Source organism: Winogradskyella sp. ABM4_392, from assembly GCF_056160445.1.
In genome coordinates this window covers 288358-403700 of sequence record NZ_JBSWXE010000003.1, presented here as the reverse complement: position 1 = coordinate 403700, position 115343 = coordinate 288358, and the positions used below count along the sequence as shown (strand labels likewise).

114 protein-coding genes, 1 tRNA gene and 1 riboswitch (2 of these 116 only partly in view) are annotated in these 115343 nt (G+C 33.4%); of the genes, 47 read left to right on the top strand and 68 right to left on the bottom strand.

Translation table 11 applies throughout. The features are described from left to right. Positions 1–1328, bottom strand: the 5' portion of a protein-coding gene (locus tag ACXAFS_RS10540; RefSeq protein ID WP_475306843.1) for a WD40/YVTN/BNR-like repeat-containing protein. The gene continues 1882 nt to the left of window position 1, outside the view; 1328 of the gene's 3210 nt are visible here — the first part of the coding sequence; the start codon lies at positions 1326–1328; its stop codon lies beyond the left edge, outside the window. An 85-nt stretch (positions 1329–1413) separates the two neighbouring features. Next, positions 1414–2016, bottom strand: coding sequence for a hypothetical protein (locus tag ACXAFS_RS10535; RefSeq protein WP_475306841.1), 603 nt, complete (start codon positions 2014–2016; stop codon positions 1414–1416). Between the two features lie 91 nt (positions 2017–2107). Here ACXAFS_RS10535 and ACXAFS_RS10530 point away from each other — a divergent pair, with 91 nt between their 5' ends. The 3 genes from ACXAFS_RS10530 (at position 2108) to ACXAFS_RS10520 (ending at position 5221) form a co-directional block, all read left to right on the top strand. Further along, positions 2108–3238 (top strand): vWA domain-containing protein, encoded by a 1131-nt coding sequence (locus tag ACXAFS_RS10530; RefSeq protein ID WP_475306840.1) that lies wholly within the window; start codon positions 2108–2110, stop codon positions 3236–3238. A gap of 88 nt (positions 3239–3326) precedes the next feature. Continuing rightward, entirely contained in the window at positions 3327–4784 is a 1458-nt protein-coding gene (locus ACXAFS_RS10525) for a MoxR family ATPase (RefSeq protein WP_475306839.1), read from the top strand. Then, positions 4781–5221 (top strand): hypothetical protein, encoded by a 441-nt coding sequence (locus tag ACXAFS_RS10520; RefSeq protein ID WP_475306837.1) that lies wholly within the window; start codon positions 4781–4783, stop codon positions 5219–5221. Before ACXAFS_RS10525 ends, ACXAFS_RS10520 begins: the two co-directional genes overlap by 4 nt. 2 nt (positions 5222–5223) lie before the next feature. Here the strand turns inward: ACXAFS_RS10520 and ACXAFS_RS10515 are convergent, their stop codons facing one another. The 6 genes from ACXAFS_RS10515 to ACXAFS_RS10490 are packed head-to-tail and all read right to left on the bottom strand — an operon-like array spanning position 5224 to position 11208. Continuing rightward, positions 5224–5790, bottom strand: a complete 567-nt coding sequence (locus ACXAFS_RS10515; RefSeq protein WP_475306835.1) for a YdeI/OmpD-associated family protein — start codon at positions 5788–5790, stop codon at positions 5224–5226. A gap of 2 nt (positions 5791–5792) precedes the next feature. Then, on the bottom strand, positions 5793–7430 hold the full coding sequence (locus ACXAFS_RS10510; RefSeq protein WP_475306834.1) for a M1 family metallopeptidase: 1638 nt from the start codon (positions 7428–7430) through the stop codon (positions 5793–5795). A 2-nt stretch (positions 7431–7432) separates the two neighbouring features. Beyond that, entirely contained in the window at positions 7433–7783 is a 351-nt protein-coding gene (locus ACXAFS_RS10505; RefSeq protein ID WP_475306833.1) for a hypothetical protein, read from the bottom strand. Between the two features lie 2 nt (positions 7784–7785). Next, entirely contained in the window at positions 7786–9132 is a 1347-nt protein-coding gene (locus ACXAFS_RS10500) for a M28 family peptidase (protein WP_475306831.1), read from the bottom strand. Then, on the bottom strand, positions 9129–9602 hold the full coding sequence (locus ACXAFS_RS10495; protein WP_475306830.1) for a DUF6265 family protein: 474 nt from the start codon (positions 9600–9602) through the stop codon (positions 9129–9131). Before ACXAFS_RS10495 ends, ACXAFS_RS10500 begins: the two co-directional genes overlap by 4 nt. Positions 9603–9609: 7 nt before the next feature. Further along, the gene (locus tag ACXAFS_RS10490; protein WP_475306829.1) at positions 9610–11208 is read right to left on the bottom strand and encodes a nuclear transport factor 2 family protein; all 1599 of its coding nucleotides are present in this window, start codon (positions 11206–11208) and stop codon (positions 9610–9612) included. 221 nt (positions 11209–11429) lie between these two features. Between ACXAFS_RS10490 and ACXAFS_RS10485 the strand changes: the two genes are divergently transcribed. After that, positions 11430–12269, top strand: coding sequence for a T9SS type A sorting domain-containing protein (locus tag ACXAFS_RS10485; protein WP_475306827.1), 840 nt, complete (start codon positions 11430–11432; stop codon positions 12267–12269). Positions 12270–12341: 72 nt separating this feature from the next. Here ACXAFS_RS10485 and ACXAFS_RS10480 read toward each other — a convergent pair whose 3' ends face one another. From ACXAFS_RS10480 to ACXAFS_RS10445, 8 genes are all read right to left on the bottom strand, one after another. After that, a complete protein-coding gene (locus ACXAFS_RS10480) occupies positions 12342–14150 on the bottom strand; it encodes an acyl-CoA dehydrogenase family protein (protein ID WP_475306825.1) in 1809 nt (602 codons plus the stop codon). A gap of 24 nt (positions 14151–14174) precedes the next feature. Beyond that, on the bottom strand, positions 14175–15365 hold the full coding sequence (locus ACXAFS_RS10475) for an acetyl-CoA C-acyltransferase (protein ID WP_475306824.1): 1191 nt from the start codon (positions 15363–15365) through the stop codon (positions 14175–14177). Between the two features lie 3 nt (positions 15366–15368). Continuing rightward, positions 15369–17777: a 3-hydroxyacyl-CoA dehydrogenase/enoyl-CoA hydratase family protein gene (locus ACXAFS_RS10470; RefSeq protein ID WP_475306823.1), complete on the bottom strand. Its 2409-nt coding sequence runs from the start codon at positions 17775–17777 to the stop codon at positions 15369–15371. Continuing rightward, on the bottom strand, positions 17774–18232 hold the full coding sequence (locus tag ACXAFS_RS10465; RefSeq protein WP_475306821.1) for a MarR family winged helix-turn-helix transcriptional regulator: 459 nt from the start codon (positions 18230–18232) through the stop codon (positions 17774–17776). Before ACXAFS_RS10465 ends, ACXAFS_RS10470 begins: the two co-directional genes overlap by 4 nt. A 110-nt stretch (positions 18233–18342) precedes the next feature. Next, positions 18343–20115, bottom strand: coding sequence for an AMP-dependent synthetase/ligase (locus ACXAFS_RS10460; RefSeq protein WP_475306820.1), 1773 nt, complete (start codon positions 20113–20115; stop codon positions 18343–18345). Between the two features lie 299 nt (positions 20116–20414). Next, on the bottom strand, positions 20415–24077 hold the full coding sequence (gene purL / locus ACXAFS_RS10455) for a phosphoribosylformylglycinamidine synthase (protein WP_475306819.1): 3663 nt from the start codon (positions 24075–24077) through the stop codon (positions 20415–20417). 144 nt (positions 24078–24221) lie between these two features. Continuing rightward, a complete protein-coding gene (locus tag ACXAFS_RS10450; RefSeq protein ID WP_475306817.1) occupies positions 24222–26069 on the bottom strand; it encodes an endonuclease in 1848 nt (615 codons plus the stop codon). Positions 26070–26072: 3 nt separating this feature from the next. Next, positions 26073–27284 carry an RsmB/NOP family class I SAM-dependent RNA methyltransferase gene (locus tag ACXAFS_RS10445; RefSeq protein WP_475306816.1) on the bottom strand — a complete coding sequence of 404 codons (1212 nt, stop codon included), beginning with the start codon at positions 27282–27284 and terminating at the stop codon, positions 26073–26075. Between the two features lie 147 nt (positions 27285–27431). Between ACXAFS_RS10445 and ACXAFS_RS10440 the strand changes: the two genes are divergently transcribed. From ACXAFS_RS10440 to ACXAFS_RS10425, 4 genes are all read left to right on the top strand, one after another. After that, positions 27432–28010: an RNA polymerase sigma factor gene (locus ACXAFS_RS10440; protein ID WP_475306815.1), complete on the top strand. Its 579-nt coding sequence runs from the start codon at positions 27432–27434 to the stop codon at positions 28008–28010. A gap of 43 nt (positions 28011–28053) precedes the next feature. Next, on the top strand, positions 28054–28365 hold the full coding sequence (locus ACXAFS_RS10435; RefSeq protein ID WP_475306814.1) for a hypothetical protein: 312 nt from the start codon (positions 28054–28056) through the stop codon (positions 28363–28365). A gap of 6 nt (positions 28366–28371) precedes the next feature. Continuing rightward, entirely contained in the window at positions 28372–28827 is a 456-nt protein-coding gene (locus tag ACXAFS_RS10430; RefSeq protein ID WP_475306812.1) for a Spy/CpxP family protein refolding chaperone, read from the top strand. Positions 28828–28961: 134 nt separating this feature from the next. After that, positions 28962–30044, top strand: coding sequence for a WD40/YVTN/BNR-like repeat-containing protein (locus ACXAFS_RS10425; protein ID WP_475306811.1), 1083 nt, complete (start codon positions 28962–28964; stop codon positions 30042–30044). A gap of 99 nt (positions 30045–30143) precedes the next feature. Here ACXAFS_RS10425 and ACXAFS_RS10420 read toward each other — a convergent pair whose 3' ends face one another. From ACXAFS_RS10420 to ACXAFS_RS10410, 3 genes are read right to left on the bottom strand one after another with little or no spacing between them, the layout of a single operon-like run. Further along, positions 30144–30599: a sensor of ECF-type sigma factor gene (locus tag ACXAFS_RS10420; protein WP_475306810.1), complete on the bottom strand. Its 456-nt coding sequence runs from the start codon at positions 30597–30599 to the stop codon at positions 30144–30146. A gap of 53 nt (positions 30600–30652) precedes the next feature. Next, positions 30653–31153, bottom strand: coding sequence for a hypothetical protein (locus tag ACXAFS_RS10415; protein ID WP_475306808.1), 501 nt, complete (start codon positions 31151–31153; stop codon positions 30653–30655). Positions 31154–31209: 56 nt separating this feature from the next. Then, the gene (locus ACXAFS_RS10410; RefSeq protein ID WP_475306807.1) at positions 31210–31752 is read right to left on the bottom strand and encodes an RNA polymerase sigma factor; all 543 of its coding nucleotides are present in this window, start codon (positions 31750–31752) and stop codon (positions 31210–31212) included. 388 nt (positions 31753–32140) lie between these two features. On the opposite strand from ACXAFS_RS10410, the gene ACXAFS_RS10405 reads away from it, so the two are divergent. Further along, on the top strand, positions 32141–33205 hold the full coding sequence (locus ACXAFS_RS10405) for a hypothetical protein (RefSeq protein WP_475306806.1): 1065 nt from the start codon (positions 32141–32143) through the stop codon (positions 33203–33205). Here ACXAFS_RS10405 and ACXAFS_RS10400 read toward each other — a convergent pair. The 4 genes from ACXAFS_RS10400 to ACXAFS_RS10385 all read right to left on the bottom strand — a co-directional run bounded on the left by ACXAFS_RS10400 (position 33202) and on the right by ACXAFS_RS10385 (position 38367). Then, positions 33202–35028 (bottom strand): ABC transporter ATP-binding protein, encoded by a 1827-nt coding sequence (locus tag ACXAFS_RS10400; protein WP_475306804.1) that lies wholly within the window; start codon positions 35026–35028, stop codon positions 33202–33204. The genes ACXAFS_RS10405 and ACXAFS_RS10400 overlap by 4 nt on opposite strands. Positions 35029–35031: 3 nt before the next feature. Next, entirely contained in the window at positions 35032–36759 is a 1728-nt protein-coding gene (locus ACXAFS_RS10395) for a phospho-sugar mutase (protein WP_475306803.1), read from the bottom strand. A 74-nt stretch (positions 36760–36833) separates the two neighbouring features. Next, positions 36834–37787, bottom strand: a complete 954-nt coding sequence (locus tag ACXAFS_RS10390; protein WP_475306802.1) for a glycosyltransferase family 2 protein — start codon at positions 37785–37787, stop codon at positions 36834–36836. Between the two features lie 46 nt (positions 37788–37833). Further along, a complete protein-coding gene (locus ACXAFS_RS10385; protein WP_475306800.1) occupies positions 37834–38367 on the bottom strand; it encodes a DUF4199 domain-containing protein in 534 nt (177 codons plus the stop codon). 160 nt (positions 38368–38527) lie between these two features. Here ACXAFS_RS10385 and ACXAFS_RS10380 point away from each other — a divergent pair, with 160 nt between their 5' ends. The 4 genes from ACXAFS_RS10380 to ACXAFS_RS10365 all read left to right on the top strand — a co-directional run bounded on the left by ACXAFS_RS10380 (position 38528) and on the right by ACXAFS_RS10365 (position 41753). Continuing rightward, positions 38528–38779, top strand: coding sequence for a type B 50S ribosomal protein L31 (locus tag ACXAFS_RS10380; protein ID WP_138434286.1), 252 nt, complete (start codon positions 38528–38530; stop codon positions 38777–38779). A gap of 78 nt (positions 38780–38857) precedes the next feature. Then, positions 38858–40033 carry a GlmU family protein gene (locus ACXAFS_RS10375; protein WP_475306799.1) on the top strand — a complete coding sequence of 392 codons (1176 nt, stop codon included), beginning with the start codon at positions 38858–38860 and terminating at the stop codon, positions 40031–40033. A gap of 17 nt (positions 40034–40050) precedes the next feature. After that, positions 40051–40956: a TolB family protein gene (locus ACXAFS_RS10370; protein ID WP_475306797.1), complete on the top strand. Its 906-nt coding sequence runs from the start codon at positions 40051–40053 to the stop codon at positions 40954–40956. 98 nt (positions 40957–41054) lie between these two features. Next, the gene (locus tag ACXAFS_RS10365; protein ID WP_475306796.1) at positions 41055–41753 is read left to right on the top strand and encodes a lysoplasmalogenase; all 699 of its coding nucleotides are present in this window, start codon (positions 41055–41057) and stop codon (positions 41751–41753) included. Here the strand turns inward: ACXAFS_RS10365 and ACXAFS_RS10360 are convergent, their stop codons facing one another. Continuing rightward, entirely contained in the window at positions 41754–43364 is a 1611-nt protein-coding gene (locus tag ACXAFS_RS10360) for an ABC transporter substrate-binding protein (RefSeq protein ID WP_475306795.1), read from the bottom strand. A gap of 45 nt (positions 43365–43409) precedes the next feature. On the opposite strand from ACXAFS_RS10360, the gene mtaB reads away from it, so the two are divergent. After that, positions 43410–44741, top strand: a complete 1332-nt coding sequence (gene mtaB / locus ACXAFS_RS10355; protein WP_475306793.1) for a tRNA (N(6)-L-threonylcarbamoyladenosine(37)-C(2))-methylthiotransferase MtaB — start codon at positions 43410–43412, stop codon at positions 44739–44741. Positions 44742–44795: 54 nt separating this feature from the next. Here the strand turns inward: mtaB and ACXAFS_RS10350 are convergent, their stop codons facing one another. Continuing rightward, complete coding sequence (locus ACXAFS_RS10350; protein ID WP_475306792.1) at positions 44796–45092, bottom strand: N-acetyltransferase; 297 nt, start codon at positions 45090–45092, stop codon at positions 44796–44798. 180 nt (positions 45093–45272) lie between these two features. Between ACXAFS_RS10350 and ACXAFS_RS10345 the strand changes: the two genes are divergently transcribed. Genes ACXAFS_RS10345 through cls form a run of 3 tightly spaced genes read left to right on the top strand, consistent with a single transcriptional unit; the run spans position 45273 to position 48373 of the window. After that, entirely contained in the window at positions 45273–45941 is a 669-nt protein-coding gene (locus ACXAFS_RS10345) for an alpha/beta hydrolase family protein (protein ID WP_475306790.1), read from the top strand. Positions 45942–45985: 44 nt separating this feature from the next. Beyond that, on the top strand, positions 45986–46921 hold the full coding sequence (locus ACXAFS_RS10340; RefSeq protein ID WP_475306789.1) for a lytic transglycosylase domain-containing protein: 936 nt from the start codon (positions 45986–45988) through the stop codon (positions 46919–46921). 3 nt (positions 46922–46924) lie between these two features. After that, on the top strand, positions 46925–48373 hold the full coding sequence (gene cls / locus ACXAFS_RS10335; protein ID WP_475306788.1) for a cardiolipin synthase: 1449 nt from the start codon (positions 46925–46927) through the stop codon (positions 48371–48373). 2 nt (positions 48374–48375) lie between these two features. Here cls and ACXAFS_RS10330 read toward each other — a convergent pair whose 3' ends face one another. Then, positions 48376–48954, bottom strand: a complete 579-nt coding sequence (locus ACXAFS_RS10330; RefSeq protein WP_475306786.1) for a DUF2892 domain-containing protein — start codon at positions 48952–48954, stop codon at positions 48376–48378. Between the two features lie 167 nt (positions 48955–49121). Here ACXAFS_RS10330 and rpmH point away from each other — a divergent pair, with 167 nt between their 5' ends. Further along, complete coding sequence (rpmH, locus tag ACXAFS_RS10325) at positions 49122–49283, top strand: 50S ribosomal protein L34 (RefSeq protein WP_138434274.1); 162 nt, start codon at positions 49122–49124, stop codon at positions 49281–49283. Positions 49284–49381: 98 nt separating this feature from the next. Next, entirely contained in the window at positions 49382–52234 is a 2853-nt protein-coding gene (gene carB, locus ACXAFS_RS10320; RefSeq protein ID WP_475306785.1) for a carbamoyl-phosphate synthase large subunit, read from the top strand. A 65-nt stretch (positions 52235–52299) separates the two neighbouring features. On the opposite strand, the gene ACXAFS_RS10315 is transcribed toward carB, so the two are convergent. The 6 genes from ACXAFS_RS10315 to ACXAFS_RS10290 all read right to left on the bottom strand — a co-directional run bounded on the left by ACXAFS_RS10315 (position 52300) and on the right by ACXAFS_RS10290 (position 58281). After that, positions 52300–53247, bottom strand: a complete 948-nt coding sequence (locus ACXAFS_RS10315) for a T9SS type A sorting domain-containing protein (RefSeq protein ID WP_475306784.1) — start codon at positions 53245–53247, stop codon at positions 52300–52302. Between the two features lie 83 nt (positions 53248–53330). Further along, positions 53331–53870 (bottom strand): acyl-CoA thioesterase, encoded by a 540-nt coding sequence (locus ACXAFS_RS10310; protein ID WP_475306782.1) that lies wholly within the window; start codon positions 53868–53870, stop codon positions 53331–53333. A gap of 12 nt (positions 53871–53882) precedes the next feature. Beyond that, a complete protein-coding gene (locus ACXAFS_RS10305) occupies positions 53883–55202 on the bottom strand; it encodes a DNA recombination protein RmuC (protein WP_475306781.1) in 1320 nt (439 codons plus the stop codon). 74 nt (positions 55203–55276) lie between these two features. Then, on the bottom strand, positions 55277–56071 hold the full coding sequence (locus ACXAFS_RS10300; protein WP_475306780.1) for an ABC transporter ATP-binding protein: 795 nt from the start codon (positions 56069–56071) through the stop codon (positions 55277–55279). Next, positions 56071–57099, bottom strand: a complete 1029-nt coding sequence (locus ACXAFS_RS10295; protein ID WP_475306779.1) for a FecCD family ABC transporter permease — start codon at positions 57097–57099, stop codon at positions 56071–56073. Before ACXAFS_RS10295 ends, ACXAFS_RS10300 begins: the two co-directional genes overlap by 1 nt. Beyond that, on the bottom strand, positions 57100–58281 hold the full coding sequence (locus ACXAFS_RS10290; RefSeq protein WP_475306778.1) for an ABC transporter substrate-binding protein: 1182 nt from the start codon (positions 58279–58281) through the stop codon (positions 57100–57102). A 159-nt stretch (positions 58282–58440) separates the two neighbouring features. Further along, positions 58441–58701: riboswitch (cobalamin riboswitch) on the top strand. A gap of 102 nt (positions 58702–58803) precedes the next feature. Between ACXAFS_RS10290 and ACXAFS_RS10285 the strand changes: the two genes are divergently transcribed. Continuing rightward, positions 58804–60735, top strand: coding sequence for a TonB-dependent receptor plug domain-containing protein (locus tag ACXAFS_RS10285; RefSeq protein ID WP_475306777.1), 1932 nt, complete (start codon positions 58804–58806; stop codon positions 60733–60735). Positions 60736–60766: 31 nt separating this feature from the next. Here ACXAFS_RS10285 and ACXAFS_RS10280 read toward each other — a convergent pair whose 3' ends face one another. After that, positions 60767–62221 carry a S41 family peptidase gene (locus ACXAFS_RS10280; RefSeq protein WP_475306776.1) on the bottom strand — a complete coding sequence of 485 codons (1455 nt, stop codon included), beginning with the start codon at positions 62219–62221 and terminating at the stop codon, positions 60767–60769. A 161-nt stretch (positions 62222–62382) separates the two neighbouring features. On the opposite strand from ACXAFS_RS10280, the gene ACXAFS_RS10275 reads away from it, so the two are divergent. The 4 genes from ACXAFS_RS10275 to ACXAFS_RS10260 are packed head-to-tail and all read left to right on the top strand — an operon-like array spanning position 62383 to position 64523. Further along, positions 62383–62892 carry an RNA polymerase sigma factor gene (locus ACXAFS_RS10275; RefSeq protein WP_475306775.1) on the top strand — a complete coding sequence of 170 codons (510 nt, stop codon included), beginning with the start codon at positions 62383–62385 and terminating at the stop codon, positions 62890–62892. After that, on the top strand, positions 62879–63373 hold the full coding sequence (locus tag ACXAFS_RS10270) for a hypothetical protein (RefSeq protein WP_475306773.1): 495 nt from the start codon (positions 62879–62881) through the stop codon (positions 63371–63373). The genes ACXAFS_RS10275 and ACXAFS_RS10270 overlap by 14 nt, the downstream gene beginning before the upstream one ends. A 23-nt stretch (positions 63374–63396) precedes the next feature. Then, positions 63397–63972 carry a DUF4252 domain-containing protein gene (locus ACXAFS_RS10265; RefSeq protein WP_475306772.1) on the top strand — a complete coding sequence of 192 codons (576 nt, stop codon included), beginning with the start codon at positions 63397–63399 and terminating at the stop codon, positions 63970–63972. Positions 63973–63977: 5 nt separating this feature from the next. Continuing rightward, positions 63978–64523, top strand: a complete 546-nt coding sequence (locus ACXAFS_RS10260; protein WP_475306771.1) for a DUF4252 domain-containing protein — start codon at positions 63978–63980, stop codon at positions 64521–64523. Positions 64524–64543: 20 nt separating this feature from the next. Here ACXAFS_RS10260 and ACXAFS_RS10255 read toward each other — a convergent pair whose 3' ends face one another. The 3 genes from ACXAFS_RS10255 to ACXAFS_RS10245 all read right to left on the bottom strand — a co-directional run bounded on the left by ACXAFS_RS10255 (position 64544) and on the right by ACXAFS_RS10245 (position 66770). Next, positions 64544–64771: a hypothetical protein gene (locus tag ACXAFS_RS10255; RefSeq protein WP_475306769.1), complete on the bottom strand. Its 228-nt coding sequence runs from the start codon at positions 64769–64771 to the stop codon at positions 64544–64546. After that, positions 64768–66111 carry an adenylosuccinate lyase gene (purB, locus tag ACXAFS_RS10250; protein ID WP_475306768.1) on the bottom strand — a complete coding sequence of 448 codons (1344 nt, stop codon included), beginning with the start codon at positions 66109–66111 and terminating at the stop codon, positions 64768–64770. Before purB ends, ACXAFS_RS10255 begins: the two co-directional genes overlap by 4 nt. 89 nt (positions 66112–66200) lie before the next feature. Beyond that, the gene (locus ACXAFS_RS10245; protein WP_475306767.1) at positions 66201–66770 is read right to left on the bottom strand and encodes an adenylosuccinate lyase; all 570 of its coding nucleotides are present in this window, start codon (positions 66768–66770) and stop codon (positions 66201–66203) included. A gap of 39 nt (positions 66771–66809) precedes the next feature. Here ACXAFS_RS10245 and ACXAFS_RS10240 point away from each other — a divergent pair, with 39 nt between their 5' ends. Both ACXAFS_RS10240 and ACXAFS_RS10235 read left to right on the top strand, forming a co-directional pair. Beyond that, positions 66810–67283, top strand: coding sequence for a heme-binding domain-containing protein (locus ACXAFS_RS10240; RefSeq protein ID WP_475306766.1), 474 nt, complete (start codon positions 66810–66812; stop codon positions 67281–67283). 41 nt (positions 67284–67324) lie between these two features. Then, positions 67325–68593: a glycosyltransferase gene (locus ACXAFS_RS10235; RefSeq protein ID WP_475306764.1), complete on the top strand. Its 1269-nt coding sequence runs from the start codon at positions 67325–67327 to the stop codon at positions 68591–68593. A gap of 151 nt (positions 68594–68744) precedes the next feature. Here ACXAFS_RS10235 and ACXAFS_RS10230 read toward each other — a convergent pair whose 3' ends face one another. Both ACXAFS_RS10230 and ACXAFS_RS10225 read right to left on the bottom strand, forming a co-directional pair. Beyond that, complete coding sequence (locus ACXAFS_RS10230; RefSeq protein ID WP_475306763.1) at positions 68745–69131, bottom strand: hypothetical protein; 387 nt, start codon at positions 69129–69131, stop codon at positions 68745–68747. Positions 69132–69404: 273 nt separating this feature from the next. Then, complete coding sequence (locus ACXAFS_RS10225; protein WP_475306762.1) at positions 69405–70040, bottom strand: porin family protein; 636 nt, start codon at positions 70038–70040, stop codon at positions 69405–69407. Between the two features lie 196 nt (positions 70041–70236). On the opposite strand from ACXAFS_RS10225, the gene ACXAFS_RS10220 reads away from it, so the two are divergent. From ACXAFS_RS10220 to ACXAFS_RS10210, 3 genes are all read left to right on the top strand, one after another. Further along, positions 70237–70683 (top strand): hypothetical protein, encoded by a 447-nt coding sequence (locus ACXAFS_RS10220; RefSeq protein ID WP_475306761.1) that lies wholly within the window; start codon positions 70237–70239, stop codon positions 70681–70683. Further along, positions 70683–70883, top strand: coding sequence for a helix-turn-helix transcriptional regulator (locus ACXAFS_RS10215; protein WP_475306759.1), 201 nt, complete (start codon positions 70683–70685; stop codon positions 70881–70883). Before ACXAFS_RS10220 ends, ACXAFS_RS10215 begins: the two co-directional genes overlap by 1 nt. 71 nt (positions 70884–70954) lie before the next feature. After that, positions 70955–71476: a hypothetical protein gene (locus ACXAFS_RS10210; RefSeq protein ID WP_475306758.1), complete on the top strand. Its 522-nt coding sequence runs from the start codon at positions 70955–70957 to the stop codon at positions 71474–71476. A 12-nt stretch (positions 71477–71488) separates the two neighbouring features. Here the strand turns inward: ACXAFS_RS10210 and ACXAFS_RS10205 are convergent, their stop codons facing one another. The 3 genes from ACXAFS_RS10205 to ACXAFS_RS10195 are packed head-to-tail and all read right to left on the bottom strand — an operon-like array spanning position 71489 to position 74410. Beyond that, on the bottom strand, positions 71489–72991 hold the full coding sequence (locus ACXAFS_RS10205) for an ArnT family glycosyltransferase (RefSeq protein ID WP_475306757.1): 1503 nt from the start codon (positions 72989–72991) through the stop codon (positions 71489–71491). 3 nt (positions 72992–72994) lie between these two features. Next, the gene (locus ACXAFS_RS10200) at positions 72995–73711 is read right to left on the bottom strand and encodes a glycosyltransferase family 2 protein (RefSeq protein ID WP_475306755.1); all 717 of its coding nucleotides are present in this window, start codon (positions 73709–73711) and stop codon (positions 72995–72997) included. Positions 73712–73732: 21 nt separating this feature from the next. Then, positions 73733–74410, bottom strand: a complete 678-nt coding sequence (locus tag ACXAFS_RS10195; RefSeq protein WP_475306754.1) for an SIR2 family NAD-dependent protein deacylase — start codon at positions 74408–74410, stop codon at positions 73733–73735. 150 nt (positions 74411–74560) lie between these two features. On the opposite strand from ACXAFS_RS10195, the gene ACXAFS_RS10190 reads away from it, so the two are divergent. The 3 genes from ACXAFS_RS10190 to ACXAFS_RS10180 are packed head-to-tail and all read left to right on the top strand — an operon-like array spanning position 74561 to position 76158. After that, positions 74561–75217, top strand: coding sequence for a TrmH family RNA methyltransferase (locus tag ACXAFS_RS10190; protein WP_475306753.1), 657 nt, complete (start codon positions 74561–74563; stop codon positions 75215–75217). Between the two features lie 43 nt (positions 75218–75260). Then, complete coding sequence (locus ACXAFS_RS10185; protein ID WP_475306895.1) at positions 75261–75788, top strand: SRPBCC family protein; 528 nt, start codon at positions 75261–75263, stop codon at positions 75786–75788. Between the two features lie 7 nt (positions 75789–75795). Beyond that, positions 75796–76158 carry a VOC family protein gene (locus ACXAFS_RS10180; protein WP_475306751.1) on the top strand — a complete coding sequence of 121 codons (363 nt, stop codon included), beginning with the start codon at positions 75796–75798 and terminating at the stop codon, positions 76156–76158. Positions 76159–76161: 3 nt separating this feature from the next. On the opposite strand, the gene ACXAFS_RS10175 is transcribed toward ACXAFS_RS10180, so the two are convergent. The 9 genes from ACXAFS_RS10175 to ACXAFS_RS10135 form a co-directional block, all read right to left on the bottom strand. Further along, a complete protein-coding gene (locus ACXAFS_RS10175) occupies positions 76162–76974 on the bottom strand; it encodes a carboxypeptidase-like regulatory domain-containing protein (protein ID WP_475306750.1) in 813 nt (270 codons plus the stop codon). A 120-nt stretch (positions 76975–77094) separates the two neighbouring features. Then, entirely contained in the window at positions 77095–78891 is a 1797-nt protein-coding gene (locus ACXAFS_RS10170) for a DEAD/DEAH box helicase (protein WP_475306749.1), read from the bottom strand. Positions 78892–79201: 310 nt separating this feature from the next. Further along, positions 79202–79819, bottom strand: a complete 618-nt coding sequence (locus ACXAFS_RS10165; RefSeq protein WP_475306748.1) for a hypothetical protein — start codon at positions 79817–79819, stop codon at positions 79202–79204. 2 nt (positions 79820–79821) lie between these two features. Then, positions 79822–80385, bottom strand: a complete 564-nt coding sequence (locus ACXAFS_RS10160) for a TIR domain-containing protein (RefSeq protein ID WP_475306746.1) — start codon at positions 80383–80385, stop codon at positions 79822–79824. An 11-nt stretch (positions 80386–80396) separates the two neighbouring features. Then, positions 80397–80933: a TIR domain-containing protein gene (locus tag ACXAFS_RS10155; RefSeq protein WP_475306745.1), complete on the bottom strand. Its 537-nt coding sequence runs from the start codon at positions 80931–80933 to the stop codon at positions 80397–80399. A gap of 126 nt (positions 80934–81059) precedes the next feature. Beyond that, complete coding sequence (locus tag ACXAFS_RS10150; RefSeq protein WP_475306744.1) at positions 81060–81494, bottom strand: hypothetical protein; 435 nt, start codon at positions 81492–81494, stop codon at positions 81060–81062. An 85-nt stretch (positions 81495–81579) separates the two neighbouring features. Next, positions 81580–82191 carry a MarC family protein gene (locus ACXAFS_RS10145; protein ID WP_475306742.1) on the bottom strand — a complete coding sequence of 204 codons (612 nt, stop codon included), beginning with the start codon at positions 82189–82191 and terminating at the stop codon, positions 81580–81582. Between the two features lies 1 nt (position 82192). Next, positions 82193–82699 (bottom strand): DUF3124 domain-containing protein, encoded by a 507-nt coding sequence (locus ACXAFS_RS10140; RefSeq protein WP_475306740.1) that lies wholly within the window; start codon positions 82697–82699, stop codon positions 82193–82195. A 90-nt stretch (positions 82700–82789) separates the two neighbouring features. Next, on the bottom strand, positions 82790–83365 hold the full coding sequence (locus ACXAFS_RS10135) for a non-canonical purine NTP diphosphatase (RefSeq protein ID WP_475306739.1): 576 nt from the start codon (positions 83363–83365) through the stop codon (positions 82790–82792). A gap of 156 nt (positions 83366–83521) precedes the next feature. Between ACXAFS_RS10135 and ACXAFS_RS10130 the strand changes: the two genes are divergently transcribed. Continuing rightward, on the top strand, positions 83522–83821 hold the full coding sequence (locus ACXAFS_RS10130; protein WP_475306738.1) for an HPF/RaiA family ribosome-associated protein: 300 nt from the start codon (positions 83522–83524) through the stop codon (positions 83819–83821). A 54-nt stretch (positions 83822–83875) separates the two neighbouring features. Here the strand turns inward: ACXAFS_RS10130 and rlmH are convergent, their stop codons facing one another. After that, the gene (rlmH, locus tag ACXAFS_RS10125; RefSeq protein WP_475306736.1) at positions 83876–84349 is read right to left on the bottom strand and encodes a 23S rRNA (pseudouridine(1915)-N(3))-methyltransferase RlmH; all 474 of its coding nucleotides are present in this window, start codon (positions 84347–84349) and stop codon (positions 83876–83878) included. Positions 84350–84536: 187 nt separating this feature from the next. Here rlmH and nadC point away from each other — a divergent pair, with 187 nt between their 5' ends. Genes nadC through priA form a run of 3 tightly spaced genes read left to right on the top strand, consistent with a single transcriptional unit; the run spans position 84537 to position 88876 of the window. Beyond that, positions 84537–85394: a carboxylating nicotinate-nucleotide diphosphorylase gene (gene nadC, locus ACXAFS_RS10120; RefSeq protein ID WP_475306735.1), complete on the top strand. Its 858-nt coding sequence runs from the start codon at positions 84537–84539 to the stop codon at positions 85392–85394. A 56-nt stretch (positions 85395–85450) separates the two neighbouring features. Continuing rightward, on the top strand, positions 85451–86401 hold the full coding sequence (locus ACXAFS_RS10115) for a YihY/virulence factor BrkB family protein (protein ID WP_475306734.1): 951 nt from the start codon (positions 85451–85453) through the stop codon (positions 86399–86401). Between the two features lie 21 nt (positions 86402–86422). After that, positions 86423–88876: a replication restart helicase PriA gene (priA, locus tag ACXAFS_RS10110; protein ID WP_475306732.1), complete on the top strand. Its 2454-nt coding sequence runs from the start codon at positions 86423–86425 to the stop codon at positions 88874–88876. A gap of 80 nt (positions 88877–88956) precedes the next feature. Here priA and ACXAFS_RS10105 read toward each other — a convergent pair whose 3' ends face one another. Then, a complete protein-coding gene (locus ACXAFS_RS10105; protein ID WP_076620930.1) occupies positions 88957–89652 on the bottom strand; it encodes a LytR/AlgR family response regulator transcription factor in 696 nt (231 codons plus the stop codon). 202 nt (positions 89653–89854) lie between these two features. Here ACXAFS_RS10105 and rpsF point away from each other — a divergent pair, with 202 nt between their 5' ends. The 5 genes from rpsF (at position 89855) to ACXAFS_RS10080 (ending at position 92488) form a co-directional block, all read left to right on the top strand. After that, positions 89855–90193 carry a 30S ribosomal protein S6 gene (gene rpsF, locus ACXAFS_RS10100; protein ID WP_331810172.1) on the top strand — a complete coding sequence of 113 codons (339 nt, stop codon included), beginning with the start codon at positions 89855–89857 and terminating at the stop codon, positions 90191–90193. Continuing rightward, on the top strand, positions 90193–90492 hold the full coding sequence (gene rpsR / locus ACXAFS_RS10095; RefSeq protein WP_171032511.1) for a 30S ribosomal protein S18: 300 nt from the start codon (positions 90193–90195) through the stop codon (positions 90490–90492). Before rpsF ends, rpsR begins: the two co-directional genes overlap by 1 nt. Before the next feature lie 12 nt (positions 90493–90504). Then, entirely contained in the window at positions 90505–90954 is a 450-nt protein-coding gene (gene rplI / locus ACXAFS_RS10090; protein WP_475306731.1) for a 50S ribosomal protein L9, read from the top strand. 65 nt (positions 90955–91019) lie between these two features. Then, positions 91020–91895, top strand: a complete 876-nt coding sequence (locus tag ACXAFS_RS10085) for a glycerophosphodiester phosphodiesterase family protein (RefSeq protein ID WP_475306729.1) — start codon at positions 91020–91022, stop codon at positions 91893–91895. 119 nt (positions 91896–92014) lie between these two features. Beyond that, a complete protein-coding gene (locus ACXAFS_RS10080; protein WP_475306728.1) occupies positions 92015–92488 on the top strand; it encodes a DUF6495 family protein in 474 nt (157 codons plus the stop codon). Positions 92489–92620: 132 nt separating this feature from the next. On the opposite strand, the gene ACXAFS_RS10075 is transcribed toward ACXAFS_RS10080, so the two are convergent. Further along, on the bottom strand, positions 92621–93862 hold the full coding sequence (locus ACXAFS_RS10075) for an ABC transporter permease (RefSeq protein WP_475306727.1): 1242 nt from the start codon (positions 93860–93862) through the stop codon (positions 92621–92623). A 168-nt stretch (positions 93863–94030) separates the two neighbouring features. On the opposite strand from ACXAFS_RS10075, the gene hisS reads away from it, so the two are divergent. Further along, on the top strand, positions 94031–95716 hold the full coding sequence (hisS, locus tag ACXAFS_RS10070) for a histidine--tRNA ligase (protein ID WP_475306726.1): 1686 nt from the start codon (positions 94031–94033) through the stop codon (positions 95714–95716). 82 nt (positions 95717–95798) lie between these two features. On the opposite strand, the gene ACXAFS_RS10065 is transcribed toward hisS, so the two are convergent. After that, positions 95799–102152, bottom strand: coding sequence for a DUF8202 domain-containing protein (locus ACXAFS_RS10065; RefSeq protein WP_475306724.1), 6354 nt, complete (start codon positions 102150–102152; stop codon positions 95799–95801). Positions 102153–102544: 392 nt separating this feature from the next. Further along, positions 102545–102618, bottom strand: a tRNA-Met gene (locus tag ACXAFS_RS10060). Positions 102619–102748: 130 nt separating this feature from the next. Between ACXAFS_RS10060 and ACXAFS_RS10055 the strand changes: the two genes are divergently transcribed. Then, a complete protein-coding gene (locus ACXAFS_RS10055; RefSeq protein ID WP_076620980.1) occupies positions 102749–103141 on the top strand; it encodes an START-like domain-containing protein in 393 nt (130 codons plus the stop codon). A gap of 67 nt (positions 103142–103208) precedes the next feature. Continuing rightward, positions 103209–104063 (top strand): aminotransferase class IV, encoded by an 855-nt coding sequence (locus ACXAFS_RS10050; RefSeq protein WP_475306723.1) that lies wholly within the window; start codon positions 103209–103211, stop codon positions 104061–104063. Here ACXAFS_RS10050 and ACXAFS_RS10045 read toward each other — a convergent pair. The 5 genes from ACXAFS_RS10045 to ACXAFS_RS10025 all read right to left on the bottom strand — a co-directional run bounded on the left by ACXAFS_RS10045 (position 104060) and on the right by ACXAFS_RS10025 (position 108604). After that, positions 104060–104614, bottom strand: a complete 555-nt coding sequence (locus tag ACXAFS_RS10045; RefSeq protein ID WP_475306722.1) for a YqgE/AlgH family protein — start codon at positions 104612–104614, stop codon at positions 104060–104062. The genes ACXAFS_RS10050 and ACXAFS_RS10045 overlap by 4 nt on opposite strands. A gap of 130 nt (positions 104615–104744) precedes the next feature. Next, positions 104745–105017: an HU family DNA-binding protein gene (locus tag ACXAFS_RS10040; protein WP_076620986.1), complete on the bottom strand. Its 273-nt coding sequence runs from the start codon at positions 105015–105017 to the stop codon at positions 104745–104747. Between the two features lie 196 nt (positions 105018–105213). Then, on the bottom strand, positions 105214–106173 hold the full coding sequence (fmt, locus tag ACXAFS_RS10035; protein WP_475306720.1) for a methionyl-tRNA formyltransferase: 960 nt from the start codon (positions 106171–106173) through the stop codon (positions 105214–105216). Next, a complete protein-coding gene (locus tag ACXAFS_RS10030; RefSeq protein ID WP_475306719.1) occupies positions 106170–108062 on the bottom strand; it encodes a RecQ family ATP-dependent DNA helicase in 1893 nt (630 codons plus the stop codon). Before ACXAFS_RS10030 ends, fmt begins: the two co-directional genes overlap by 4 nt. Positions 108063–108064: 2 nt before the next feature. Next, the gene (locus ACXAFS_RS10025; RefSeq protein ID WP_475306717.1) at positions 108065–108604 is read right to left on the bottom strand and encodes an AAA family ATPase; all 540 of its coding nucleotides are present in this window, start codon (positions 108602–108604) and stop codon (positions 108065–108067) included. A 91-nt stretch (positions 108605–108695) separates the two neighbouring features. On the opposite strand from ACXAFS_RS10025, the gene ACXAFS_RS10020 reads away from it, so the two are divergent. From ACXAFS_RS10020 to murA, 3 genes are all read left to right on the top strand, one after another. Further along, on the top strand, positions 108696–108989 hold the full coding sequence (locus ACXAFS_RS10020; RefSeq protein WP_138434207.1) for a DUF493 family protein: 294 nt from the start codon (positions 108696–108698) through the stop codon (positions 108987–108989). A gap of 88 nt (positions 108990–109077) precedes the next feature. Next, positions 109078–109719 carry a DUF4290 domain-containing protein gene (locus ACXAFS_RS10015; protein ID WP_331810200.1) on the top strand — a complete coding sequence of 214 codons (642 nt, stop codon included), beginning with the start codon at positions 109078–109080 and terminating at the stop codon, positions 109717–109719. Between the two features lie 6 nt (positions 109720–109725). Then, a complete protein-coding gene (gene murA, locus ACXAFS_RS10010) occupies positions 109726–111042 on the top strand; it encodes a UDP-N-acetylglucosamine 1-carboxyvinyltransferase (RefSeq protein ID WP_475306715.1) in 1317 nt (438 codons plus the stop codon). A gap of 179 nt (positions 111043–111221) precedes the next feature. Here murA and ACXAFS_RS10005 read toward each other — a convergent pair whose 3' ends face one another. The 8 genes in view from ACXAFS_RS10005 to folE are tightly spaced (at most 11 nt apart) and all read right to left on the bottom strand, a layout consistent with a single transcriptional unit that may run on beyond the window. After that, a complete protein-coding gene (locus tag ACXAFS_RS10005; RefSeq protein ID WP_475306714.1) occupies positions 111222–112526 on the bottom strand; it encodes a cryptochrome/photolyase family protein in 1305 nt (434 codons plus the stop codon). 1 nt (position 112527) lies between these two features. After that, positions 112528–112989: an SRPBCC family protein gene (locus tag ACXAFS_RS10000; RefSeq protein ID WP_475306712.1), complete on the bottom strand. Its 462-nt coding sequence runs from the start codon at positions 112987–112989 to the stop codon at positions 112528–112530. A gap of 11 nt (positions 112990–113000) precedes the next feature. Continuing rightward, entirely contained in the window at positions 113001–113465 is a 465-nt protein-coding gene (locus tag ACXAFS_RS09995; protein ID WP_475306710.1) for a TspO/MBR family protein, read from the bottom strand. A gap of 8 nt (positions 113466–113473) precedes the next feature. Beyond that, positions 113474–113638 (bottom strand): Lacal_2735 family protein, encoded by a 165-nt coding sequence (locus tag ACXAFS_RS09990; RefSeq protein WP_475306708.1) that lies wholly within the window; start codon positions 113636–113638, stop codon positions 113474–113476. A gap of 2 nt (positions 113639–113640) precedes the next feature. Continuing rightward, on the bottom strand, positions 113641–114180 hold the full coding sequence (locus tag ACXAFS_RS09985) for a glutathione peroxidase (protein ID WP_475306706.1): 540 nt from the start codon (positions 114178–114180) through the stop codon (positions 113641–113643). A gap of 3 nt (positions 114181–114183) precedes the next feature. Then, the gene (locus tag ACXAFS_RS09980; protein ID WP_475306705.1) at positions 114184–114867 is read right to left on the bottom strand and encodes an SDR family NAD(P)-dependent oxidoreductase; all 684 of its coding nucleotides are present in this window, start codon (positions 114865–114867) and stop codon (positions 114184–114186) included. Positions 114868–114871: 4 nt separating this feature from the next. Further along, positions 114872–115099: a hypothetical protein gene (locus ACXAFS_RS09975; RefSeq protein WP_076621008.1), complete on the bottom strand. Its 228-nt coding sequence runs from the start codon at positions 115097–115099 to the stop codon at positions 114872–114874. 3 nt (positions 115100–115102) lie between these two features. Further along, positions 115103–115343 carry the final stretch of a GTP cyclohydrolase I FolE gene (folE, locus tag ACXAFS_RS09970; protein WP_475306704.1) on the bottom strand. 452 nt of this gene lie beyond the right edge of the window, so 241 of the gene's 693 nt are visible here — the last part of the coding sequence; its start codon lies off the right edge, out of view; the stop codon is at positions 115103–115105.

Sequence of the window (115343 nt, the reverse complement as noted above, 5' to 3'; positions counted from 1 at the left end):
TCAAAGCCATCACCAAAACTAATCTCTTGCCAGTAACTATTGCGTATGCCTTGTGCACGCCAAACGTAAGCAGGTCCGCGCCAAGAACCATTGTCTTGCATACCTCCGTACACATTATACGGAAACTCATTATCTACATTAATATGGTAAAATTGTGCCACAGGAAGATTACCAATAAATCGCCATGTTTTTCCACCGTCTTTAGTAATATTCATACCACCATCGTTACCATCAATCATAAAACTACCATCCTCAGGATGAATCCACCACGCGTGATGATCTGGATGCACACCATTACTCACACCATAAGCAGGCATAAGTTGTTCAAAATTTTTACCACCATCTTCAGATACATTCACGTATGTAAAAACGGAATACACACGGTTTTCATTTTGTGGGTCTACATAGATTTCAGAATAGTAAAACGGACGATTTCCAATATCGTTTTTATCATTTACTTTGTGCCATTTAAAACCACCATCTTCACTCTTGTAAAGCGCATTTTTTTCAGCTTCTACAAGTGCATAAACTATATTTGGTTTACCAGGTGCAATCGCTATACCAATACGACCTAAATCGCCTTTTGGAAATCCATCGTCTTCAGTAATTTTTGTCCATGTTTTTCCACCGTCATGTGTCATGTGCAATGCAGAACCTTTTCCTCCAGAATTAAAAAACCAAGGATCGCGTTTGTGTTCCCACATAGCAGCAAATAATTTGTTTGGGTTAGAAGGATCCATCACCAAATCTGCAATACCAGTTTTGTTATTGGTAAACAGAATTTTTGTCCAGGTTTCACCACCATCAGTAGTTTTAAAAACTCCACGTTCAGGATGTTCTCCCCAAGGAGAACCAATTGCTCCAACATAGACTACATCTGGATTGGTAGGGTCTACAATGATTCTGTGGATGTGTCTTGTTTTTTCTAAGCCCATAGCTTTCCAAGATTTTCCACCATCAATAGATTTATAAACTCCATAACCACCATTTAGAGAATTACGAGGATTACCTTCACCTGTACCAACCCAAATAACACTCGGATTGGATTGCTGAATTTCAACAGCACCAATTGAAGCTGTCACTTCATTATCAAAAATAGGTTCCCATTTTATACCTCCAGATGTTGATTTCCAAAGACCACCAGAGGCTGTGCCAACGTACATAATATCAGGATTGTTATTTACAACATCAATGGCAGTCACACGACCAGACATCCCACCAGGACCAATGTTTCTTGGTGTCATGTTTTTTACTAAATCCATTGAAAATTCTTGTGCAGAAATAAGGCTTATACAAAAGAGTAAAACCAAGGAAAAGATACGTTTCATTATTATTAGGTTAGTTAAATTCAGCCTAAAATTAACGAAAAGAAATTTGAAAATTATAAAAGAGATGTTAAGGTGTTAGTTATAATTATTTCTCAGAAACAATAGGTGTATTCGTACTTGTACCGTTAGTATTGTCATTGGTTAAAACCCATTTTGATCCATAGACATCTTTGTAGACAATTTTATAAGTGATGTTTTCATTATTAAGCACATCTCTAATAGGTTGAATATGTTTAGCATTTTTTATTTCTAGAATGTCGATTTGCTCATTTGCTGGTAAAACAAAGCCTTTTACAAGTGTGCTGTATGTATACGGAATAGTGTCTAGTACTTTATTGTTCTTAAAGATATAATCAAATAAATCTTTAGTGTTGTTAAATTTATGTTCGGAATCTAGAGTAATTTCTACTTCATCAATAAATGCCGGACCAACACCTTTGTTACCAACTACAAACTTAAAAGTATTGTTATAGTTACTATACCACTGATTAAGATGTGGCAATACTGATGCACTTTGCTGCATTTGTATAAGTTTGTTTTCTTCTCTGGCTAAATATGATTGATATAGTAGTGCAATAAGAGATATTACGCTAATAAATAGCGCAGAGGTACTCATAATTTTATCAGTAGTCCAGTTGATTTTTTTTCTGGATTTTTTTGGCTTTTCTGGTTCGGTTTCCTCAGACATTTTAACAGTAAGTTTCTAGTAAAGTTAACAAAATGTTAGAATCTGAAAATATATAAATGTTACATATAAAAAGTAGTATTTTTATATTGCTATGAGTGAAAAACAAAACAGATCAGGATTCGTATTTAAAACATACGAAGCACCATATCAGTCTCCGTTTGATAAATTGTTTGAAATTTTCAAGGAATTAATCACGCATACCTCAGGAGATTTTGATGAGGCCATAGATTGGTTACGACAGTTAGATGTAGAGTACAAGCTTACTACACCAGAGTATACCATAGACGATTTTATTGAAGACCTTAAAAAGAAAGGATATATTAGAGAGGAAATCGATCCTAATGGTACTGGAGCTGCTAAAACAACCATTACAGCCAAAACCGAACGAGCCATAAGACAACAAGCGTTGGATCATATCTTCGGAAAAATAAAGCGAAGCGGTTCTGGTAATCACAAAAGTAAAGGTGTTGGAATAGGAGATGAGCATACAGGTGAATTCAGGGCTTATCAGTTTGGAGATGCTTTAGAAAAGGTATCGATGACAGAGAGTTTACGCAATGCGCAGATTAATCATGGCGTTGGTAATTTTAATTTAACCGAAGATGATTTAGTTGTTGAAGAAACGCTTCACAAAAGCCAAATGAGTACCGTGTTAATGATTGATATTAGCCACAGTATGATTTTATATGGCGAAGATCGTATTACTCCAGCTAAAAAAGTAGCTATGGCTTTGGCTGAGTTAATTACAACACGCTATCCAAAAGATACACTTGAAATTTTAGTATTTGGTAACGATGCTTGGCCTATAAAGATTAAGGATTTACCATATCTTAATGTAGGTCCATATCACACCAATACAGTTGCAGGTTTACAATTGGCAATGGATATGCTGCGCAGAAAACGAAATACCAATAAGCAGATTTTTATGATTACAGATGGTAAGCCAAGTTGTTTGCGTATGCCAGACGGACAGTATTATAAAAATAGTGTTGGGTTAGACCCTTACATTGTTAATAAATGCTATGCTATGGCACAACAAGCCAGACGTTTGCACATACCAATTACAACCTTTATGATTGCTGAAGATCCATACCTTATGCGTTTTGTAAGAGAATTTACGCAAGCCAATAGAGGTAAGGCTTTCTACACAGGATTAAAAGGCCTTGGTGAAATGATTTTTGAAGATTACGAAAACAATAGGAAAAAGAGAATTAAAGGATAAAAATAGCTGTTAGCTAATAGTTATTAGCAATTAGTTTTATAAAAACAGAATAGCAAATAGCCAAAAGCAAATAGCCAAAAGCTAGAAAATGAAAGACATTAAAACACTAGGAAAGTTAAAAACATCAGGATATCAATCTAAATCGATTAAAGACGAATTAAGAGATAACCTTATTGAAAATATAAAGAACAAAGTCACCACGTTTGAAGGTATTCACGGTTATGAAAACACTGTAATTCCAGAATTAGAACGTGCAATCTTATCAAGACATAATATTAACCTTTTGGGGTTACGAGGTCAGGCAAAAACACGTTTGGCACGTATGATGGTGAAGCTTTTAGATGAATATATACCAGTAGTTGAAGGTTCAGAAATTAATGACGATCCTTTGCAGCCAATGTCGCGTTACGCTAAAGAATTGATTGCCGAGAAAGGTGATAATACACCAATTACGTGGTTACACAGAGACGAACGTTTTGCTGAAAAATTAGCTACTCCAGATGTTACGGTTGCAGATATTATTGGAGATGTAGACCCTATAAAAGCGGCAAATTTAAAGTTAAGTTATGCTGATGATCGTGTGATTCATTTCGGTATGATTCCTCGTGCTAACCGTTGCATTTTTGTGATTAATGAATTGCCAGATTTACAAGCCAGAATTCAAGTAGCTCTGTTTAATATTTTGCAAGAAGGAGATATTCAAATTAGAGGATTTAAGCTAAGATTGCCTTTGGATATGCAATTTGTGTTTACCGCAAACCCTGAAGATTATACCAATAGAGGAAGTATAGTAACTCCTTTAAAGGATAGAATCGGTTCTCAAATTTTAACCCATTATCCAGATTCTGTTGAAACCGCTAGAACCATTACCTCACAAGAGGCAAATTTAGATGAGCGACAGTCGGCATCAGTTTATGTGCCAGATTTAGCAAAAGATCTTTTAGAACAAATAAGTTTTGAAGCTAGAGATAGTGAATATGTGGATGTAAAAAGTGGTGTGAGTGCGCGATTGAGTATTACTGCTTTTGAGAATTTATTAAGCACAGCAGAGCGAAGGGCTTTAATTTCTGGTGATGAAGAGACTTCAGTTAGACTATCAGATTTTACAGGAGTTATTCCTGCCATTACAGGAAAAGTTGAGTTGGTGTATGAAGGAGAACAAGAAGGTGCTGATTTTGTAGCCAACATTTTAATCGAAAGTGCGGTAAAAACATTATTTCCTAAGTATTTTCCAAAAATTGAAAAGTTAGAAAAGCAAGGAGAAGAAACACCTTATGATGATTTAGTATCATGGTTTTTTAATAATGATGGTTTTGAGCTTTTAGACGATTATGATGATACTACATACAAATCAAAATTAGATGAAGTAAAGCCTCTAGATGTTTTAATAGCAGACTATCAGCCAGATATAGATTCTAAGGATGTGTATTTTGAAAAAGAATTTATTCTTTGGGGATTGGTACAGTTTAAAAAACTGAGTAAATACCGCTATTCAGAAGGTTTACAATTCAAAGATCCTTATGGAAGTTATATTAGTGGGTTGTGAAAAAAAGTGAATTAAAAATTCCAAATGCAATTTTAACATTAGCTGAAAAAGGAATTTGGCCTAATGAACAACTATCTTCATACCAAGAAGGTTGTAATTTTATTGAGGATGAGGTTTTAGTTCAAAAAATAGCTCCAGATGAAAAATATATTTTCTTTCATACCTTGAGTGGTTTTCGTACAATGGCAGATGAGATAATGTTTGATGAAGAATTATGGCATGAAATAGGAGCTTTAAATCAAATAGATGTAAATAAATGCTTAGTAATTGGTGATTTTGGTTTAGGTTCAGATTCACCAATTATTTTAGATTATTCGGAAAATTATGAACATCCTACAGTAAAAAGATTAGTTTGGAAATCTGATGTTACCAAAAATTATTGGGAAGTTATAGCGAAGGATATGGAAGAGTTTGTAAAAATTTTAGAATTATGTTGAAACTATTGACGACTTTTAATATTAGCATCGCAGAGTTTTATGATTTCTGCGATTCTTTTTTGTCGAGTTTCGTCTCGTTTGGCACTATTTAGCCACGATAAATAACTTTTTTGATAGCCTTTAGCAAAGTTTTGATAATTCTCAAAAGCTCTTGGATTGGCATCAAAAGCTTTTTCTAGCTCAGGAGGAACAACACCATTTTCAACATCGTCCATTGCTGTCCATGTACCTGTTTTTTTAGCTAGTTTAATCATTTTATAACCAGGCTCTTGGATTAATCCCTGATTTTCTAATTCCACTACATAAGACTTATTCAGAGCACTCCACGTACTTTTTGGATTCCTTTTTGTAAAATATTGTTGCCGTTTGCCATTGCCAAGGCTCTTTACAGTGGAATCAATCCAGCCAAAGCATATAGCTACTTTTACGGCTTCCTCCCAACGCATAGATGGCATATGGTGATCTATTTTGTAAAAAATTAAATAAACTGCATCATGTCTATGATGATTGTTCAATAACCAATCGTACCAATCTGTGTCGCGTTCAAAATAAAGTTCTGGAAAGTCCATGATTATTCGATTTTTTTAGAATGAATATAGAAGTCTTTATCTACTACAAAATCATCACCCTTAATAGGCTTAGTTTTCCATTCTGAATTTGGGAAAATCCATTCGTGCTTACCATCAATTTCAACTTCAATTGGCATATCAAAATCGTCTACAATGTTGGTATAACGGAATTTTAATTGACCGTTATCAATTTTATATTCTAAAGTTGGAATACGCGTGTCTCTTAAATATTGATTAAAAAATGCCGATAAATCTTTATTTGTCTGTTGACTGATATAGTCTTCAATTTGTTTGGTGGTTACCGTTTGGTGATAGAATTCAGAATTTAAACCTCTTAAGATATTTCGCCATAAAACGTCATCTTCAATAAGTTGGCGTAAGGTATGCAACATATTTGCACCTTTATAATACATATCACTAGAGCCTTCATGGTTTACGTTGTATTCTCCGATAAGTGGTCTGTCGTTTTGAATATTCTTTCTTGTACCTATAACATATTCTGCCGAAGCTTCTTTCCCATAATAATAATCTAAAAATAGATTTTCGGAATAAGCTGTGAAACCTTCATGAATCCACATGTCTGCAATATCTTTATTGGTGATATTGTTGGCAAACCACTCATGACCAGCTTCGTGAATGATAATAAAATCGAATTTTAAACCCCAGCCAGTGCCAGATAAATCTCGCCCTAAATAACCATTTTTAAACTTATTACCATAGGTGACTGAACTCTGGTGTTCCATACCTAAATAAGGTACTTCAACCAGTTTAAAGCTGTCTTCGTAAAACGGATAAGGCCCAAACCAATGTTCAAAAGCCTTCATCATTTTTGGCGCATCTTTAAATTGTTCTTTTGCTTTTTCAAGATTGTAAGAAAGCACCCAATAATCCATATCTAGCTTGCCTTTTTTACCTTGATAGACTTCAGAAAAGTTGACGTAATCACCAATATTAACATTTACACCATAGTTGTTAATAGGATTTGAGACAAACCACTCATACATTTTGTAGCCACCATGCTCATATTCGTAAGTATCTCTATGTCTACCATTAGCAACAGCGACTAAGTCTTTCGGTACATCAATCGCAATACGCATACTATCTACCTCGTCGTACATATGGTCTTTATTTGGCCACCAAACACTGGCGCCTAAACCTTGACAAGACGTCGCAACAAAATGTTTTCCATTTTTATCCTTTTTCCATGAAAAGCCACCATCCCAAGGTGCTCGTACAGCTTCTTTGGGTTTTCCAGAGTATTGAACGTATAACTCATTGTATTCGCCTGGAATTTGTTCTTTTTTTAAAAAAACAAAATATGCTGGACCAATTTTCTTATAGTCCAATTTTTCATTATCCTGTGAAAAGACTACTACTTCTAATGGATCTTGAAGATCAATCTGTATAACATTATGAGGTTTTAATACCTTATATCGTATAATGTTATAACCAGAAATATGTTTTTTATCTGGTTGAACTTTTATATTTAGGTTATAATAGTTTAAATCCCACCATTCACGTTCTGGTGTGATACTACCTCTTAAGGTATCTTGTTTGGTAAATTGAATTTTATCTTGAAGTAACTGAGCATTAACTGAAGTTATTATAAGTAAACCAAGTATAAGTAATCTATATTTCACTATTAAACCATTTTTTGTTTTAAATATTTAACAAGCATTGTGCCACCTAAAACTAAATTTGTTCCTAAGTATAGGATCCCAAAAATAAGAAGGTTGGTGTAGTTTTGGTTAGCAACTTCGAATTCTGATAATTCAGAAAACAATGCCAAAACTAAAAATAAAGTGAGTGCTATAACTGTAATAGAAATGATTAAACCTAAAGTTGCTTTTTTATTCACTATCTGATAGGAAAGGACAGCTAATAAGCCAATAGCGAAAGGATTAAAAAGATTTGCAGTTAAGATCCAATAATAAACTACTGATACAATTAAAAATAATTCTGGAATTAGAAGTTTTAATTTTGAAATATTCATGATTATCTAATTATTTTATTTGGAAAGACTACCACACTTTCGTGACCATCTTCATTAACAGAAACCACCCCAAATAGTGAATTATCTATAACGATACCTGTAAGTGTAAACTCATTAACGTCGCCAACATATCTACTATTGTCCCAAGTAGGTGAAGTTGTGTTTCTCCAATAGATTTTATAGCCCTTAACGCCTTCTACTTTATTCCATTTTAATTTTGCTGAAGCTTCTACAATACCTCCAATACTCACTTCGTCTGGAGCAGGTGGAGCAGAAGCAAGGCTAGCCATGGTAATAGCATTCACAGCTGTTAGCTTTTTACAATATGGAAAGTTAACATGCTCAAACGTGTCTCCATAATCGATACCATTTTCTGTTCTGATATCCTGATGTTGCTGTGTGTAATTTTCGTGCGCTTCCATTATTCGGATACCTGCGAAACCTAAATCATTAAAAGGTCTGTGATGGCCACCACGACCAAAACGATCGAGACGATAGACCATCATCGGATTCATTTCTGGCATGTAGGTTTTGGTTGTGGTGTACACATATCTTGCCAACTGACGTGAAATTCCATCAACTTCACCACCATAAAAACGTCTCGCTCTGGCTTGTCTAGCTAATTTTTCAGCATCGGTTTCGTCTGTAGTAATCGGTTCGGAAAAGATTCGGAAAGTGCGATTGTCTATTACTCCATCAACACCTTTAATGTTTCCGATCATGTCATTATTAAGGACACCAATAATTTGCCAATTATTGTCCTTAGCGTATTTGGCAAAACCTTGTCCACCAAAAAGGCCTTGTTCTTCACCAGAAAGTCCTAGATAGACAATACTACTTTCAAATTTGTATTTTGAAAGCACTCTAGCAGTTTCCATGGCACCAGCCATGCCAGTCGCATTATCGTTTGCACCAGGTGAATCTGAGGTGTAATCGTTAGGGTCTGACACTCTAGAGTCTATATCTCCGCTCATGATGATGAAGCGATTAGGGTATTTTGTACCACGTTGAATTGCAACCACGTTTACCACGTTAACATCTTTTACAATACGTTGGTTGGTTCCTTTTTCTACCAAATTACTCTGATAAAAAACTTCCAAACAATCATTGCAATCTTTTGAAATATTATCGAATTGCGATTTTATCCATCGTCTTGCTGCACCTATACCTCTTGTGTCAGAAACAGTATCGCTTAATGTGTGACGTGTGCCAAAATCTGCTAAGGTTTTTACATCATTTTTTAAGCGTTCTTCTGAAATGGCATCTACGATATCATATATTTTGGTATCGGTTTGGCTATTAGAAATACATGTAAAGAAAAGTATTACAGCTATAGATAGTGATTTCATATTTTTTTCTTGTAGTTAAATTTAACAGTTTGAACGGTCTCGCCTTCATTGATGTCTACATAAACATTCATTTCATTAGAAGACACTTTTTCAAAGGTCATGCCTTCAAAAACAACTTTATTTTCAGTAATTTCTTTTAAAGGGAAATCTACGGTTTCATCTTTAGTTTCCCAACCTTTTAAATCTGCACCAAAATGTTTTAGTTGCAGTATTAAAGAATCTTCAACTTCACGGATAACTTCTATTTCATAAAACTTTACTTTTCCATCGACAATTAGCTTAAAAGTAGCCATCATAGAACCACCCAAAGGTTCGCTCCAAATTTCTTCGGTAATACCACCAAAGGCTTCGCCATGCCATGTGCCAGCTATCCAAGCGATGTTTTCTAATTTAGGCTCTAAGGTTTTCTTTTCCTGAGAATATATATTTAAGCCAATTGTTAATAGTATAAATGCTAATATATTTTTCATAAAAATTTTATTGAATAAATGTAACTTTTGAAATTAAACCGTCATCTACTTCGTAAATAGCTATGGCATAATAGATTTTTCCGTTTATGGTTGCTTTTTCTTTGTCAATAACTTTGTTCCCTAAAACAATTCTGTTCATAATCTCAGCGTTAAGATCTGGGACTTTTTGAAAGATAACTTGATATCTTTTTTCTAATTCTTCGATACCATTAGAAGTTATGTTTTCTGGAAATTCGTAAAGCTTAACGTCTTTAGCGTAAGTTTTACTGAATTCATCAATATCACGTTTGTTATAAGCTTCAAGCTGATCATTAACAATAGTTTCAGGATTAGAGGTTGTATTCTTATTTCTAATAAACGTCATAGATTTTATACCATCTTTATCTACATTATAGATGGTAGCTTGTCTTATGGTTAGATTATTTAATGTTACCAATTCTTCGTCAATAACATAATTGTTAAGTACCATACGGTTTAAAACCTTAACATTAGACTTTTTGTTATTTTTAAAGAACTGTCTGTAATTTTCTTTAAGTGTATTTCTACCAGAATACATATAATCTTTTGGAAATTTATTGACTACAACATTAGCATCAAAAGCATTTGCAAATTCATTGAGCTGCCTGTTATTAAAAGGATCTATATGTTTTTGAACAACTGCAGCAGCTTCAGTTTCTGATAAAATTGGGTCAGCAACTGTTTGTTCTGTTGGGTTATCGTTAACTTCTAAACCTCGCTCATTTGATTGTAAATCTGCAGCAATCAATAATTTTGTGCCATCATCGTTAACTGCCAAACGCGTAATGCTAGAAATACCATAAGAAGATAGATCTGCTACCTTTTTCCAATTATTATCACGTTTTAAGGTTAGTTTATATAAGACACCATTTTTACCAGATAGAAGTGTTTTACCATCTAACCAGCAAATATCTTCAATACCTTCCATAGTATTTGCAATAAGTCTTGTAACACCATTTTTAGTGTTTAAAGATCTTATTTGCCATGGTTTGTTAGCTTCTTTATAGATAAAGCTTACTAAATCAGACTTAGGGATTTTATGAAACGAACGACCTACACTTGTAGCATATTTTCTGCTTGTACCATCTGTAATATTTGTGAAATATAAATTTAGTTGCTCGTTTTCAATGACAGCAGAAACTATTGAGTGCTGATCGTACCATGTATAGTACGCTACGACCAAATCCTTGATGAGCTCTGTAGATTCACCATTACTTAGATTATAACTATATAAACGTTGCTTACCATCTGTATCTAATCTAACAGCAGAAACCGCATTTTTATTTGGAATTTTTAATGGTGTATACTCTCCACCTTTAGTATAATTTATAAATGTTTTTGACTTATAATTGATGTGATATTGAGCAATATCGGTTTGTCCACTTCGTGTAGAAGCAAATAGTACATTGTCATCACCAAAAAATGAAGGCTGATTATCGTAGCCTTCATTGTTAGATATATTGATGCCGTTAGAGACGTCAATTTTAGAATTGCTTTGTTCTAAGTCAAATAGAAATACTTCTGTATTGGTTTGTGAAAATGAGAGGATTGAAAAAAAGGGAAATAGGATTAAAAAATAATATTTCATAAGATAGCAAGATTGATTCCTTAAATATAAGGATTATCTAGATTGTTATTTCTTGTAGAGATTACAATTTGTCGATGAAATTTGCAATTGAGTTCATTTTAGCGAATTAATGGGCTTTTAAAATACAATACACTGCCAATCCATGATAATTTTTAAATATTAGACATACCAAACCAAACAAAAAACATTAGTCCCTTGAGTAACTTAATCCCTCTAAAGTTATGAATACTACCATACCATCCATTAAAACCATAGGCTTTTTTATAGGTCTATTTCTTTTTCAGAATAGTTTTGGACAGAATACTTCTAATGTAAATGAAGAAAATAGTTTACCAACAACAGGTGAATTAAATATATCCACTGAGAACTCTACTGATACTAGGCCGAAAATAAGACTGCGATTTACATCAGTAGGTATTATCAATAGAGAAATTCTCTTAACCGTTGATGATAGATGTACAGATGGTTATGATTGGGGATTTGACGGTTATTTAAACGACGTACAAGTAGATGATATGTCTTGGTTAATTGATGATGATCTTTTTGTAATACAAGGAATAGGTGACATAGATACTGAAGAAACATCTTTGCCTCTTAGTGTTCAAAAGAGTGATGTTGGCGATGTTGTTATCGCAATTCAGGCTTTAGAGAATTTTCCTGATGAAATAGATATTATTCTTTATGATACTGAATTAGACACTCATTATGATTTAAGAAGCACTAATTATGAGGCTACATTATCTGCAGGTATTTATGAAGATAGATTTGTGTTAGGTTTTCAAAACCCAAGTGTTTTAAGTGTTGAGGATAATGAAGAAAATCAATTAGATATTTATTATGAAATGAATAGTGATGAGTTAATAGTTCTTAACCCTACAAACTCAATTTTAACAAATATTGAAGTTTATAATATAACAGGTCAATTAGTTCATAATATTAAAGATGTAATTGATAATTCTCGTTTAGAGTTTAGCGTAGATAGCCTAAGTTCTGGCACTTATATCGTTAGGATTAATACAAATGATAATAAAGTCGTTACAAAGAAGATTATTGTTAACTAGTCAAACTGACTAAACGAAATAAAAAAGCCAATTCTAATGAATTGGCTTTTTACATTTCTAACTTAAACTTAATTAAAAACAGTACTCATTTTCTTCAGATAATTTATCTGCAATCTGAGTACGTAAGGCAACAACATTTGGCATGTTGGTGTATTTAGTAAATCGCTTAAGACCCATAAGCATCATGCGTTGCTCATCTCCTTCAGCAAAACTTACAATACCTTCTTTAGCATTTTTAGTAATAATATCAATTGCGTTGTATAAATACAACTTAGCCATTGCTATTTGATGCGATTGAGATTCTTCACCAAAACGCTTAGCATTTTTTTCAGTTCTTAAAATTGTAGACTCAGCCATGTATATCTCAATTAAGATATTAGAAGCGGCTAATAACAACTGTTGGTGCTTTTCTAAGTCTGGTCCATATTTCTGAACTCCAGCACCAGCAACCATTAAGAATACCTTTTTAAGTTTATTAATCATCTCTTTTTCTTCTGAAAATAGTTCTGAGTAATCTGGTGTGTCAAAAGAAGGAATTCCCATTAATTCATCTGCTACTTTCATAGCGGGACCTAAAAGATCTACGTGACCTTTCATAGCCTTTTTAACAAGCATACCAACAGCTAACATTCTATTTATTTCGTTAGTACCTTCATAAATTCTAGAGATACGAGCATCTCTCCATGCAGATTCCATAGGTGTGTCTGCAGAGAATCCCATACCACCAAATACTTGGATACCTTCATCTGTACAGTTTTGAATATCTTCTGAAACTGCAACTTTTAAAATTGAACATTCTATAGCATATTCTTCAACACCTTTAAGCTCCGCTTCTTGATGCGTGTTACCACTAGCAACACGTATAGCAATACGATCTTCTATATTTTTAGCCGCTCTGTAGCTAGCTGATTCACCAGCATATGCGTTAGTTGCCATTTCAGCTAATTTAGATTTAATGGCTCCAAATTTTACTATTGGAGTTTTAAACTGTACACGTTCATTGGCATATTTTACAGCTTCTGTGATAACTCGACGTTGTGCATCTAAACAAGCAGCAGCTAATTTAATACGACCTACATTTAAAGCATTCATCGCAATTTTAAACCCACCACCACGCTCAGACAACATATTTTCTACAGGCACCTTAGTGTCATTAAAAAATACTTGACGGGTAGAAGAGGAGTGAATACCTAATTTGTGTTCTTCTTCACCAAGAGTAATACCATTTGGATTTTCTTTGTCATATTCAACTATAAAACCAGTAATGTTCTTATCATCTTCTATGCGAGCAAAAACGATAAATGTTTCGGCAAAACCTGCATTAGAAATCCACATTTTTTGACCAGAAATTAGGTAATGCTTACCATCATCAGATAAAACGGCTTTTGTTTTACCAGAGTTAGCATCAGATCCTGCACCAGGCTCAGTTAAACAGTAAGCTCCAAATTTTTCACCAGTAGCTAAAGCAGGAACATATTTCTTCTTTTGTTCTTCAGTACCATATAAAGTGATTGGCATCGTACCAATACCAGTGTGTGCACCAAATGCAGTAGCGATAGAACCCGTAGCACCAGAAATATAATCACAAACTAACATGGTAGAAACAAATCCCATTTCTAAACCATCATATTCTGCAGGAACGGCAATACCTAGTAATCCTAATTCACCAGCCTTACGCATTATTTCTTCAGTTAGGGCGTAATCTTTCTTTTCGAACCGTTCTTTATTTGGCCAGATCTCTCTGTCTACAAATTCTTTAACAGTATCTCTCATCATCTTTTGTTCTTCAGAGAAATCCTCTGGAGTAAAGATGTCTTCACAATTAGTTTCTTTAACAAGGAATTGTCCTCCTCTTAAAATGTCTTTTTCTACAGTCTCCATTTTTTATACGTTATAAGTTTCTTCTTAATTTAAAAATTCAAATATTCCAGCTGCACCTTGACCAGTTCCAACACACATAGTAACCATACCATATTTGTTTTTCATGTCACGCTTACGCATTTCATCAAACAGTTGAACTGAAAGTTTTGCACCTGTACAACCAAGTGGGTGTCCTAGTGCGATTGCGCCTCCATTAACATTTACAATATCTTGGTTAAGGTCTAACTCTCGCATTACAGCTAAAGATTGTGAAGCAAAAGCTTCGTTTAATTCAATTAACTCAATATCTTTTTGAGATAAACCTGCTTGCTTCAACGCTTTTGGAATAGCAGCTACAGGACCAATACCCATAATTCTTGGTGGTACACCTGCAGCAGCATAACTCACTAAACGCGCAATAGGCTCTAGGTTTAATTCTTTAACCATGTCTTCACTCATCACTAATACAAACGCAGCACCATCACTGGTTTGAGAAGAGTTTCCGGCAGTTACTGAACCACCTTGAGCAAATACAGGTCTTAATTTTGCTAATGCTTCTTTACTAGTTCCTTTTCTTGGACCTTCGTCTTTTGAAACGGTATATTTACGTGTTGCTTTTTTACCATTGACATCAACGTAAGTTTCTTCTACTTCAATAGGCACTATTTGATCTTGAAATCTGTTTTCTTCAAGAGCTTTTAATGCTTTCATGTGCGAATGGTAAGCAAACTCATCTTGGTCTTCTCGAGACACGTTGTATTTGTTTGCTACGGCTTCAGCAGTATTACCCATTCCCCAATAATAGTCTTCATGTCCAGCGTTAACAATCTCGTAATTTAATTCTGGTTTAAAGCCTGTCATAGGAACAGAACTCATACTCTCAGCACCACCAGCAATAATACACTCTGCCATACCAGCTTGAATTTTGGCAACTGCCATAGCAATGGTTTCTAATCCTGAAGAACAGAATCTGTTAACCGTTACACCAGGTACGTCTACTGTGTTTAATCCTATCAACGAAATTATACGTGCCATGTTAAGACCTTGAGACCCTTCAGGCATAGCATTACCAACAATAACGTCATCGATACGAGTAACATCAAAATCTGGCAATTTACCCATCATGTACTGAATGGTTTCGGCTGCGAGTTCATCGGCTCTTTTAAATCTAAAACCGCCTTTTTTTGACTTACCAACTGCAGTTCTATATCCTTTTACTATATATACTTGTTTCATTTTTTAATTTCTTAATGGTTTACCTGTTTTTAGCATGTGCTGAATACGCTCTAGCGTTTTACGCTCTGTACAAAGCGAAAGGAATGCCTCACGCTCTAAGTCAAGTAAATATTGTTCTGTAACTAGAGTAGGCTCTGATAAATCTCCGCCAGCCATAACGTAAGCCAGTTTATTAGCAATCTTTTGGTCGTGCTCACTGATGTAGTGACTAGCTTCCATAGAATCTGTTCCTACTAAGAACATACCTAAAGCTTGTTTACCAAGTACCTTTATATCTTTACGTTTTACAGGTTGAGTATAACCAGCATCTGCCAATAGTCTCGCATGTGCTTTAGCGGTTGCAATCTGACGGTCTTTGTTAACCACCACAACATCTTTTCCTTTTTGAAGTACTCCTAAATCAAAAGCTTCGTAAGCTGAGGTTGCAACTTTAGCCATACCTATAGTTAAGAAATACTCCTGTAATACATTAAGCTCTACATCACCTTTATGGAATACATCTTGCGCTCTCAACGCCATCTCCTTAGAGCCTCCACCGCCAGGAATAACACCAACACCAAACTCTACTAAACCAATGTAAGTTTCTGCAGCAGCTACAACTTTGTCTGCATGCATGGATAACTCACAGCCACCACCTAAGGTCATACCATGAGGTGCAGCTACGGTTGGGATTGAAGAATAACGCATACGCATCATTGTGTCTTGGAAATACTTAATAGCCATATTAAGCTCATCATACTCTTGCTCAACAGCCATCATAAAAATCATTCCGATGTTAGCACCAACAGAGAAATTAGCTCCTTGATTACCAATAACTAAACCTTCGAAATCTTTTTCTGCTAAATCCACAGCTTTGTTTAATCCTGCTAAAACGTCACCACCAATGGTGTTCATTTTAGATTGGAATTCGCAGTTTAAGATACCATCACCTAAGTCTTCAATTACAACTCCAGAGTTTTTAAAGACTTCTTTAGATTTTCTGATATTGTCTAAGATGATAAAACTATCCTGACCAGGAATTTTTTGTTGTGATTTTGAAGGAATATCGTAAGCATAAGAAGCTCCGTCTTTAACGGTGTAGAATGAAGTACTACCTGATGCCAACATTTCGTTAACCCAAGCATTTGGTTCTAAACCTTCTGCTTTCATCATTTCAATACCAGCTTCGACACCAATGGCATCCCAAATCTGGAAAGGACCATGTTCCCAACCAAACCCAGCTTTCATAGCGTCATCAATTTTATATAAATCGTCTGTAATCTCTGGAATACGATTAGAAACATAAGCAAATAAAGCTGCAAAACTCTTTCTGTAGAATTCACCTGCTTTATCTTTTCCTTTTACTAATACTTTAAAACGATCTACAACTTTATCAATAGTTTTAGTTAATTCTAAAGTTGCAAAACTTGCACGTTTTTTATCTCTATAATCAAGTGTGTTAAGGTCTAGTGATAAAATTTCTTTTTTACCATCTTTAGAAACAGCTTTTTTATAGAATCCTTGACCTGTTTTGCTTCCTAACCATTTGTTTTCCATCATGGTATTGATAAAATCTGGCAAGGCAAATAACTCATGACGTTCGTCGTTAGGACAGTTTTCTCTGATACCGTTTGCTACGTGAACTAGAGTGTCTAAACCAACAACGTCTACGGTTCTAAATGTTGCAGATTTTGGACGACCAATTACAGGGCCAGATAATTTATCTACTTCTTCAATAGTTAAGTCTAAATCTTTCACTGTGTGAAACAGACTCATGATACTGAAAATACCAATTCTATTACCAATAAAAGCAGGAGTATCTTTAGCAACAACAGAAGTTTTTCCTAAGAATTGCTCTCCATAACCATTTAAAAACTCTAATACTGAATCATCGGTTTTTGGGCCTGGAATAATTTCGAATAACTTTAAGTAACGCGCTGGATTGAAAAAGTGAGTACCACAAAAGTGTTTTTGGAAATCTTCACTTCGGCCTTCACTCATAAATTTAATAGGAATACCTGATGTGTTAGAGGTTATTAAAGTACCAGGTGTTCTGTACTTTTCAAGCTTTTCAAAAACTTGTTGTTTAATATCTAATCGCTCTACAACAACCTCCATTATCCAGTCTACATCAGCAACTTTTGCAATATCATCTTCTAAGTTTCCTGTTGTAATACGATTTTTAAAAGATGGATGGTATAGTGGTGCAGGTTTAGATTTAATAGATGCAGTAAGAGCATCATTAACTAAGCGATTGCGCACAACCTTGTCTTCTAAAGTAAGTCCTTGTGCTTTTTCTTTATCATTTAGTTCTCTAGGAACAATGTCTAATAATAAGACATCTACACCAATATTGGCAAAGTGACAAGCAATACCGCTTCCCATAATACCAGAACCAATGATGGCAATTTTCTTTATTCTACGTTTGCTCATTGTTTTAATGTGTGTTCTTTTTGATTGTATATTTTTTTATTAGAAATCATATTATTGATAAGCTCAGCTACTTCGTAGAAGTGAGCAATTTTGTCAGAACTTATATTTGATTTAATAGCGTCGTTAAAGGTTAATACGCGTTCTCTTGAATAGGCTCGTTTTTCTCTACCAAACTCAGTTAAGTGAATAAGAACTCCTCGACCATCTTCTGGATTAGGCTTGCGTTCAATTAGCCCTTTTTCTTCCATAGTTTTTAATGTGCGCGAAAGGCTTGTAGCTTCCATTCCCATTTTAGGACCAAGAGAGGTAGAAGGTGTACCATTTTCTGGATCGATACTTAGCAAAGCGAAACCAGTTGCCATCGTTGTATCAAACTTTGAGGCCTCTTCGTTATACATTTTATTTACTGCCAACCAAGTGGTTCTCAGTACATAATCTATTGTTTTATCCTTCATTATTTTTTAGTTAGATTCAAATATAATAAAAAATACTATGCACGCATAATAAATGTAAAAAAATTATGCGTGCATAGTATTTTAAAATCTAACCTACGAAGGGTTATGTGTTATGGTCGGTAAATTTTTTCGTATAAAGCGTCATATTTCTCTCTAATAACGCTACGTTTCATTTTCATAGTAGGTGTGAGGTGACCATCATCAATAGTCCAAGCTTCAGGAGTAAGTTCAAAACGCTTTATTTGTTCCCACTTTCCAAAGTTTTTATTGTATTTATCAACTTCTTTTTGAATACGATTTATAACTATTTCAGAAGTTGCAATTTCTTTTTCAGATTTGCCTATGTTATGGTTTTTATGATCAATCCAATCTTTAATAAATTCAAAATTTGGTTGAATAATAGCGCCAGGCATTTTCTCGCCTTCACCAACAACCATAACTTGCTCAATAAATAAAGACTGTTTTAAATCATTTTCTAAAAGAGTTGGTATGATATATTTTCCTCCAGAAGTTTTAAACATTTCTTTTTTACGACCTGTAATCTTCAAGAAACCATCTTCATCAATAATGCCTTTGTCACCTGTGTGAAAATATTTGCCAGTCATTACAGAATCTGTTTTTTCTGGGTCTTTATAGTAACCCATCATAACGTTTGGTCCTTTAATTAAGATTTCTCCGTCTTCAGCTATTTTCACCTCTACATTCTCAATTGGCTTACCTACAGTACCAACTTTGTAGTGTTTATCTCTGTACATTCCTACAGAGACTACTGGTGAGGTTTCGGTAAGACCATAACCTTCCATAACTTGCATTTGTCCGGCTGAAAAAACTCGAGATAATCGTGGTTGAAGTGCTGCACTGCCAGAAACCATTGTTGTTAATTCACCTCCTAAAGCCTCTCTCCATTTACTAAAAATAAGTTTGTTTGCAATGCTTAGTTTAAACTCATACCATGGGCCATTTGCTTTATAAGGCTCCCATTTTTCACCTAATTCTACTGCCCAATAGAATAATTTTTGTTTAATACCAGTGAGTTCATCTGCCTTAAGCATAATTTTATCAAAAACCTTTTCTAAAAGTCTAGGAACAACACTCATTAAGTGAGGTTTAATCTCTTTTGCGTTATCTCCAATTTTATCCAATCCTTCTGCAAAATAAACACTTGTACCAGCATATTGATATATATAAATCAGTACTCGTTCAAAAATATGACATATTGGAAGAAAGCTAAGCACTCTAGTTTCACCATCAATAATAGGTAGCCGTTTTGACGCATCTAATGCATTACTAGTAATGTTCCAGTGAGATAGCATAACACCTTTTGGTCTTCCTGTTGTACCAGAAGTGTAAATGATAGTAGCTAAATCTTCTGGTTTTACAGCGTCTTTTCTTGTTTCTACTTCTGATTGGTTACTTTCGTCTTTTCCAAGTTCAAATAATTCAGAATAATGTTTGCAGCCTTCTATATGATTAAAAGAATATACATCCTTTAACTTGGTATTAGATTGAACTTTTCTAACCTTTTCTAAGACTTCTTCATCTGAAACAAAACAAAAAATAGATTCACTATGGTTTAAAACATACTCATAATCTTCTGCTGAAATCGTAGGGTAAATAGGAATGTTTTGCGCACCTAATTGCAAAATTCCAATATCCATAATATTCCATTCGGTTCTGTTTGTTGAGGAAATAACAGCAATTTTATCATCTTTTTGTACACCTAATCTTAATAGTGCACGACTAATAGCGTTCGCTTTATTAACATATTCTTGAGTAGACATAGGTGTCCATTCACCATTATATTTAGTAACCAATGCTTTAGCATTTGGTTTATGTTTTAATTGATAGTGAGGAAAATCAAAAAGGCGTGTAACGTCTGTCATAATCTAAAATCAGCAAAAAATATTAGGGGTTTTTGCGAAAATAACAAATATAGGGTTAATTATTTTGGAGTATAAAAATAAATCGCATTAAAAATTTTGTTTGCTCTTCTAATTTACTTCAATTAAATTGATATAAAAAAGGGCTTCAAATAAAAGAAGCCCTTTTCATTATGATACTTTTCACCCTAACTACTAACAAATTTAAGTAATAACCCTAAGTAATTAAACAATATCGTTAGCAAAAAAGTACCACGTAATACGCAAAGATAATAAATACTCTTTTTATAAGTGACTTATTATTAGTTGTTTTCAATCCACTTTCTGGCATTTACAAAAGCTTCTAACCAAGGCGATACTTCATCTTGTCGTCCATCAGGATAATTAGCCCAGTTCCATTGGAATGTAGAACGCTCAATGTGTGGCATAGTCACCAAATGTCTTCCTGTTTTATCAGTCATCATAGCTGTGTTAAAATCTGAACCATTTGGATTATGAGGATATTCTGCATAACCATATTTTGCTACAATATTGTATTGATCTTCAGCATAAGGAAGGCTAAATTTTCCTTCACCATGAGAAATCCAAACACCTAATGTGCTACCTGCTAACGTTGAAAACATAATAGAGTTATTCTCCTGAATTTTCACAGACGTAAATGAGCTCTCGTGTTTATGAGAATCATTGTGTACCATTTTACCATGCTGTTCGTGCTCTGGATTAATAAGATCTAGTTCCATCCATAATTGGCAACCGTTACAAATACCAACAGAGAGCGTGTCTTCTCTTTCAAAGAAATTTTTAATGACTTCGTTGGCTTTGTCATTGTATTTAATAGCACCAGCCCAACCTTTAGCAGATCCTAAAACATCAGAGTTTGAGAAACCACCAACAGCACCAAGGAACTGAATGTCTTCTAAAGTCTCACGACCAGAAATTAAATCGGTCATGTGTACATCTTTAACATCAAAACCAGCTAAGTACATAGCATTTGCCATTTCGCGTTCAGAGTTACTTCCTTTTTCACGTAGAATTGCTGCTTTTGGTCTTGGTTTACTACTGTCAATACTAGGCAATTTACCTGTAAAATGACTTGGGAATGTGTATTGAAGAGGTTGCTGTTTGTAGTTGTTGTAACGCGCTTTAGCTAAACCATTAGCGGTTTGTTTCTGGTCGAGTAGGAATGAGGTTTTGTACCACATATCTCTTAACCTAGAAATCGTCATCGTAAATACGTCACTTCCGTTAATGATGCTCAATACATCAGCATCAGTCACTTTTCCAATGTTATGGAAGATAATTCCTGCTTTAGATAATGTGTTTTCTATACTATTGTCTGTAGATTGAATAACAATACCTGCGTTTTCAGCAAATAGAATCTTCATTGAATCTTTTTCAGCAAATGTAGTAATGTCTAATTCTGCACCAAGATTGTTATCTGCAAAGCACATTTCGAGCAAAGTAGTAATTAAACCACCAGAAGCCACATCATGACCAGCTACAATTTTATTGTCTTTTATTAATTGCTGAATAGTGTTAAACACAGTTTTGGTATACTCAGCACTTTTTACTTTTGGCGTGGTGTTACCAACTTTATTATTGATTTGCGCAAACGAACTACCACCAAGTTTAAAGTCGTCTTGAGAAATATTGATGTAATAAATATCACCTTTATCTTTCTTGAAAACAGGTTCTACCACCTTGGAAATATCATTACAATTAGCAGCAGCAGAAATGATAACTGTACCAGGAGAAATTACATCACCATCAGGATATTTTTGTTTCATAGATAATGAATCCTTTCCTGTTGGTACGTTAATACCTAAATCTATTGCAAATTCTGAAACAGCTTTTACTGCTTCATACAAGCGTGCATCTTCACCTTCGTTTTTACATGGCCACATCCAGTTGGCTGAAAGCGAAACGCTTTGTAAACCGTCTTTTAATGGTGCCCAAATTATATTTGTTAGGGCTTCTGTAATAGAATTACGACTACCAGCAACAGGATCTATTAATCCTGAGATAGGTGAGTGTCCAATACTCGTGGCAATGCCTTCTTTTCCTTTATAATCTAAAGCCATTACACCAACATTGTTTAATGGTAGTTGTAACGGACCAGCACACTGTTGTTTGGCAACTTTTCCACCAACACAACGGTCTACTTTATTTGTAAGCCAATCTTTGCAAGCCACAGCTTCAAGTTGCAAAACTTGGTCTAAGTAATCGTAAAACTTATCTGTATCGTAAGAAATACCAGAAAATAGTTTGTCTACAGTAACATCTGTCATTATTGTTTTTGGTGAACTGCCAAACATATCTTCTAGAGCTAAATCCATCGGTTTGTCACCATTGGTTTTAGATTCAAAAGTAAAACGATGCTTACCTGTAACTTCACCAACATCGTAGATTGGTGAACGTTCCCTGTCTGCAATTTTGTGTAGTGTGTCTAAGTGCTTTTCCGAAATGACTAATCCCATGCGTTCTTGAGACTCGTTACCAATAATTTCCTTTGCAGAAAGGGTAGGGTCACCTATGGGTAATTTATCTAAATCAATGTGTCCACCAGTATCTTCAACAAGTTCTGATAAACAATTAAGATGTCCACCAGCACCATGATCGTGGATAGAAACGATTGAATTTTCATCACTTTCAACCATGCCACGAACAGCATTGGCAGCACGTTTTTGCATTTCTGGGTTAGAACGCTGAACGGCATTTAACTCAATACCAGAATCGAATTCACCTGTATCTGCCGAAGATACTGCAGCACCTCCCATACCAATTCGGTAATTGTCACCACCAAGAATTACGATTTTATCACCTGCTTTTGGTATATCTTTTATGGCTTGATCTGCTTTTCCGTAACCAATACCACCAGCTTGCATAATTACTTTGTCGTAGCCGATTTTATCAGTGCCTTCTTGATGCTCAAAGGTTAAAACAGAACCACAAATAAGAGGTTGGCCAAATTTATTTCCAAAATCAGAAGCTCCGTTAGATGCTTTAATGAGAATATCCATTGGAGTTTGGTACAACCATTTGCGCTCAGGAAACGCTTTTTCCCAAGGACGCTCTTCTTCTAAACGCGAATATGATGTCATATAAACGGCTGTTCCTGCTAAAGGAATAGACCCTTTACCACCAGCAAGTCTGTCTCTAATTTCTCCACCAGAACCTGTTGCAGCACCATTAAAAGGTTCTACAGTTGTTGGGAAGTTGTGTGTTTCTGCTTTTAATGAAATTACAGATTCAAAATCTTTGGTTTGATAATATTCTGGAATATCAGCACGTTTTGGTGCAAACTGTTCTACAACAGGTCCTTTAATAAAGGCAACATTATCCTTGTATGCAGAAACTATATCATTTGGATTTTGCTTCGATGTTTCCTTAATCATTTTGAATAATGACGTCGGTTTTTCTTCGCCATCGACAACAAAAGTTCCGTTGAAAATTTTATGGCGACAGTGTTCTGAGTTCACTTGTGAGAATCCGAATACTTCAGAATCTGTTAATGGGCGACCAATCTTTTTTGAAACACCTTCAAGATATTCAATTTCTTCGTCACTGAGCGCTAAACCTTCTTGTTGGTTATATGCTGAAATATCTTCAATATTTTGAATAGCTTCAGGCTTAATATTAATGGTGAAAATGTCTTGATCTAAGATTGAAAATTTTTCAGAAATCATTGGGTCGTACCCTTTAAAATTTTCAGACGTAGAAATGAATTCTTCAATTCTGATGATGCCAGAAATTCCCATGTTTTGCGTAATCTCTACAGCATTTGTACTCCAAGGCGTTATCATTGCTGCTCTAGGACCAACAAAAAAAGCATCTACCGATGCTTGTTCTATTTTTGGCTGGTCGCCAAATAACCATACTAGTTTTGAGATGGTTTCTGTTGATAATTCTTTTGTTGCTTGAACAGCAAATACTTTGCTGTTTTGGTTTCCAAAGAAATGAATCATTTATGTGTTGTGTTTTGTTTAAAAAATAAAACACAAAGTTAGTTTATTTTGACAATATCGTGTTATTTATTTAGTGCTAAAGGAAAGACTTATTCAACAAGTTTTAAACAAAAAAAAGAGCAGCTTTTTTGCTGCTCTTTTAAGTTAGGACTTAATTAGTTTTTTACTGACTGTTTTGTTTTTTTGAGTGAACTTAATGATGTAAACTCCGGTTTTTAGGTTTTGAAGATTTATACTTCCTGAACTCAATAATTTTTTGCTATATACTCGCTTTCCTAAAACATCAAAAATTTCAATTATAGTTTGTTCTTCATTAGCTAAATTGATATTTAGATTTGATTTTACTGGGTTTGGATATATAGATAATTTTTTATCAGTATAGTTTTCAGTATTTAAAGTTTGATTGTGAGTTCCTAAATCATCACAGTTATTAGAAGCAAAACTATCCCATTCACTAATGTTAAAAGTTGTGGTTGGTCTATCTACTGTTGGCTTTCTGATCAATGTGGTATTTTGTGCGTAGTTGTCGCTACTGTTAAAGTCGCCAAGGATATCTATCAGTACGTCATTTTTAAATAGTCCTATGGCATCATTACCATTAAAGGATGTTATGGCATTGTTGAGGTCATCATACTCTGCTGTACAAACTGTAGAACCACCATTTGCTATTACAAAGACATCTTCATTTGCAATAGTTGAACTTGATGGAAAGTTATAAGGTGAACCCCAAGCTGCATTTCCATTAGTGCTTAATTTTAGTGTATAGATGGATAGGTTTATTGTAGAACCAGTAAAATTAGCTATTTCTAAAACTTTGTTATTGCCAGAACCTTCAATATATTCTGAAAAGAAAATATCAATATCTCCACCAGAAGAGCCATTGTCGGTTGTTGTTTCACAATCTTGATTACTAAAACCAGATTCGTTGTTAGATGTATCAATGGCTTTTATAGTAAAACAATAATTTGTATCGGGAAGTAAACCAGTTACTGTTGTATTTGTATTAGTGTTACCCGTATTAAATGCAAATGCGCCACCAATATAAACATCATAAGAGGCTACAGCAACATTGTCTGTAGAAGCCGTCCAGCTTAAGTCTATACTATTATCTGTTGGATTTGAAGCTACCAAGTTGGTTGGGTCAGTTGGTGCTTCTGTATCTGGACTAGGATTCCAGATTAAATTTACGTATTCTGGATGGTTGACAAAAGGATTTGCATTGCCTTGATAATTATAAGCTGCATCATTACGAGCTATTTCTCTTGCGTCAACAGGATCTACATTATTATGCCAATCTAAAAGCATGTCTAAGGCCCAATTCTCAAATACTTGATTTTCTGTACCGTTGAACATTTCCCAACTGTAAGAATCTACATTGTCTTCGTAACGAACAGCAAAGTATAATAAGGCTCTGGCAATATCACCCTTAAATTCGTCTATAGGCTCAAAAACTAGTCCTGAGTATCCAGTAACGTTGCTGTTACCACGTTTAGATCCGTTTAGTGAAGTCCAGTTTGCTGATCCAACAGTGCCAAATGGTAAACTGCCTCTTTGACCATTTGTAAATCCGTCACTTGGTATTACATGGTGTATGTCGTTTTGCATAGGTGATGAACTCCCAAAAGATGATTGTGGTACAAGGTGCTCTCTGTTATGGCAGACTCCTTCAGCATTGTAATTACCACATTGATCTTGACCATGGTTGTATGAGTAAGGGTCAGCTCCATTTGGGTTTTCGGTATAAAATAATAATACTGTGTTATCATTTTCATATCCACTTTCTGAGATGTTATCAGAGTGGGTTGTTTGGTAACCTGTATAAAGGGAACCGTAACCTTGGTCTACATGTCCATTACTTATAATATTCTTTAATTGGGTTTTTAGAGCATAGCCTGTAAGTCCGTCTGCAGAATCATAGTAGTTTGCAGGTACTTGAGCCATACCAATGCTGAAAGTTAAAAAAGTAGTAAGTAGTGTGTAAAAATGCTTCATCTTTTAGTTCTTTTCTAATAAGGCCATATAAAATCCATCGTAACCAGATTTATGGGCTAATATTTTTTTGTCTTTTATTAGTTTAAATTCTTTTCCACTTTCTGAGTGTAAGAAATTCTCAACTTGTTTTTCATTTTCAGAAGGTAAAATAGAGCAGGTGGCATAGACCATTTTTCCGCCAGATTTCACCATTTTTGAGTATTGCTCTAATACTTCAGATTGTGTTTTTTTTATGTTTTCTATAAACTCTAGCTCAAGCTTCCACTTGGCATCTGGATTTCGTCTTAACACTCCTAAACCAGAACATGGCGCATCAATTAAAAGCCGATCTGCTTTGCCATGAAGCTTTTTTATTGGTTTTGTAGAGTCTATGACTTTCATCTCAATGTTATGGACTCCATTACGTCGTGCTCTTACTTTTAGCTTTTTTAATTTACTCTCGTAAATATCCATTGCAATAACTTGACCTTTATTTTCCATAAGAGATGCTAAGTGCAATGTTTTTCCGCCAGCACCTGCACATACATCTACAACTTTCATGCCTGATTTTACATCTAAAAAGTCAGCAACTAACTGTGATGAAGCATCTTGCACTTCAAACCAACCATTTTTAAAGGCTTCAGTTTTAAAAACATTAGCACGTTTAGTAAGTTTTAAAGCCCAAGGATGATCTGGTAAAACTTCGGTTTCGATATCTTCAGACTGTAGTTTAAGCTGTAAATCTTTTTTGTTGGTCTTTAAAGTATTTACTCTCAAGATAACATCTGCCTGCTCGTTTTGCATGGCAATTTCCTCTGTCCAGATTTGTTCACCTAATTCTTTCACTCCTAAGTCATCCATCCAATCTGGTATAGATTCACGATACTTTCTAATTTTAGAAAGCTCATCAAAACGCCCTTTAATTTTTCGTGTTGGAGTATCAGTGAAATACTTCCAATCAGGAAGTCTAATACCTTTAAGCGTTGCCCAAACAGCAAAAACTCTCCAAAGATTGTCTCTGTCATAAGGGGCTTTTACATCAGCAATTTCAGAATATAATCGTTTATATCTTACAATTTCGTACACAGTTTCTGCAACAAAACCTCTATCTCGACTTCCCCAACGTTTGTCGCGCTTTAGTAATTGTTGAACCACTTTGTCTGCATATTCATTTTCATTGAAGATTTTGTGTAAACCATCAATAACCGCAAAACATAAATTTCTGTGTAATCGCATTGCAAAAAATTAGCATGCAAAGGTAGTATAAAAGTTGAGATGTACTACAGTAATAAATGTAAAGTGTTTTTTAAATAGAAAAATAGAGAACAAGTTTTTGCTTGTTTAAGCATCTCAATTAAATTGCAGTAATTTCTTAAACACAATTTGGAAGAAATAGAAATCATAGAAGAACTAAAAAGAAGAAATACAGCTGTATTTTCTCAACTTATAGATAATTATCAGCAGAAAGTTTTTGGTACATGTATTTCTTTTGTGCCTAACAAGGAAGATGCCGAGGACTTAGTGCAAGAAGTGTTTTTAGAAGTCTATAATTCTATCTCTAAGTTTAAGGGAAACTCTAAACTCTCTACATGGATTTATAAAATTACCACAAATAAGTGTTTGGAGTTCTTAAGAAAAAAGAACACCAAAAAGCGAACAGGTTTTTTAAAACCATTATTTAGTGAAGATTTTTCAATAGACAAGACTAATTATTTTACTGAGTTTAACCATCCTGGATTTTTATTAGAAAACAAAGAATTAAACGAAACACTGTTTAAGGCTATTAACAGTTTGCCCGAAAATCAGGCTTCAGTTTTTACATTACACAAGATCGATGGTAAAAGTTATCAAGAGATTGCAGATATAACAGATAAAAGTGTGTCTTCTGTTGAGTCTCTAATGTTTAGGGCAAAGAAAAATCTTCAACAGTTATTATATGACTATTACAAAAATGAAATGTAGCACAAGTTTTTTAAAACTTATGCATCTAAATATCAAATGATTTATGATGAAAGATTCTGAGATTAACAAAAAAGTAAACGCTACGCTAAATACCGTAGACACTATCCAAGAGGTGAGGGTGTCTCCTTTTCTTAAGGATAGAATATTGAACAATTTAACCGTTGAGAGCGAAGAAACTCAAAGGGTTTGGGCTTGGTTTACTCCTAAGTTTCAGATTGCAACGTTAATAGTTGTCGTTTTACTTAATATATATGCGTTTAAAATACTAACTTCTGAAGAGTATAATTCAACAGTTGAAGAATTTGTTGACACGTATGATTTTGGTGATGAAACGTATACTTCTATTTTTAATTAATTAAATATGAAAAAGCAAACTATATTATACATACTACTTATTGTACTTTTTCTGTCTAATGTGTTTTTTATTTTTCATCATGTAGGAAGATTTGGGCATAAAGACCATAAACCTCGTTTTTCTATGGTTGAAGAGCTGAACTTTAACCAAGAACAGCAAGAAACTTATAATGCGCTAAGAAGTAAGCATTTTGATAAGATGAAATCCCATTCTAAAAGAATAAGTGAACTTAAAAAGGAAATATATTCTAATGTAGGAGAACAGGAAATATCAGAAGCTTTTTTAGATTCTGTTGTAGATTTAATTGCACTAGAGGAGAAAAACAAAGACTTAGAAATGTATAAGCATTTTAGAGATGTTAGAGAAATATGCAACGATAAGCAGAAAGCACAACTTTCTAAAATTATAAATGATGCTATAGAGCGTCGTGGAAAAAGAGGTAAGTCTAAAAAAAGAGACTGAGTTAGTTCTATAATTTGTCTTTGAATTTGTCGATAGACAAATTATGGAAACTTTTATTTGATTGATTATTGTTAATTTGAAAGGCTTTGCGAATATATCGCGAAGCTTTTCTATTTTTAAGGAAAATTGAAAGTATGAGATTTTTGGTGATATTTTGCTTGGTTGTATTGAGTTTATGTTTTGGTAAATTTAAAAAGGATGTAGAGCAAAGAAATTTTTCAAAGGTTGAGATTGAAACTTTATTGAAAGATTCGTTATTGAGTATTAGGGCTATTGAAGTCGTTGATACTCTTGGGTTGGTTTATCTTACATCAAAAGGTGATTTGGGAGCTATTGTTAATGAAGAGATAGGCTCTGATCAACAAGCTGAATTGCCTAAGTTCTTTGAAGTTTCTTTAAAGACTGATTCTATTACACCTAACTTTAGATCTTTGGCAATTACTTCAAATAATGGTTACGGAGTATCTATTGGCTCACCTGCTTTAGTATATAGCCTAGATATTGATTTTGAAAAAAACAAAATCGTTTATCAGGAAACTCACCCAAAAGCATTCTATGATTCTATGGACTTTTGGAATGATCAAGAAGGTATTGCTATTGGCGACCCAACAGATGATTGTATGAGTATCATCATCACTAGAGATGGCGGTGAGAGCTGGAATAAACTCTCTTGTGATGATTTACCAAAAGCAAAAGAAGGAGAAGCAGCTTTTGCTGCGAGTGATACCAACATTTCAATAGTTGGAGACCATACTTGGGTAGCCACAGGAGGCAAGGCAAGTCGGATTTTATATTCGCCAGATAAGGGTAAAACCTGGGACGTTTTTGAGACACCAATTATTCAAGGTAAAGAAACAACAGGTATGTATTCTTTAGATTTTTACGATGAAACCAATGGATTTGCTATTGGTGGTGATTATACCAAAGCTAACGATACTTTAAATAATAAAATAAGAACCAAAGATGGTGGCAAAACCTGGCAAGTTGTGGCTAACGGTAAAGGACCAGGTTACAGAAGCTGTGTGCAGTACATCCCAAATTCTAATGCTAAGGAGTTAGTAGCCATAGGTTTTAAAGGTATTGATTACAGTAATGACTCTGGTGACACATGGAAGCATCTCAGTGACGAAGGTTTTTATACCATTAGATTTTTAAACGATTCTATAGCATATGCAGCTGGAAAAGGACGTATAAGTAAGCTGACTTTTAGAGAATAAAAAGGTTTTTTTGTCAATCTGAACTCGTTTCAGATTCTAAAACTTATAAGAAACCTATGAAATAAGATTCTGAAATAAATTCAGAATGACAGATGAATTTTAGTTTCGTCTGTTTTGTCTACGTTCCCTAAACTCTTTTAATCTATCTAAAAGTTTCTGATTGAATTGGTCTTCTGCCACTTTAAGCATAATTATTTTTTTAGCAGATATAACTGTTTTTAAATTTTCCACAAGTTCTAACTTAGCATTGTGCATTTCTGTTTCTGCCTCAAGAAGTTTATCTAAAATTTCACCAGCACGTTTATCGCTAACATCTCCTTGACGCATTTCATTTTTTAAAGGTCTTAAATCTTCGGATTTAATCTTTTCTACCTTGGCTTCAAACTCATTGTAAATTGGCCAAAATTGTTGTGCTTCTTCACTTGTAAGTTCGAGTTTGTCTGTTATAAATGCTATTTTTTGTGCTTTTATTTTTTCTTGAATTTCACCACCTCGTTGGGCAAAGCCTGTGAAGCTTACAAGTAAAATTAGTATTGGGATTAATTGTTTACTCATGTCTTTTAAATTTTACGAAGAATTCGTGAATCTTCGATTTCATTATAATATTTTTATTGTTGTAAAATTGTTTCAATATCTGTGTTTTCTAAAAGGTATGACTCTAAGTTTTCTTCTTTGTAGTCAGTCTCTACTATAGTAAAATCTTCTTCAAGAATATCTGCATTAATCAATAATTCAGCCAACTCATAACTGTCTAAAACACTGTTTTCAAAGTACGTTTCAACCATTTCTGCAGATAACTCTTGCGTTTCGCCACCATTGTTTATGAAAATCGCAAACAATAATAGAAGAGAAGCCGCAATACCAGCTACATAGTATAATGTCTTTCTAGTGTTTAGTCTAACAACAGGCTTATCCTCTAACTTGCTTAAGATTTTATCTTCTAACGATTCAAAATAATCCTTTGGTGCTTTAAAACCAGAATCATTAACACCTTCAATACTTTCCTTAATATTAAGACGTTCAAAGAGTTTGTCGTCAAAAGCTTTAAAGTAATTCTCTGGTGTTTTAAAACCACTAGATTTAATGTTATGTAATTTTTCTTTTTTCACTTTATGCTAAACTTATTTCAGTACCCATTTCTATGACTTTAAAATAATAAAATGGTTTAATCTGAAGTTAAAAAGCTTTCTATTTTTTTTACTGCTATATGGTATGAGGCTTTTAAAGCTCCCTCACTGGTTTCTAAAATTTCTGCAATTTCTTTGTATTTAAGATCATCAAAATATTTCATATTGAAAACGAGTTGCTGTTTTTGTGGAAGTGATGCTATAGCTTTTTGTAATTTTAATTGAATTTCATCACCTTCAAAATAAACATCTGCAGTAAGATTATTAATTGCTAAATTTTGATGTTCTTCATTTGATATCTGTAGACGCTTTGCGTTTTTATTGATGTGTGTAATAGATTCGTTTGTAGCAATGCGATATAACCAAGAGTATAACTTGCTGTCTCCCTTAAATTTATCTATACTACGATATACCTTAATGAATGTATTTTGTAAAACATCATCTGCATCATCATGAGAAATTACAATCTTTCGGATATGCCAATACAGACGCTCTTTATAGAGACTTAGAAGTTCTCTAAAAGCGGCTTCTTTAGATATAGGGTCTTTGAGACGTAATATGAAATCCGTTTCGTTTATCAAGTAAAATACTTTGGTATTTAGACCACTGAAATTAGCAAAAGTTTAATGTTGAAAAAATTATTATTCACATATAATTTGTAACTGTCTGATAAACAATAGTTAAGAATGTAAAATATCGATAAAAAGCAAAAAAATACGATAAAAAGCATTTTTTTCTTGTTTTGTAGATTTATTTGTTATATGTTTGACACAGCTTAACCTATTAACTGTTATCAGTTTCCCCAAATCTGGTAACAAAAATGAAAGGATGTGTGTCTTACATGCATCCTTTTTTAATGGTATTAACTTTTCTATTTAGCTGATGTTTTTGTAGTTACCTCGATTATATTTTTAGATTTTTAATGAAAAATCGTACATTGGTTTATTCTATCTATAAGATTAATAAGCAATGAAAATTTATTCCCTACTTTTTTCACTGGTTTTCACCACATGTATTTTTGCGCAAGTAGGTATTGGTACTACAAACCCACAGGCACAGTTAGATGTAGTAACAGAGGCAACAGCAACATCTGAGCGTAAGGGTGTGCAAGTAGATGTTAATAGCACATCTGCTTCTACAACCCAAAGCACGTATTCATTACACTTAACAAACTCTAGTACACCTGCAATAGGTGGTGCTGCAGCAAAATTTGGTATTTATAATAATGTTTCTGGTGCTGGAACTGCCAATCGCTATGGGATTTATACTGAGGTTTTTAAGCCAGGTACAGGAGCAACTACAACAGATATGTATGGTGTTTATGCTGAACTAGGACTATCTACAGGTGTTAACAGTAATAGTTATGGTTTGTATGCGGATATAACAAATGCAGGTAATACAGCCAATGTTTTTGGAGTATACAGTACTGTTGATGGTTCTGCTGCTAATAACGATATTTATTCTGGTTATTTTATTGGTGGTAAGTTTTCTATCGGTCAAACAACAACTGATAACTATATCTTACCTGAGTCTAGAGGAACTGATGGACAGATAATGCAGACAGACGCTGCTGGAGTTGTTACTTGGGAAGATAATAATGATAACTCTTCTTTATCTGTAGTTAGGGTGAATAGGTCTGCAAATCAGAATTTTACTGCTAGTGTAGGAACATGGCAAAAAATAAGTTTTGATTCAGAAGTTTTTGATACTAACGGAGAGTTTGACTCTGCTATGGACTACAGATTTACTGCAACTGAAGCTGGTTATTACAAAATTAACGCAGGTTTTCACACATTAGCACAATCTAACACCAATTATTATGGTATAGCTGTTTTTGTTAACGGCACTATTTATCAAGAGTCAACACATAATCATCATAGTGTTGGTGATGTTGTAAGGTCTGTTAACTGTATTGTTGAATTAGCTGCATCTGGTTATGTTGAAATTTTTGTAAGAACAGATACTAGTAATATTACCATTGATGGTTTTAGTGGAAAAACCTACTTTGAAATTGAACAAATAAAAAGTAATTAATCAAAACTTTGCATTTCTACAAGTTTCTTGTAAACGCCATTTTTTGCAATTAATTCAGAGTGTGTACCTTGTTCAGCAATTTCACCTTTTTGCATTACCACAATTAAGTTTGCATTTTGAATAGTAGATAGTCTATGTGCAATAACAATAGATGTTCTGTTCTTCATCATATTCTCTAATGCATCTTGAACTAAGCGTTCACTTTCTGTATCTAATGCAGAAGTAGCTTCATCTAAAATCATGATTGGAGGATTTTTCAGTACTGCACGCGCAATACTCAAACGTTGTTTTTGCCCTCCAGAAAGTTTTCCGCCACCATCACCTATATTAGTTTCTATACCGAGTGGCAAGTCCTTTACAAATTCCCAGGCATTAGCAATTTTTAGTGCCTCCATAATTTCTTGTTCAGAAGCATCCTCTTTTCCAATTTTTAAGTTATTTGCTACTGTGTCATTGAATAAAATAGAATCTTGGTTTACAAGTCCCATCAAACCTCTTAGAGATTTTTTTGATAGATTTTTGATGTTAATACCATCAACCAAAATGTTACCTTTATTTACATCATAAAACCTAGTTACAAGATTAGCTATGGTACTTTTGCCACTACCAGATTGTCCAACCAATGCAACAGTTTTTCCTTTGGGAACGTTTAAATTAAAGTTCTTGAGTACGTAATCATTTTCATATTTAAACGAAATATTATCGATAACTATCTTGTCCTCAAAATTACTTTTTTCAACAGGATTGTCTATTTCACTTATTGTGTTTTCTGTTTCTAAAAACTCTAAAATCCTATTAGCTGCACCATTTCCTCGTTTTACACTATAACTACCTTTGGCAATTGCCTTGGCAGGAGTTAGAATATTATATGCTAATGTTATATATCCAACAAAGAAACTAGCGTCCATTGTCTTATCTACAAAAACAAGGTAGCCACCATATACAAGTAATATTCCTATGACTATAATTCCTAAAAGTTCACTTACCGGAGAAGCTAAGTTTTGACGGTTAAGAAGTCGGTTAGAATATTTGTAAAACTTATCATTACTGTTTTCAAACTTTTTTGAAAACATGTTTTCTACATTAAATGCTTTAACAATGCGAAGTCCACCCATTGTTTCTTCCAAGATAGACAAGAGTACACCTTGTTCATTTTGAACTTTTAATGATCCTTTTTTTAGAGATTTTCCAATTTTAGAGATAATAATTCCTGAAATAGGTATAAAGATTAAAACAAATAGGGTTAGTTTTAAACTTAAAATTAGCATTGTGATTAGAGAAAACAAGATAGTGAGTGGTTCTCTTACAATCATTTCAAGTATTGCTAAGAAAGAATTTCTTACCTCATTAACATCTGCACTAACTCTAGACATGGTGTCACCTTTTGTTTTTTCTGAATAGAAAGCAAGTGGAAGTGTTACGATTTTGTGAAACAAACTGTTTCTAATGTCCTTAAGCACACCGTTTCTTAAAAATGTAATAAAGTACATCGCTAAGTAATTTGATAAATTTTTGAGTAAGAACATACTTATAATAATTGTTACCATCATCATAAGAACCTTAAAATCACCATACTTATCAATACGATCTGTTATAAAGTAATTTAAATAATTTTCACCAAATTCTTGAGCTTTAAAAAAACCTTCCCATTGTGGTTTTTGCGTTACTACACGTTGGTCACTAAATATTACTTTAAATACGGGAATAAGAGCTACAAAAGATAGTGTGCTAAATAAAGCATACAGTATGTTGAAAAATATATTAAGGTATGCGTACTTTTTATAAGGTAGCGCAAAGGGTATTAATTTTTTTATGTAATCCATGTACTATAAATTCATATCCTTAAGGATAGCATCAATCTTACTTTCCAATAACTGCTCCGTTTCTTTAAAAGCAGACACATTGTCAAGATCTGTATTAACACTTATATAGAATTTAATTTTAGGCTCTGTACCACTTGGTCTAAGAGCAATCTTACTACCTTCTTCTGTATAGTAGATTAATACATTAGACTTTGGTACATCTATAGTCGTTTCTTCTAAAGTTTGAAGGTTTTTAGAAATTGAAGTTTGGTAATCTTCAATAAGCACCACTTTTTCTCCATTAATTTCTTTTAAAGGATTGTTTCTGGCATCAACCATCATTTGCTTAATTTCTGCAGCACCTTCTATACCTTTTTTAGTAAGCGATATTAATCGCTCTTTAAAGAAACCATGCTTAACATATAGATCTATTAGTTTTTCGTATAAAGTTTTGCCTTCTGCTTTAGCTTGTGCAGCAATTTCGCAAGCTAAGAGGGTAGAGGTTACAGCATCTTTATCTCTCACAAAATCACCGACCATAAAACCAAAACTTTCTTCACCACCACCAATAAAATCTTGTTCAGGGAAGTCTTTTATCATTTTGGCAATCCATTTAAAACCTGTTAAGCCAATTTTGCATTCTACATCGTAAGCGTTGGCTAAAACAGACATCATTGGAGTAGAAACAATTGTAGAACCTACAAACTGATTTCCATTTATTTTACCTTCTTTTTTCCATTGTTTTAAAAGGAAATCGGTCATTAAAACCATAGTCTGGTTACCGTTTAGAATAACCAATTCGTTTTCTAGGTTTCTTACCACAACACCTAATCTGTCGCAATCTGGATCTGTACCAATAACAATATCTCCATCTACTTTTTCTGCCAATTCCATAGCCATTTTTAAGGCTTCTGGCTCTTCTGGATTTGGTGAAACCACAGTAGGGAAATCTCCGTTAGGATCTTTCTGTTCTTCAACAATATTTACATTAGTATAACCAGCACGTTTTAACGTTTCGGGTATTGCCATGATAGATGTGCCATGAAGCGATGTGAAAACGATGTTTAAATTTTCTTTAGCCTCTGAAGATGTATTAAAGCTTCCATTTTTAATAGATGAATTAATAAATACATCGTCAACATCCTTGCCTATATATTGAATTAAATCTGTATTCGCATCAAACTTAATCTCAGAATAATCTAACTTGTTTATTTCTGCTATAATTTCTCCATCTTGTGGCGGAACTAATTGTCCACCATCTTGCCAGTACACTTTATAGCCATTATATTCTGGTGGATTATGAGATGCGGTTAAAACAATTCCACAATGACAACCTAAATGTTTAAGTGTAAAAGATAGCTCTGGTGTAGGTCTTAAGTCTTCAAATAAATAAACCTGAATACCATTAGCAGAAAATACATCAGCAACCACTTTGCCAAAGGTGTTACTATTGTGTCTACAATCGTAAGCAATAGCTACTTTTACTTGTTCACTAGAAAAAACCTGATTTAAATAATTGCTAAGACCTTGTGTGTTTTTTCCTAGTGTATATTTATTAATACGGTTGGTGCCAAGACCCATTATACCACGCATTCCGCCAGTACCAAATTCTAAATTTTTATAAAAACTTTCTTCCAATCCTTTTGGGTCAGAAGCAATCATATTTTTAATTTGATCTTGAGTTTCTTCGTCAAAAGATGATGTTAACCAAGTGTTTACGCGTTCTAATATTTCTGGTTTTATATAAATCATAGGTAAAAATAATTGTTATACAAATGTAAAAAAACTTGGGCATGCACAATTGAATCTAAATAGATTATTGCATGTTATTCAGAAACATTTAATGCTTCCTTAATGTAATAACGTTGCTGTTGACGTTTAGATCGTAAAATAAGTTCTCCCAAAAAGCCTGCTATAAATAATTGCGATCCTATAATCATTGTTGATAGTGCAATGTAAAATTGTGGTCTATCCGTTATGAGCCTTCCTGTTGGATTAAAGAATAGTTTATCTAAGCCTAAATAAAAAGCAAATCCAAAACCAATGATAAACATTACAACACCAAGAGCACCAAAAAGATGCATAGGACGTTTACCAAAGCGCGAAACAAACCAAATAGTAATAAGGTCTAAAAATCCATTGATAAAACGATTCATTCCAAATTTAGTGTGTCCATATTTTCTGGCTTGGTGTTTTACAATTTTTTCACCAATGTTAGTGAAGCCAGCATTTTTGGCCAAAACAGGAATGTAGCGATGCATCTCGCCATAAACATCAATATGTTTTACAACAGTGTTGCTGTAAGCTTTAAGTCCACAGTTAAAATCGTGAAGTTTCACACCAGAAGTGCGTCTTGCAGCCCAATTAAAAAGTTTAGAGGGTAGGTTTTTTGTAATTACGGAGTCGAAACGTTTCTTTTTCCAGCCAGAAACAAGGTCAAAACCTTTATTGGTTATCATGTCGTATAACTCAGGAATTTCATCAGGATTATCTTGTAAATCTGCATCCATAGTTATAACAACACCTCCTTTGGCAGCCGCAAAACCAGCATGTAAAGCCTGAGATTTCCCAAAGTTTTTTAAAAAACGAATTCCTTTTACATTGGTATTGGCTTCAGCAAGTTGCGAAATCACTTTCCAAGAATTATCAGTACTACCATCGTCTATAAATAGAATTTCATAAGAAAACGAATTGGATTGCATCACAGATACAATCCAATCGTGTAATTCTTTTAAAGATTCTTCTTCGTTAAGTAGTGGTATAACTACTGATATATTCATATTTTTAAAGGTCTAATTTATAGACTTCAAAAATAAACGAAATTATTTAAGCAGCGTTAGGGTCTGACTTTTTAACTACTAACGCTACAATTAAACCTACAACACTAAATCCAATAAGTTGGTATGCGATAGATTTTAATGAGTTCGACACAGTAAAAAAGCTTCCCTGAGCTTCCAACTGTTTAAGAGCCTCATCTATTGATTCTTGAGGTGCTCCCCAATTCTCCATCATTCTTAGTTGAGATTCTACAATTTTTTCTTGAAGTACTGTAGCCGCTTCTGGATCTACAAAATTAAAAATAACTAAACCGACAAGTGCAGGTATTACAATACCAATTGCAATAGTTAAGAAAAAAGCTGTAAATGCATCTTTAAATGTAATATAGCCACCCATAATACTTCTAGCTTTAACTGCCGAAATAATACCAAAAACAATTACCAACAGCATTTGGCCAATTCCAAACCACCATTTGGTAAATAAATCTAAATAAGCAGCATATCCAATTACTGTAAATGAAGTAAGAATCAATGCAAGATATAAGCCGTATTGAGTTGCAGAGGATTTAAAAGATTTTTCCATAATAAGGTTGATTTTATTAGTTAATTGTCTAGTTAGTACTCAAAGATACTAAATTGTTACACTAAAAGGTGAAATAAAAATTTTGAAAAAGATTGTAGAATTATAAAATTTGCTTAAATTTGCACCTCGAAAAAATCGAAATTATTTAAAGTATATAGCGATGAAAGCAGGAATACATCCAGAAAATTATAGAGTAGTAGCATTTAAAGACATGTCTAACGACGAGGTATTTTTAACTAAGTCTACTGCAGAGACAAATGAAACTATTGAGGTTGATGGTGTTGAATATCCATTAGTAAAATTGGAAATTTCTAGAACTTCTCATCCTTACTACACTGGTAAATCTAAATTAGTAGATACAGCTGGTCGTATTGATAAATTTAAAAACAAATACGCTAAGTTTAAGAAATAATCTTAGTTGTTTAGATAAATTAAAAAGCCTTTCTTTTGTAGAAAGGCTTTTTTTATTTTTACATAAATTCAATTTAAAATGAACTACATACTTTTTGACGGACCGTACAGAGACAACCTCTTACCTTTTACATATACCAGACCTGTGGCAGACATTAGAGTAGGCATATTAACGATTCGTCAGAAATGGGAATCCTTTTTAGAATATACAACAACGACGGTAACTGAGGATTATTTGTCGGATAAGTTCCCAATGGTAGAAATGGAAGAAAACATAATGATTAATGCTTCTTTCTTGCCAAATACGGAAGTTGTTGAGCTAATTAAAAACTTAAGTGATAACCAAGCACTTTTTAAAGGTGAAGATGTTATTGCGTTTTTTGCCAAAGAAGGCGAGGAGGTGAGCGATTTTTCAAATTTTGAGGCTCTTGAATTTGAAGGTGACATATTAAAGATTGAAAACACTTGGGATATTTTTTCTAAGAATGGTGATGCTATAGAAGAGGATTTTAGTCTAATTACAAATGGACGAAAGTCTGAGCCGATTCCTGCAACTGTAAAAACCTTAAACCCTGAAAATATCTTTATTGAAAAAGGAGCAAAGCTCAATTTTGCAACGCTTAACGCAAGTTCAGGTCCAATATATATTGGTAAAGATGCAGAAATTATGGAAGGCACTGTTGTTAGAGGGCCTTTGGCGCTTTGTAATAACGCAACACTAAAATTAGCAACCAAAATATATGGACCAACTACAGTAGGACCACATAGTAAAGTGGGTGGCGAAGTAAACAACTCTGTAATTTTTGGTTTTTCCAATAAAGGACATGATGGTTTTTTAGGAAACTCGGTATTGGGTGAATGGTGTAATATAGGAGCAGATTCCAACAATAGCAATCTTAAAAACAACTATGCTGAAGTAAGACTCTGGAATTATCAAACAGGTGGCTTTGCTAAAACAGGTTTACAATTTTGTGGCTTAATGATGGGCGACCATAGCAAGTGTGGTATCAATACGATGTTTAATACTGGTACAGTTGTTGGAGTAAGTTCTAATATCTTTGGAAGTGGGTTTCCACGCAATTTCGTGCCAAGTTTTTCTTGGGGAGGCAGCAAAGGTTTTGTAACCTATAAAACTAACAAAGCATTTGAAGTGGCAGAAGTGGTTATGGCAAGAAGAAATGAAGAATTTACAGATAAAGATAAAGCCATTTTAGAGCACGTTTTTGAAGAGACAAAACAATACAGAAGGGAGTAACAATAAAATATTTACAAATGAAAACCAAATTTACCTTACTTATAGCTTTATTGAGTTTTACTTTCGGATTTTCACAAAGTGAAGATGTTGAAGTAAAAAAATTGAAGATTAATACAGAGTTAGATCATTTTGCAGCTCGTGTGGTTGGTGATAAGGTGTTTTTTAGTCACAACCTTACAACAAAAAGAGGTCGGCCAATAAAAGATAAGTACGACGGTTTTATTTACATTATGTATGAAGCACCATTAAGTGAAGATGGAGAAATAAAAGACGAACAACCAATCGTAAAAACAGAATTAGGACGTTTCAATATGTCTTCGGCTACTTTCTCTAAAGACGGCAAGTATATGTACTTTACAACCAATCATCTTGATAAAGGTACTAACAAGTTAAAGGGTGTGGAGACCTATAACTTACAAATTCAGCGTGCCGAATATGAAGAAGGAAAAGGTTGGACAAATTTTGAAACCTTACCATTCTGTGAGCCAGACAATAACTATGCACATCCTGCACTGAGTCCAGATGGAAATACACTTTATTTTATTGCAGATGTAAAAGGAACTAAAGGAAAATCAGATTTATATAAGGTTTCAGTTTCTAATCATGAAACTTATGGTGAAGTGACAAGTTTAGGGGAAAATATCAATTCATCACGGACTGAAATATTCCCGTTTGTGAGCTCAGATAACAAACTGTATTTTACTTCGGATAGAAGAGGTGGTAAAGGCGGTTTAGATATTTATGTTTACGATTTAGATTCTGATGATTCAGAACAAGAACCAAAATCCTTAGAAGAGCCTATAAACAGTAGAGGAGACGACTTTTCTTTTTTCTTAAATGATGATCTTACTACAGGTTACATTTCATCAAGACGTTATAAAGGTGAAGGCGGTGATGATTTGTATTATTTTGAGAAGTTTTAATTATAACCTACAGGTATATTAATCTTAACTATAGAAATTATTTAGAACTGTTCAATCCTAAAAAAATAATATATTAGAATCTAATATCTAGATGTCTAGTGTATAAGTTATTCTCAAATACTTTATATTTTTCAATATTATTTTTTTCAATTTTGTTGATTGATATATTCGTCAAATCAAGTTTTGAAGGAATATCTTATCGTTTTATTACAAAAACTCTTGTAATGACTTCTTTGATTATTTATTATTTCTTAAATCAGAAAGAAGTAATAAAAAAACGGCTTATTTTCATGAACTTAGCACTTTTTAGTTTTCTATTGGGTGACATCTTTCTGTTATTGTACCAAAATTATACGTTGTATATCATTGGAATGGGGTTTTTTGTGCTAGGAAAATTATTTTATGCATTGAGGTTTTCTAATCAAAAAGATTTTAAACTATCAAGTTTGTTACCATTCATTATACTTTGTTTTGGGTTTATGCTGGTTTTAATGAATCTTATCTATGATAATCTCGGCAATTTTTTCATACCAGTTATGGTTTATTTATTCTCATGTCTTATAGTAACTATGTTTTCCTTTTTAAGGAAGGATGAAGTTAATTTTAGTAGTTATATCCTTGTTTTAATAGGTATAGCATTTACTATTATTAGTGATACCATTGCTGTTTTACAAGAATTCTATATGCCAGATATGGCTTACCATAAAGTTACAATTATGTTTTTTTATGGTTTGTCTCAATATTTTATTGTAATTGGTATAGTAAGGGAGAATAATACTTTAATTTTTGATAAATAATCAATTTTTATAAACGGATTTTAATTCCAACAAATTAGTAGCATTTATCCCTAATCCTTTTACCTCTTTTCTAGTAAAACGTACTACTTCGTCATAAAACATAGGTACTACAGGTGCTGTACTCATTACCAAAGAATCCATTTTAGTATAAAGATTAGCTCTAATTTCTGGATCTGTTTCTAGGTAGGAGGCTTCGTATATCGTGTCAAATTCTTTACTAGAATAATGTGTGTAATTTGGTCCATTTGGCGCAAAGTTCTTACTGTAATAAAGTGATAGGTAATTTTCAGCATCAGGATAATCGGCAACCCAACTCGCTCTAAAAAAATCGAGTTGACCGTTAGCCTTAGCGTCTTTTAAACTCGAAGCAGGAATTACATCCACATTAACATTAATACCAATTTTCTGAATTTCACGTTGAATAAATTCACAAAAACTTAAATAGTTGCTCGTAGTTGTTAAGGTCACTTCTGGATTTTGGATACCAGTTTCAGATTTAAATTCTAAAACTAATTGTTTTGCTTTTTCGGGTTGATAGGTAAAACCGATAGTATCATCAAAACCGGGTAATCCTTTTGGGATAAAGCCACCAGTTGCAGGTATACCAATGCCGTTTCGCAAATAAGTAATCATCTTGGTTCTGTCAAAACCAAGATTAATAGCTTGTCTTAATTTTAAAGCCTGAATTTCTTCAACCTCAGTTTCCATAAAGAATGCTAGATATTCAGTGTTGAGATAAGGACCTCTAATCATATTTACGTCATCAGCGTAAAGCTTTCTGAGTTTGCCTTCAGCGGTTAAAATTTCATCCTTATATGAGGCATCCAAACCAGAAACAAAATCGATATTGCCTTGAGCAAATTGTAAAAATTCACTTTGCTTATCTGGTAAAAATGTAATAGCTACGGCTTCAAGATATGGTAGTTGTTTTCCCTTTTTGTCGGTTTCAAAATAATTGTTATTGCGTCTAAAAACCAGCTTTACATTTTCTTCCCAGCGCTTAAATTTAAAAGGACCAGTGCCAATAGGGTTAGATCTAAAATCACTACCATAATGTTCCACAATTTCTTTAGGAACCACAGAACAATATTTCATGGTGAGTAGCCCTAAAAATGCAGGAAAAGGTTGCTTTAATTTAATCTGAAATGTAGAATCATTTAAAGCAGTGTAGCTTTCTACTTTTTTAAGAACCCAACTTCCAGGTGAAGCTAGTTTTTCGTCTTTAAGTCTGTTAAAACTATATTCAAAATCAGATGCATTAACTGTTCTTGTTGAGTCTTTACTAAACAAGTGGTGTTTATGGAAATACACATCTTTTCTAAGGGTAAAGCTGTAAGTTTTGGCACTGTCAGTAACCACCCAGTTTTTAGCAATACAAGGTTTTACATTGAGTTGGTCATCCATTTGTACCAAACCATTAAATAATTGATGTGTCGCCCAAATATCTGCATTGTCTTTTGAAAAAGCAGGATCTAAAGAGCCTATGTTTTTATGCTCATTGTACCTAAAAACCAATCGGTCATTATTTTCATTCTCTTTAGATGAACACGAAAACAAGGTAATACTTAAAAATAAGAGTTTGAATAATAGGGTTTTACTAGGTTTTTGCATCTAATTAATATGTTGTAAATTTGCCAACTTGGTAAAAATACAAGAATGAACCCAACTAAAAAAGTCGCATTTTATACTTTAGGTTGTAAGCTTAACTTCTCTGAAACTTCTACAATAGCAAGAAGTTTTAAAGACGAAGGTTTTGCACGTGTAGACTTTAGTGAAGAAGCTGATATTTATGTGATTAATACGTGTTCTGTAACAGAGAATGCAGACAAGCGTTTTAAGACTATAGTAAAGCAAGCGCAAAAGGTAAATCCAGATGCGTTTGTGGCTGCAATAGGTTGCTACGCTCAGCTAAAACCAGAAGAACTTGCGGATGTTGATGGAGTAGATTTGGTATTGGGTGCAACAGAAAAGTTTAAAATTACCGATTATCTAAACGATTTAACCAAAAATGATTTTGGAGAGGTACACAGTTGTGAAATACAGGAAGCCGACTTTTATGTAGGTAGTTATTCAATTGGTGATAGAACCAGAGCATTTCTAAAGGTGCAAGACGGTTGCGATTACAAATGTACTTATTGCACAATTCCACTAGCAAGAGGGATTTCTCGAAGTGATACTATGGACAATGTTCTTAAAAACGCTCGTGAAATCTCTGAGCAAAACATAAAAGAAATCGTCTTAACAGGTGTCAATATCGGTGATTATGGTAAGGGTGAATTTGGAAACAAAAAGCACGAGCATACTTTCTTAGATTTGGTTACCGAATTAGATAAAGTAGAAGGTATTGAGCGTTTAAGAATTTCCTCTATAGAGCCTAATTTATTGAAGAATGAAACCATAGAATTGGTTTCAAAATCTCGAGCATTTGTTCCTCATTTTCATGTGCCATTACAAAGTGGTAGCAACGATATTCTAAAAAAGATGAAACGTCGTTACATGCGAGAGTTGTATGTAGATCGTGTTTCAAAAATAAAGGAAGTGATGCCACACGCTTGTATTGGTGTTGATGTCATTGTTGGTTTTCCAGGTGAAACAGATGACCATTTTTTAGAAACTTATAACTTCTTAAATGAGTTAGACATATCGTATCTACATGTATTTACTTACTCTGAGCGCGATAATACTGAAGCTGCAAGTATGGATGGAGTAGTGCCTAAAAATATTAGATCAAAGCGTAGCAAAATGCTTCGAGGTCTTTCTGCTAAAAAAAGAAGAGCTTTTTACGAGAAACAATTAGGTACTGAAAGAACCGTTTTGTTTGAAGGTGAAAATAAAGAAGGCTACATTCATGGCTTTACCGAAAACTATGTAAAAGTCAAAGCACCTTGGAATCCAGAATTGGTTAATACTCTACACGAAGTAGAGTTGACCAAAATAGATGAAGATGGACTGGTAAGGTTTGATTTTGTTAAAGAGCTTACTACATAAAAAAAACCGAAACTGATGCGTTTCGGTTTTTATTTTTACTATTTCTTTTTCAAATTATATGCGGATACCAACAGGTAGCATGCGCTTATATTTTCTATTACTTCTTACAAATTTTGCAATTTCAGGACTAGTTGGTACTACACTGATGTTTCTTTCTTTAATATCATCAAACACCATTGCCAAAAACTCTTTTTCAAATTCAATAGATTTGATAGATGAAGGAATCACCATTTTGGTCAAGAATATTTTGCGTTCTTGCAAAGAATACTCTATAACAGCCATATCATCTTCAACCTTTAATTCGTATTGACGCAGAAAGTCATTATCAATCAATTCAGCAGTTTCAGTCATAATTTTCTTTGTTTTAAGTTAGCGGTTGGCAAGTAGATACTATATTTGATATAGTTTTGCAGTGCAAAGGTACAAAAAATCGACGTAAGTTTTAAGTTAAGGTTGTTAAAACGTTAAATTATAAGTCTTTAAAACTTTAGATGTAAGTATCAATTTAAATTTATACAGTAAAGTATTGTTATGACCTCAGATATTACACATGTTTATTTAATGCCAGGAATGGCAGCTAATCCATCAATTTTTGAACATATAAAACTACCCGAAGACCACTATAAAATTCATTGGTTAGAATGGCAAATACCTAATAAAGATGAAACTTTAGAGGACTATGCTAAACGCATGTGTAAATTTATTGAATATGATAATTCAGTTTTATTAGGTGTTTCATTTGGTGGAATGTTAGTGCAAGAAATGAGTAAGTTTTTAAATCTTAAACGGCTTTTTGTTGTGTCTAGCGTAAAATCTCATCACGAGCTACCAAAGCGTTTAAAACTGCTAAAATATACCAAAGCCTATAAGATTTTACCAACGCGATTAGTAGGTAATATTGACCTTTTGGCAAAATACGCCTTAGGAGAAACGATTAAAAAACGTGTGGACTTGTATAAAAAATATCTATCGGTAAATGATACTGTATATCTAGATTGGGCCATTAAACAAGTAGTATGTTGGGAACAAGAAGAACCGCATCCTGATGCTATTTATATTCATGGAGATAAGGATATGGTATTTCCACATTCCTGCTCAGGTAACTGTATCATTATCAAAGGCGGAACACATATTATGATAATAAATAAATATAAATGGTTTAACGAAAATTTACCAAAACTTATAGAGTCTGGTATTTGAAAGAGTTCAACAGATTACTTACATTTATAAAAAATATTAATTGTATGAAGACTTTAAAAAATATATTAGCGGCTGTAGGGCTTGTGTGCGTATCGGGATTATTTATTTTTTCTATGCAGAAAGCACCTTCAGATGAAACTATTGGTAAAGAAGATCCTTTAGTTAACGATTATAACGTCTATGCCTTAGAAATGCCAGAAGGCTTAAACTTTGCAGGAGAAATGGTACCTGTTGAAAATCCAGACATTTATGAGCGAATGGATAGAGAGCTTTTAGTCAATACCTATTGGCAATCTAATGGTTTGTTAATGTTTAAACGTGCACAAAAGTATTTTCCTGTTATAGAGCCAATCCTCAAAAAGAATGGAGTGCCAGATGATTTTAAGTATTTGGCAGTTATAGAAAGTGGTTTAACAAATGCAGTTTCTCCAGCTGGTGCAAGGGGTTTTTGGCAGATTATGAAAGCTACTGGCAGAGAAAATGGATTAGAAGTAAACTCTAATGTTGATGAGCGTTATAACTTAGAAATGGCAACAGAGGTCGCTTGTAGATATTTAAAGAAAGCAAAAGAACAATTAGGATCTTGGACATTAGCTGCTGCAGCTTATAATGCAGGTAATGCTGGGATTTCAAGGCGCTTAAAAGATCAAGGTGTGAATAACTATTATGACTTATTACTTAGTGAAGAAACAGGTCGTTATATGTTTAGAATTGTAGCGTTAAAAGAAATTTTAAATAATCCTTCTAAGTACGGATTTAATTTCAACAAGAGTGATTTATACAAATTCATACCAACATATAAAGTAGAAGTAGATACTGCAGTTACTGATTTTTCACAGTTTGCAAAACGATTTGGGATTAATTACAAAATACTAAAGATTCATAATCCTTGGTTAAGAGAAGCACATCTTAACAATAAAACTCGAAAATTGTATACTATAGAAATTCCTAAAGAAGGTTACTACACTGTACAGCCTTAATCTTTGGAATATTTTAAAGAACATATTTGGCAAATTCTCATAGGACTCAATTATGTCTTAGCCATATCTGCTGTTATTACAATTCTTTTCAAAAAAATAAATCCAACAAAGACTTTAAGTTACATTATAGTCTTGTTGGTTTTTCCTTTTGTAGGCCTTATTGTTTATTACTTGTTTGGGCAAGAATATCGTAAATCAAAAATTTTTAATCGTAAGCATGTTTTAAATCAATCGGTTGTAAAACAAATTCAAGATGAATTAGAATTAGATACTAAAACCATTGAAAGTGTTGATGAATTATTAGAAGAGAAATCAAAACTTATTAGACTTTTATACAACAGCGAAAAATCTAAACTCACTGTAAAAAATGAAATTGAACTCATAAAAGATGGTGATGATAAAATGGAATTGTTGTTTAAAGACTTAAATAATGCAAAGCACCATATTCATATAGAATACTTTATAGTTAAAGACGACACTATAGGCTCACGCTTTTTAGATATTTTATGCAAAAAAGCTGAAGAAGGTATAAAGGTAAGAATGGTTATAGATGATGTTGGTAGTGCAATTTCATCTAAAATGAAGCGTAGTCTTAAAAAAAGTGGTGTAGTGCTTCACAAATTTATGCCTGTATTATTTTCAAGGTTTACAGGAAAGATGAACTATCGCGATCACAGAAAGATTGCTATTATTGATGGTAAAGTAGGCTATGTTGGTGGTATTAATATTTCCGATAACTATGTTAACTCAAACAATACCAGATATTGGAGAGATACACATATTAGAATAGTCGGTGAAGCAGTAAGACAGCTTCAGATTTTATTTTTTACCACTTGGGACTTTGTAAGTGATGGTGATGTAAATATTTCTAAAGAATACTTTCCAGAGAACAATTGTAAAGATAATGTTGCTCTACAAATAGCGGCAAGTGGGCCAGATACAGATTGGTCTAATATTATGGAATCTATTTTTGTGGCCATAACCAATGCAGAAGAGTATATACATATAACAACACCTTATTTTATTCCTAATGATGAAATTGTAACAGCTTTGCAAGTCGCTGCAAGGAGCAATATTGAAGTAAAACTTATTGTGCCAAAAAAATCAGATTCTTGGATTGCGGAATATGCTACCAATTCCTATCTAGAAAAATTACTCGAAGCAGGAGTAGAGGTTTATCAATACACCAAGGGATTTGTACATGCCAAAACCATTGTTATAGATGATGTCTTTAGCACTGTTGGTACAGCAAATATGGACTACAGAAGTTTTAATATAAATTTTGAGGTCAATGCGTTAGTTTACAACAAACCTTTTGCAAACCAACTAAATCAAATATTTAATACAGATTTAGAGCATACAACTCAGTTAGAACTTAGTACTTGGAAAAAAAGATCTAAGCGAACCAAGCTCATTGAAGCTTTAGCACGCTTAGCAGCACCATTATTGTAATATTACCTTCTACTTCTTCTGTTTTGTCTGGCAGAAGTTGGCTGTCCGTAATGTTGTCTTGGTATAGATGCTTTTTTCATTTGTTGCTTCATCATTTTTATCTGATCAGCAAGCATATCGCGCTTATCGAGCTTTTCCGCTTCCGATAATAATTTTTGAGCTTCTTGTTTTCTACGTTTAGAAAAAGCAATACCAGCTAAATTTAATTTAGCCATTGCCAAATCATGATCCATAGACAAGCCTAAATTAATTGCTTTTTTAAAGTATTTCTCAGCTTCATTCATATTGGTCTGAGAGACCATAATGCCATTGAGATAATTTAAATAACCTTGTTGCTTTTTTACTAGAGCAGCTTCAGGATTCTTAATTTTGTCTAACCATTTTTTAGCACCAGCAAAATCTTGCTTTCGCAGTTTAAAAAAGGCTAAAAGAATCATTTCATTTTTAAAATAAAGGAAAATAAATATGGTAGAGAGTAATAAATACATTATGCCATTACCAATATATCCTTCAACGAATTGATATATGGCATACCCAATAATTAATGCGGCTATTACTAATTTTATATTTTTATTGAACATTTTTTAGGTTTAAATATTGAAGTGAGCAAAGGTAATAAAAACAAATAAAATTTTTTTGAAAATAGTACTTGCTAAAGCAAAAACTTGTTGTATATTTGCACCCGGTTTTTGAAAGAACCTTTATCGACGACTAAATAAAGAATTCAGGATTTTAAAAATATAAGACAATGCCAAAAAGAACGTTTCAACCGTCAAAAAGAAAGAGAAGAAACAAGCACGGTTTCAGAGAAAGAATGGCTTCTGTTAACGGAAGAAAAGTTTTAGCACGCAGAAGAGCTAAAGGAAGAAAGAAATTGTCTGTATCTTCAGAATTAAGACATAAAAAATAATGATTAACAATTGTTAATATTTTAAAGGTGTTACTTAGGTGTAACGCCTTTTTTTGTACCCTATTGATATTTATTTTTGCAAACCAAAAGACAATCCCATGCCTAAAAACAAAAACATTAAATCTATATTATTAATTGGTTCTGGTCCAATAATTATTGGTCAAGCTTGCGAGTTTGATTACTCTGGGTCTCAAGCCCTTCGATCTTTAAGGGAAGATGGAATAGAAACGATTCTCATCAATTCTAATCCTGCCACAATCATGACAGATCCTACAATGGCAGATCATGTTTACTTGTTGCCATTAACAACAAAATCTATAATTAAGATTTTAAAAGAGCACCCACAAATTGATGCTGTATTACCAACAATGGGTGGGCAAACTGCATTGAACCTTTGTATTGAAGCTGATGAAAAAGGAATTTGGGAAGATTTTGGTGTAGAAATTATTGGTGTAAACATCGATGCCATCAATATTACTGAAGATAGAGAGAAGTTTAGAGAGTTAATGTTGGAGATTGGTGTTGGTATGGCACCTCAAGCTACAGCAACATCATTTCTAAAAGGAAAAGAAATAGCACAAGAATTTGGTTTTCCTTTATGTATTAGAGCTTCTTTTACTCTTGGTGGAGCTGGTGCTTCAATCGTATATGACGAAAAAGAGTTTGATGAGGCCTTAACCAGAGGTTTAGAAATTTCACCAATACATGAGGTGATGATTGATAAAGCCATGATGGGATGGAAAGAGTACGAGTTAGAGCTTCTTAGAGACAAAAATGACAACGTAGTCATTATCTGTACTATAGAGAATATGGACCCAATGGGTATTCATACTGGTGACTCTATAACGGTAGCACCAGCAATGACCTTATCTGATAAGACATTCCAAAAAATGCGTGATATGGCAATTCATATGATGCGTAGTATTGGAGATTTTGCAGGTGGTTGTAACGTACAGTTTGCTGTTAGCCCAGATGAAGAAGAAGAAATAATTGCTATTGAGATTAATCCACGTGTATCGCGTTCTTCGGCATTAGCGAGTAAGGCAACAGGTTATCCAATTGCAAAAATAGCTGCAAAATTAGCTTTAGGTTATACATTAGATGAGTTAAGTAATCAGATTACTAAATCTACATCTGCATTATTTGAGCCAACCTTAGATTACGTCATTGTAAAAATACCACGTTGGAATTTTGATAAGTTTGAAGGATCAGACAGAACTTTAGGTCTTCAAATGAAAGCAGTAGGTGAGGTGATGGGAATTGGACGTTCGTTCCAAGAAGCATTACATAAGGCTACACAATCGTTAGAAATAAAACGTAATGGTTTAGGTGCAGATGGAAAAGGTTATAAGAACTACGATCAAATTATAGACAAGCTTACTAATGCTAGTTGGGATCGTGTGTTTGTGTTATATGATGCTATACAAATGGGAATTCCATTAAGTCGTATTCACGAAATCACTAAAATAGACATGTGGTTCTTAAAGCAATACGAAGAGTTATTCCAATTAGAAAAAGAAATTTCAAAATATACAATAGACTCAATAGATAGAGAATTATTACTAGAGGCAAAGCAAAAGGGTTATGGCGACAGACAAATTGCTCATATGCTTAAATGTTTAGAGAGTCAGGTTTATAATAAGCGTAGAGAACTTAAAATAAACCGTGTTTACAAACTTGTAGATACTTGTGCTGCTGAGTTTAAGGCACAAACTCCATATTACTATTCTACATTTGAGAGTGAAGTAGAAACTGCAGATGGGCAAGTTTCTGTAGCTAATGAAAGTGTTGTTACAGATAAGAAGAAAATCATTGTATTGGGCTCTGGTCCAAACCGTATAGGTCAAGGTATTGAGTTCGATTATTGTTGTGTGCATGGTGTACTAGCTGCTTCAGAATGTGGTTACGAAACCATCATGATTAACTGTAACCCAGAAACTGTTTCTACAGATTTTGATATTGCAGACAAATTATATTTTGAACCTGTATTCTGGGAGCATATCTATGATATTATTCAGCATGAAAAACCAGAAGGTGTTATAGTACAGCTTGGTGGACAAACCGCTTTAAAGCTAGCAGAAAAATTAGAACGTTACGGTGTTAAGATTATGGGAACAAGTTTCCAGTCTTTAGATTTAGCGGAAGATAGAGGGAGTTTTTCAACTTTATTAAAAGAAAACAATATTCCTTATCCAAAATTTGATGTTGCAGAGACAGCAGATGAAGCTTTAGCAATTGCAGATGTATTAGATTTTCCTATTTTGGTAAGACCTTCTTATGTACTTGGTGGACAAGGCATGAAGATTGTAATTAACAAGCAAGAGCTTGAAGAGCACGTTATTGATCTTTTAAAGTCTATACCAGGAAACAAATTGCTTTTAGATCATTATTTGGATGGTGCAATTGAAGCGGAGGCTGATGCGATTTGTGATGGCGAAAATGTTTACATTATAGGTATAATGGAACACATTGAGCCTTGTGGTATTCACTCTGGAGATAGTAATGCAACATTGCCACCATTCAATCTAGGTGAGTTTGTAATGCAGCAAATAAAAGACCACACTAAGAAAATTGCATTAGCACTTAATACTGTTGGTCTAATCAATATTCAGTTTGCAATCAAAGATGATACGGTTTACATTATTGAAGCAAATCCTAGAGCATCGCGTACAGTACCATTTATTGCAAAAGCTTATAAAGAGCCTTATGTTAATTATGCAACTAAAGTAATGCTAGGTGAGAAGAAGGTAACCGATTTTGACTTTAATCCACAATTAGAAGGTTATGCAATTAAGCAACCAGTATTTTCATTCAACAAATTCCCTAATGTAAATAAGAAATTAGGACCAGAAATGAAGAGTACAGGTGAAAGTATTTTATTCATAGAAAGTCTTAAAGAAGATGAATTCTACGATTTATACTCAAGACGCAAAATGTATTTGAGTAAGTAGAAGTATAACAAAAAATAAAAGGCGCGATTATAATCGCGCCTTTTATTTTTTATTTAATTTATGGTTTAGCTTTTTACAAATCGTTTAGTAACAACGCTATCACCAAATGATACTTTAAATAAGTATACACCAGATGCCCAATTAGAGACATTTATTTTTGAATTCACTTGATAAGATGACGTGTATATCTTTTTTCCTAATACGTCATATACTTGTACTTTAACGTTATTTTCTACAGAGCTCGGTAAAACAAGACGAATATTAGAGCTACTTGGATTTGGACTGATAGAAAAATCGTCACTTAGGGTAAATTCTTCGTTACCAAGTGTAGTGTATGTTACTTGTAAAACTGGTATTGTTCCAGTTGATGCATCAAATCTTTTAGCAGATGTAGTTGTTTCATCTCCAATAAGAAACCATCCTAGATTGGTACTTGGTGTACTTATCCAACCTTGTACATCAGATAGTAATGTAGCTGAATTCCATGTATAGTTTCCAATACCTGCAACAGAAACCGTTGCACTAGCAGTACTGTCAAAATCACCACCAGTAGTTGTCCATGCAGTGTCGCATCCGGTTGCTCCACTACTAAAACTACAAAACCAACTTGCATCACCTTCAGTAGAAGTAGTTCCTGCTCCTTCTTGACCTGGTGCGTCAGAACTTCCTTGTCCCCAATCGCTGGTTGCTTTGTGTAAGCTTACATCAGCAGCACCAGAAATAGATCTAGACATAAAAAGCGTAAGGCTGGCATCAGTAATAGTAGCATTTGTAGGTATTGATGATAAATCAAAACTAATTAAGCCGCGTCTTCCATTATCACTTTCTGCTTGGAAAGTATTACCAGCAAACATATAGCTCCCAGAACCATTACTCAAGTTATCAGATTCAGTTTCGTATATGGTGTTGTATTTATCTGGATTAAAGTCTGTTGTTGTTTGGGCATTTACAATAGCAAAGACCATCACAAATAAAGCAGATAATATAGAATTAAAATGTAATTTTTTTTTCATAGACATTTGGGTATAAGGTATACTCAGATCAAAGTTATTAATATAAATCGAATAATCAAGTAATATTAACCTAAAATTAGAAGTCAAATACCTTCAAATTTAACACGATAATGTTTCAAAATGTCTAAATAATTTTCAATTGAAAAGTTACTATGATTAAACTCTTCCTGCCTCTGTTTTTTAGTTTCAATACGTTTAATTGCTTTTAGAAAGCGTTTTATTTCAGTTTCATCATTTATAATTATACCAGGCACTTCTTTTGGTTTTCCGTCATCATCTTTAGCAACCAAGGTAAAGTAAGACGAATTACAATGTTTAATTTCACCATTTTGAATATTTTCAGATTCTACTCTAATGCCAATAACCATTGATGTTCTGCCTACATAATTAACAGAAGCTTTCATGGTTACTAATTCACCAACTTCAATAGGATTTATAAAATCGACAGTATCTACAGAAGCGGTAACACAATAAGCACCAGAATGTTTTGAGGCACAAGCAAATGCAATTTGATCCATCAGATTTAAGATATAACCACCATGAATTTTTCCGCTAAAATTAGAATGTGATGGTAACATTAATTGAGAAATCTGTATTCTTGAGGCGTCTACTGTTTTGTACATATAAAATAGTTTTTATAAATCTTCTGAAGCTCTTTTGATAATACTTTCAGGAAGTGCTTTTTTGGCTTTAGCACCCATTTTCTTGATTTTTTCAACTCTAGAAATAAGGTTGCCTTTACCTTCAACTAATTTATTCATCGCAGCAGAGTAGTCGCTCTTGGCAGCATCAATCTTTTTACCAACACCAGTTAAGTCAGACACTAAACCTTCAAATTTATCGTATAGTGCGCCAGCTTGTTTGGCAATTTCTATAGCATTTTGTTGTTGCTTTTCGTTGTTCCACATGGTATCAATGGTACGTAATGTAGCCAAAAGGGTAGAAGGTGTAACAATAACGATATTCTGCTCAAAAGCTTTGTTGTATAATGTGTTATCTTCGTTTATGGCAACTGCAAAAGCAGGTTCTATTGGGATAAACATTAATACAAAATCAGGAGACTCGATATCATATAAATCCTGATAGTTTTTAGCCGATAGCTGATCTACGTGTTTTTTTATAGAGTTAACATGAGATTTTAAATGAATTAAGCGTTCTTCATCGTCGGCATTAACCATACGTTCATAATCGGTTAAAGATACCTTAGAATCAATTATCATCTTTTTGTTATCAGGAAGGTGTAATACTACATCTGGCATAACACGTGAACCATCTTCTCGCTGAAAGTTTTGTTGTACAAAATATTCACGGTCTTTTTCTAAACCAGATTTTTCTAAAACACGCTCTAGCACTAATTCTCCCCAATTTCCTTGAGTTTTACTATCTCCTTTTAAAGCTTTTGTTAGGTTGGTTGCTTCTTTTGCCATTTGTTGGTTGAGATCTTTTAGACCTAATAATTGCTCTTTCAAAGCCGAATGCATACTTATGCTTTCCTTTTGAGAATCCTCGACTTTCTTTTCAAAGGTTTTAATCTTTTCTTCTAAAGGATTAAGAATGTTTTTAATGTTCTCTTTATTCTGAATGGTGAACTTTTCGGACTTCTCATCTAGAATTTTAGAAGCCATCAATTCAAAATCTTTTCTCAGTTGTTCTTGTTGTTTGGCAAGTTCTTCGTCTCGTTTTAAGTTTTGTTCTTGAAGATTCTCGTACTCGGTATTTTTTCGAGATAATTCTGCATTTAAAAACTCTTTTTCTCTTCTAATTTCTTCGCGTTCAGATTCAATTTTAGAAATATTTTGTTTGAGGTCATTAATAGTTATACTTAATTGACTTTGACGTTCTTCTAAAGTACTTTGCTCGCTTTTGCTTTTTAGTTTTGTAAAAAGCATACCAAGGTAAGCACCAACAATGGCAGAAATAATAATGGCAATTAAGAGAATAAGTGTGTCGTTCATGTTTGTAAAAGAGAATTTATCAAAGATACATTTTTAGTATGAAGTAAATAGCATGAAGCTTGGAGATCAAAAGACTATTTCTTTACCCTAAAACTTCCAGATGTATTATCAAAAGAAATTAAATCATCAGGAAAAAGGGATTCAAAAACACCTTGAGAAATAAGATTGCATGGTTGATCATAAACAACATTTTCTTTTTGCATTACAATCATGGTGTCACAAAGTTGAATGGCTAAGTCAATTTCGTGAGACGAAAACAAAATGGTTTTACCTGTTTCTTTAGTTAATTTTTGAAGCAATTTTAAAATATACGCTTTGTGATACATGTCTAAATGCGTAGTGGGTTCATCCAAAACAATAATATCTGTGTCTTGTGCTAAGGCACGTGCAATCATTACTTTTTGTAGTTGTCCATCACTTAGCTCATAGCATTTTTTGTTTCTAAGTTCTGAAATATTAACTAGCTTAAAAGCATTTTCAACGATCTCAATATCTTTTGAAGTTAAATTGCCTACCCAATTGGTGTAAGGATGTCTTCCCAATGCAATGAGTTCGTATACAGAGAGGTTTTTTGAAGTTAATGCTTCGGTTAAAACAATACTTAGTTGTTTGGCTAGGTCTAAAGAGGATATCGTTTTTAAATCTGTATCATTTAAAAGTACTGTTCCAGATAGTGCGGGTTGAACTTTAATGAGCGTTCTTAAAAGTGTTGATTTACCAATACCATTTGCACCAACCAAACCAATAAGTTGTCCTTTTTCTAATTCAAAATTGATATTTTGAGAAATGACTGCTTCTCCCTTATTGGTTTTGTAACCAATGGATAGGTTTTTGGCTTTTAGGATGGTATTTTTCTTTTCTTCTGGCATTAAAACATCATTTTACGTTGCCTAACTAACAGCCAAATCACAACAGGTGCACCAACCAAAGCGGTTATGGCATTAATAGGTAAAGTGTAATCGCTACCAGGAACCTGTGCTATACTATCGCAAATAAGCATTGTAATAGCACCAAACAAAAATACCGCTGGTAATAGAATTTTGTGATTAGAGGTTTTAAAAATCTGACGTGTTAAATGCGGAATAGCCAAGCCAATAAAAGCAATTGGACCTGCAAATGCTGTAATGGTTCCTGCAATTAAACTTGTAGCTAGTATAATTATAAACCGACTTTGTTTTAGGTTAATACCTAAACTTTTGGCATAATTTTCACCCAGTAATAAGCTATTCAATGACTTTATTGACATAATACTCAAAATCATACCAACGAAATATATTAAGAAGAAAACGCCTAGTTCCCTCCAAGATAAATTACTTAAGCTACCAAAACCCCAAAAAACGTATTGTTGTAATTGCTCAGCAGAACTAAAATACGATAAGACACTTACTACTGCAGCAGTAATGCTTCCAAACATTAATCCTATAATAAGTATGGCCATAGTATCTCTAACTTTATGTGACACAGCTAAAACGGCTAATAATACCAGGAAACTACCAAGACTGGCTGCAATGACAATACTCCATTTTGAGATTAAGGCTGTAGCGAAGAAACAACCAAATAAACCAGACCCTAAAATTATTAAGGCAACACCTAAACTAGCACCAGACGTAATACCTAAAACAAAAGGACCTGCTAAAGGATTTCTAAATAAGGTTTGCATTAACAACCCTGAAATTCCAAGTCCAGAGCCAACTAAAATTGATGTTACAGCTTTAGGTAACCTGTAATTGGTAATTATAACGTCCCATGTTGTGTTATCAATATTGCCAAACAGACTACCAATTATACTCCTTAAAGGGATATTTACAGAACCTAAACTAATATTAATAAAAAAGCAGGCAATAAGTATTACTACAAGTAATGCATACTGAAATTGATATGTTTGGGATTTATGCAATTAGTTAAGAGGTTTAAAGAAATGAGGAGTATATTGTTTTAATAGATTAGGGTGACATATTTTAATAAGATCTTTTAAAACCAAATCTGGTCTTGCAGTTCCTAATTCATAATATAAAACGCCACCTGTAGCACCAGTAGTATTTGAAAATGAATAAATTGACTTATTCTTAAATGCATCAAAGTTGGTATATAGCTCACTAGCTTCTTCAAGCTGTTCATAGCTTGAATAGTAGGATGGGCTTAACCAAATATCAGCATGCTGAGCTTTTTCTAAAACAACTTCAAAGCTTAGTGCTAAACTTCCGTTTCCAGAGGTATCACTCCATAAGTAATTAACATTAGCATCTTTTAAAAATTGTGCTTCTGGACTAGAGCCATTTGGTAAATACCATACGTCTTTATGCATTGCACCACTTAGAACAGTTGGTTGTTTTTTCGCTTTAGCAGCTATTTTTTTAGCCTCTAAATAGTCGCTTTCAATGTTATTAAAAATAGAATCTGCTTCTTTTTCTTTATTGAACAGTACTCCAAAAAACTTTATCCATTCCGCCTTAGCTAAAGCTGAAGACTCTACCCAATCACCATTATAAATTACCGGAATACCAGATTTTTTAATAGTTTCAAAAGTTTTGTTTACTCCATCTACGCCAAATCCGATAACAACGTCTGGGTTTAGTTCTAACAACACTTCTGTATTAATACCTTCGTTCTTACCAAGTTCTCTAACTAGTGCATCATCAATACGTTTTCTGGTTTTTTCAGAAGAAATGTAATCTGTCCCTGGAAACCCTACCAATGTTTGTTCTACATCGAGTAATTCTAATGCTGGTATGTGAGTTGTTGAGGTAACAACCAACTTTTCAATAGTATTAGTGATAACGCCATCATAAGCATCGCTTGGAAAAGTCATTACTGCTAGCTGTTCTTTAGAAGCAATAAGATATTTATATGTTTTTTTTGCTTCTGGCCAAGGGTTTTTTATGGTTAATACTTTATAGTCAGAATAGTCCTCTAACATAAAGCCTTTAGCATATTTAAGTTTTGAGGTTTTAATCTCTTGGTTAGGTAATTCTTCTTTAGAAATATTGTCTTTACAGGAAAAACTGATAATAAATAACAGAAGGATTAGATAGGTTTTTATATGTAACATAAGTGACTTTATGCAGTTATGGTTCTTCATAATTTTGTAAAAACTTCAATAATGAGAGACGATTCAAATTTAACCATATATATTGTTGCAGGAATTATAATCGCACATTTTTTAGTTGGTTTTATTTATCTTATTTATAAAATGAATAAGAAAAAAGACGAATAAACTTTTCAATTTTTAAGATTACACTATTTTTGCGACGAAATCTGGTTTTATTCAATTTTTATTGAATGAATTAAAAGGGAATTTGGTGAAAATCCAAGACTGTTCCCGCAACTGTAAGTTTATGCCGAACTTGTTTCGGCACCTCAAAGTAGAGGTTATTATTTACTTCAATACCACTGAGAGATTGCCACAGTTGACTGAAAAAAGTCAACTTCGCAATGACACTCTTGGGAAGGTGAAATAATAAAAATAAGTCAGGAGACCTGCCAATTTCAACAAAGAAGTCAAACTTTCGGGATAAAAGTTTACTCGGTAATTGAGATTTTGGTCTTTATAATAGCCTTTTTCAGTATCGCTGTATGTTCTCTCGAGCAATTAATGTATTAAATGAACAAAACAAAATTGTTTTGTAGCATCCTAGGTTTAGGTATGCTCACAATTGGATCTGCACAAATTAAGCAGGATTCGGTTAAAGTAGAAAAACTAGATGAAGTTGTATTATCAGATTCTCGCTTTGCGTTAAAACGTGAAAATTCTGGTAAAGTAATCACAAAAATTACCTCCCAAGAATTAGAAAAACTACAGGGTCAAAGTATTGCAGAAATTATTGGTAGAACTGTTGGTGTTGAGGTCAATGGTGTAAGAAGTAATTCAGGTCAAAACCTTAGTTATTTTGTGCGTGGTGGTAGAAATCGACAGGTCTTAATTATGATTGATGGAGTGCAGGTAACTGACCCATCACAAATTGCTAATGATTATGATTTACGCTTATTAAATGCTGATCAGGTAGAATCTATCGAAATTTTGAAAGGAGCCTCAAGTACATTGTATGGTACAGGTGCAGCAACTGCTGTTATCAATATTAAATTAAAAGAGGCTTCAAAAAAGAAAGTTAATATCAATCTAAGAAGCACTGTAGGAACTAACAGATCTTCAGAAGATAAAAGTTATGCTTTAGAGGATTTTAGAAATAGTATTTCCGTTAATGGGACTGTTGATAAAATGAGCTATTTGGCAAGTTTTGGCCTACAATCTACAGATGGTTTATCAGCAATTGAAAATACAACCGAGTCAGATAAGTTTAAAAGTAATAATGGAAATTTAAAACTGAGTTATAAGTTTAATACTAAGTTTAGTATAAAAGCATATACAAGTTTTGATAATTATGATGCTGATTTTGATGATAGCTTCGGTATGATGGATGCTGATAATGTCACTAAATCTAACCAATACAGAATAGGCTTATCACCAGAGTACAAGTATAATAATGGAACTGTAGTATTAAACGCTGCCTATAATGACGTTGAAAGAGAAATTGAGTCTGATTTCCCTTCTAAATTTAATGCTCAAAGTATTGTATTAGATGCATTCAACCGTTATAATTTTGATGATAAATTTTATACCGTTGTTGGTGTTAATTACCAAAAGAATACAATGGAAAGTTTCTCTATTCCTTTTGGTGAAACTGATTTTAGCCAGGCTATTAACCCAGATAACGCCACATTTAATATTACAGACCCTTATGTTAATGTGGTTTATATCTCAGATTTTGGATTTAATATAAATGCAGGAATGCGTTTAAATAACCATAGCGAATACGGAAGTCATTTAGTATATAGTATAAATCCTTCTTTTAAGGAAAATCTTGATTTTGGTTACATAAAAGGTATGGTGAGCTATAGTACAGCATTTATTACACCTTCACTATATCAATTATTTGAACCAAGTTATGGTAATGCTGATTTAAATCCCGAAGAAAATGACACGTTTGAGATAGGAGCTGAGTTACACCTAGAAAATAAAGCAACATTAAGTTTGGTTTATTTTAATAGAAATGAAGATAATTTTATTGATTTTATTGATACAGGAGGTTTTGTTTTTCAGTATAAAAATGTCGAAGAATCCTTTAATGCAAATGGTTTAGAATTTGTAGCAAACGTATCTGCAGTTAAGAATTTAAATCTCAATACCAATGTTACTTACACAGTTGTTAATGAAGACTTAGGTTTGCGTATTCCAGAATTAAAGATTAATACAAGAGTTGATTATCAATTATGCGATAAGACAACTTTAGGATTATCGTATCAGTTTAATGATGACAGAAATGACGTTTTCTTTGATAATACTACTTTTGAGAATGTAACAGTAAATCTAGAGCCATTTATTATTACAGATTTTTATGTGAGCCATAAAGTTTTTAGGGATAAGATGACCTTATTCGCTAATGTAACCAACATATTTAACGAAGAATACCAAGAGCTTTTTGGGTTTGAAACTAGAGGAAGGGGTTTTAATTTTGGATTTAATTTAAAATTATAATAAAAAAGCCGCTCATTGAGCGGCTTTTTTATTAATCTTCAAACATTAAACTTTCAATGGGTGAAAATTTAATTTGACTTTCTAAAGTTCTAATTTGTGTTTCAAATGTTCTACTGGTAGGTCTGTCATCTGTTGTTATTTCTACAATTGCAGTTGCTAAAAGCGGATCTGATGAGGTTCCTAAGCTACCTAAATTTCCAGGTGTTTCAACATACGGAATATCAGGAGTTAGACCAGTCGATGGTACCAGTAATTCATTTACATTTGTTGAATTAGCTGTTAGAGGAATTAATGCATAGTTATGACCAACATTTATATTCTGTGTGCCAAAATCTTGAGAATCGAAAACTAATCTATTAGACTGAGTTTTACCTGCTGTTGTATCTCCAATATGTACTACTTCAATATAAGGATTAAGGCTATTAATTATTAGCTCACTTGCTGAGGCTGAACTTGCAGAAGTTAATACATAAACTTTACTTAAATTAAGACTATTAATAGTAGCATTATTGGATAATGTGTTTGTAAATTCGTAATCTCTGTTCTGCACTTGTTGATTGTCATTATAGAATAGTTTAGAAAATACTTGTCCATTAAATTGTCCTGTTATCATACTAGCTAAATGCACAGCAGTTTGTATACTACCACCTCCATTGTATCTTAAATCTAAGATAAGTTCCTCAGCACCTTCCGCTTGAAACTGAGCAAATGTAGAATTCAACTGACCGTCAAAAGTGTTAGTAAACCCATTATACATTAGATAAGCAACGTTGGTACCAGAAAAATCAAGAACTTCAGCAATATGGATAGGATTTTCTGTATAGGCTTCTTTAGAAAGAGAGATACTCTCTCCATTTAATTCAATGGTATCGTCTTCTACTTCAGAAGTACCATTTGTTATATAATCAGCAAAGTTTAAGGTGTAGGTGTTTTGGCTTAATAATTCTATTCTGTTGTCCACTGTTAAATTGACACCATCTACAGCTCTAAAAATTTGCCCTCTCACTAATCCTAGATTATCGGCTACGCTGTTGTTAAGAACTAAGGTTACTGCACCAAATAGTTGAGTCTCACTACCAGGTATAAAATAGAGTCTAAACTCTAATCCATTAGTTAATATGGTGCCTTGTTGAGCATTTAAAATATCAAAATAATTAGGGACAATTACACTAAAAGGGTCTAAAGCATCAAACTTTAAAGTTTCAAATAAGTCTTCCGGTGATTCAAAATCGTCTAAATAGGCTTGGTATTCTTCCGTTTTATCATAGCGGTCATTAATACCATTAATGCCAAATCTATCATTAGACAAATCAGTAACATTGTCATTGTAAAGATAATAGGCATTCATTGCTTTCCATACAAAATCTTTAATATCAGAACTAGCAACAAGATTATCGTCTTGGTCTTCAAAACAGCTTGTAAAAGCTAGGCATACTAAAGAGGTTAGAATAAATGTTTTAGTAAAAATTTTTTTTAAAGTTTTCATAGCTTCTTTTCTTAATAATAGCAATACTTTACATTATGTCTGTAAAACTCTAAATTTACTTACATTATTATAAATAAAAAAACTTTGTAACAAAATGTAAAGTGTATCGTCGTAATTATGAAAGCAAGTAAAATTGATTTCAACCACCAATCAAAAAAGTAATGAAACAGGCAGATTTTGTAAGCTTAGTAATGCCATTTAAGGATAAAGTATTTCGTTTAGCCAAGCGTTTATTGGTTTCGAGAGAAGAAGCTGAAGATGCAACACAAGAAATACTGTTGAAATTATGGAAGAATAAAGAGAAGATTGAAGATTATAAAAATGTTGAAGCCTTCTCTATGACAATGACAAAGAATTTTTGTTTGGACAGACTAAAATCTAAACAAGCACAAAATTTAAAAATTGTTCACAGTAATTACACTGATAACAATGCATCATTACAAAAGCAAGTTGAAGCTAAAGATAGTGTAGATTGGGTATCTCGAATCATGGAAGATTTACCTGAACAACAAAAAATAATAGTACAGTTAAGAGATATTGAGCAGTACGATTTTGCTGAGATAGCTAAAATGCTAGATATGAATGAAACAGCAGTAAGAGTTAACCTATCTAGAGCAAGAAAAACAATAAGAGAAAAATTAACTAATACACATAGATATGGTATTAAATAATATAGAAAACTTAATAGAAAAGTATAACAACGCAGAGACAACGTTGGCAGAGGAAGCACAGCTAAGAGCTTACTTTACAGGCAATGATGTTGCACCGCATTTAGAACATTATAAACCAATGTTTGTATACTTTTCTAAAGCACAGCAAGAACAGTACACCAAAGACGTTCCATTAAAACCTAAGAGAACAAAAATGTATCAATGGATTTCTGTCGCAGCAGTTACGGTTCTTATGCTCGGTCTTATTATTCCGCAGGTTCTTGGTCCTTCAGAAGAAGAGATAAGACAAAAAGAATTAGCAATGGAAACCTATAATAAAACCATGGAAGCTTTAAGTTTAGTTTCAATAGGAATGAACGAAGGTAAAGAACAACTTAATTCATTAACCTTAGTTTCTGATAACCTTAATCAAGGTTTAGAAGAAGCGAGTAGATTAACTGAGTTTTCAAAAGCAACAAATAGAATATTTAAAAACAAGTAAACACACACAAAAATTAAAGAATTATGAAAAAAGTAATTGTAATAATCGCGCTTATTTTAGCACCAATGTTATCAGGTGCACAGAGCATCTTTGATAAGTATGAAGACATGAAAGACGTAACATCAATTGTTGTTACTCAAAAAGCTTTCAGAATGTTAGCTACAATAGATCTAGATGTAGATGATCCTGAAGCAAAGGAATTCATGGAAATGGTAAAAAAGATTACAGGTCTTAAAGTATTTACAACAGGTGACGAAAAAATATCTGCAGATATGAAGGCTACCGTAGATAAGTATTTAAAATCATCTGACCTTGAAGAGTTAATGCGTATAAAAGATGGTGAGCAAACCGTTAAATTTTACGTTAAGGAAGGAAAAGATGAAAATCACGTTAAAGAGTTATTAATGTTTGTAACTGGGTTGAAAGAACTTACTGAAGGTCAGGACATTGAAATAAACGGAAAAAAGCGTGAAATAGAGACAGTCCTATTAACCCTTACTGGAGACATCGATTTAAGACAAGTTTCTAAAATCACAAACCAAATGGATATTCCAGGTGGTGATCAGTTAAAAAAAGCTGATAAAAACAATAACGACTAATAGTTATGATACAATCAATCAAAAAATCAATAGTAATGTTGCTTTTGGTTGTGGCTTACACAAGTTGCAACCAAGGGCCAACGTTGCAAACTTACTTTGTAGAGAACGAGCCTAAACCAGGATTCTCTTCTATAGATGCACCTGTTGACTTGTTAAATATTGAAGAAGTTGAGCTAACAAAAGAACAGGAAGAAGCATACAAATCAATGGATAAAATAAACATCTTAGCCTTTAGATTAGATGCAAATAATACCGAAGCGTATGAACTAGAGCTTGCAAAAGTGAATACCATTCTTAAAAATCCTAAATACGAAGAATTAATGCGTGGAGGGAATAGTACAGATGGGAGATTTAAAGTAATGTTTATAGGTGAAGTTGATAATGTGGACGAACTCATTATTTTCGGCAACGCTAGTGATAAAGGTTTTGTAGTTGCCAGAGTATTGGGAGATAATATGAATGCAGGAAAACTAATGTCTTTACAATCTGTTTTGAAAGACATGAATTTTGACAATTCAAACCTTAATGGAATAACAGACTTTTTTAAATAAACTGACAGTTATTTAAAATGTTAATTAGAATCGTCTTGGAGTTCGTCTTCAGGACGATTTTTTTTTGTATCATTTTTTAAAGCTTGCCAAAAAGCAAGAACTAACAAGCCACCAAAAAGTGTAAATAATAAAGCTTTAATGATAAAATAATCCAATACCTCAAACATTCCGGCTGTAAAAAAACCAAAAGCTACAATAGCAACAAATAGAAGTGCTAAAGAATTTTTGTTTAAAGAAAAGAGTTTCATATACCAGTGTAATTGCTTGGTGATATCGCTTTTAATTCAGATTTAATAGTATCTGAAACCTCTAAAGTATCTATAAAATTTGATATAGATGTTTTGGTAATTGCTTCGTTGGTTCGTGTTAAACCTTTTAAAGCTTCATAAGGGTTAGGATAGCCTTCACGACGCAATATCGTTTGAATCGCTTCCGCAACAACAGCCCAATTGTTATCTAAGTCTTGTTCAAATTTAGAAGCATTTAAAAGTAACTTGCCTAAGCCTTTCAGGGTAGATTTAAAACCAATAATTGTGTGCCCAAACGGTACACCAACATTTCTTAAAACTGTACTATCTGTTAGATCTCGCTGTAATCTAGAGATTGGTAATTTAGCAGCAAGATGTTCAAAAATAGCATTGGCGATACCTAAGTTACCTTCACTGTTTTCAAAATCTATTGGATTAACTTTATGTGGCATGGCAGAGCTACCAACTTCACCTTTTTTAATCTTTTGTTTAAAATAATCCATAGATACGTATGTCCAGATATCTCTATCTAAATCTATGATAATAGTATTAATGCGCTTTAAAGTATCAAACAACGCAGCCATATGGTCATAGTGCTCTATTTGTGTTGTAGGGAACGAATGTTGTAAACCTAACTTTTCTTGTACAAATGCAGTTCCAAAGGCTTTCCAATCTACATTAGGATAAGCTACTTTATGAGCATTAAAGTTACCTGTAGCACCACCAAATTTAGCAGCACTTGGTACATCGTTTAAGAGATTAAACTGCTCCTTCAATCTTACCACAAAAACATCAATCTCCTTACCTAAGCGTGTAGGTGATGCAGGCTGACCATGTGTTCTGGCCAACATTGGTACAGCTTTCCATTCTTCAGCTAATTCTTCAATCTTTTTGAGTAAGGTTAAGTATTCAGGAACATAAACATCGTTCATGGCTTCCTTAATACTAAGTGGAATTGCAGTATTATTAATATCTTGAGATGTAAGCCCAAAATGAATAAATTCTTTATGGTCAGATAAGCCTAGGGCATCAAACTTTTCTTTGATGAAGTACTCAACTGCTTTTACATCATGGTTGGTTACTTTTTCAATGTCTTTTATGGCAGCAGCATCAACTGGTGTAAAATTTTTGTAGATGTTTCTTAAATCTTCAAAAACACTAGATGAAACAGATTTTAGTTGAGGTAAAGGCAACTCGCAAAGTGCAATAAAGTATTCAATCTCTACTAAAACACGATATTTTATTAAAGCTTCTTCAGAAAAATAATTACCCAAAGCCTCTACTTTAGATCTGTATCTTCCATCTATTGGTGAAATTGCGCTAAGTGCTGTAAGTGCCATTTAAGTCGGTTTTTAAGAAGCATCAAAGATAGCAAAGTTAGATAGAAGCACGAAGGCAGGACGCAAGAAGTTTTTTGAGATTAAATATTTTATTTTTTTGAATTTATTTTTTTCAGAATATGTCTTGCTCTGGCTTTAAAACCTGAACTTTGCATCTGAAAATCGCGTTCTAAAATTATGGCGAGTTCTGGGTGAATCCAATCGTATTCTGTGCCTAGTAAATAAAGCGAATTCATAGAGTAGGCTTTAGGTGCAATTTTTTCGTCATTAATCATCCAATCAAAACAAGCTTCAATAATTTTTTCTTTGTGAGATTCGCTTAAATGTTGTTTTATCTTTGTTTCATGTTTTCCGTAGTAAGCAGTTATTAGATATTCACAGATTTTAGCCATTGGTCGTACCGCAGGATCTAGGTGTACTTTTGAAATGTTTTCTGTAAAGGTGTCTAAATGAGGAATGATAGCTTCGAGATTTTCACCACACATAAACTCAAACACCCAAGCTGCTCTGCACGAAATTTTATCATCTACATCAAACAAAATTTCCAAAAGTGGTTTTACCAATTCAGGTTGGCTTAAAACTAAATTAGCATAATAAAGACGTTTTTCACGCGAGTGGTTAACGTAATTTAATTCCTTATAAAGTTGTTCTTTTGTCAATTTTATTTGATTAATTTTAGATTTCTAAATTAATCAAAAATGAAAATTTTAAAAAGAATCGCTTTATTACTTCTTGTTGTTTTTATAATTGCTCAATTTTTTGGACCAGAAAAGAATGATGGAGACCTTGCTACGGTTGAAGCATTTATTGCAGATACCAACCCACCTGAAGATGTAAAATTAATTTTAAAAAATGCGTGTTTCGACTGTCATAGTGACCATACGCGTTATCCTTGGTACAGTAATATTACACCAGTTAATTATTGGATGGCTGACCACGTAAAGCATGGAAAAGGAGATTTTAATGTTTCTAAATGGAACGACTATTCTGATAAAAGAAAAGACCATAAGCTCGAAGAACTTGCCGAGGAAGTAGAAGAAGGTCATATGCCATTGCCAAGCTACACCTGGACGCATAGCGATGCTAAACTCAACAAAGAACAGATTGAAGCCATAGAAGAATGGGTAAAAATGGCTAGAATTAAGTATGCATTTTTAAAAGAACCACAGTAATTAGTTTTCAGTAAGCAGTAAGCAGTAAGCAACATTTTAGTTTGAAACAGTTACTAATCATCGGATTTGTATGGCCAGAACCCAAAAGTTCAGCAGCTGGTAGCAGAATGCTACAACTTATTGAGCAATTTCAAAATCAAGGTTGTAAAATTACATTTGCTTGTGCTGCCAAAATTTCTGAGAATACGTTTGATTTAAAAGCTTTAGACATAACCACTCAGCCTATTAAATTAAACGATAGTTCGTTTGATACTTTTATTTCTGAGTTAAAACCAGATATGGTTATGTTTGATCGGTTTATGACCGAAGAGCAATATGGCTGGCGTGTGGCTGAGCACTGCCCAAATGCTTTACGTATTTTGGATACTGAAGATTTTCATGGTTTACGAAAGGCTAGGGAACTAGCTCTAAAAGAAGATGTTGAGGTTACTGTGGCACATTTACAAAACGACACAACCAAACGCGAAATTGCCAGCATTTATCGTTGCGATTTAAGCTTAATAATCTCTGAAGCCGAAATTGAAATCCTCACCGAGCAATTTAACATTGACAAAAGCTTATTACATTATTTACCATTTCTACTCCAACCTGTTGCTAAAGATGCTATAAAACAATTGCCTGTATTTGAAGAACGGCAACATTTTATAAGCATTGGTAACTTTTTGCATCCACCAAACTATGATGCAGTTTTACATTTAAAACAAAGCATTTGGCCATTGATAAGACAACAACTTCCAAAGTCAGAGCTACATATTTACGGAGCTTACGAATCTCAAAAAGTAACACAACTACATAACGAAAAAGACGGATTTTTAATTAAAGGGTTTGCAGAAGATGTAAACGATGTAATGCAACAAGCAAAAGTATGTTTAGCTCCATTGCGTTTTGGCGCAGGACTAAAAGGCAAACTCGTAGATGCCATGCAAAATGGTACACCTTGTGTTATGTCTAGAATTGCTGCAGAAGGTATGTTTGATAATGGGTCAAAAGATGAGTGTCACACTGAGCGCAGTCGAAGTGTCTTTGTAAATGGATTCATTACAGATGATCCAAAAACTTTTACACAAAAAGCAGTAGAACTCTATACCAAAGCAGAAGTTTGGAAAGACAAACAACATAATGGTTTAAAGGTTTTAAATCATCGTTTTGATAAATCTAACTTCAAAGATGAGTTTGCGCAAAAAATTGAAGCATTAACCTTAAATTTAAAAAGCCATCGTCAAAACAACTTTATTGGTAATATTCTACAGCATCAAACTTTACAAAGTACTAAGTATTTGAGTAAATGGATTGAGGAAAAGAATCGTTGAGGTTTCGTTATCGGGTTTTGTGTATGGTAACTTTACGTAGAAATTCGGTAGAATTTCGAAGTAGGAATCAATAGCTTGGTTAATAGATTAAATTTACAAATTTGCTTTGTCGTAGCATTGGATTATAGTCGATGTTAGCAAACGTTTTTATTCAATGATTAACTAAATTTTTTTTAAAAGTTTTAAGTAAATCTAATTTCTTGCTATTCCAATTTTTAATGTTGTAACGTTCAGAAACAATTATAGTTTTTCTTTTTCTATTTTTAAGTAGTTTGGCTTGTTTTTTAAGCTTTATTTCATAATAATACATGTGAGCATTACCAAGCCCTTTTTCTTTTACATTAAACTCTTTTATATTGTTTAATTCTAATAACTCACCATTTTGTAGATAAACTTTTCCTTTTTCATCTTTGTATAAGGTGTCTGGAATACACATAAGATTTATTATAGGCCTAAGACCAATGAAAAATGAAGCTATTGGAACAAATAATAAATTAATTGCTATTAGAAACTTATAGAAACTTCCATCATTATTCATAATTAACTCTATTGTAAATCCAAAAAGATTGACAAAGACAAGAGACCAGAATACAGTATAAAAAAAGTCATAAAACCAATTATACGATATTCGAGTCTTTTTCATATTATAAGTTGTAATGTTTGCTAACGTTTGGGATATGAATCCGTTTCAATTATTTATATCCACCGATAACGAAGTTCGACGAAAATTTTCAGAAAATCAAGGGAGATAAAAGTTTTATTAGAATCCTAAACTCCAATTAGCGATAAGTTTTATGGTATTGGTCTTTGTTTAAGATATACTACTGTAATCAAACTTTGCGATATCAGATATGCCAAAATCATCTCTTAGTTCAATTGATAACGTTTGTCTATCATTTAGCTCAAAATTCATTCCTATACCAAAAGAAATCCCTAAATCATCTTCTTCAAAAAGGTCATTAAAATCAATATCACTTATATCCTCTCCATTGTCTTTGTTTATCATTTTGTTGTTTACATCTAGTAAACTGTTATAGAAGATACCTCCATTTACAAAAAACTCGTTTTCAAAACCAAAATATACTCGTAGTAGCACAGGTATATTTAAATATCTAAATTTTGTTGTATCCTCAATTTCCGCAGTTTCAAAATTTGTAAAAAAACCAATAATAGTTATGTATTCAGACTTAAAGGATTTTTCTTCATAGTTTACATTGCTCAGTATTGAAAACGTCTCATTGATTTTATACTCTAATGAAATGCCTACAAAAAAGTTAAAGTTTGAGTCGTATTTTTCTGCAAATTCATCGCCTCTCAAACTGCTATAGTTTGGACCTGCGTTAATACCAGCTTTAAATTTATGTATTTCATTATTTTGCAACTCTTGCGCTATTAAGCCATTTGAAAACAAAAAAATTAAAATTATTAAAGTATAGATACGATGCATGAAGCGTGATTTAATTTGATGATAAGTGTTGAATTAAACTGAAATAAGATATAGATTTAAAGTTGGTGTTAAATGTCGTTGAAATATTTAAAACTCCAAAGTTAATTGTTAAAAGTCTTGTGTAAAATTAAAATGTAAAGTATATTTGTCATATGGTAAAAATATTTTTACTAATTATAAAATATATTTGTCAATTATGGATAAGAGAAGTTTTGTTGAGTGTGAGCGTCAACGCATACAAAAATTATTAGATTTTAGATTGCCAATGTCTTTTAAATGGGTAGGTGTGGTATTATTAGTTGTCGCTTTTGTACTGTTTTTTGTAAGGAAGCAATTTCCTGAGCATGCTGAAATAATCAGAGGTATAGGACGCACCATCTTTATAATTGGTTTATTGTGTGTTTCCTTAGCACGAGATACAGAGGAAGACGAAATGACTATTGCCTTAAGGGCACAATCGTACGCTATCGCCTTTATTTTAGGAGCTATATATGCTATTATAATGCCTTATGTAGAGTTTGGTGTTTCTAATATAGTTAGAGAAGAAGCCCAAGCTTATAAACAACTTGGTGATTTTCAGTTATTGAGTTTTATGTTCTTAGTGCAATTAGGTTTTTATTATACCCTAAAACGCTTTAGATAATGGAAAATACAATAAAAGTAGAGCGTGCAATTTTAAACCTTACTCAAGGCGATTTAGCCGAAAAAATAGGTGTGTCTCGCCAAACTATAAATTCTATTGAAGCCAATCGTTATGTGCCCTCTACGGTTTTGGCTCTAAAGCTCTCTAAGGTTTTTGGTAAACCAGTAAATGATTTTTTTAAGTTAAGCGATAATGATTAATTTTTTAGTGTTTTGATGACTTTTATATAATTCTTCGATGTGATAGTGTATAACCAAAAATTAACACTATTATGAAAGCTAAAATTAAATCATTAATTCTCTTTACACTATGCTTTATTGTTGTATCATGCTCTTCTGATGATGAAGGGAACGTTACACTAACACCAGAAGGACAATGGCTTGTTAGTTCACTTTTAGTAGAATCTTCTTTTGATTTTGATGGTGATGGTACAGCGTCTAGAGACCTATTTGCTGAAACTTCTTGCTACGATGGTAATTACATAGAGTTTTTTGAAACAGGTAATGTTACTATTGATATAGATTTTACATACATTTTTGTAGATAATAATAATGAACAAGATTTTGAATGCCAAAATGGTTTTGGATTAACATCTAGTTGGATGCAAAACGGAAATACAATTACAGTTGAAAATGATGACGAGCAAGGTGATATTGTGGGCACTATATCTGGCAATACATTAACAGTTACAATACCTAATGGTTTTGAGATAGAAACTTATGACGCAATAAACGATCAAGTTATTGAGGTTTATGAAGATTTCACTATTGTATTTACTAAAATGGGTAGCTAATGTTTAGATTCCTTAATTTTTAGATTTACTTACAGGATTTATAATAAAGCCATCTTCAAAATTTATGATTTTTTCAGGTTTTAAGTGAAAAAGCAAATCTTCTTTACTCATTAAATACCAGCGTATGCTCATTTTATCAAAATATATAACTTGTGCTTTACCTGCTAAAATATCTGTTTTTAAACTATTTATTTCTGTCTCGTAATTTAAATTGCTCTCGTTAGTGCCAGGATTAATTTTAAAAGGTATAGATTTTATTTTTAAGTTTTTGTCAGTATTAAACTTTATAAAATCACTAGCATTTGTATATGTAGTGCCTTTATAAGATGTTATATGCTCTTTGATTACAGAAGTGTACGCTTGATAATCTTTTCCGGTATATCCAAATCCATTTTTGTACATATTGTACCACACATCTGCAGATGTGCTTATGCTAAACAAGAGTAATAAGCTTAAAACAAAAGTGTTGTTCCATTTTACCGAATGTAATGATAGGCTGTGTATTGTGTAACCAACAATAAGTAAAATAAACATAAATATAGGTGATAAAATTCTGGTGTCTATAGGTGTGTGGGCATCAAAAAAGGAAATAGAGAAAAGGATAAAGACTACATAGGTAATAACAATGATAAAAAGTTCTTTGGTATTCTTTTTTACTGTATTTATAAGTTTAGAAAAATTAGCTTTACTCTTATATAAATAATAACCAATTAAAGGAATAATAAGTAAAATTAATGCAGCTGTAACCATGTTATTGGTAACCCAAGGAACCATAGCTTTAAATGAAGATACTATTTTTTGCATAGGTACAAAGTGCACTACAAATGATCTCACCTTTGTTGGGTTAGAGCCAAGACCTGAGTAGAATATCCAAAGTATTAAGCCTAAAATAATGGGTAATAAATAATAAACAATATTCAAAAGCCTTTTGCCAATAGTTTTGTTTTTAATTAGCAGAAGATTAATTAAAAAACCACCAATAATACCTATCGCTGCATATCTTGTCATAAAAGCTAGAAAACAAGTACTTCCAAACAGTAGTAATACTAATAGACTATTATTTTTTTTCCATTTTAAGTACAGCAGAAAAGCCAGATTGATAAGCAAAATAAACTGCAATTCTGACCAAAAATAAAAGGAGACTGTTAAAGGTCTGGAAAACAAAAACGCAGCTAAAAGAAAACTTTCAGTAATGAGGCCAAATCCTATTTCTTTTAATATTAAAAAGAAGATAAATCCAACAACTATATATAAAAACAAGTTAAGGTATTTACCAGATTGAAGTATACTCAATCCTGTAATTTTACTAGAGGTAGAAAGCATAAAAGCGTATCCAACAGGATAGTGTGTTACAGGAGTGTTATCTATAACAAAGCCTTTACCATTAGAAAGATTCTTTGCAGCTTCTATATATTTAACAGAGTCTGGAGTAACACCCAAATTGTTCTCATTTACAGTAAAAAAATATAAACTAGAAATAAAAACAATTATGATGAAGTGTATATATTTTGTCATCTATTATAGCTTTAAAAGCCCATATTTTAAGATGCAGTAGATAGCATGAAAACCATCTTTCCAACCAATTTTTTTGCCCTCATCATAAGTTCTTCCATAGTAAGAAATCCCTACTTCGTAAACTCTAATCTTTGCAACTCTAGATATTTTTGCAGTTACTTCGGGTTCAAAACCAAATCTTTTTTCTTTTAATTTGATGTTTTGTATGATTTCGGTTTTAAAGAGTTTATAACATGTTTCCATATCTGTTAAGTTCAGGTTTGTAAACATATTGGATAAAAATGTAAGGAACTTATTGCCTATAGTATGCCAAAAAAATAGAATTCTATGTGGCTTGCTTCCCATAAATCTAGACCCATAAACAACATCTGCTACACCTAGCAAAACAGGTTTCAGTAAATCATTGTATTCATTGGGATCATATTCTAAGTCTGCATCTTGAATAACTAAATACTCACCTGTTGCATTTTTTATTCCTGTATGTAAAGCGGCACCTTTTCCTTTGTTTACAGAATGTTCATAGTAGCTTATATTCAAATTGTTTTTAGAAATGTAATCTTTTATTATTTCCTCGGTATTATCGGTAGAACTGTCGTTTACGATTATAACCTCTTTTTCAATTCCATTACTAAGTTCTACAGTTTCTATCTTCTCTAATATTGCATTAATTGTAGATGCCTCATTATATGCAGGTATTATGATAGAAAGTTTATTTATCATCAATTCTAATTTTCTGTAAATCTAGTTTAAAATATTCAGAAAATCCCTCATACCTTCTGTAGCGGTTTTAGCAATTACATTTATGTTTTGATTGCGAACCAAAGCAGGTCTTGGATCTATATAGTAAATAGGAGTTTCATCAGTAACATAGTGCATTAATCCAGCCGCAGGATATACTTGCATACTTGTACCAATGATTAAGAGTATATCTGCTGATAAACAAATTTCAACAGCTTTTTCTATCATGGGTACATCTTCACCAAACCATACAATATGAGGTCGTAATTGGTAACCATTTTCGCAGGTATCACCTATGTTAATATCGTCCGTCCAGATTTTGATATCTCTAGGATTACCTGTGCTTCGTACTTTTTTTAATTCACCATGAAGATGTACCACATTGGTACTACCAGCGCGCTCGTGCAAATCGTCTACGTTTTGGGTGACAACAGTAACTTTGTGACTGGCTTCTAACGAAGCTATAGCTTTATGAGCTTGGTTAGGCTGAACTTCCTTAAGTTGTCTTCGTCTTTGGTTATAGAAGTCCAAAACAAGCTCAGGATTTTGTCTAAAACCTTCTGGTGAAGCCACTTTCATTACATCGTGTCCTTCCCAAAGTCCATCATGGTCTCTAAAGGTTTTTACACCACTTTCTGCACTCATACCAGCACCTGTTAATACAACAATGTGTTTTTTCATAGATTAAAAATATAAAATATACTGTCATTGCGAGCGTAGCGTGGCAATCTTTTAGATTGAAATACTATTATTATAAGATTACCACGTCTTTCGTTCCTTATTGCTCGCAATGAGACTTCAGTTTTAATTTAGGTTCATTATTTTTGAATCATGTCAGATTTAAAACTTTTAGAACATCTAGAATCCTATCTTACAGAAAGCCGAAGAGCGCGTTTTAAAAAAGTCCTAGCTCAGCGTACTAAGTATTTTACTGTAGCTACAGAAGATGTGTATCAGTTGCATAACACCAGTGCCGTCATTCGTTCTTGTGATGTGTTTGGGATACAAGAAGTAAACATTGTAGAAGAGGTTAACTCTAAACGTATAGATAGGGAAATAGCCATGGGAGCACAAAAATGGGTAGACTTAAATCGTTATCATACCACAAAATCTTGTATTGAAGATTTAAAAACTAAAGGTTATCAAATTGTGGCGACAAGCCCACATGCAGAAGATTGTGATCTTATTGATTTTGATATTACTAAACGGTCTTGTTTTTTCTTCGGAAGAGAAACAGAAGGCCTTTCTCAACAGGTTTTAGACCAAGCCGATTGTTTTTTAAAGATACCAATGGTAGGTTTTACTGAAAGTTTAAACATTTCTGTATCAGCAGCAATAATTCTTCAGCATGTTACATCAAGGTTGCGTAAATCGAATATTGATTGGCGATTAACTGACGAAGAATACATACAAAAACGTTTCGATTGGATTAAAAAAACGCTCAAAGATTACGATGCTATAGTAAAGCGCTACAATTCGCAGCATTAATTTTTGTAACTTTAAGTACTAACTAAAAAAATCAAAAATTATGATGACTGCACTTTACATCGTACTGTCAATTATTGGCCTAATTGTTCTTTTGGCACTAATTGCACCAAAAACTTACAATGTTAGCCGAAGTATTACAATAAACAAGCCCATAGGTGATGTGTTTAATTATTTAAAGTATATAAAAAATCAGGATGAATGGTCACCCTGGAAAAAGAAAGACCCAAACATGAAACAAGAATATATAGGAACAGACGCTACTGTTGGTTTTGTTTCAAAATGGGAAGGCAATAAAGAGGTTGGTACAGGTGAACAAGAGATTACCAGCATTACCGAAAATCAATCGGTCCAAAGCCAATTGCGCTTTTATAAACCATGGAAATCACAATCAGATGCTTATCTAACAACTCGTTCGGTTGGTGAAAATACTACTGAAGTGGTTTGGGGATTTAAAGGTGTAAACAAGATGCCTTCAAATATTTTCTTCTTATTCTTTAATATGGATAAAACAGTCGGGAAGGATTTTGAAGAAGGTCTCAATGATTTAAAACAAATTTTAGAATCTAAATAATTAAGTTATGGTAGGATGGTTTGAAATTCCGGTAAACGACATGTCTCGTGCTAAGGTATTCTATGAAACTGTTTTTAAAGTTGAAATACAGGAAGTAGATTTTGGTGGCTTACAGATGGGTTGGTTCCCAAATCATAATGGTAACGAAGGTGCAACAGGTACTCTGATAAAACAGGATTCATATATCCCAAGTCAAGAAGGTACCTTGGTTTATTTTATGTCTAAAGATGTACAGAATGAATTAGATAGGGTAGAAGCCGCAGGTGGTAAAATTTATCAACCTAAAACAAAAATTTCAGACGAACATGGTTTTATGGGAGTGTTTATAGATACCGAAGGCAATAGAGTAGCACTACATTCTAATGCTTAAGAATTAAGCTTTATCTTTTTTCTTCTTCTTGTTTTTGCGATCCTTACTACGCTGAATCACCTTGTATTCCTCGTAGCATTCACTTATAGCATCAAGGATTTGAAGATCATTAGCAGTATTGATAAAGTCTTTAGAATAATTACACTGATTAACAATCTCATCTAAATCGTACTTGGTAACTTGAAGTAGTACCATCAGCATTTCTCTATCAAAACGTTTGGCTAACTGATTTCTAATCTCGTCGTCTTCCTTAATCTTTTTAAGCTTGTGCATCTCGTTTGGCTTTTTACCAAACATGTTGTAAAGAAAATCGGCAGGATTAAAAATAGCACCTAAAACTTTAGTTGCTATGTTTGGTTTGCCACCTTCATAAGCCTTACCATACAAACCAGAAATACGATATTGATTGTTGTTTCTAATTGGCACTTGCTTTATATCAACCTCTAAGTAACCTGTAAGTTCAAGAGATTTTACGGTAACTTCCTCTAGTGCTAGGGCTAGTTCTGTCATTACAATTTCGGTGTTACCAAACTTTAGCCAGTCATTGGTAACTCTTACCTTAATAGACTTGTAACCTAAGTAAGAAAGGTGTAATGTATCATTAACTTTAGCTTTAATTTCAAACTTACCTTCATCATCTGTAGCTGTACCAACAACCTGATTAATATTTACAATATTAACTTCGCTTAAAGCCTCTTGGTTTGTAGAACTTTTAATAGTTCCCTTTACCGTTTCAGGTGTCTTTGTGGCAGTACTATCTTGACTATAGCTGTAAACTGTAGTGAAGCATAAAAATATAATGAGTAGGTGTCGCATAGTGTTAAATACAATGTAAAGGTAATAAACAAAACTGATTTTGCACTTTTACCCAAAAGATTTGACTAAATATTAACAACATTAATGCCATAAAAAAGCCTCTTTACCGAGGCTTTTTGTTTATTTTCTTCTAGATCTGCGTGGTCTGTCTGATGCAGAACGTCTTCCTTTTTTAGGGGATTTATCAGAACGTCTCCCATCTTGTCTTCCAGAATCATTACTGCGTCTAGAGCGTCTATCACTACGTGGTCTGTCGTTACCTTTTCGTTTTCCACCACGACCTCTGTCGCGTCTTCCGCCACCACTACGTCCTTTGTTTTCGCTGACTTCTACATTAACAAATCTACCGTTGTATTTAAAATCCGTGAAGAAAGCCAATACTTTTTCTTCATTCTCTTTTTCCGTATTGAAGAATGAAAAACTATCCTTTACATCAACTTTAAAGACATCGTCTCTTCCAAGCTCTAAAACTTCTTTTAAGAAATCCTTTAAGGACATCCAGTCATAACCATCTTTACGACCAACGTTAATGAAGTAACGTGTGTCGTTGCCAGATGATTCTCTTCCACCACCACCATTACTGCCTCCAGAATCGGAAACGGTCAAGTCTTTAGAACCTTTATAATAGTTGAAGAAGCGCGTAAACTCAACCGAAAAGAACTTCTTAATCAATTCATCCTTTTCAGTGTCTTCAAACAGTTCATTAATGCTGTCTAGGTATTTATCAATCTCGTGATTAACTTCTGTATTATGAATTTTATTAGCCAAGCTCATTAATTGCACTTCACAGATTTCTATACCAGAAGGAATGTCTTTCTTTTCAAACTGTCTTTTAATAATGCGCTCTATGCTCTTTATTTTTCTTACTTCACTCTTAGCAACAATGACCATAGAAACACCTGTTTTACCAGCTCTACCAGTACGACCAGAACGGTGTGTATAGGTTTCTATTTCGTCTGGTAATTGGTAATTGATAACGTGTGTAATATCATCAACATCAATACCACGTGCAGCAACATCTGTAGCCACAAGCATTTGTATTTGCTTGTTTCTAAACGATTTCATAACTAAGTCGCGTTGATTTTGGCTTAAGTCACCATGTAGTGCACCAGCACTGTAACCATCTTCAATCAGTTTTTCAGCAATTTTTTGGGTATCACGTTTTGTTCTACAGAAAATTACCGAGAAAATATCAGGATTAGCATCTGCCAAACGCTTTAATGCCAAATAACGGTCACGACCATTAACCAAATAATACTCATGGGAAACATTGCTTGTACTTTCGTTTTTGTTACCCACTGTAATTTCAATTGGGTCGTACATAAACTCTTGTGCAATGGTAGCCACCTCTTTTGGCATGGTTGCCGAAAACAACCACGTACTTTTGTCCATTGGTGTATGTGACAAGATATCTGTAATATCGTCATAAAAGCCCATGTTTAGCATCTCGTCGGCTTCGTCTAAAACACTGTATTGAATTTTAGAAATATCCACCAGATTACGGCTAATCATATCTTTCATACGACCAGGAGTGGCAACAACAATTTGTGCACCTTTTTTAATCTGTTTGGCTTGGTCTGTTACACTTGCTCCACCATAAATGGCAACAACGTTTAAGCCTTTACAATATTTACCATACAGTTTTAGCTCGTTGGTAATTTGTAAACATAATTCTCTGGTAGGTGAGAGGATAAGCCCTTGCGTGGTTCTGCTATTGATATCAATTTTTTGAAGCATCGGAAAACCAAATGCTGCGGTTTTTCCTGTACCAGTTTGTGCAAGCGCTACTAGGTCGCGCTCTTCTTCTAATAATACTGGAATTGCTTTTTGTTGGATTTCACTAGGTGTTTCAAATCCTAAATCTGAAATACCATTAAGAAGGTCTTCATTAAGACCAAGGTTTTGGAATGTACTCATTCTTGTTTTTAATGTATGCGATAAATTAATGTAGTGTTACATTAGAAGCGTATCGACATACTTAAACCAAAACTTCTCGTAACACACCTCACTCTGAGGTTCTCGCGTTTTATTTAATATACGCGAATTTTTGCGCAAAGATACTCTTTTATTTGAATTGGTGAGATTTAGTTGCGCTTATCGGTCTCGGCTATGAGTAGTTGCGTGGTTTAGCGGTTAACTTTGCAAGTACACACCAAACTGAAAATCCGCGAGGATTTTCAGAAGTAAGCGAGAACAAGCAATTACTTATAACCATTGTTGGCAACAGTTATTTTTTATCTATTATCTTTTTTAATTCTTGAGCATATTGAATTAATTGCCCGTTCACTCTCATCAAATCTTCTATTAAATCTTTGTACTGTGGATATTCTTGTTGAAATTCTTGTGGAGTCATTTCCATCATTTTATCTTTTTTTGATTCACTCCATGTTCTGAACCTTGCTTGCCATCTAGTTAAATGAGGTCTTAGTCCTTCGTTTAATGTTTGTGTGGCAATTCGAACTATTTCTTTTGTACTCTTATTACTTCTAATCAAATCAGCGGGAATATCACTTATAAACTCTCTTACTTTTTGAAACATAGCATACCAAGAGTTGTAAATTTCTTCAATAACATCATGGTCTTTATCAATTGGAATTGCAGCTTTTCGAGTTACTAACTCTGTCCATATTTTATGTGCAATTTGAAGGTCATTTTTATTTGGCCTAAATTCTGCTTTCCCAACATTTCCAAGATTGATATCCACCTTTACTAGGTCATAGCGTAGCTTATTCTTTAACCAAAAAAAGTACACTAAAAACAAAAGGATTAATACTAAAATTAGCCATACTGATATTTGAAGTACTAAGTTGTAGTTCTCATCAAAATATACTTTAAATATATCCATGCTTAATGTGTTATGTTATGAATATTACAACTTCTATTGTATTTCATCATTGTTTGAGCATTATTAATCAAATGATTTCGCGTTGTGCGAGCATTATACGCATCATCTATCCATTCACCTAACTGATTACCAGAACTTGGATAAACCCAATATCTTGCATAGCAATTTGTATGTCCTTGACTCCAATTTGCTTCAAGTCTAGGTGGCATATACGCAGAAGTTCCTTGACTCGGTAGAATAATTCCCATTACTCCGTTCGGTGTATAATTATCTCCTTGTCTTAATGAACTTTTTAATTCCCAATCAACATAACGTCTGCTATGGGTACAACTACCTACAAGTACAATTGTTACAGTTGTATCTTGTAAATAAAGCTCTCTAATTCTTCGCATTACATACTCAGGATTATCACTGTCAATGAAATCATCATTGTCATTAGCACCTAAAACATAGGGCGTAAAAATTCCTAATTGATTTGCGAAATAGTTAATGAAGTTATCGACTTCAGCTCTGTCTCCACGAAAATGTGAAACAAAAACTCTTCTTCTAATACCGCTCCATGCCATAATTTTATTTATTAAATTTTAAATCCAAGAAAGTTCAAATAATTCTCTGATTGCCTTTCTCTCGAGTTTCTAATTTTATTTGTTGCATTATTTCTTTTCCAGTAAGCATAGTTCACTTTACTTTCAAAATCTCTTTCAAGGTTTTTCCATTTCATAGATACTGCATATCCAGACTTAATATTATCCCTTAATCTATCAGGAATGGAATGATTTTCTCCTGGCAGATAAATAGCGAGTAAACCATTAGGTTTAAATGATTTTTTGCTATCAAAAGGATGTTGGTAGGCGCGTAATGAAGCCCAAATCTCCCAATCAATCCATTTTCTATGTCCAGTTCTTGACCCGATTAAAATAACTGTAACAGAACAAGTCCGCATTTTTGACCTTACTTTTTTATAAATAGTGTCATCAGTTAAATGACCGATATCATTTTTTAGAGAATAGTCAGAAACTTTCATGCTTTTTACAACCTTTCTTAGATTGGTTAAGTAAACTTGGTCATTATTATGGTGGTAGCTTATGAAGCAGTTTCTTGTTTTTTTCTCCATTCAGTTTTTAATTGTTGCCAACTTTAGTGATATGAGTCCGTATTAATGACTTATATCAGACGATAAGCGAAGTTCGGATTTTTTAACCAACAAGTCAATACGTAACCTTACGTATTTTTTTGATAATTAGATCTGCTTTTTAAAGCGTTGACAGTTGTATTTTTCTTGAAGGCTTCGTAATTTTTTTGAGTCCTCACAATGTTCTCCGTTATGCGTAGTGCAACAAAACTCTCCTCTAAACAAATTAAGGTTCAGTTCCATAGACTCAATAGCGTTTTGTTTGCTGCTTTCTGAGTCGTAGATAACATTGTCTTTAATGTTTTTTAGTTGTGCTTCAACTTCCTTTGCAGAAGATTCTAGTGATGCTATGTCAAAAGTCATTTGTCCGTTTTCAAACCTTATGCCTTCGCCACCTATGGCAACTTCTTCTAACTCTTTTTCAAATGCTTCAATATCTGAAGACTTAAAGTCGTTGTCCACGACTTCTTCTACAATAACTTCTTCAACTGTGATGTCAGAATTAAGTTGGTTTTTTTGCTTGCAAGATAGAACTACCAACATGAAAAGACTTATTAAATAAAGGTTTTTCATAGTATGTGTAAATAAGTTTTATTTAAAAATAGGTAATTCTTCGACAACTTATAATTTAAATATTCCCAAAGTAATTACTTATACCACTTAATATGCTTTGTACAGCATAAGAGGCTAAAATAAGTCCCATAACTTTACTTAAAACGGTAATACCGTAATTGCCAATTACTTTTTGAAGTCTATTAGCTATTAGCAATATAATACAGGTAATACCAATAACACCAAGAACAATTAGTGTAGTAATTGTTTGTTGTTTTATGGAATAGATATGATTGTTGGTCATAAGCACCACAGCCATTATAGCACCTGGTGATGCAATAGAAGGAATAGCTATAGGAAAAATAGTAACGTGCTTATAATCTGTAATGTTACTTTTTTCTTGTTCGGGTTTGCCAGCTCCAAAAATCATGGTTAAGGCAAATAAGAATAAGATAACTCCACCAGAAATCTGAAAAGCATCTAAAGACACAGACATGCCTTCTAATATAAGCTGACCTATGACAATAAAGAAGAGTAAAATTAAAAAAGCAATGATAGATGCTCTAACTGCAATTTTCTTTTTATGTTCTAGGTCAAACTCTTTTGTAGCTTCTAAATATACAGGTATAGACCCTATAGGATCTATAACTGCAAAGATTAAGAATATTGTCGATAGGATTTCGGCCATATTATTTAATCCTTTTGGCTGTTGTGGTAAAAGATAAGCCTTGTTGTCCCATAGTTGAGGTCATAACGCCTTCAAAAAGTGGTTCTGGGCAGTTGGCTGGGATTTTCCATTCAAATATAAAATTAGACCCTGTACCTCCAGAAACGTCAACTTCGTCTATGACTATTTCTGTGGTTTCCATTGGTGCAAGATAAATAGGAAAATCAAAGTACTTTCTAACAGATTTACCATGTGTGTCGTAATACTCAGCTCTTAATAGGTAAATGGTATCCTTATCGCTTGTATTTCGCATACTAACCATAGAGGTGAGATTGTGCTTAGTGTGTTCGGTTAAGCTATAGATCTGAGAGTAGATAGAAAGATAGGATTTACCATACTCTAAAGTGTCTGATGCTTTTAGTTCAATAGCTCTTTTAGACCAGTTTTCTGGATTCAACGAGGTGTTTTCCTTTTTTGTTTCGCAACTAAAAACAATAAGTGCAAGAAAAAGTATATGATGAAATTTCATAAGTATGTTATAGCGTTTTTTATTAAAAACCGTAATAATCTAAATTTATTTAAAGATAATAGTTATGGCTATTAATCCATACAATTTTTGTTAAAACTGATTCAAAAACGCAATTAATTGTGAGACTGCCTTACCACGATGTCCAATCTTGTTTTTTTCTTCTAAAGAAATCTCAGCAAAAGTTTGGGTGTAGCCTTCAGCTTTAAAAACTGGGTCATAGCCGAAGCCTTTATCACCTTGTTTTTCTGTAGTGATTTCACCTCTGCAGATGCCAGTAAAAGTTTCTAGCTTACCATTGAGGTGTAAGGCAATTACAGTTTTAAATTGCGCTTTACGAGAGGTTGCATTTTTAAGATTAGTAAGTAGTTTGTTCATGTTATCTTCTGCACTGCGTTGCGGACCTGCGTAATATGCTGTATCTACGCCAGGCTCACCATGTAATGCATTTACCTCTAAACCTGTATCATCTGCAAAACAATCGTAACCATAGTTGTCTTTTACATAACTGGCTTTTTGTTGTGCATTACCTTCAATAGTGCCAGTAGTTTCTGGAATCTCTTCATGGCAACCAATGTCTTTTAAACTCAGTAGTTGAATATGTTGAGGTACTAGCGATTGTACTTCTTTAATTTTGTTTTTGTTGTTGGTTGCGAATACAATTTGCATCTCTAATTTTTTGTTAAAAATAGATTATTAAAATGACTTCCAAAAGCTAGGAAGATTTTAATATATTTAGCTTTAGTTTATGATAATTATCAGTTATACCTCCTGTAAATTGTCGTATATTAGATAAAGGAATTATTAATTAAAACAAGTAAAATTATGACGGTAAATTTTCAATATGTAAACACAGATGTAAGTGAAACATTATCAGCGTTTACAACAGAAAAGTTAGAAAAATTAGCAGATAAATTTGAGTTCTTAATTTCAGCTCAGGTTTATATTAAACATGATGATAAAGACCACGAAGCAGGTAAAATTTGTAATATAGAATTGAGTCTTCCTGGTCCACGCATTTTTGCAACATCAAACAAAGCCTCTTATGAAATGGCAGTTAATGAAACTATTAGCGATTTAACACGTCAATTAAAAAAGAGAAAAGAAGTATTTAACACACACTAAATTGAAATAAAAACGTTTCGACGTTTAATTATAACAGAGGGTTTACTAGGTTGGTTATCTATGATGATATGGTTCGTTCTTTAAAATTGTAAACCCTCTGTATAATTGTTCTATAAAAAATAAGCGAACCATTTGATGTGAAAATGTCATTTTAGACAATCCTAATTTTCCATTGGCTCTTTTATAAACCTCTTCTGAAAATCCATAAGGGCCTCCAATAACAAAAATTAAAGTTTTTATTCCTGAATTCATGTGCTTTTGCAAGTAGTTAGAAAACGCAATAGAATCCATTTGTTTTCCATTTTCATCTAATAATATAAGCACGTCTGAATTTTGAGTTTTAGCTAAAATTAATTCTCCTTCCTTTTCTTTTTGCTGTTCTTCAGAAAGATGCTTCACTTTTTTAAGATCAGGAATTATCTCAAATTCAAATTTAATGTAATGGCTCAGTCGTTTTTTGTAATCTTCAATTAAGGTCTGAAGATTTTTATTATCCGTTTTGCCTATGGCGATGAGTTTAATATTCATATGTTTTTGTCACTTCAAGTGATTTCATTTCGATTGCTATCGAAATTAGAATTGTATCGAGAAGTCTTGTGTAGGTGGTTCTCGATACAAATTTATTCGTTTTGCTCATAAATTCACTCCAACTGACGTAAGATTTATTAAACTTTTCAAATTTCAATTCCTATTTTTACACTAAATAAAACATCTCATGATTTCAAAAGAACAATTCCAAACCGAAATAGATTTAATTATTGCCAATGCCATTAGAGAAGATGTAGGAGATGGCGATCATAGTTCTTTGGCTTGCATACCAGCTTCAGCTACCGGAAAAGCTAAACTTTTAGTAAAAGACAACGGTATTGTTGCTGGTATTGAATTTGCTAAACAAGTCTTTGCTTACGTGGATAAAGACATGAAAGTTGAAACACTTATTGAAGATGGAAGTAAAGTGAAGTATGGAGATATTGCATTTTATGTAGAAGGGTCTTCGCAGTCTATTCTTAAAGCGGAGCGTTTGGTGCTTAATGCTATGCAACGTATGAGTGCTATAGCAACTAAAACCAGAAAGTTTGTGGATTTATTAGAAGGTACAGGAACCAAAATTTTAGATACTCGAAAAACGACTCCAGGTATTAGAGCACTTGAAAAATGGGCTGTAAAGATTGGAGGTGGAGAAAACCACAGATTTGCACTGTATGATATGATTATGTTAAAAGACAATCATATAGATTTTGCAGGTGGAGTGACAAAAGCTATTAACTTAACCAAGCAATACTTAAAAGATACCAATAGAGATTTAAAAATTATTGTTGAAGCACGTGATCTTGAAGAAATTAAAGAAATTTTAGATTGTGGTGGAGTGTATCGTATTCTTATAGATAATTTTAATTACGAAGACACCAGAAAAGCTGTGAAATTAATAGGAGACCAATGTCTTACAGAATCCTCTGGTGGCATAAATGAAAAAACAGTAAGAAATTATGCCGAGTGTGGTGTAGATTATATTTCATCTGGTGCATTGACACATTCTGTTTATAATATGGATTTAAGTTTAAAAGCAGTCTAGAAAAACGAAAAGTCTAATTATCTAACCGTCTAAGTAGTCTAAATCTCTAAATTTGAATGACAAAACACATAGAAGATAAACTTGATAAAATACCTGTAATTAATTTAGTGGTTCGCTTTTTTAAGCAAATCCGATTACCAGGTTTTGAAGGTTTATCTATCTACGACTTGTTAGAACTCTATGTAATGGGTATTGTAAAAGGTGCGCTTACAACTAGAGCCAGTGCCATTGCTTTTAGCTTTTTTACGGCAATATTTCCGTTTTTACTGTTTGTAATTATTTTAATGCCATACATACCAATTGATGGATTTCAGGTAGAATTTGAGCGTTTTCTAAACGATTTTTTACCACCACAAACCTCAGAGTTTTTCTTTGCAAACATTTTTGAAAATATAAGTGGAGGCTCAGGAGCTGGACTTTTGTCTTCAGTTTTTTTGTTATCTATGTTATTAATGGCAAATGGTGTAAATGCAGTGTTTTCTGGTTTTGAAAATTCGTATCATGAGCAGTTAACGCGTAATGTGTTTCAACAATATATGTATGCGCTTGGCGTAGCATTAATTTTGGTGGTTTTAGTACTCTTAACTGTAGCTTTTTTCGGATACACACAAATCTATATTATAACACCATTAAATGATGCTTTAGAAACCGAAAAAGCAACAGCAGAGCAATGGATTGCAATTGTAAAGTATCTTTTTTTTATACTTATGGTCTATCTAGCCACAGCCACTTTATATTACTTTGGTACTAAGGAAGGGAGGCATACTAGATTTTTTTCAGTAGGCGCATTATTAACTACTTTACTTATTATTCTTACCTCTTATCTCTTTGGTATTTATATTGATAATTTTTCGCAATACAACAAGCTGTATGGCTCTATTGGAGCTCTGCTAATCTTATTGTTGTACCTATGGTTAAATGCTAATATTTTGCTTTTAGGTTATGAGTTAAATGCGTCATTAAGATTACTGAGTAAAATAAACAACAATAATAGTAAAGCTAATTAAAACTGTTTCAGAGAATATTAGATGACCTATTTTCTAGATGTCATATTGCCAATACCGCTTCAAAAAGCCTTTACCTATCATATAACTGAAGCCGAAGCTCAATTTATAAAGCAAGGAATGCGAGTTGCTGTGCCTTTTGGTAAAAGCAAAATCTACACGGCATTAGCGTATAAGATTCATACCAATCCACCTACAGCATATGAAGCAAAAACAATTCATCAAATATTAGATGAAGCGCCTGTTGTAACTCAATTACAATTAAAACATTGGGAGTGGATTGCGAGTTACTACATGTGTAGCTTGGGTGAAGTAATGCGAGCAGCAATGCCAAATGCTTTTATCATAGAAAGTGAAACTGTTCTTGTTAAAAATGAAAGTGTAGAAGTGTCCGAAGCAGATCTAAAAGATGATGAGTTTTTAATCTACGAAGCCTTGCAGTATCAATCGTCCTTAAAGATTGAAGATGTGGTTTCTATTTTAGATAAAAAACGAATTCTACCTGTAGTAAATTGTTTAGTAGAAAAAGGTGTGCTTCATTTGCAAGAAGAACTTTACGAAAAGTATAAGCCCAAATTAGTACGCTATGTAAAGCTTCATGAATCACATAAATCTAAAGAAAAACTTCAGGAGTTATTAGAAATTTTAAGCAGAGCACCAAAACAACGTGAAGTTATTTTAACCTTGTTTACACTCGAAGCTTCAGAACAAAAACCAATAAAAGTTTCAGAATTAAGTGAACGTAGTGGAGCATCATCAGCTATTATTAAAGCACTGATTGATAAGTCTATTTTAGAAGAATACTACATTCAAACCGATAGAGTGCAGTTTGAGGGTGAAGGTGATGAGCAAACCAAGCAATTGAGTGATGCTCAAACCGAAGCACTTGAGAGCATTAAAGTTGCTTTTGAGACCAAACCAGTAACACTTTTACATGGCGTAACATCATCTGGAAAAACGGAAATCTATGTAAAGCTCATAGAAGAGCAGCTAAATTTGGGTAAGCAAGTATTATATCTACTTCCTGAAATTGCTTTAACAACGCAATTGGTGCAACGTCTTCAAGATTATTTTGGCGAAAAGGTTGCGGTTTTTCATAGTAGATATTCAAGTAACGAGCGGGTTGAGGTTTGGCAAAATTTAAAGAACAATTTAGAGAAAGCACAATTAGTCATTGGTGCACGTTCGGCTTTATTATTACCGTTTTCTAATCTAGGCTTAATTATAGTAGATGAAGAACACGAGCAATCGTACAAACAATTTGACCCAGCACCACGATACCATGCCAGAGATGCTGCTGTCGTGCTAGCTAACATTCACAAGGCTAAAACACTTTTAGGCTCGGCAACACCAAGTTTAGAAAGTTATTTTAATGCTAGTCAAGGTAAATATGGATTTGTAGAATTAAAAACACGTTTCAACAATGTGCTTATGCCAGATATTGAGCTGGTAGATTTGGCAGATAAATACAAACGCAAACGTATGAAAGGTCATTTTTCGGACCGTTTGATAGAGGAAATGACCGAGACTTTAGATGAAGGTTTTCAGATTATATTATTTCAGAATAGAAGAGGGTTTTCGCCAATAGTAGAGTGTACAACTTGTGGTAATTCACCACAATGTCCTAATTGCGATGTAAGCTTAACGTATCATCAATACAGAGACCAACTACGTTGTCACTACTGTGGTTACAATACTATAATGCTAAAGGCTTGTCAGGCGTGTGGTAATGCTACATTAGACACGAAAGGATTTGGTACAGAGCAGATAGAAGAAGAGGTAAAAGTGCTTTTTCCGGAAAGGAAAGTGGCGCGTATGGACTTAGATACCACACGAGGAAAGTATGGTTTTGAAAAAATCATCACAAAGTTTGAACAGCGTGAAATAGATATTTTAGTGGGTACACAAATGCTAACCAAAGGCTTAGATTTTAGAGATGTAAAATTGGTTGGCATTATGAATGCCGATAATTTACTCAACTTCCCAGATTTTAGAGCACATGAGCGCAGCTATCAATTAATGACACAAGTAGCAGGTAGAGCAGGCCGAACAGATATAAGAGGAAAAGTGCTAATTCAAACCTATAATCCACACCATAATATTCTGCAGCAAGTGTCTACAAACGCTTATAAAGAGATGTTTGCAGAGCAAATGAACGATAGATACAACTTTAAATATCCACCAATCTATCGTTTAATTAAAATTACTTTAAGGCATAAGGATTATAACAGAGTTAATTTAGCAGCAGATTGGTATGCTAAATCTTTACGACAAGTCTTTAAAGCAAATGTTTTAGGACCAGAATTTCCGCCAATTTCAAGAATTCGGAATTTGTTTAATAAAAACATCTTAATTAAAATTCCACAAAATCAATCGCTTTCTAAAACCAAAGAAGCGATTATAAAAATAGATAACAGTTTTAATGCAGTTAAGGATTTTAGGTCTGTGAGAGTAGTGTTGAATGTGGACAACTATTAAAAGTAAAAAATCCCAGCATTACTGCTGGGATTTTTTATTTCAATGTGTATTATTGAGATATTCTGAAAAAGGTAGTCATTCTACATATTATTCAAAGCATCTACTAATTGTGTTTTCTTATTTCGACTCAAAGGAATCTCATAAGCACCTACTTCAACATTCTTACTGTTAAAGCGATCAATTTTATCTAAATTCACAATATAAGATTTGTGGATTCTCAAAAATTTTCCTTCTGGTAGCTCCTTTTCAAAAGCTTTCATTGTAGATAATACTACAAGGCTGTTTTCTTCTGTTACAACTTTTACATAATCGCCTAAAGCTTCAATCCATTTAATATCCTTAATATAAACTTTACGCTTTTTAAGGTTACTCTTCACAAAGATGTGCTCGCCATCAGTTTCGTTAAAGTCCAATTTTAACTTATGCTGCTCAATAGCTTTTTCTACGGCAGTGTTAAAACGTTCTTTTGTGATTGGTTTTTGAAGATAGTCGGTAGCGTCGTAATTAAATGCTTTAAAAGCATATTCGGTTTTACCTGTAACAAAAATAATTTGGGGTTTGTTGTTGAGTACATCTAAGAGTTCAAAACCGTTTAATACAGGCATCTCTATATCTAAAAAGATAAGATCTACTTTATGAGTATTAAGACCGTTTTTTGTTTCTAACGCACTGCTGTACTCTGCAATAAGGTTAAGTGAGGAATGATTCTCAATTAACTTTACTATAGAGAGGCGCTGAATCGCAGAATCATCAACAACTACACAGTTTAAAGTCATAACATTAATAATTTATTAGGTTAAGATATCGACAATAGTACAATAATTTCGGTTAAAAAACAAATTTTACCGACAAACTGTAAAATTTAACATAATCTTTAGTGCAAAAAATGTTTGAAACTTTACACTCAAAAACGTTGCCAGAATTAGAAATAATGTGTATTTTTGCAGCCGTTTTAACAATAAACAAATATAATTTATTATGAATCATTATGAAACTGTTTTCATCTTGAATCCCGTTTTATCTGAAGAACAGATAAAGGAGACAGTTAAGAAATATGAGGATTTTCTTGTTTCTAAAGGTGCAAAGATGATAGCCAAAGAAGATTGGGGCTTAAAAAAGTTAGCTTACCCAATCCAAAACAAAAAAAGTGGTTTTTATCACTTATTTGAGTACCAGGTAGCTGGTGAAGTTATTGAAACTTTAGAGTTAGAGTTTAGACGTGATGAGCGTTTTATGCGTTATTTAACTGTAAAATTAGACAAGCATGCTATTGCTTGGGCTGAGAAGAGAAGACAAAGAAACAAACAAAAAGCTTAATTATGTCATCAATAGAACAACAAGCAAAAGGAAAAAAAGATGGTGAGATTAGATATCTTACACCATTAAATATAGAGACACAAAAAACAAAGAAGTATTGTCGTTTTAAAAAGTCTGGTATTAAGTACATCGACTACAAAGATCCAGATTTCTTATTAAGCTTTGTAAACGAGCAAGGTAAATTGTTACCAAGACGTTTAACAGGAACTTCTTTAAAATACCAAAGAAAAGTATCTGTGGCAGTAAAAAGAGCTAGACACTTAGCTTTAATGCCATATGTTGCTGATTTATTAAAATAAAATATCATAACAATGGAACTTATATTAAAACAAGACGTTGAGAATTTAGGATTTAAAGACGATATTGTAACAGTTAAGAACGGTTATGGTAGAAACTTTTTAATTCCTCAAGGACATGCTGTAATGGCTACACCATCAGCTAAAAAAGTATTAGCTGAAACTTTAAAGCAACGTGCTTATAAAGAAAAGTCAATTATAGAAGCTGCTCAAAAAACTGCTGACGCTTTAGCTGAGTTAGAAATTAAGATTGCTTCTAAAGTTGGTGCAGGTGATAAACTTTTCGGATCTGTAAACAATATAGATTTAGCAGCGGCTTTACAAAATGAAGGTCACGAAATTGATAAAAAATATATCAATGTTATTGGTGGTAACGTAAAGCGTTTAGGTAAATACAATGCTGTAATTAGATTACACAGAGAAGTTACTATAGATTTACCATTTGAAGTAGTAGCAGAAGCTTAATATTTTCAAATTAAAATAAATAAAAGCCGTTTAGTTTTCTAAGCGGTTTTTTTGTTTACACAATTATGAAAAAAATACTATTATTAATTCTCCTTATCGGTTTTATTGGCTGTAAAAAATCCAAATCAAGCTATGATGGTGTGTCTTGGATAAAGAAATCTAAACTCATAGATGTTTTTAGAGCATCAAAATCAGATTATCCGAATATAAGTGTGCATCGTGGCGGAAAAGGTATAAAGGGCTATCCTGAAAACTGTTTGGAGACCCTACAATATGTAAGTGATAGTATTTCAGCAATTTTTGAAATTGATGTTGCCCAAACCAAAGATGGAAAATTAATTTTAATGCACGACAATTCTATAGAAAGAACTACAAACGGAAGTGGCTCAGTGAAAAACCTCACTTATGATGAATTAAGGAGGTATTATCTAGTAGATGACTTTGGAAACAAAACCAATTATAAAGTGCCTCTATTTTCAGAAGTCTTAAAATGGTGTAAAGCTAATGATATTATCTTAACCATAGATGTTAAGCGAACTGTGGTGAGTGTATCTTCCGTGATAAGTGCTATTGAATATGCCAATGCAGAAGATCATTGTATTATTATTACCTATGATGTTGAACAGGCAGAACTTGCCCACAGATTAGCACCAGACGTATTACTTTCGGTTTCAGCAAGAAATCATGAAGAGTTTGATAGATTACTAAAAACAGAAATACCAACAGAAAACATGCTTGCTTTTACAGGTACACGTCTATCTGACAAATCTTTATATCAAAGACTGCATAACGAAGATATAGTTTGTATTTTGGGTACATTGGGCAACTTAGACAAACAAGCAGAAGCAAGAGGCGATGAGTTATATCTGCGATGGAAAAAACTAGGAGTTGATATTTTAGCTACCGATAGACCTTTTGAAGCTTATAAGGCGATTAATTAAATTTAAATTCTCTATCTTAAAGATGAGGATGTCACACTGAGCGCAGTCGAAGTGGAAATGAGAAACAAATATAAAATAGAGTATAATTAAAAGAGATTCCCACTTTCGTGGGAAATATTATGAAATACGCAAGATTAACAAAAGAGCAGTTTGAAGAGTTACACCAAGAGTTTATTAATTTCCTGGCAACACAATCTATAACTGCTGATGAGTGGGAAGACATTAAGAAAAATAAACCAGAAGCTGCAGAGCAGGAGCTAGATGTGTTTAGTGACCTTGTTTGGTATGGTGTATTGAGTAAAGTAGAATACTTAGAGCATATTTCGCCAAATCATATTCATCTTTTTAAATGTAGAGAAAACGACATGCACTTAATAGCGCTTAAATTAAAGGAAGATAAAACTGATTTAACAACAAAAGAAGGATTTCAGTGGTTAAGGGATAACTTATTGTCTGATGATATTGAATTTTTCAACGCAAAGAAAGATTACTCAGAGGATAAACATCAGGATATATTTAAGTTAATTCAACAAGGTGCTAATATTACCAAAGGTGAGTTGTTTCAGTATTTTGAAAAGTTGATTAGGAACTAATACCTGCGAAAGCAGGTATCTCTCAGCAAAAAAGGAATAAACCTTGCTTAAAGGTCTTTATTGGCAAAAACTTACATAATTACTATGATAATTTCTAAGCGTGATTAGGAGATTCCTGCTTTCGCAGGAATTTTATTCATATCTAAGTGACTCAATAGGATCTAAACTAGCAGCTTTTGTGGCTGGATATAACCCTGAAATAATAGCCACAATAAATGCTATACTGGTTGCCCAAATCATCGCTACCCAAGGTGTGGAGAATTCGAGTTCAAAACCTGCTGCAACTCCCCAACCAATTAAGATGCCTAGAATAATTCCTAAGATTCCACCAAGCTGACCGATTATAATGGTTTCCATAAAAAACTGAAACGCTATTGTTCTTCGTTTAGCACCTAAAGCTTTACGCACACCAATTTCTCTAGTACGCTCACTAACAGAAACCAGCATAATATTCATTAATGCTATTGTAGAGCCAAAAATGGTAATAATACTAATTACCCAAGCTGCGATATATAAGGTATTTGTATTATCTGCTACACGATTTATAAGGTCTTCACTTCGTTCTATACCAAAATTATTTTCTTCTACTGGGTTGAGTCCACGCACATTTCTAAAGGTAATAATTGCATCATCTTGTGCACCTTCTAGCATGTCAGTTTTATCCACTTTAACACTAAGCGTATAATTAATATTTGGATTGGTAAAGATAGATCGAGCTTTTTGAATTGGCATAATCACCCTCAAATCCTGATTGTTACCAAATGTTGAGCCTTTTTCTTTTAAAACACCAATGACTTTAAATTTAGAACCTCTAACACTTATGGTTTTGTCAATTGGGTTTTCATCAGGAAAAAGTGCTTTTTGCAAATCGCTACCAATAACACAAACCGCATTATTGTTTTCTACGTCTGCAAAATTAAGCGAGCGACCATTTTCTATTTCTAAGCCAGAGTTTTCGATATAATGTTCATTGGCACCAATAACTGCAACTTCTGGGTCTGTTTTTTCATTCTCATATTTTACTTCAGATGCGCCAGAACCATAGAACGATACGGCAACTTTAGTATATGGATAATCGTAGTTATCAATAAAATCTTTAACGTTTCTGTAGCTTATAACAGGATTAACTTTTTGACGCTCTCTACCACTTTGGCGTTGTGCTCTAAACTCATAACGTTGAAAATTAAAGGTATTCGCACCCATTGAAGAAAAATTACTTGAAATAGTATTCTCTAAAGCCGATACACCGCTTAGAATACCGACTAGTGCCATAATACCAATAGCAATGATTAAAACCGTTAAAATGGTACGTAGTAGCTGGCTTTTTATAGAACCAAAAGCAATTTTTACATTCTCTCTAGCTAATGAAAACATAGTTATGTCTAAAGTTAGTTGGGTTGTTTAAAACCATAAGACGTCTCAAACACCATAAAGTTACTATAAATTTAAAATTACTTGGGTTTGCCTCTAAAAATTATAATATTTTTGTGACTTAAATATGAAGTTTCACTAAAAGAGATTCCTGCTTTTGCAGGAAATGTTATGGCACAAAAACCAAGTATTCCTAAAGGTACCAGAGATTTTAATGCAGTAGAAGTTGCAAAACGTTCTTATATAATGAACATTATAAAGGAGCAATTTGAGTTATACGGATTTCAACCTATTGAAACACCAAGTTTTGAAAACTCAGACACTTTAATGGGAAAATATGGTGATGAAGGAGACCGTTTGATTTTTAAGATTTTGAATAGTGGTGATTATCTTAAAGATGTGCAAAAAGATGTAATACGTTCACACTTTGTATTCAAAAATTTCAATACCGTTATTAATACTTACGATGTTTTTTTTGATTATTCAGATAACTTAGTAGAAAATTTAGAAGAAGATTATAATACAGTAATTGAATCATATCAAAGTGGAATGGGAGATGATAAGCATGAGGATGATGACTTAATTTATGATTTCGTAAAGAAGATAAAAGAGGAGTTTATTGAATTTGCAAAGGGTATTAAAACTTTTGAAAGTGATAAAAAGAAATATGAATTACGTAAGTTTAAAAGTGAACAAGAGTTTAAATTTCTTTTAGAGTATATTGGAAAATATAATATTTTAAATTCGTCCAAAGTAGCTGGTGCAATCTCAGAAAAAGCCCTTCGTTACGATCTTACAGTGCCATTTGCACGTTACGTAGTACAGCACCAAAACGAGATTGAGTTTCCTTTTAAACGCTACCAAATTCAACCAGTTTGGCGAGCAGACCGTCCGCAAAAAGGACGTTTTAGAGAGTTTTACCAATGTGATGCTGATGTAGTAGGTTCTAAATCTTTGTTTCAAGAGGTTGAATTTGTACAACTGTATGATGCTGTGTTTACAACTCTCAATTTAAAAGGTGTTACCATAAAAATCAACAATCGTAAGATATTATCTGGTATTGCAGAAGTTATCGGAGCACAAGATAAACTGATAGATTTTACGGTTGCTTTAGATAAGCTCGATAAAATAGGCGAGGAGAAGGTAAAAGAAGAAATGCGTAGCAAAGGTATTTCAGAAGATGGTATATCTAAACTTCAACCGTTATTCTCTTTAGAAGGCGAGTTCGGTACGCAAGTAGAAAGCCTAAAATCTATTTTAAATACCTCTGAAATTGGTCTAAAAGGTATTGAAGAATTAGAGTTTATAGATGCTTCAATTTCTAAATTAGGATTAAAAACAGCTAACCTCCAATTAGATGTAACTTTAGCCAGAGGACTTAATTATTACACAGGTGCAATTTTTGAAGTGGCTGCACCAGAAGGAGTTAAAATGGGCTCTATTGGTGGAGGTGGTCGTTATGATGATTTAACGAGCATTTTTGGTAAACCAGATACTAGTGGAGTAGGAATCAGTTTTGGATTAGATCGTATCTATTTGGTATTAGAAGAGCTTAATCTATTCCCTGAAACTATTGCAGATGCAACCAAAGTACTATTTATCAATTTTGGTGACAAAGAAGCTATGGCTTGTTTACAAGCAGTGACCAAATTACGACAGCATGGAGTAAAAGCAGAGTTATATCCAGACGATGCAAGAATGAATAAACAAATGAAGCATGCTGATAAACGAAACATTCCTTATGTAGTTTTAGTAGGTGAGGAAGAGCTAAATTCTGGTACATATACCCTTAAAAACATGCAAACAGGTGAGCAACAGCAATTAGAGCTTAAAGACTTGCTAGCAGCATTAAAATAAAAACTAGAAACATATAAAATAGAAAAAGCCCTGAATACTTCAGGGCTTTTTCGTGGTTAAGATTTAAGATTTGGGGCAAAAATTACTTTACTAAAACCTTCTTAGTCGATACTGAACCGCTTACAGTATATAACTTAATGATATAAGTTCCAGTACTTAAATTCTTAACTTCATATTCAGAGTAACCGCTCTCTGAAATACTTTCAAATCTGTGGACAGATTGTCCGAGCATATTAAATAGTTCTATAGATTTTACTTCTATCAGGTTAGGATTTATTAATACAATTTTCTCTTTGTCGTTAGAGTATAATACGTCTATGCTGTTTAAGTGTTCATCATCAATTCCAAGCGAACCTGCAGTAATTTTGAATGCGATTTCAAAACGATCTAAGTATTCACCTTCATTTAAGAATATTTCGTAATCACTTATTCTTAAATCGTGGAATAGATTTAATGATTTATCGTGTAAATAAATATTAACATCATTAGGTACATTTTCTAGAGCATTGATTGTAAACGTACTTATGCCATCAGCACTAGTTTTTACACCTAGAGGATAAACTGTATTTAGATTAGCATTATCATTAGCTTGAATGATAAACTTCTCACCATCAATCATCCAGAACATATCATCTGTCTGATCTTCGTTTAGATGTGCATCGTATGCCCAATCTACACCTTCTGTTGTGTTTTCGTCAATAGTTAATAAAAGCTCTCTCTGTAAGTGCATTGTATTACTAGCTCTGTAACCAATTCTAAACTTCATTCTGTCATCTACATCTTCGTTATTTTGGTTATTAGAAGCATTTGTAGTTCTCATGAAAACAGACGATGCACTTCCTTCTTTTACAAACGCACGTTGATCGTTTTCAAATGTTATGTTTCCGTTACTAATACCAGTTACAAAGAACCCTTGACTTACAGGTACATATCTACCTGGTGTTTTAGTACCTACACCAACTTGTGCCACATCTGGATCTGGTGCTGGTGCTGGCACACCACCTGAAAGGTTGTATATAGCATAACCACCTTGGTATTCTTGTAAGATGTGAGATCCACCTCCCCAATGTTCCCAGAACTGAAGAGCTCCAGTTGTATTTGGATTATCAAGAATAAATTCATCAGCATCTAAGGCAGAAGCATAAGGATTACCAACTAAATAATCATTATTAATGTTAATAGTTAGACTAATATCTCCATTATTAGGTTTTCCTAAGAATACATAGTTTTGGTCATCTAAAATACCACCAGTTGCTGGACCTTTCATAGTAAATCCTTCACCAGCTAAAATGTTTCCAGTACGTCTTACATGTTGCCATGCAGAGTAATCGTCACTGGTTAGATTAGCAAATTTCCATATCCAGTAATCAGCAATTGTTATTGGAGTAGAAGCACTACCATCATATCCTGAATTTGAGAAATTAACAGAAGTTGTACCATCAAACATTACATCTTGTACTGTATAACGATAATTATTGGTTGCGATATCTACATCACCAACAGGTGCAGACCAATAGTTGTATGTGTAAGTGTCTGCAGTACCTTGCTGATCTTTTTCTAGTTCTCCATTAGTGTCAACTAACAGGTCGCTATCTTCAGTCTGAATTAATTGCGAATCACCTTCTAAATCAATCTTACCTGTTAAACTCAGGTAGTGTGATACGGTAATACCATTACCTGCATTAGTTGCATTATCACCATCTAATGTTAATTCATTAGCATCAACATAAAGTCCAAGTACAGTTCTGTTTTCGTTATTACCAGATGGTAATGCACTATTATCCATGGTTACATTGTGTGATGTTCTAACAATGTTCCAATCTATAGTTGTGTTGGCATCTACAATAGATGCAGTACCTGGCATGTATTGTACAGTACCGTTTGTCCAAGTAGCGTTAGTATCCCAATCACCATTTTGAGCTGACTCGTATGGCAACGGAGCAGTTTGTCTGTCTACAGTATCAAGATTTCTTAAGGCACCTTGATTACCGTTTCCTGAAGCATCATCTGTGTTTGTATATGTATAAACAGACATAGGGTAGTAGCCTGCTAAATCACTCCAAGGAACAGCATTAATGTCGTTTTTAGTAATAGAAGTTGGTAATATTTTACCCATTACTTGACCGGAATTGTCATCAATCTCCTGATTCATTACAAAACGTAATTGGTCTTCTGTTAAATCTGTATTCCATACACGTACTTCGTCAATATTTCCTTGGAAATGTTGTGTTGTTGTGCCTTTACCAGCTGCTGCTATTACAAATGAATGGTTAGTTGTTGTTGGTGCAGTTCTATTTGCGGAATTATCTAAAACACCATCTATATAAATAGATATAGTACTACCATCGTAAATTGCTGCGACATGATGCCATTCATCATCGGGAATGCTTGTCGACGATGATATTGATTGAAAACCTCCATCTCGCCACATCATTTGAATTCTATCATTGTTAAGAATTCTCAAGTCATAACCAGATGAAAATGAAGTGTTTCTTTTTGATAAAATAGATTTTGTACCACTATCAGTAGCATCACGTTTTATCCAAGCAGAAATTGTAAAGCCAGAAGGATCTAAATCTAAGTTGTCCTCTACGTCTATATAATCTACAGATCCATCAAAGTAAACCGAACGTACAACTTCAACCTGTGGTGCGTAACCAAATGTGATATATTTTGTACCATCAAAATCATACTCAGTTTCTAAGTTGCCATTACCATCAGATGTCATAACTCTATAATCTGCAGTAGGGTCAAAAACACCTGTACTAGATATAAACATGTAATAACTACCTGGAGGTGATATATTTCTTATGGCGTTTTGTGGAATTCTTACTTTAACTGTTGGGATGTCTCCACCGTTTTCAACAACTTTCCAGATACGTTGCATACCAGTAAAAGTAACATCTGTATTTAAGCTTGGTGTTATACCAGCACTCATGTTTACCGAAATAACAGAAGCCGCTAAGTTTAAGTCTACACCATTATTTCCCCACATTAAAAACTCCTTGTCATTAAATGTTGTTGGGTTAGTAGATTTGTTGATATTATTAGTATCATAAATATCGGTTAATCCCATAGTTAGAATACCTTCGATACGGCCAGTTCCATCTGCAGCATTATTAACACTTCTGGATTGTTTTTGATTTAATTCTGAAGCATCATCTCTACCAATACCAGCAATGTCATAATTGTAACCGGCATTTGCAGATTGATCCCAGATTACTGTTCCATCACTATCTACATAGTCTTGCGATGTACCGTTAACACCAAGTGTAATACCGTATTTAATACCTAAATAGGATTGAATTCTGTTTCTTTCTTGAGTAAGATCTGTGTCATTTTTTCTTGAAGAATAAGTAATAACTTCAGCAACTCTTGCATTTAATGATGCTTCCCAACCTTCACTTCGTCCAATCCACCATCTAGAGTCACTGGTATTCATGTACTCAGCAATGTCATTTTGATTTGTTTCAATGTCATTTGCGTTGTAATACAATTCTTGTTGGGTGTTTCCTGTATTATTCCTTGTATTTATGATACCTACATTGTCATAGCTAGAACCAGTGCCAATTTCGGCAACTGCATAACCATCACCACTTTCAGTACTTGTGTAAGAATCATGAGCATAAATGATAATTTCACCACTAACTCTACCAGAGTAATCTCCAAAACCAATACCAGTAGCATCTTCTGCAGGTGTATCTAAGTGTGCATCGCTACAGAATACATCCATAAATCCAAATGAGTTATTTACAGGTGTTTCGTCTGGTATTAGAACGATAAATACTTCTTGTGTAAAGTATCCATAATCACCAGATAAGAATTCTGAGCTTGTACTATCATGAGAGTAATCGGTATCTTTAGTAAAGGTAGAGTACGTATTATCAAATTCTATCACTGGATTAAAGTTGACATTTCTAGTTGCGTTATCATAGTATGTTGGTGCCTGTGCAGTTTCTTGTACTCTTGCATCAGAACCTAAACCTTGATCTACCCAAGCTGTTACATTCTGTCCGTCTGTATAGCTATGGCCATCATCAGATTTTAACCATAATGCCAAATCAGTTGTAACACCACCAGGTGCTGTTGTTGGGGTTGGGTCATCAGTAACAGTTATCATATCAATCGCCATATCACTAGTTGTACCAGCACCAGCGAGACCTCTAATTCTAAGTCTTATAGTTTGTCCAACATAACCATTAAGATCAACACTTACAGCAGTAAAAGAACTATTGGTAGAAGTATGTACCTGGCCAACCTGTGAAAATAATGTAGTTGGGTACGAAAGACCGTTGTCTGTACTTAACTCTACATACAAGTCACCCATAGATCCACCAAACATGTGGAAAAAGAATGTAAATCTTGGATTTGTAGCACTGGTTAAATCAAAACAAGGACTCGTTAATTGAGCTGTAGTACCTGTATTGCCGTCAGCTTCAGTAAATATGTAAAAACTTCCATCTTGTGCAGCACTTGGGCCAGTATTAGCAGTTGGTGTAGAACCATTTGTTCTAGACCAATTGAAATCATCGTCTAAGCCGTTAATATCTTGCGTCCATAAACCAAAACCTGATTCAAAGTTTTCCTCGTATGGAAAACTAGATACTGTTGATGTACAAACACCAGGAGTAATACCATAGCCTTGTATGCTAAAATTATAAGGGTTTTCATCACTATCACCATTAACAATACTAACAGTGGCAGTTCTCAAGCCTACAGCACTTGGGTCAAATGTAATGTTGAAAGTAGTGCTGCCAGAAGCAGATACAGAAGCAGCAGGAGATGCTGTTACCGAAAAATCCGCAGCATGAGTTCCACCAATAGTTATTGTGCCCACAGATAGGTTTGCAGTTCCAACATTTTGAATAGTGAATGTATTAGTATCAGTTGCACCAGTTACAGAGATGGCGCCAAATTCAGTATCATCTGCTGTGGTAGGTGTTACATCACCATCAGCAATTGTTACTCCATTACCTTGAATATTGATTTCTGGAGCAGGTGTATAACCTGTACCTTGAATATTAAAATTATACGGATTTTCACTACTATCGTCATTTGCAATAGAAATAGAAGCCGTCCTTAATCCGTCAGCACTTGGGTCAAAAGTAATTTGAAAAGTAGTAGAACTGCTAGCACTTATTGGAGTTGAAGGTATAGCGGCTATACTAAAGTCTGCTGCATTTGCTCCAGATATTGTGACATAAGGAGATCCTCCAGTCAAGTTAAGATTTAGTGTTCCTGTATTCTGAATCGTAAATGTATGTGTTTGAGTACCACCTGCTGTTACAACATTACCAAAATCGGTGTCGTCAGCAACTGCAGGAGTTGTATCACCATCAACAATGTTTGTACCATTTCCTTGTATGTTTATTTCTGGTGCAGGTGCACCTCCATTTACGATAATGCCGTAATCTTCTACCTCTCCATCAAAACCTGTTTCACAGTTTGTAGGATCGGCATTATATTTTGCAGCAACACGCATTCTGGTAGTACCAATAGTAGCACCAGCAGGAATATTTATGGTTAGTGGTGACAGGTTAGTAGTACCACTTGTTACATTTGTAGCGCTACCTAAGTCATATGCTTCACCAGGATCATTAAAGTCATAATCTTGATTCCAGTCTATCCAAGCAAACGCATGTACAGTGTAATTACCGTCAGTATTAACACTTACACTTAGAGTCTCTGTACCACCTTGGGTTACTGTAGCAATATCAGTTGCTGTGAAGTCTTCATAGCCGTTATCTTTTGTTGGGCCATCAGAGTTATTGATAGACTCAAAAGTTACATTGGTAATACCGGTTTGATAAGTAGTGTTACCAGAAGCGGTACAATAACTCGGTGATGTAGTAAGGCTTAAATTGTCAATTGCAAAATCACTTGTATAGCTTGTGCCAGTAGTTGCATTAAATCTTAATTTTATCGTTTGTCCCACATATGCCGTGAGATCAATGGTATCTGTATTCCATGCATTTCCTAAATCGCCTGAAAATGTTCTTAAGGTGGTTGGGTAAGTGGAACCATTATCTGTACTTACATCTATATTTAAAGTACCCATAGCAGCACCATACATATGATAACTATAGTTAAAATATGCATTGGTTTCTGAAGTTAAATCAAAACATGGGCTTTCGTAATTAGCAACCATATTTGGAAATCCAGTACCATTTGTAGAGGATTCTACATACCTATACCATGTGTCACCATTACCAGAACTTGGTCCTGTACCACCTGATGGTGTTCCTCCAGAGTCTCTGATCCAATTTAGATCATCTCCTCCGTCTTGTGTCCAAGAAGTAGTTGCAGATTCAAAATCTTCGGAGTATGGATAACTTGTTATTGTTGTACCACACGTCTGGGAATTAACTTGTAAACTATAAAGAATTGTACATAAAAATAAAGCACAACCTTTTAAGGTTAGAGTAAAAGTTTTCATAAGCGGTTAAGTTTAGTTGGGACTAAAATTATGTTACAAACATAGATTTATATTCTATAAAATGCAAAAAAAATCGATGAAATGCACATTGTAAATTGTAAACACTTAAAAAACAAATAGTTATAAATAATGTGTTTTTTAATTTAACTAATCTAATTATTAGTTTGGAATTTCTATAGAATATATTCTTAAGTGAAGATATTAGTTGGCGATATAAAGTGTTTTTGTTGGATTAACAAAATCTAAGACTTTTATGGAAAGTACAGGTTTATTGAATATAAACATACTTACAGCTTACCTTCCTTATTATATTAATAGGCTTTTTTTTGGAGTATTTTTTTCGCTGAAGTTTATAAAAAAACCCAACACTTAGTGTTAGGTTTTTTATTTTGTAGCGAGATCGAGATTTGAACTCGAGACCTCCGGGTTATGAATCCGACGCTCTAACCAACTGAGCTACCTCGCCATTTTTTGCGGTTGCAAATATATAAACAAAATCTAGTACAACAAACAATACATTCTAAAAAAATATTTTTTACTGAAAGTTTTGAATTGTATCATAATTGCATATATTGAGCAAATAATTAAATGCTTCTATGGACGATAAAGAAAAATACGAAATGGAGTTTGTGATACAAGCATCTCCATCTTTAATATACCAATATATATCTACACCTTCTGGACTTTCTGAGTGGTTTGCAGACAATGTAAATTCACGTGGCGAACTATTTACATTCATTTGGGATGGCTCTGAAGAACAGGCTAAATTGCTAACTAAAAAAAGTGGAGAACGTGTAAAATTCCGTTGGCTGAGTGACGAAGAAGATGGTGCAAGCTACTATTTTGAAATTAGAATTCAAGTAGATGAGATTACCAAAGATGTGTCTCTTATGATAACAGATTTTGCTGAAGAAGATGAAATCGATGAAGGCAAAATGCTTTGGGATAATCAAATATCAAGCCTTAAACAAGTTTTAGGCTCACGATAACCAGTAACTAACTCAACTATTATATCTTTGTCTCGGTTTAATTTAACACTAAATCGAGACTTTTTTTATGGTAAATTTTAATGGAAGCCTTATAAACTCTACAGAATCTTTTTCCACTTCAGAAAATAGAGGTTATAAATATGGCGATGCACTTTTTGAAACTCTAAAAGTAGTTAATGGTAAAATCTTTTTTTGGGAAGATCATTACTTTAGACTTATGGCATCTATGCGTATAATGCGTATGGATATTCCTATGAACTTTACTATGGAATTTTTAGAATCTGAAATTCTAAAAACGATTGATGCAAACAATTTATTAAATTCTTCTGCGAGGGTTAGATTAAATGTTGATAGAGGCGAAGGTGGTAAATATTTACCTGATGAAACTTCTACAGTAACTTTCAATATTATAGCAGAAACTTTTAATGAGCCTTTTTATTCAGTTAAAGATGGGCAAACCTATGAAGTAGATTTATATAAAGACTTCTTTATTGCACCTGGTTTACTTTCTGGTTTAAAGAACAACAATAAAGCAATTCAGGTAATGGGAAGTATATATGCTAAGGAAAATGACTTGGAAAACTGCCTAGTACTTAACACCAATAAATCTGTGATAGAAGCTTTAAACGGAAATTTATTTTTAGTTAAAGGCGATAAAATTAAAACTCCACCACTTGAAGATGGTTGTCTTAAGGGGGTGATGCGTAAGCAAGTTTTAGAAATATTATCTAAGGATGTTAAATTATATACTGAAGAATCTTCAATAAGCCCTTTTGAACTTCAAAAAGCAGATGAGTTATTTATAACAAATGTTATAAAGGGCATTGTACCTATATCAAAATACCGTAAAAAAACTTACGACAACGATTTTGCAAAAAAACTTGTTGATAAATTGAATGCAAAAATAAGATTAGGTGCTTAATTATAGCTTGGATTTTCAGGTGCATTAGACCATATTTTATACTCTCCACCAAGTTCTAGCATTTTCTCACGCCAAAATGAATTGCATGACTTTGCTATAATCTCATTGTTGTAGATATTTTCAGAGACGAGCCAAGCGTTAGATTCTAACTCATCATCTAATTGTTGCTCTGCCCAACCAGAATAACCTAAGAAGAATCTAATATCATCTTTAGTTATTTTGTTACTATTTATAAGATCTAAAACAACATTGAAATCACCACCCCAAAAAATACCGTTAGATATTTCTATACTATTTGGGATTAATTCTGGTGATTTATGAATAAAGTATAAGTTATCCTGTTCAACAGGGCCACCATTATAAACAGTGAAGTCTGAGTCTGTACCTTCTATGAGGTCTTTTAAGTTGTATTCCAGAGGTTTGTTTAATATAAACCCAACAGAACCTAGAGCATTGTGATCTGCTAAAAGAATCACTGCTCGGTTAAAAGAAATATCACCGATTATGGATGGTTCTGCAATTAGTAAACTGCCTTTTTCGGGTTTAATCATTTTTAAAAATCCTCTAAATCTTAATTAAATCTAGAATATTTTTGCCACTTAAACAACTTAAAGGCTCTAAAATTAAGGCAAAAAAAAGCCTGCTCATTGAGCAGGCTTAATATTTTAAGAAAAAAATGTCTTAGTTTACAGCGTTGCTTAAGTCAGAACCAGCCTTAAACTTCACTACATTTTTAGCTTTAATCTTGATAGTTTTACCAGTTTGAGGGTTTCTTCCATCTCTAGCAGCTCTTCTAGAAACTGACCAAGATCCAAATCCTACTAAAGAAACTCTGTTTCCTTTTTGTAAAGCTCCTTCAATGTCAATTAACATAGAATCTAATGCTTTTTTTGCAGCTGCTTTAGTAATTCCAGCATTCTCTGCCATACCATTGATTAAATCTGTTTTGTTCATAAATTTTAAATTTAAATTGTTAAATATTCGGTTTTTAAAAAGTGATTTCTAAAAATCCGTACACAAATTTATCAGTAATATTAAGTCACGCAAGTAATAGCAAGGGAAATCGGCGATTTTGTTAATAAATCATGCTATTTGTTAATAAAGCAATGCATTTTATCGGATTTTTCACTATCTCAATAATAACAAGGCTTTACAGAAGTTTAGCGTTTTTAGAGAATTCAAAACCATTTAAAAGTGATTTTGTATCCATTTTTCGCTTACCAGGTAACTGCATTTCTTTTACTTTTATATAACCTCCTTGGCATGAAACTTTTAGTTCTGTCTTATCAGAAAAAATTAATCCTGCTTCAAAATTATGAGTTGCATATTCTTTTTCTACACCATAAAGTTTAATAGATAATAAATCTTCTTCATTATTATCTAGGTAACACCAAGCTGTTGGAAAAGGATTTAATCCTCTTATCTTATTATATATGGTATCTAAATCTTCCGACCAGTCTATTTTACAATTATCACGGTTAAGTTTATAGGCGGTTTTTAAATCTTCAGATTTTGGCTGAATGGTTGTTGTTACATTTCCTTTTTCAATAAGTTGTACTGTTTTCACTACAAGTTTACTTCCTATAGTCATGAGTTCATCGTGTAGCTCTCCAACTGTAGTATTCTCGCTAATATCTGTTTCTTCACTAAGTATTATGGCTCCTGTATCAATTTTTTCATCTATAAAAAATGTGGTGACTCCAGTTTTCTTCTCACCATTAATAATAGCCCAATGTATTGGAGCTGCACCTCTGTATTGCGGTAATAAAGATGCGTGTAGATTAAATGTACCATATTCAGGCATTTGCCAAACGACTTTAGGTAACATTCTAAAAGCAACAATAATTTGCAAGTTGGCATTAAGTGCTTTTAATTCTTCAATAAAAGATTCTGCTTTAAGGTTTGTAGGTTGAAGAATATTCAGGTTATGTTTTAATGCAAACTCTTTTACTGCTGATGCCTTTAATTTTTGACCACGACCAGCTTTACGATCTGGAGCTGTAATTACTCCAACCACATTATAATCATTTTCTAAAAGTGCTTTTAAAGTGGCAACTGCAAAATCTGGAGTTCCCATAAAAACAATTCTTAAATCGCGTTTTTCAGTCATAGTAGTCTGTAAGTGTTTGAGTCTGTAATTTTAATTTTATTGGTTTCAATGAGTGTTTTAAGAGCTTCTATTAATGTACTTTCAGTACAGTTTAAGGACATTAATAATTGGCGCGAAGATAAATCTTCCTGTTCTAAAGCTATAAGTATTTGTTGGGTTAGATTTGCGGAATTAATTTCATGGTTTGATTTATTCTTAGTACAAACCGAGCAGATCCCACAATTATCTTTCGATTTTTCGCCAAAGTATCCTAGCAATTGTCTGTTTTTGCAGACGTTATCATTATTTACATAATTTATAACAGCTTCAACCTGTTGATGCTTCAATTGGTATTGTTGCTTTATAGTTTTAATTATAGGATTTATAGTTATTTCATCTTCACGAGGCTTTAAAAAAGTGATTTCAGAGTCCGTATTTGCCATTTCAAGACTAATAATTTCGTCTTTTTCTAATAGTTGTAATTGTTGAAGCACTTTTTTTTCAGGTAACCCAGTTTTATCAATGACCAAGTTAAGATTCACTTTTGTGTCGTAATCAAAAATGCCACCATAGGTTCGGAGTAACACTTTAACTAAGGTATTGAGTTCTAAATGACGCTCTAAATATTGGAATAAAGCGTTGCTGGTAATCAAAAACTGAATCTTAGTCCTAAAGTTAAAATGCTGCGTTAGGGCTATGATGGAGTTGCGGTCTAAAACTGTAAGTGTATTATATGTAATGCTAGGATTTAGTTTATAGGTACTACAAAATGTTTTAAAATCGAATTGATACGTGCTGTTTTCTCCTTCACCATAAGCTATTTGAAAATAGTTGCATAGCTTTTTGTATATGTTCTTTACGTAGTCAGAAGATGGTAAAGTACTCAAAAATTGATTTTTTAAACGCTCCTCATCAATATTCTGTTTTAGTATTATGCCATTTGCTAACTGACCATCTCTACCGGCTCTTCCTGCTTCTTGATAATAACTTTCTATACTTTCTGGTAAATTATAATGTATAACGTTTTTTACGTTGGGCTTATCAATTCCCATACCAAAAGCAGTGGTGGCTACCATGATGAGTTTCTGCTCACTTAGCCACAATTGTAACCGTTCATTTTTTTCTTTGTTTGTAATACCACCATGATAAAAAGTAGATGAAAAACCTTGCGCCTCTAGGTAGTTACTTATGTCTTTTGTAGCACGTCTATTTCTAACATAGATTATAGAACTTCCTGGATTTTTACCTAATGTATGTTTTAACTGAAATAATTTGTCTTCAGTTTCAACTACCTGATATGCAATATTTTTTCGTGTAAAAGAAGCTTTAAATATTTTTGGTGCAACAAAATCTAAATTGGAAACAATATCGTCTATAATACTGTATTTGGCAGATGCGGTTAACGCTATACAATTAACTTGAGGATGAAGTTCCCTTAAAATTGAAATATGCTTATAAGCTGGTCTAAAATCATTTCCCCATTGACTAATACAATGGGCTTCGTCTACCGCTATTAAATTTACCTGCATAAGTTGCAAACGTTCTTGTACTAATGGTTGCTGTAAACGCTCTGGTGAAAGGTATAAAAACTTGTAATTGCCATAAATACAATTATCTAGTTGCGTGTCCAGATCTTTGTAAGACATGCCAGAAGTCAATGCGATAGCCTTGATGCCTTTTTGTTTTAAGGTATTTACTTGGTCTTTCATTAAGGCAATAAGCGGTGAAACCACAACGCAAATACCTTCCTTCATAAGTGCAGGAACTTGAAAACAAATTGATTTTCCACCACCAGTTGGTAGCAAAGCAAAGGTGTCTTCATTTGCTAATACAGAATTGATAATGTCTTCCTGTAAGGGTCTAAAAGACGTATAATTCCAATACCGTTCTAAAACTTCAATAGGATGCATTACTACAAATTTAAGACCTCTAGGATAAAATCGGTCCTTTTTTCTATAGTTTCAAACGGTACATCAATAAGTTGATAGCCAAATCTCATGTAAGTTTTTAAAAGGTGGTGATGTATTTCTATAGCTTGTTCAAAGGTTTCGTAGCGCTCACTATCGCTTGTAAAAATTTCTTGCCATGGTGCTAATACAAAAACATAATTGTATCGGTTGTTTTGTGAGGCATCACTAAAATATTGAGGATATTTGTCACCTATATAATCCATATAAGCCAAAATGTCTGGTATACCTCTGTCTAAAAAAACAGTGTTGACAGACTCGTTAGAGGCTTCATTATACTGCCTTAATCTGCCCTCTAAAAGTTTTTCACTAAACAGCAAAGGTTCTGTTAGGAATAGTTGTTCTATCCCATCTTTTCTTGCTTGTAGTGTGACTTCTCTAGAGATTTCATCATAACACAAAAAACCACGATGTTTTAAATGATTGATTATTGATGATTTTCCGGTACCAGGACCACCTGTAATAACGATTTTCTTAGGACTCAAATTGGCAGTATTTTTGCAGTAAAAATCGTGATAAAAAATTAAAACCAAAAATGTAAAGTAAGATGTATCTTTGCATTAATAAAAATCGATAATGGATAAGAATAAAAAATCGGAAGAATTTTACAAAAAGCTAAAGTCACAATTACAAGATACAGCACTTTGGCCAACGGAATATTTATATAAATTTATAGTCATTTCTGAGACTTCAAAAATAGAAGAAGTTAAGGCACTATTTAATCATACAGGTGCAGTAATTAATACAAGACCATCCAAGAATGGTAAATACACTAGTGTATCCGTTAATGTAAGAATGAAAAATCCTGATGCAGTTATCGCCAAATATAAGGAAGTAGGTGAAAAAGTTGAAGGAGTAATTTCTCTATAAAATTTCCTTGAACCTAGCTATTTTTTTGTACTTTGCGACAAAACCTAGAAACTTCGGGTTTATATAATTTACTACACATTTTTACATTTTGATTGATAATTTAGAATACAACACAGAACGCGAACATTTGATAATTCCTGAGTATGGTCGTCATTTACAAAAGATGATTAATCATGCTAAAACACGCGAGACAAAAGAAGAACGAAATAAATTAGCAAAAGCCATTATTTCTGTAATGGGAAATCTACAGCCACATTTAAGAGATGTGCCAGATTTTCAGCATAAGTTATGGGATCAGTTATTCATTATGTCAGATTTTGAATTAGATGCTGATTCACCTTATCCAAAACCATCGCGAGAAGAATTAACTGCAGGTCCAGATCCTCTAAAATACCCACAGAATCATCCAAAGTATCGTTTTTATGGTAATAATATAAAAACCATGATAGACGTTGCATGTACTTGGGAAGAAGGAGATATGAAAGAGGCATTGATTTACACTATTGCTAATCATATGAAAAAATGTTATCTAAATTGGAATAAGGATAGTGTAGAGGACACAGTGATTTTTGATCATTTGTATGAATTGTCTAATGGTAAAATTAACCTAAAGAATAGTGAAGAAGATCTTAGTGATTCTTCTAGTTTAATGCGTACAAAATCTAAGTACAGCAATAAAGGTGGCAAAAAATCTAAAAAGAAATATTCTAACAATCGTAAACGTTACTAATACCAAATGAGTACATTTAAAATTGAAGGCGGACACCAATTAAAAGGGGCTATTAAGCCACAAGGTGCCAAAAACGAAGCCTTACAAATCCTTTGTGCAGTATTGTTAACTTCAGAGACTGTTACAATTAATAATATTCCAGATATTATCGATGTTAATAAGCTGATTGCCTTATTAAAGAAATTAGGAGTAAAGGTTGAAAAACTCGGTAAAGGCTCATACAGTTTTAAAGCAGACGAAGTCAACTTAAAGTACTTAGAATCTGCAGAGTTTAAAGAAGACGGTAAAGGGTTACGTGGTTCAATTATGATTGTCGGTCCATTATTAGGTCGTTTTGGTAAAGGTTATATTCCAAAACCTGGAGGTGATAAGATTGGCCGTCGTCGTTTAGATACCCATTTTGAAGGTTTTATAAATCTTGGTGCTAAGTTTAGATATAATAGAGAAGACTATTTCTATGGAGTAGAAGCAGAGGAGTTAAAAGGAACTTACATGTTACTCGATGAAGCTTCTGTTACAGGAACAGCAAATATTGTTATGGCTGCTGTTTTAGCAAAAGGTCAAACAACAATTTACAATGCTGCTTGCGAACCTTATTTACAGCAGTTGTGTAAAATGTTAAATAGAATGGGTGCCAAAATTTCTGGTATTGGTTCTAATATGCTCGTTATTGACGGTGTAGAACGTTTAGGTGGTACTGAACATAAAATGCTGCCAGATATGATTGAGATTGGTAGTTGGATAGGTTTAGCTGCCATGACTAAAAGTGAGCTTACCATAAAAGATGTTAGCTGGGATGATTTGGGACAAATTCCATCTGTATTTAGAAAATTAGGAATCACTGTAGAGCAGCAAGGGGATGATATTCATATTCCTGCACATACCGATGGTTATCAAATTCAGAATTATATAGATGGATCTATATTAACCATTGCAGACGCGCCTTGGCCTGGTTTTACACCAGATTTACTAAGTATTGTTTTAGTAATAGCCACTCAGGCAAGAGGAGAGGTTTTAATACATCAAAAAATGTTTGAAAGCCGTTTATTCTTTGTAGATAAGTTGATAGATATGGGAGCAAAAATTATACTTTGCGATCCACACAGAGCAACGGTTATAGGGCACGATTTTAAATCACAATTAAAAGCAACAACGATGACGTCTCCAGACATTAGAGCTGGTATTTCATTGTTAATTGCGGCATTATCTGCTAAAGGAACATCTATCATTCATAATATAGAACAGATAGATCGTGGTTACGAGGATATAGATGAACGTCTTAGAGCTATTGGAGCTAAGATAGAGCGTGTACCTGGTAATTAGGACATATAAGTTGTAAGACATCAAAAGCTTCAAATAATCTTTGAAGCTTTTTTATAAAACAAAACCCTGAAAATCTTCAGGGTTTTAAAATTGTTTATTGAAATGGTTATTTCTGTTAAGACATACGTCTTAAAATTTGTAACGTATAGGTTTTCAATTTATTGTAGTCTAACTTGAAATTAATTTAAAGCTGCTTTGTACGTAGCTAAACAACGCTCTCTCGCCTCTTTATGATCTACCATAGGTATAGGATACGTTAATTCTTGATAGTCTGGAACCCATTTTTTAATGTATTTATGATCACTATCGAACTTTTTAATCTGAGATGTAGGATTAAAAATTCTAAAATATGGTGCAGCATCTACGCCAGATCCAGCAACCCATTGCCAGTTGCCAACATTACTCGCCATTTCGTAATCATGTAACTTTTCTGCGAAGTAGGCTTCTCCCCAACGCCAATCTATAAGTAAATGCTTGCACAAAAAGCTGCCAACCAACATGCGTACTCGGTTGTGCATAAAGCCAGTTTCGTTAAGCTCTCTCATTCCAGCATCAACTAAAGGATAACCGGTTTTTCCTTCACACCACTTTTTGAATTCGTCTTCGTTATTTCTCCATTCAATCCTATCGTATTTTGATTTGAATGCCTTATCTACTGTATGTGGAAAATGCCATAAAATTTGCATAAAAAACTCGCGCCAAATCAGCTCTTGCCAAAATATTTCGTTGTCTTCCGCAATCGCTTTTTTTACTATTTTACGGACGCTTACTGTACCAAATCGCAGGTGAGGTCCCAAACGTGAAGTTCCATCTTTGGCAGGAAAATTTCGAGTAGCCTCATATTCTTGTATCAAAGTTGGTGTAACATCATATTGTGCTATTTCTTGATCTGATTTTTGAAAACCAATATCAGACAAACTTAAGTTTGCTAATCGAGTATGCTCAATAAGATTATCTAAATAAGAATTGGTATAATAAATATTTAAATCAATACTCTTGAATTTTTCTTTCCAAGTTCGCATGTACGGAGTGTACACAACATAAGGATCTCCATCTTTTTTTACTACTTCATCTTTTTCGAATATGACCTGATCCTTAAAGGTTTTAAATTCTATATTTTGTGATTCTAGATAAGATTGCACTTCTTCATCACGTTCCTTAGCATAAGGTTCGTAATCATGATTGGTATAGACCGTATTAATTTCAAACTCATCAGTGATTTGCTTATAAATGTCTAATGGTTTGCCATGATATATTGCTATGCTACTGTTATGATTATTCTGAAGCGTATTTCGCATCTCTTGCAACGTTTCATGAATAAAAGTAACGCGAGCATCATTTTTCGGTAGTTTATCTAAAATTTCAGAATCGAAAATAAATAAAGGTAAAACAGGATAATCTCCTTTTAAGGCTTCATTAAATCCTACGTTGTCGTCTAATCTTAGGTCTCTTCGAAACCAAAATATATTTACTGTTTTGCTCATATTAATATTTTCCGAAAAGTTCTTCTAGCTTTTTAGTTCGGTAATTAAAAATTTCTTCAAGTTTTGGTTTTACTAAAATTGGGTGTACCAATTGTCCTAAGATACCCATAGGAACTTTATAATCTACTATGTCTTCCATTTCTACACCACCTTCAATAGGTTTTATGAAATGTTTGTGATGCCAGAGCGAATATGGTCCAAATCGTTGTTCGTCTACAAAATATTCTTTGTCTTTAACATGGGTGATTTCTGTAACCCATTTAGTTTTAATTCCAAGTACAGGTGTAACGATATATTGAATTATCTGTCCAGGAAACATTGGCCTGTCTGCACCAGAAAGAATATGAAAACCCATATAATCTGGTGTGATAGTTTTTAAATTTTTGGGACTCGATAGAAACTCCCAAGCTTCATCTACAGAAATTGGCAGATTTTGTTTAGTATGTAGTCTGTATATTTTCATTTTTATTTATTCTAATTGTAAAAAACAACATAAGCATTGAGTGATGTGGCAATGCATATCCAAATCAAATAAGGTAATAATAGGTACTTAGCGTATTTGAGTCTATCGCTTCTAAAGGTGACAAAAAAATAAAGTATAACCAGTAATAAGGCAGTTATAAATACAAGGCCTAGCAACGTGTAATGCTGATTGAAGAATACCCAATTCCAACCGACATTTAAAAGCACTTGAAACCCAAACACCATCCACAAGAATTTAGATTTTCTATCACTAAAAAGTTCTGCTAAATACCAAGAAAAACAAAGCATTATCAGAGACCATGCAACACCAAATACCCAACCAGGAGGTGTCCAAGGTGCTTTATTTAAATTGATATACCATTCGGATGTTGGTCCATTGTTCATTAACCAGCTACCGAGTGCTAAGCCACCAAAGTTGATGGCTAAAAACAGAATGAAATATGTGATTTTGTTCAATGCTAAAATTATTTAAGCGCTTCTAATTGTTCTAAAACCTTTTGAGCTTCAGCGTATTTTAAGTCACTTGCCGCTCTGTTGGTTGTCGATAACTTATGCCATTCTGCCATAAGTTTTTCGTATTGCTTTTGTAATTTTTCTTTTTCAGAGCTTTTTTTAAATAATCCAAACATAGCTATTTCAAGTATTTTGTAATTCTGGAATTAGTTGGTTTTGTAATAGAATAAAAATAATCTAAAAATTCACCATGTTCATCAATAAGGTATTTTTGAAAATTCCATTTAACAGTAGAATTCTGTTTGCCGTTTAAGCGTTTTGATGTTAACCATTCGTAAAGTGGATGTTGGTTTGCACCTTTCACATCAATTTTTTCTGTAATTAAAAAGGAAACACCATAATTAACCTGGCAAAATTCTTCAATATCTTTTGCAGTACCAGGTTCTTGAGCACCAAATTGATTACATGGCACACCAATAACTATTAATTGGTCTTTGTAGGTGTCTGCAAGTTCTTGTAACTCCCTATATTGAGGTGTAAATCCACATTTGGAAGCTACATTTACAAAAAGTATTTTCTTACCCTTATATGCTGAAAGGTCTATTGCCTTACCTTGCAAGCTATTGATTTTAATAGCATATAATGGTTGTAAAGCGTTTTGTTTTATTGCTTTGTCAGATGTTTTTAAAGTACCAACAAATGCTTTTATCGGATTCATAATCTAAATTTTAAAACTTACTATGCCACAGTCCATTTCAAATACTTGACCAGAGAGTGCAGCCGCTCTGTCTGAAAGCAGAAAGGTTGCCATATCTGCCACTTCTTCTGGCTGTAAATATTTCTTTAAGGGATGACGGTCTTTCATATTCTCTATCATACGCTCATTGCGCAACAGTTTAGATGCTAAATCTGTATCTGTTACAGTTGGCGCAATGGCATTAACACGAATGGTTGGAGCTAATTCTGCACCAAGTGATTTTGTTAATCCTTCTACTGCAGATTTAGAAGCAGCAACACTAGCATGAAACGGCATACCTAATTTAGAAGCCACTGTACTGAATAGCACTATTGAAGGGTGTTGAGCGTTTTTTAATACTGCCAGATACTTCTGAATTGTTTTTACAGCACCCAAAACATTAATTTCAAAATCGTTTTTAAAATCGTCTAAATTTAACCTATTTATAGGTTTTAAGTTGATGCTTCCTGGGCAATATACCAAGCCATCAGCCGAATCAATTTCTGGCAATTCATCGTTAATAACATCACACTGATGATGTATTAGATTATCATGAGATTGCTCTGGTTCTGATCTACTTATATTAATTACCTTAAATGAAGGAAGCAAAGATGAGACAATAGCATTGCCAATACCTTTGCTTCCTCCGACTACTATAATAGTTTTCATGTTGTTACGCAGCTGTTAATGGACGCCCTTTTAAACGTTTTTCAATCTTTTGTTTTATTACTGTTATTCGCTTCATAAGATCCATTAATTTGGCGTCTTTTTTCTTCTTATAAATTTCATTAACACCTAAGATGATTTCCTTAGCCTCTCTAGCAGCTAAAATTCTGTCGCTTGTTGTTTTGAAAGAAAACTTTCTGTTTTCGAATTCAACGGCTCTTTCTAATATATCCATAGCTTAATTATTTATATAGTTTTGCAATTCAACAATTTTTTCTGGTGTGTTAAATATTCCACCATAGTAGGTTGTTACTGTAGATGATGTATCATCCTTAACACCTCTAGAAGACACACAAAGATGTTTAGCATCTATAATTACGGCCACATCGTCTGTTTCTAAAACTGTTTTTAGTTCGTTAGCAATTTGTTGCGTCAATCTTTCTTGCACTTGTGGTCGCTTGGCATAATACTGTACTATA

Excerpts from the sequence above, each read along its gene's own strand:
- ACXAFS_RS10535 (WP_475306841.1), bottom strand. The coding sequence starts at position 2,016 with ATGTCTGAGGAAACCGAACCAGAAAAGCCAAAAAAATCCAGAAAAAAA.
- ACXAFS_RS10530 (WP_475306840.1), top strand. The coding sequence starts at position 2,108 with ATGAGTGAAAAACAAAACAGATCAGGATTCGTATTTAAAACATACGAA.
- ACXAFS_RS10525 (WP_475306839.1), top strand. The coding sequence starts at position 3,327 with ATGAAAGACATTAAAACACTAGGAAAGTTAAAAACATCAGGATATCAA.
- ACXAFS_RS10515 (WP_475306835.1), bottom strand. The coding sequence starts at position 5,790 with ATGGACTTTCCAGAACTTTATTTTGAACGCGACACAGATTGGTACGAT.
- ACXAFS_RS10505 (WP_475306833.1), bottom strand. The coding sequence starts at position 7,783 with ATGAATATTTCAAAATTAAAACTTCTAATTCCAGAATTATTTTTAATT.
- ACXAFS_RS10500 (WP_475306831.1), bottom strand. The coding sequence starts at position 9,132 with ATGAAATCACTATCTATAGCTGTAATACTTTTCTTTACATGTATTTCT.
- ACXAFS_RS10495 (WP_475306830.1), bottom strand. The coding sequence starts at position 9,602 with ATGAAAAATATATTAGCATTTATACTATTAACAATTGGCTTAAATATA.
- ACXAFS_RS10490 (WP_475306829.1), bottom strand. The coding sequence starts at position 11,208 with ATGAAATATTATTTTTTAATCCTATTTCCCTTTTTTTCAATCCTCTCA.
- ACXAFS_RS10485 (WP_475306827.1), top strand. The coding sequence starts at position 11,430 with ATGAATACTACCATACCATCCATTAAAACCATAGGCTTTTTTATAGGT.
- ACXAFS_RS10480 (WP_475306825.1), bottom strand. The coding sequence starts at position 14,150 with ATGGAGACTGTAGAAAAAGACATTTTAAGAGGAGGACAATTCCTTGTT.
- ACXAFS_RS10475 (WP_475306824.1), bottom strand. The coding sequence starts at position 15,365 with ATGAAACAAGTATATATAGTAAAAGGATATAGAACTGCAGTTGGTAAG.
- ACXAFS_RS10470 (WP_475306823.1), bottom strand. The coding sequence starts at position 17,777 with ATGAGCAAACGTAGAATAAAGAAAATTGCCATCATTGGTTCTGGTATT.
- ACXAFS_RS10465 (WP_475306821.1), bottom strand. The coding sequence starts at position 18,232 with ATGAAGGATAAAACAATAGATTATGTACTGAGAACCACTTGGTTGGCA.
- ACXAFS_RS10460 (WP_475306820.1), bottom strand. The coding sequence starts at position 20,115 with ATGACAGACGTTACACGCCTTTTTGATTTTCCTCACTATCAATTAAAA.
- purL (WP_475306819.1), bottom strand. The coding sequence starts at position 24,077 with ATGATTCATTTCTTTGGAAACCAAAACAGCAAAGTATTTGCTGTTCAA.
- ACXAFS_RS10450 (WP_475306817.1), bottom strand. The coding sequence starts at position 26,069 with ATGAAGCATTTTTACACACTACTTACTACTTTTTTAACTTTCAGCATT.
- ACXAFS_RS10445 (WP_475306816.1), bottom strand. The coding sequence starts at position 27,284 with ATGCGATTACACAGAAATTTATGTTTTGCGGTTATTGATGGTTTACAC.
- ACXAFS_RS10435 (WP_475306814.1), top strand. The coding sequence starts at position 28,054 with ATGATGAAAGATTCTGAGATTAACAAAAAAGTAAACGCTACGCTAAAT.
- ACXAFS_RS10430 (WP_475306812.1), top strand. The coding sequence starts at position 28,372 with ATGAAAAAGCAAACTATATTATACATACTACTTATTGTACTTTTTCTG.
- ACXAFS_RS10425 (WP_475306811.1), top strand. The coding sequence starts at position 28,962 with ATGAGATTTTTGGTGATATTTTGCTTGGTTGTATTGAGTTTATGTTTT.
- ACXAFS_RS10420 (WP_475306810.1), bottom strand. The coding sequence starts at position 30,599 with ATGAGTAAACAATTAATCCCAATACTAATTTTACTTGTAAGCTTCACA.
- ACXAFS_RS10405 (WP_475306806.1), top strand. The coding sequence starts at position 32,141 with ATGAAAATTTATTCCCTACTTTTTTCACTGGTTTTCACCACATGTATT.
- ACXAFS_RS10400 (WP_475306804.1), bottom strand. The coding sequence starts at position 35,028 with ATGGATTACATAAAAAAATTAATACCCTTTGCGCTACCTTATAAAAAG.
- ACXAFS_RS10395 (WP_475306803.1), bottom strand. The coding sequence starts at position 36,759 with ATGATTTATATAAAACCAGAAATATTAGAACGCGTAAACACTTGGTTA.
- ACXAFS_RS10390 (WP_475306802.1), bottom strand. The coding sequence starts at position 37,787 with ATGAATATATCAGTAGTTATACCACTACTTAACGAAGAAGAATCTTTA.
- ACXAFS_RS10385 (WP_475306800.1), bottom strand. The coding sequence starts at position 38,367 with ATGGAAAAATCTTTTAAATCCTCTGCAACTCAATACGGCTTATATCTT.
- ACXAFS_RS10380 (WP_138434286.1), top strand. The coding sequence starts at position 38,528 with ATGAAAGCAGGAATACATCCAGAAAATTATAGAGTAGTAGCATTTAAA.
- ACXAFS_RS10375 (WP_475306799.1), top strand. The coding sequence starts at position 38,858 with ATGAACTACATACTTTTTGACGGACCGTACAGAGACAACCTCTTACCT.
- ACXAFS_RS10370 (WP_475306797.1), top strand. The coding sequence starts at position 40,051 with ATGAAAACCAAATTTACCTTACTTATAGCTTTATTGAGTTTTACTTTC.
- ACXAFS_RS10360 (WP_475306795.1), bottom strand. The coding sequence starts at position 43,364 with ATGCAAAAACCTAGTAAAACCCTATTATTCAAACTCTTATTTTTAAGT.
- mtaB (WP_475306793.1), top strand. The coding sequence starts at position 43,410 with ATGAACCCAACTAAAAAAGTCGCATTTTATACTTTAGGTTGTAAGCTT.
- ACXAFS_RS10350 (WP_475306792.1), bottom strand. The coding sequence starts at position 45,092 with ATGACTGAAACTGCTGAATTGATTGATAATGACTTTCTGCGTCAATAC.
- ACXAFS_RS10345 (WP_475306790.1), top strand. The coding sequence starts at position 45,273 with ATGACCTCAGATATTACACATGTTTATTTAATGCCAGGAATGGCAGCT.
- ACXAFS_RS10340 (WP_475306789.1), top strand. The coding sequence starts at position 45,986 with ATGAAGACTTTAAAAAATATATTAGCGGCTGTAGGGCTTGTGTGCGTA.
- ACXAFS_RS10330 (WP_475306786.1), bottom strand. The coding sequence starts at position 48,954 with ATGTTCAATAAAAATATAAAATTAGTAATAGCCGCATTAATTATTGGG.
- rpmH (WP_138434274.1), top strand. The coding sequence starts at position 49,122 with ATGCCAAAAAGAACGTTTCAACCGTCAAAAAGAAAGAGAAGAAACAAG.
- carB (WP_475306785.1), top strand. The coding sequence starts at position 49,382 with ATGCCTAAAAACAAAAACATTAAATCTATATTATTAATTGGTTCTGGT.
- ACXAFS_RS10315 (WP_475306784.1), bottom strand. The coding sequence starts at position 53,247 with ATGAAAAAAAAATTACATTTTAATTCTATATTATCTGCTTTATTTGTG.
- ACXAFS_RS10310 (WP_475306782.1), bottom strand. The coding sequence starts at position 53,870 with ATGTACAAAACAGTAGACGCCTCAAGAATACAGATTTCTCAATTAATG.
- ACXAFS_RS10305 (WP_475306781.1), bottom strand. The coding sequence starts at position 55,202 with ATGAACGACACACTTATTCTCTTAATTGCCATTATTATTTCTGCCATT.
- ACXAFS_RS10300 (WP_475306780.1), bottom strand. The coding sequence starts at position 56,071 with ATGCCAGAAGAAAAGAAAAATACCATCCTAAAAGCCAAAAACCTATCC.
- ACXAFS_RS10290 (WP_475306778.1), bottom strand. The coding sequence starts at position 58,281 with ATGAAGAACCATAACTGCATAAAGTCACTTATGTTACATATAAAAACC.
- ACXAFS_RS10285 (WP_475306777.1), top strand. The coding sequence starts at position 58,804 with ATGAACAAAACAAAATTGTTTTGTAGCATCCTAGGTTTAGGTATGCTC.
- ACXAFS_RS10280 (WP_475306776.1), bottom strand. The coding sequence starts at position 62,221 with ATGAAAACTTTAAAAAAAATTTTTACTAAAACATTTATTCTAACCTCT.
- ACXAFS_RS10275 (WP_475306775.1), top strand. The coding sequence starts at position 62,383 with ATGAAACAGGCAGATTTTGTAAGCTTAGTAATGCCATTTAAGGATAAA.
- ACXAFS_RS10270 (WP_475306773.1), top strand. The coding sequence starts at position 62,879 with ATGGTATTAAATAATATAGAAAACTTAATAGAAAAGTATAACAACGCA.
- ACXAFS_RS10265 (WP_475306772.1), top strand. The coding sequence starts at position 63,397 with ATGAAAAAAGTAATTGTAATAATCGCGCTTATTTTAGCACCAATGTTA.
- ACXAFS_RS10260 (WP_475306771.1), top strand. The coding sequence starts at position 63,978 with ATGATACAATCAATCAAAAAATCAATAGTAATGTTGCTTTTGGTTGTG.
- ACXAFS_RS10255 (WP_475306769.1), bottom strand. The coding sequence starts at position 64,771 with ATGAAACTCTTTTCTTTAAACAAAAATTCTTTAGCACTTCTATTTGTT.
- purB (WP_475306768.1), bottom strand. The coding sequence starts at position 66,111 with ATGGCACTTACAGCACTTAGCGCAATTTCACCAATAGATGGAAGATAC.
- ACXAFS_RS10240 (WP_475306766.1), top strand. The coding sequence starts at position 66,810 with ATGAAAATTTTAAAAAGAATCGCTTTATTACTTCTTGTTGTTTTTATA.
- ACXAFS_RS10230 (WP_475306763.1), bottom strand. The coding sequence starts at position 69,131 with ATGAATAATGATGGAAGTTTCTATAAGTTTCTAATAGCAATTAATTTA.
- ACXAFS_RS10225 (WP_475306762.1), bottom strand. The coding sequence starts at position 70,040 with ATGCATCGTATCTATACTTTAATAATTTTAATTTTTTTGTTTTCAAAT.
- ACXAFS_RS10220 (WP_475306761.1), top strand. The coding sequence starts at position 70,237 with ATGGATAAGAGAAGTTTTGTTGAGTGTGAGCGTCAACGCATACAAAAA.
- ACXAFS_RS10215 (WP_475306759.1), top strand. The coding sequence starts at position 70,683 with ATGGAAAATACAATAAAAGTAGAGCGTGCAATTTTAAACCTTACTCAA.
- ACXAFS_RS10210 (WP_475306758.1), top strand. The coding sequence starts at position 70,955 with ATGAAAGCTAAAATTAAATCATTAATTCTCTTTACACTATGCTTTATT.
- ACXAFS_RS10205 (WP_475306757.1), bottom strand. The coding sequence starts at position 72,991 with ATGACAAAATATATACACTTCATCATAATTGTTTTTATTTCTAGTTTA.
- ACXAFS_RS10200 (WP_475306755.1), bottom strand. The coding sequence starts at position 73,711 with ATGATAAATAAACTTTCTATCATAATACCTGCATATAATGAGGCATCT.
- ACXAFS_RS10195 (WP_475306754.1), bottom strand. The coding sequence starts at position 74,410 with ATGAAAAAACACATTGTTGTATTAACAGGTGCTGGTATGAGTGCAGAA.
- ACXAFS_RS10190 (WP_475306753.1), top strand. The coding sequence starts at position 74,561 with ATGTCAGATTTAAAACTTTTAGAACATCTAGAATCCTATCTTACAGAA.
- ACXAFS_RS10185 (WP_475306895.1), top strand. The coding sequence starts at position 75,261 with ATGACTGCACTTTACATCGTACTGTCAATTATTGGCCTAATTGTTCTT.
- ACXAFS_RS10180 (WP_475306751.1), top strand. The coding sequence starts at position 75,796 with ATGGTAGGATGGTTTGAAATTCCGGTAAACGACATGTCTCGTGCTAAG.
- ACXAFS_RS10175 (WP_475306750.1), bottom strand. The coding sequence starts at position 76,974 with ATGCGACACCTACTCATTATATTTTTATGCTTCACTACAGTTTACAGC.
- ACXAFS_RS10170 (WP_475306749.1), bottom strand. The coding sequence starts at position 78,891 with ATGAGTACATTCCAAAACCTTGGTCTTAATGAAGACCTTCTTAATGGT.
- ACXAFS_RS10165 (WP_475306748.1), bottom strand. The coding sequence starts at position 79,819 with ATGGATATATTTAAAGTATATTTTGATGAGAACTACAACTTAGTACTT.
- ACXAFS_RS10160 (WP_475306746.1), bottom strand. The coding sequence starts at position 80,385 with ATGGCATGGAGCGGTATTAGAAGAAGAGTTTTTGTTTCACATTTTCGT.
- ACXAFS_RS10155 (WP_475306745.1), bottom strand. The coding sequence starts at position 80,933 with ATGGAGAAAAAAACAAGAAACTGCTTCATAAGCTACCACCATAATAAT.
- ACXAFS_RS10150 (WP_475306744.1), bottom strand. The coding sequence starts at position 81,494 with ATGTTGGTAGTTCTATCTTGCAAGCAAAAAAACCAACTTAATTCTGAC.
- ACXAFS_RS10145 (WP_475306742.1), bottom strand. The coding sequence starts at position 82,191 with ATGGCCGAAATCCTATCGACAATATTCTTAATCTTTGCAGTTATAGAT.
- ACXAFS_RS10140 (WP_475306740.1), bottom strand. The coding sequence starts at position 82,699 with ATGAAATTTCATCATATACTTTTTCTTGCACTTATTGTTTTTAGTTGC.
- ACXAFS_RS10135 (WP_475306739.1), bottom strand. The coding sequence starts at position 83,365 with ATGCAAATTGTATTCGCAACCAACAACAAAAACAAAATTAAAGAAGTA.
- ACXAFS_RS10130 (WP_475306738.1), top strand. The coding sequence starts at position 83,522 with ATGACGGTAAATTTTCAATATGTAAACACAGATGTAAGTGAAACATTA.
- rlmH (WP_475306736.1), bottom strand. The coding sequence starts at position 84,349 with ATGAATATTAAACTCATCGCCATAGGCAAAACGGATAATAAAAATCTT.
- nadC (WP_475306735.1), top strand. The coding sequence starts at position 84,537 with ATGATTTCAAAAGAACAATTCCAAACCGAAATAGATTTAATTATTGCC.
- ACXAFS_RS10115 (WP_475306734.1), top strand. The coding sequence starts at position 85,451 with ATGACAAAACACATAGAAGATAAACTTGATAAAATACCTGTAATTAAT.
- priA (WP_475306732.1), top strand. The coding sequence starts at position 86,423 with ATGACCTATTTTCTAGATGTCATATTGCCAATACCGCTTCAAAAAGCC.
- ACXAFS_RS10105 (WP_076620930.1), bottom strand. The coding sequence starts at position 89,652 with ATGACTTTAAACTGTGTAGTTGTTGATGATTCTGCGATTCAGCGCCTC.
- rpsF (WP_331810172.1), top strand. The coding sequence starts at position 89,855 with ATGAATCATTATGAAACTGTTTTCATCTTGAATCCCGTTTTATCTGAA.
- rplI (WP_475306731.1), top strand. The coding sequence starts at position 90,505 with ATGGAACTTATATTAAAACAAGACGTTGAGAATTTAGGATTTAAAGAC.
- ACXAFS_RS10085 (WP_475306729.1), top strand. The coding sequence starts at position 91,020 with ATGAAAAAAATACTATTATTAATTCTCCTTATCGGTTTTATTGGCTGT.
- ACXAFS_RS10080 (WP_475306728.1), top strand. The coding sequence starts at position 92,015 with ATGAAATACGCAAGATTAACAAAAGAGCAGTTTGAAGAGTTACACCAA.
- ACXAFS_RS10075 (WP_475306727.1), bottom strand. The coding sequence starts at position 93,862 with ATGTTTTCATTAGCTAGAGAGAATGTAAAAATTGCTTTTGGTTCTATA.
- hisS (WP_475306726.1), top strand. The coding sequence starts at position 94,031 with ATGGCACAAAAACCAAGTATTCCTAAAGGTACCAGAGATTTTAATGCA.
- ACXAFS_RS10065 (WP_475306724.1), bottom strand. The coding sequence starts at position 102,152 with ATGAAAACTTTTACTCTAACCTTAAAAGGTTGTGCTTTATTTTTATGT.
- ACXAFS_RS10055 (WP_076620980.1), top strand. The coding sequence starts at position 102,749 with ATGGACGATAAAGAAAAATACGAAATGGAGTTTGTGATACAAGCATCT.
- ACXAFS_RS10050 (WP_475306723.1), top strand. The coding sequence starts at position 103,209 with ATGGTAAATTTTAATGGAAGCCTTATAAACTCTACAGAATCTTTTTCC.
- ACXAFS_RS10045 (WP_475306722.1), bottom strand. The coding sequence starts at position 104,614 with ATGATTAAACCCGAAAAAGGCAGTTTACTAATTGCAGAACCATCCATA.
- ACXAFS_RS10040 (WP_076620986.1), bottom strand. The coding sequence starts at position 105,017 with ATGAACAAAACAGATTTAATCAATGGTATGGCAGAGAATGCTGGAATT.
- fmt (WP_475306720.1), bottom strand. The coding sequence starts at position 106,173 with ATGACTGAAAAACGCGATTTAAGAATTGTTTTTATGGGAACTCCAGAT.
- ACXAFS_RS10030 (WP_475306719.1), bottom strand. The coding sequence starts at position 108,062 with ATGCATCCTATTGAAGTTTTAGAACGGTATTGGAATTATACGTCTTTT.
- ACXAFS_RS10020 (WP_138434207.1), top strand. The coding sequence starts at position 108,696 with ATGGATAAGAATAAAAAATCGGAAGAATTTTACAAAAAGCTAAAGTCA.
- murA (WP_475306715.1), top strand. The coding sequence starts at position 109,726 with ATGAGTACATTTAAAATTGAAGGCGGACACCAATTAAAAGGGGCTATT.
- ACXAFS_RS10005 (WP_475306714.1), bottom strand. The coding sequence starts at position 112,526 with ATGAGCAAAACAGTAAATATATTTTGGTTTCGAAGAGACCTAAGATTA.
- ACXAFS_RS10000 (WP_475306712.1), bottom strand. The coding sequence starts at position 112,989 with ATGAAAATATACAGACTACATACTAAACAAAATCTGCCAATTTCTGTA.
- ACXAFS_RS09990 (WP_475306708.1), bottom strand. The coding sequence starts at position 113,638 with ATGTTTGGATTATTTAAAAAAAGCTCTGAAAAAGAAAAATTACAAAAG.
- ACXAFS_RS09985 (WP_475306706.1), bottom strand. The coding sequence starts at position 114,180 with ATGAATCCGATAAAAGCATTTGTTGGTACTTTAAAAACATCTGACAAA.
- ACXAFS_RS09980 (WP_475306705.1), bottom strand. The coding sequence starts at position 114,867 with ATGAAAACTATTATAGTAGTCGGAGGAAGCAAAGGTATTGGCAATGCT.
- ACXAFS_RS09975 (WP_076621008.1), bottom strand. The coding sequence starts at position 115,099 with ATGGATATATTAGAAAGAGCCGTTGAATTCGAAAACAGAAAGTTTTCT.